74 protein-coding genes and 2 pseudogenes (2 of these 76 only partly in view) are annotated in these 115,343 nt (G+C 44.2%); 65 read left to right on the top strand and 11 right to left on the bottom strand.

All coding sequences use genetic code 11. The features are described 5' to 3' along the window. The 6 genes from NST85_RS22360 to NST85_RS22335 all read left to right on the top strand — a co-directional run. Window positions 1-330 carry the final stretch of a methyl-accepting chemotaxis protein gene (locus tag NST85_RS22360; RefSeq protein WP_341190460.1) on the top strand. 1,839 nt of this gene lie to the left of the window's left edge, so 330 of the gene's 2,169 nt are visible here — the last part of the coding sequence; the start codon falls outside the window, past its left edge; the stop codon is at window positions 328-330. 105 nt (window positions 331-435) lie between these two features. Beyond that, window positions 436-753, top strand: coding sequence for a helix-turn-helix domain-containing protein (locus NST85_RS22355; RefSeq protein WP_341190459.1), 318 nt, complete (start codon window positions 436-438; stop codon window positions 751-753). After that, a complete protein-coding gene (locus tag NST85_RS22350; protein ID WP_341190458.1) occupies window positions 720-1,622 on the top strand; it encodes an IS3 family transposase in 903 nt (300 codons plus the stop codon). The genes NST85_RS22355 and NST85_RS22350 overlap by 34 nt, the downstream gene beginning before the upstream one ends. A gap of 400 nt (window positions 1,623-2,022) precedes the next feature. Then, a complete protein-coding gene (locus NST85_RS22345; protein WP_341190457.1) occupies window positions 2,023-4,182 on the top strand; it encodes a methyl-accepting chemotaxis protein in 2,160 nt (719 codons plus the stop codon). Between the two features lie 174 nt (window positions 4,183-4,356). Further along, entirely contained in the window at window positions 4,357-6,144 is a 1,788-nt protein-coding gene (locus tag NST85_RS22340) for a peptidoglycan D,D-transpeptidase FtsI family protein (RefSeq protein ID WP_211350280.1), read from the top strand. A gap of 176 nt (window positions 6,145-6,320) precedes the next feature. Beyond that, entirely contained in the window at window positions 6,321-7,775 is a 1,455-nt protein-coding gene (locus NST85_RS22335; protein WP_341190456.1) for a polysaccharide deacetylase family protein, read from the top strand. Window positions 7,776-7,881: 106 nt separating this feature from the next. On the opposite strand, the gene ilvD is transcribed toward NST85_RS22335, so the two are convergent. After that, window positions 7,882-9,567, bottom strand: coding sequence for a dihydroxy-acid dehydratase (gene ilvD / locus NST85_RS22330; RefSeq protein ID WP_211350278.1), 1,686 nt, complete (start codon window positions 9,565-9,567; stop codon window positions 7,882-7,884). Between the two features lie 233 nt (window positions 9,568-9,800). Here ilvD and NST85_RS22325 point away from each other — a divergent pair, with 233 nt between their 5' ends. The 3 genes and pseudogenes from NST85_RS22325 to mgrA all read left to right on the top strand — a co-directional run bounded on the left by NST85_RS22325 (window position 9,801) and on the right by mgrA (window position 12,467). After that, window positions 9,801-10,568, top strand: coding sequence for an HAD family hydrolase (locus NST85_RS22325; protein WP_341190455.1), 768 nt, complete (start codon window positions 9,801-9,803; stop codon window positions 10,566-10,568). A 60-nt stretch (window positions 10,569-10,628) separates the two neighbouring features. Further along, window positions 10,629-11,378, top strand: coding sequence for an NAD-dependent protein deacylase (locus NST85_RS22320; RefSeq protein WP_307399373.1), 750 nt, complete (start codon window positions 10,629-10,631; stop codon window positions 11,376-11,378). An 86-nt stretch (window positions 11,379-11,464) separates the two neighbouring features. Beyond that, window positions 11,465-12,467, top strand: a pseudogene (gene mgrA, locus NST85_RS22315) (L-glyceraldehyde 3-phosphate reductase). Between the two features lie 47 nt (window positions 12,468-12,514). Here the strand turns inward: mgrA and NST85_RS22310 are convergent. Beyond that, window positions 12,515-13,405, bottom strand: coding sequence for an AraC family transcriptional regulator (locus NST85_RS22310; protein ID WP_341191150.1), 891 nt, complete (start codon window positions 13,403-13,405; stop codon window positions 12,515-12,517). A 168-nt stretch (window positions 13,406-13,573) separates the two neighbouring features. Here NST85_RS22310 and NST85_RS22305 point away from each other — a divergent pair, with 168 nt between their 5' ends. From NST85_RS22305 to NST85_RS22255, 11 genes are all read left to right on the top strand, one after another. Continuing rightward, complete coding sequence (locus tag NST85_RS22305; protein WP_341190454.1) at window positions 13,574-14,752, top strand: galactokinase; 1,179 nt, start codon at window positions 13,574-13,576, stop codon at window positions 14,750-14,752. A gap of 2 nt (window positions 14,753-14,754) precedes the next feature. Further along, window positions 14,755-15,744 carry a UDP-glucose 4-epimerase GalE gene (gene galE / locus NST85_RS22300; RefSeq protein ID WP_341190453.1) on the top strand — a complete coding sequence of 330 codons (990 nt, stop codon included), beginning with the start codon at window positions 14,755-14,757 and terminating at the stop codon, window positions 15,742-15,744. A gap of 14 nt (window positions 15,745-15,758) precedes the next feature. Further along, complete coding sequence (locus NST85_RS22295; RefSeq protein WP_341190452.1) at window positions 15,759-17,330, top strand: UDP-glucose--hexose-1-phosphate uridylyltransferase; 1,572 nt, start codon at window positions 15,759-15,761, stop codon at window positions 17,328-17,330. Between the two features lie 282 nt (window positions 17,331-17,612). Beyond that, a complete protein-coding gene (locus tag NST85_RS22290) occupies window positions 17,613-18,776 on the top strand; it encodes an iron-containing alcohol dehydrogenase (RefSeq protein ID WP_341190451.1) in 1,164 nt (387 codons plus the stop codon). A 210-nt stretch (window positions 18,777-18,986) separates the two neighbouring features. Next, window positions 18,987-19,529 (top strand): protease, encoded by a 543-nt coding sequence (locus NST85_RS22285; RefSeq protein WP_127194659.1) that lies wholly within the window; start codon window positions 18,987-18,989, stop codon window positions 19,527-19,529. A gap of 66 nt (window positions 19,530-19,595) precedes the next feature. Then, window positions 19,596-21,077: a flotillin family protein gene (locus NST85_RS22280; RefSeq protein WP_246054413.1), complete on the top strand. Its 1,482-nt coding sequence runs from the start codon at window positions 19,596-19,598 to the stop codon at window positions 21,075-21,077. A gap of 208 nt (window positions 21,078-21,285) precedes the next feature. Next, on the top strand, window positions 21,286-22,131 hold the full coding sequence (gene glcT, locus NST85_RS22275; RefSeq protein ID WP_341190450.1) for a glucose PTS transporter transcription antiterminator GlcT: 846 nt from the start codon (window positions 21,286-21,288) through the stop codon (window positions 22,129-22,131). 231 nt (window positions 22,132-22,362) lie between these two features. Continuing rightward, complete coding sequence (ptsG, locus tag NST85_RS22270) at window positions 22,363-24,420, top strand: glucose-specific PTS transporter subunit IIBC (RefSeq protein WP_341190449.1); 2,058 nt, start codon at window positions 22,363-22,365, stop codon at window positions 24,418-24,420. A 137-nt stretch (window positions 24,421-24,557) separates the two neighbouring features. Next, a complete protein-coding gene (locus NST85_RS22265) occupies window positions 24,558-24,833 on the top strand; it encodes an HPr family phosphocarrier protein (protein WP_127194656.1) in 276 nt (91 codons plus the stop codon). Next, window positions 24,826-26,538 (top strand): phosphoenolpyruvate--protein phosphotransferase, encoded by a 1,713-nt coding sequence (ptsP, locus tag NST85_RS22260; protein ID WP_341190448.1) that lies wholly within the window; start codon window positions 24,826-24,828, stop codon window positions 26,536-26,538. The genes NST85_RS22265 and ptsP overlap by 8 nt, the downstream gene beginning before the upstream one ends. Before the next feature lie 196 nt (window positions 26,539-26,734). Beyond that, window positions 26,735-28,273, top strand: coding sequence for a Ppx/GppA phosphatase family protein (locus tag NST85_RS22255; protein WP_341190447.1), 1,539 nt, complete (start codon window positions 26,735-26,737; stop codon window positions 28,271-28,273). On the opposite strand, the gene ppk1 is transcribed toward NST85_RS22255, so the two are convergent. Beyond that, a complete protein-coding gene (gene ppk1, locus NST85_RS22250; protein ID WP_127194653.1) occupies window positions 28,236-30,326 on the bottom strand; it encodes a polyphosphate kinase 1 in 2,091 nt (696 codons plus the stop codon). The two genes, NST85_RS22255 and ppk1, sit on opposite strands and share 38 nt — an antisense overlap. 221 nt (window positions 30,327-30,547) lie before the next feature. On the opposite strand from ppk1, the gene NST85_RS22245 reads away from it, so the two are divergent. The 9 genes from NST85_RS22245 to hemH all read left to right on the top strand — a co-directional run bounded on the left by NST85_RS22245 (window position 30,548) and on the right by hemH (window position 43,894). Next, window positions 30,548-31,171, top strand: a complete 624-nt coding sequence (locus NST85_RS22245) for a 50S ribosomal protein L25 (protein ID WP_341190446.1) — start codon at window positions 30,548-30,550, stop codon at window positions 31,169-31,171. Between the two features lie 198 nt (window positions 31,172-31,369). Next, complete coding sequence (locus tag NST85_RS22240) at window positions 31,370-31,720, top strand: thioredoxin domain-containing protein (protein WP_445671162.1); 351 nt, start codon at window positions 31,370-31,372, stop codon at window positions 31,718-31,720. 59 nt (window positions 31,721-31,779) lie between these two features. Then, complete coding sequence (locus NST85_RS22235) at window positions 31,780-33,108, top strand: IS3 family transposase (RefSeq protein ID WP_341188377.1); 1,329 nt, start codon at window positions 31,780-31,782, stop codon at window positions 33,106-33,108. A gap of 25 nt (window positions 33,109-33,133) precedes the next feature. Continuing rightward, window positions 33,134-33,583, top strand: a complete 450-nt coding sequence (locus NST85_RS22230) for a DsbA family protein (RefSeq protein ID WP_341190445.1) — start codon at window positions 33,134-33,136, stop codon at window positions 33,581-33,583. An 18-nt stretch (window positions 33,584-33,601) separates the two neighbouring features. Further along, on the top strand, window positions 33,602-34,039 hold the full coding sequence (locus NST85_RS22225) for a disulfide oxidoreductase (RefSeq protein WP_341190444.1): 438 nt from the start codon (window positions 33,602-33,604) through the stop codon (window positions 34,037-34,039). A 256-nt stretch (window positions 34,040-34,295) separates the two neighbouring features. Beyond that, on the top strand, window positions 34,296-39,566 hold the full coding sequence (locus NST85_RS22220; RefSeq protein WP_341190443.1) for a WIAG-tail domain: 5,271 nt from the start codon (window positions 34,296-34,298) through the stop codon (window positions 39,564-39,566). A 160-nt stretch (window positions 39,567-39,726) separates the two neighbouring features. Then, complete coding sequence (locus NST85_RS22215) at window positions 39,727-40,224, top strand: GNAT family N-acetyltransferase (protein WP_341190442.1); 498 nt, start codon at window positions 39,727-39,729, stop codon at window positions 40,222-40,224. A 351-nt stretch (window positions 40,225-40,575) separates the two neighbouring features. Further along, the gene (locus NST85_RS22210) at window positions 40,576-42,792 is read left to right on the top strand and encodes an FMN-binding protein (protein ID WP_341190441.1); all 2,217 of its coding nucleotides are present in this window, start codon (window positions 40,576-40,578) and stop codon (window positions 42,790-42,792) included. An 88-nt stretch (window positions 42,793-42,880) separates the two neighbouring features. Then, on the top strand, window positions 42,881-43,894 hold the full coding sequence (hemH, locus tag NST85_RS22205) for a ferrochelatase (RefSeq protein WP_341190440.1): 1,014 nt from the start codon (window positions 42,881-42,883) through the stop codon (window positions 43,892-43,894). Between the two features lie 595 nt (window positions 43,895-44,489). On the opposite strand, the gene NST85_RS22200 is transcribed toward hemH, so the two are convergent. The 4 genes from NST85_RS22200 to kduI all read right to left on the bottom strand — a co-directional run bounded on the left by NST85_RS22200 (window position 44,490) and on the right by kduI (window position 49,955). Beyond that, entirely contained in the window at window positions 44,490-47,405 is a 2,916-nt protein-coding gene (locus NST85_RS22200; RefSeq protein WP_341190439.1) for a DEAD/DEAH box helicase, read from the bottom strand. Between the two features lie 129 nt (window positions 47,406-47,534). Then, the gene (kduD, locus tag NST85_RS22195) at window positions 47,535-48,290 is read right to left on the bottom strand and encodes a 2-dehydro-3-deoxy-D-gluconate 5-dehydrogenase KduD (protein WP_127194643.1); all 756 of its coding nucleotides are present in this window, start codon (window positions 48,288-48,290) and stop codon (window positions 47,535-47,537) included. Between the two features lie 45 nt (window positions 48,291-48,335). Beyond that, on the bottom strand, window positions 48,336-49,088 hold the full coding sequence (locus NST85_RS22190; protein ID WP_127194642.1) for a DeoR/GlpR family DNA-binding transcription regulator: 753 nt from the start codon (window positions 49,086-49,088) through the stop codon (window positions 48,336-48,338). Window positions 49,089-49,121: 33 nt separating this feature from the next. After that, window positions 49,122-49,955, bottom strand: coding sequence for a 5-dehydro-4-deoxy-D-glucuronate isomerase (gene kduI, locus NST85_RS22185; RefSeq protein WP_127194641.1), 834 nt, complete (start codon window positions 49,953-49,955; stop codon window positions 49,122-49,124). Window positions 49,956-50,198: 243 nt separating this feature from the next. Here kduI and NST85_RS22180 point away from each other — a divergent pair, with 243 nt between their 5' ends. The 33 genes and pseudogenes from NST85_RS22180 to NST85_RS22020 all read left to right on the top strand — a co-directional run bounded on the left by NST85_RS22180 (window position 50,199) and on the right by NST85_RS22020 (window position 107,663). Further along, complete coding sequence (locus NST85_RS22180; protein ID WP_341190438.1) at window positions 50,199-51,872, top strand: hypothetical protein; 1,674 nt, start codon at window positions 50,199-50,201, stop codon at window positions 51,870-51,872. A gap of 95 nt (window positions 51,873-51,967) precedes the next feature. Further along, window positions 51,968-52,450 (top strand): Cys-tRNA(Pro) deacylase, encoded by a 483-nt coding sequence (ybaK, locus tag NST85_RS22175; RefSeq protein WP_127194639.1) that lies wholly within the window; start codon window positions 51,968-51,970, stop codon window positions 52,448-52,450. Window positions 52,451-52,478: 28 nt separating this feature from the next. After that, window positions 52,479-53,417: a carbohydrate kinase family protein gene (locus NST85_RS22170; RefSeq protein ID WP_341190437.1), complete on the top strand. Its 939-nt coding sequence runs from the start codon at window positions 52,479-52,481 to the stop codon at window positions 53,415-53,417. A gap of 165 nt (window positions 53,418-53,582) precedes the next feature. Then, window positions 53,583-54,539 (top strand): 3'-5' exoribonuclease YhaM family protein, encoded by a 957-nt coding sequence (locus tag NST85_RS22165; RefSeq protein ID WP_307398964.1) that lies wholly within the window; start codon window positions 53,583-53,585, stop codon window positions 54,537-54,539. Between the two features lie 510 nt (window positions 54,540-55,049). Then, window positions 55,050-55,313, top strand: coding sequence for a hypothetical protein (locus NST85_RS22160; RefSeq protein WP_127194636.1), 264 nt, complete (start codon window positions 55,050-55,052; stop codon window positions 55,311-55,313). Beyond that, entirely contained in the window at window positions 55,310-56,578 is a 1,269-nt protein-coding gene (locus tag NST85_RS22155) for an MFS transporter (RefSeq protein ID WP_341190436.1), read from the top strand. The genes NST85_RS22160 and NST85_RS22155 overlap by 4 nt, the downstream gene beginning before the upstream one ends. A gap of 18 nt (window positions 56,579-56,596) precedes the next feature. Then, window positions 56,597-57,307, top strand: a complete 711-nt coding sequence (locus NST85_RS22150) for a thioesterase II family protein (protein WP_127194634.1) — start codon at window positions 56,597-56,599, stop codon at window positions 57,305-57,307. Next, on the top strand, window positions 57,304-66,231 hold the full coding sequence (locus NST85_RS22145) for an amino acid adenylation domain-containing protein (protein WP_341190435.1): 8,928 nt from the start codon (window positions 57,304-57,306) through the stop codon (window positions 66,229-66,231). The genes NST85_RS22150 and NST85_RS22145 overlap by 4 nt, the downstream gene beginning before the upstream one ends. 22 nt (window positions 66,232-66,253) lie before the next feature. Further along, window positions 66,254-67,480 (top strand): ACP S-malonyltransferase, encoded by a 1,227-nt coding sequence (fabD, locus tag NST85_RS22140; protein ID WP_127194791.1) that lies wholly within the window; start codon window positions 66,254-66,256, stop codon window positions 67,478-67,480. Next, a complete protein-coding gene (locus NST85_RS22135; protein WP_127194792.1) occupies window positions 67,477-69,153 on the top strand; it encodes a type II CAAX endopeptidase family protein in 1,677 nt (558 codons plus the stop codon). Before fabD ends, NST85_RS22135 begins: the two co-directional genes overlap by 4 nt. After that, the gene (locus NST85_RS22130) at window positions 69,154-74,031 is read left to right on the top strand and encodes an HAD-IIIC family phosphatase (RefSeq protein WP_341190434.1); all 4,878 of its coding nucleotides are present in this window, start codon (window positions 69,154-69,156) and stop codon (window positions 74,029-74,031) included. Between the two features lie 117 nt (window positions 74,032-74,148). Next, entirely contained in the window at window positions 74,149-76,293 is a 2,145-nt protein-coding gene (locus NST85_RS22125) for a condensation domain-containing protein (protein WP_341190433.1), read from the top strand. Between the two features lie 22 nt (window positions 76,294-76,315). Further along, on the top strand, window positions 76,316-80,281 hold the full coding sequence (locus tag NST85_RS22120; protein ID WP_127194794.1) for a non-ribosomal peptide synthetase: 3,966 nt from the start codon (window positions 76,316-76,318) through the stop codon (window positions 80,279-80,281). Window positions 80,282-80,552: 271 nt separating this feature from the next. After that, the gene (locus NST85_RS22115; protein ID WP_341190432.1) at window positions 80,553-85,214 is read left to right on the top strand and encodes an amino acid adenylation domain-containing protein; all 4,662 of its coding nucleotides are present in this window, start codon (window positions 80,553-80,555) and stop codon (window positions 85,212-85,214) included. Continuing rightward, window positions 85,211-85,684 (top strand): pullulanase-associated domain-containing protein, encoded by a 474-nt coding sequence (locus NST85_RS22110; RefSeq protein WP_341190431.1) that lies wholly within the window; start codon window positions 85,211-85,213, stop codon window positions 85,682-85,684. The genes NST85_RS22115 and NST85_RS22110 overlap by 4 nt, the downstream gene beginning before the upstream one ends. Before the next feature lie 186 nt (window positions 85,685-85,870). Beyond that, window positions 85,871-86,626 (top strand): YheC/YheD family protein, encoded by a 756-nt coding sequence (locus NST85_RS22105; RefSeq protein ID WP_341190430.1) that lies wholly within the window; start codon window positions 85,871-85,873, stop codon window positions 86,624-86,626. Between the two features lie 343 nt (window positions 86,627-86,969). Beyond that, entirely contained in the window at window positions 86,970-89,660 is a 2,691-nt protein-coding gene (locus tag NST85_RS22100; RefSeq protein ID WP_341190429.1) for a cation-translocating P-type ATPase, read from the top strand. Window positions 89,661-89,909: 249 nt separating this feature from the next. Continuing rightward, window positions 89,910-90,311: pseudogene (locus tag NST85_RS22095) on the top strand (Rrf2 family transcriptional regulator). An 89-nt stretch (window positions 90,312-90,400) separates the two neighbouring features. Continuing rightward, window positions 90,401-91,306 carry an NAD(P)/FAD-dependent oxidoreductase gene (locus NST85_RS22090; RefSeq protein ID WP_341190428.1) on the top strand — a complete coding sequence of 302 codons (906 nt, stop codon included), beginning with the start codon at window positions 90,401-90,403 and terminating at the stop codon, window positions 91,304-91,306. 386 nt (window positions 91,307-91,692) lie between these two features. Then, the gene (gene sigK / locus NST85_RS22085) at window positions 91,693-92,394 is read left to right on the top strand and encodes an RNA polymerase sporulation sigma factor SigK (RefSeq protein ID WP_341190427.1); all 702 of its coding nucleotides are present in this window, start codon (window positions 91,693-91,695) and stop codon (window positions 92,392-92,394) included. 290 nt (window positions 92,395-92,684) lie between these two features. Further along, window positions 92,685-93,875: an amino acid deaminase/aldolase gene (locus tag NST85_RS22080; protein ID WP_341190426.1), complete on the top strand. Its 1,191-nt coding sequence runs from the start codon at window positions 92,685-92,687 to the stop codon at window positions 93,873-93,875. Further along, on the top strand, window positions 93,863-95,215 hold the full coding sequence (locus tag NST85_RS22075) for a D-arabinono-1,4-lactone oxidase (RefSeq protein ID WP_341190425.1): 1,353 nt from the start codon (window positions 93,863-93,865) through the stop codon (window positions 95,213-95,215). Before NST85_RS22080 ends, NST85_RS22075 begins: the two co-directional genes overlap by 13 nt. 252 nt (window positions 95,216-95,467) lie before the next feature. Continuing rightward, window positions 95,468-96,193 (top strand): response regulator transcription factor, encoded by a 726-nt coding sequence (locus tag NST85_RS22070; protein ID WP_341190424.1) that lies wholly within the window; start codon window positions 95,468-95,470, stop codon window positions 96,191-96,193. Next, window positions 96,183-97,265, top strand: a complete 1,083-nt coding sequence (locus tag NST85_RS22065) for a sensor histidine kinase (protein ID WP_341190423.1) — start codon at window positions 96,183-96,185, stop codon at window positions 97,263-97,265. The genes NST85_RS22070 and NST85_RS22065 overlap by 11 nt, the downstream gene beginning before the upstream one ends. Window positions 97,266-97,543: 278 nt before the next feature. Next, complete coding sequence (locus NST85_RS22060; RefSeq protein WP_127194510.1) at window positions 97,544-98,419, top strand: ABC transporter ATP-binding protein; 876 nt, start codon at window positions 97,544-97,546, stop codon at window positions 98,417-98,419. A gap of 1 nt (window position 98,420) precedes the next feature. Continuing rightward, window positions 98,421-100,034: a hypothetical protein gene (locus NST85_RS22055; RefSeq protein ID WP_341190422.1), complete on the top strand. Its 1,614-nt coding sequence runs from the start codon at window positions 98,421-98,423 to the stop codon at window positions 100,032-100,034. A gap of 100 nt (window positions 100,035-100,134) precedes the next feature. After that, a complete protein-coding gene (locus NST85_RS22050; protein ID WP_341190421.1) occupies window positions 100,135-101,385 on the top strand; it encodes an MFS transporter in 1,251 nt (416 codons plus the stop codon). A 4-nt stretch (window positions 101,386-101,389) separates the two neighbouring features. Further along, on the top strand, window positions 101,390-102,694 hold the full coding sequence (locus tag NST85_RS22045) for an alkaline phosphatase family protein (RefSeq protein ID WP_341190420.1): 1,305 nt from the start codon (window positions 101,390-101,392) through the stop codon (window positions 102,692-102,694). Between the two features lie 235 nt (window positions 102,695-102,929). Beyond that, on the top strand, window positions 102,930-103,787 hold the full coding sequence (locus NST85_RS22040; protein WP_341190419.1) for a metallophosphoesterase: 858 nt from the start codon (window positions 102,930-102,932) through the stop codon (window positions 103,785-103,787). Window positions 103,788-103,891: 104 nt separating this feature from the next. After that, a complete protein-coding gene (locus NST85_RS22035) occupies window positions 103,892-104,494 on the top strand; it encodes an AAA family ATPase (RefSeq protein WP_341190418.1) in 603 nt (200 codons plus the stop codon). After that, window positions 104,481-104,837: a hypothetical protein gene (locus tag NST85_RS22030; RefSeq protein ID WP_341190417.1), complete on the top strand. Its 357-nt coding sequence runs from the start codon at window positions 104,481-104,483 to the stop codon at window positions 104,835-104,837. The genes NST85_RS22035 and NST85_RS22030 overlap by 14 nt, the downstream gene beginning before the upstream one ends. A 23-nt stretch (window positions 104,838-104,860) precedes the next feature. Then, complete coding sequence (locus NST85_RS22025; RefSeq protein ID WP_341190416.1) at window positions 104,861-106,528, top strand: LuxR C-terminal-related transcriptional regulator; 1,668 nt, start codon at window positions 104,861-104,863, stop codon at window positions 106,526-106,528. 190 nt (window positions 106,529-106,718) lie between these two features. Continuing rightward, window positions 106,719-107,663: a metallophosphoesterase family protein gene (locus NST85_RS22020; RefSeq protein ID WP_341190415.1), complete on the top strand. Its 945-nt coding sequence runs from the start codon at window positions 106,719-106,721 to the stop codon at window positions 107,661-107,663. A 157-nt stretch (window positions 107,664-107,820) separates the two neighbouring features. Here NST85_RS22020 and NST85_RS22015 read toward each other — a convergent pair whose 3' ends face one another. Next, a complete protein-coding gene (locus NST85_RS22015; RefSeq protein WP_341190414.1) occupies window positions 107,821-110,940 on the bottom strand; it encodes a glycoside hydrolase family 2 TIM barrel-domain containing protein in 3,120 nt (1,039 codons plus the stop codon). A 116-nt stretch (window positions 110,941-111,056) separates the two neighbouring features. On the opposite strand from NST85_RS22015, the gene NST85_RS22010 reads away from it, so the two are divergent. Then, window positions 111,057-111,881, top strand: coding sequence for an AraC family transcriptional regulator (locus NST85_RS22010; protein WP_341190413.1), 825 nt, complete (start codon window positions 111,057-111,059; stop codon window positions 111,879-111,881). A 190-nt stretch (window positions 111,882-112,071) separates the two neighbouring features. Here NST85_RS22010 and NST85_RS22005 read toward each other — a convergent pair whose 3' ends face one another. From NST85_RS22005 to NST85_RS21995, 3 genes are all read right to left on the bottom strand, one after another. After that, window positions 112,072-112,704, bottom strand: a complete 633-nt coding sequence (locus NST85_RS22005; protein ID WP_341190412.1) for a GyrI-like domain-containing protein — start codon at window positions 112,702-112,704, stop codon at window positions 112,072-112,074. A gap of 27 nt (window positions 112,705-112,731) precedes the next feature. After that, the gene (locus NST85_RS22000; protein WP_341190411.1) at window positions 112,732-113,190 is read right to left on the bottom strand and encodes a GyrI-like domain-containing protein; all 459 of its coding nucleotides are present in this window, start codon (window positions 113,188-113,190) and stop codon (window positions 112,732-112,734) included. Between the two features lie 65 nt (window positions 113,191-113,255). Next, window positions 113,256-114,161: a helix-turn-helix transcriptional regulator gene (locus NST85_RS21995; protein WP_341190410.1), complete on the bottom strand. Its 906-nt coding sequence runs from the start codon at window positions 114,159-114,161 to the stop codon at window positions 113,256-113,258. Window positions 114,162-114,358: 197 nt separating this feature from the next. Between NST85_RS21995 and NST85_RS21990 the strand changes: the two genes are divergently transcribed. Both NST85_RS21990 and NST85_RS21985 read left to right on the top strand, forming a co-directional pair. Continuing rightward, window positions 114,359-114,955 carry a TetR/AcrR family transcriptional regulator gene (locus NST85_RS21990; protein ID WP_341190409.1) on the top strand — a complete coding sequence of 199 codons (597 nt, stop codon included), beginning with the start codon at window positions 114,359-114,361 and terminating at the stop codon, window positions 114,953-114,955. 12 nt (window positions 114,956-114,967) lie between these two features. Beyond that, window positions 114,968-115,343, top strand: partial view of an ABC transporter ATP-binding protein gene (locus tag NST85_RS21985; RefSeq protein ID WP_341190408.1) — the 5' portion only. It continues 323 nt past the right edge of the window; only the first 376 of its 699 coding nucleotides appear in the window; it begins with the start codon at window positions 114,968-114,970; the stop codon falls past the right edge of the window.

Below are 115,343 nucleotides of genomic sequence, written 5' to 3'. Positions count from 1 at the left end.
GATGCAGGGCCATTGTTCCAGGAGCAAATCGTTTCCGTGAAAGAAACGAATCAAATATTTATCTCCGTGCAACAACAAATGGAAGGTTTCGTTCACTATCTAGATGCAGTTACTGTATCGATTGAAGAATTGAACCAATCTCAGAATGTAATGTCCGATGCGATGAGTAATGTCAGCGCAGTAGCAGAGCAATCTTCTGCAACCTCTCAAGAGGTTGCTTCACTCAGTACCGAGCAGCAAGTCGTTGGTGAACAGTTGGTTCAACTGTCGGGTAAGTTAGAGAAAGTATCCAGTGGATTAAATGAATCGTTATCCAAATTCACAATATAAATCTTCAAAGTTGATAAGAGGTGACTCCTGTACTGTGATATTATCCCCTTTAAGTAGACAGTAAAAAGAATGACGTTTATTGTTGATATTTGGAGGGGATTTTTTATGGGCAGAATACTACAAAGCTATACCACCGAGATGAAACTTAAAGCGGTACAAATGTATATAGAAGCTGGAATGGGTTATAAACGAGTAGCAAGAGAGCTGAATATACCTGAACCATCTGTTAGACGTTGGGTGAAGCGTTATGAAAAAGAAGGGGCATCCGCACTGGAGGAGAAACGGGGTAAAACAAAAGGTTTGACTAAGGGAAGACCCCGCAAAAATCCATTAAGTCCGGAAGAGGAGTTAGTTAGGCTCCGAGCTGAGAATGAGTACTTAAAAAAGTTGTGGGCGCTACAAAGGGGGCAAAGAATAGAGTAAGTAAAGTCTCCCAATATGAACTGGTTAAACAATTAGTATCTACTGGATACAACATCACGTTACTGTGCGAAATCGCAAAAGTATCTAGAAGTGGATATTACAAATGGATAAGAAGAATGCTCACTCCGTCGTCAAAGCAACTTATGGATGAGGAGCTGAAGGAAAAGATCATGGAAGTGCATCAACGTTTACACGGCATTTTCGGTTATCCACGAATACAAACATGGTTGTTTAAGACGCATGGCATACATGTTAATCATAAGAGGGTCTATCGTTTGATGAAAGAAATGGGGATCAAATCTAAGATTCGTAGAAAGAAACGATTTCATGGCAAAAAGGAGACTTATGTAACTTCAGACAATATTTTGAACCGCGATTTTCATGCATCCCAACCCAATGAAAAGTGGGTCACAGATATTACTTACATTCCGTATAACCAAAAAAACTTATATCTTTCCACCATTTATGACCTTTTTAACAACGAAGTCATCTCATACCAAATAAGTACTAGAAACGATTTACAGCTTGTCATAGACACGGTAGAGCTTGCTCGCGGTGTACGCAAAACGGAGGGAGTTCTTCTCCATAGTGACCAAGGTTATCAATACACTTCTAGGTTGTACAATAAACTTCTGACCCAATACAAGATGAAAGTAAGTATGTCTAGAAAAGGAAAATGTTTGGACAATGCCTGCATGGAGAGTTTCTTTGGACATTTCAAAGCAGAATGTATGTATATCCAGTCTTTTCAATCAGAGGAAGCATTGATCTCCGCAATTCATGAATACATACGGTTTTACAATTATGATAGGTTTCAGAAAAAATTAAACAACCTTAGTCCAGTGGAATACCGAACTAAGGCTGCTTAATGTACTTCAGTTTTATTAATGTCTACTTGACGGGGGTAAGATCACTGTACAGGAGTCATTTTTTTTATCTACTAATATCTATGATGGTCTCGATTAATATGGTCTTATGTCATCCTACATACTTACTCAATTATTCGAAAGATACCCACAGCCTAAATAATTTTTTCGAAGTCTCCAGTCTATGTGTAACAAATTAATTCAGTCTAGGACGAAAGTCCCTTTTTTGTTTTTGGAGTATTTTTCTAATAAATTCTATAACATCAATTGTGATGTAACCGATATTATAAAGGAGACTTGTAACACTTCTCGAATAATTGGCAAACGTAAAGTGTTAATGTACTAGAAGTAAATTAAGCATTCAAGCAGGGGTATTAATTACTAAGAGTGGTGGGTGATCAACATGAAACTGGTTCCTAAGAAGGAGAACCGATCAACAAAGGAAAATGAAAACAAACAGGGGGGGAAATCCGTTGACCAAGTAAGAAAGGTCGCTCCTGGAGGGCTTAAAGGGAGAATATCGTCGCTAAAGGAACATTTGCCGAAACAGTTTAATCCATCGAAATCGGTGGGTATACGTTTATTTCTTATTTTCTTCATAGCTATTATGTTCTTTGTTCTTACAATCGGTATCATCTCTTATCAGATGGCAAAGAACACGATTCAAGACAATGCGGAAATGGCCAATCAACAAACGATCGTACAAACTTCACAAAAGTTGGATATTATTCTTCAGAAATATCGGGAAAATTTGCAGCAAACATTCCTTGACACAGAAATGCAGACATCCATAATGGAGGCCTCACTTAAAACAACGGATTATGACCGTTTTGTTGCAACAAATAAAATGAGAACGCGGCTAAATACAATAACTCTTAATACACAGGGTATAGTTGCAGTATATATGATTGGTGAAGACCTGGGAAATATAACAACGGGAAGTGTGGATCAGGAATTCTTAGATTCAATCAAGGAACAACCATGGTATGAAAAATTGTCGAAATCTGCCGAAACTGTGTGGGTTGATGTACCTAGCAGCAGTAGTTCCGGAACAGGTATATTTAGATTGGTCAGATCGATTACCAGTGTAAACGGTATGGAACGCTTTATCCTGGTTGCTGATATTAACTTAGATATCCTTACGCAATACCTGAAAGAATTGGATCTAGGAGAAGGATCGCGTGTTCAACTCGTGAATTCTGAGAACATTGTCGTGGCATCCTCACTGACGGAGGATCAAGGTCAAACCACGGATGTTGATCTCAGCAAAGTTGGTACTGAGCTCTTAGGTGGTATACGAACAAAAGACGGAAATAAAAATCCCGTTCTGGCGGTTTATAATACTCAAGCTACTTCAGGATGGAAGCTACTAGGCACCATTCCAACAGAACAATTAACGAAAGATGCACAGGGAATCTTAATTACTACATACGTGTCCGCTGCCATAGTAGGATTAATTGCTATTCTTATAGGCATATGGATGGTTCGAATGATAGCTCATCCGCTATCAAAGTTAAGAAATCTGATGGAAGAAGGATCCAAAGGTAACTTGAGTGTGCGTATGAATCTGAAATCCAAGGATGAAATTGGTCAATTGACTGTTAGTTTCAACGTAATGATGGAACAGATCACTGCACTGGTCAATCAAACCAACAATTCAGCAAAGGATGTACTTGATACGGCTTCAGAGCTGACAGATGCGTCGAACAAAACAGCACTTTCAGCTAGAGAAATTGCCGTTGCAACTGAAGAAATTGCCAATGGGGCAACCAGCCTGGCGAATGAAGCAGAACGTGGAAGTGAATTAACTGAGAATATTACCCATCAGATGGAAGGGTTCATTTCCGCAAATAGAGAAATGGCTTCTTCAGCCAAAGAGGTTGAGAAATCCAGTCAATTGGGTACAGAATACTTAAACGGACTGCTTCAGAAGACTAACAAAACGGTAGATATCGTGAATGCATTAACAGCGAAAGTTGATTCTTTGAAATCCAGTACTTCTTCAGTTATGAAAGTGTTGGAAGTGATGCAGACGATCACGCAACAGACGAATATACTGTCACTGAATGCTACAATAGAGGCGGCACGTGCAGGTGTGGCAGGACGAGGGTTCATGGTTGTAGCTGACGAGATCCGCCAACTCGCTGATCAATCACGTCGTTCTATTACGATGGTGGGTGAAATTACGGATAAGATCGGTCAGGAGATGAACGAAACAGTACAGGCATTGTCTGATGCGAGTCCTTTGTTCCAGGAGCAAATCGTTTCCGTGAAAGAAACGAATCAAATATTTATTTCCGTGCAACAACAAATGGAAGGTTTCGTTCACTATCTAGATGCAGTTACTGTATCGATTGATGAATTAAACCAATCCCAGAATGTGATGACCGATGCGATGAGTAATGTCAGTGCAGTAGCAGAGCAATCTTCTGCTACCTCTCAAGAGGTTGCTTCACTCAGTAGCGAGCAGCAGGTCGTTGGTGAGCAGTTGGTTCAACTATCGGGTAAGTTAGAGAAAGTATCCAGTGGATTAAAGGAATCGTTATCCAGATTCACTATTTAATTATTCGAATTATGCTTTCAATAACAAAACAAAGCGGTCGTCCCTTAGTCGGGAAGGCCGCTTTGTTTTGGTTATTGAATATGAAATATGGCGGGAGGGGAAAGCAATCTCCTAATTCCGGGTGTGCAGAAGTCTCTTCCAGGAAATAATAGTGAATGAAAGGGAGGGGATATCTTGTCATTACTACGTAAAAAACGCATATTCTATATTCTGATGATCTTTATATCTATATTTATATTGTTCTCTGTTCGGATACTCTGGATACAATACCGTTCTGCCTTCAGGGAAGTTACAGTGGGTGGTAGAACTATGAATGAAATGGCAGTCCGGCAGAGAGAAGAAGGAATTGAACTGGATTCGGGAAGGGGACATTTCATAGATCGTAATGGAATGCCATTAACCGGAGACGTCATTTGGTCACCTGTTCTTTTTCCCGTAAGGAAACTTCCAGAAGCTGATGAACTTCAAAGGCTAGCTGAACTTTTACACACCACATCAGATCAGTTAGAGCATAAATGGACTACTTTAAAAAAGCCCTATGTCTGGTCAGAATTGGTCGGTAAAGAAGGGACACCTATTAAGTTGAGTCAAGTAGATGCTGAACAATGGGACAAAGTGGATGGTTTCGAAGTACTTCCCCGTGTTTCACGGTACAAGGGAGCGGTTTCAGGAAGTCAATGGCTAGGATATGTAGCCCAACGCCCGGACGTTATTAGGAAAGTCCAAGCAGAGAGCAAACAGAATCGTTCGGTTCCGCTGACCATGTTAGTAGGCGCCTCAGGGCTTGAGAGAACGTTTGATAATTTTTTAAGAGGAATAGGATCAACTAGAGCATTCTATACTGTTGATGGTAAGAAGCGTCCGCTTATCGGAATTGGGACTCGAGTAAAGGGTATGGACAATCGTTATTATCCGCTCCAGGTTAGGACTACAGTTGATTATCGTATTCAACAAGAGATCGAGGCACTTACCGAGCAGGCGAATATGGAGGAAGGGGCCATTGTCGTACTGGATGTTAATTCAGGTGATGTGGTCTCCATGGTTTCTAGACCATTCTACAATCCACAGCATATTGATTTGAAGGGGGGGAGTTGGAGTAACCATACAGTAAAAGCGGCTGTGCCAGGTTCGATTTTTAAAACAGTCATTGCCGCCGCCGCATTGGAAGAAAGGTTAACTTCACCCTCAGAAGTGTTTCATTGCACAGGCCATTATGGTAAGTACGGACTTTCATGCTGGAAAGAAGGAGGTCACGGTGATATCACACTAGAAGAGGGGTTCGCAAAATCATGTAATATTGTTTTTGCAACACTTGGCGAGCGGCTAAAAGCATCAAGCATTGCGATAACGGCATCTAAGCTCGGATTGGCACAAAAGATTGGGTGGAATGAATCCTCATTTCTAGATGGAGAAGTCTTCTCCCAAATAGATCAAGAAGAGGCTGGTATTGTATTTGGTAAAACGACAACTGCGGATGGTGGCGTTCGAGCGCAGACAGCATTAGGTCAACGTGATGTTATGATGTCACCACTTCAAGCGGCCAATATGATTGTAACGTTGTTACATAGTGGTAAAGTGATTTCTCCACGTTTGGTGAGCGAGGTAAACTTCAAAGACGGAGCGACAATGGTTAACTTTCCAGTTCAAACAATTACATCACCGTTCGGGCAAATTTCACCACGTACAGCTAAACTGTTGCTCTCGTGGATGAGAGAAGTTGTTACGGATGGGACAGGGATTTCGCTCCAAGGTGCTAGTTGGAATCTTGCAGGTAAATCCGGCACTGCAGAGGTGTTGAAAGACGGGAAGGCGTCCAATAATCAATGGTTTATTGGTTATGGGCCAATTGAGGAACCGCGGTATGCTGTTGCCGTACTTGTGCAAAATCGTCGTCCAGGTTCCCTTCATCAAGCCGCAGCGTTATTCCGGCGCACGATGAATCTGCTGGCTTCACAGGAATGAAAGACCGAAATTACCAAGTAAATAATACATGAATTTTTAATTAAGTTCATCATTGAAACTTCATGTTCTTTTCCAAAATAATGCGCTAATTATTGTGCGTGTATGATAAAATAAAGGATATGCTAATTGAATGGCATGTCAAAGTCATTGAATCATAGAAAAGTGGGGAAAGCGACATGGAGACTTTGCTGCTGGGGTTGTTTTACATATCAACATTGTATGCCTTCATACCCGGCGTAATTACGCGTTTATTTGGATTCCGTGTTTTTCGACACGGTGTAAGTAAAGATAACTTTGCCCTTACATTTGATGATGGTCCTGATCCAATATATACTCCAAAGTTGTTGGATTTATTGGAGCTTTATGGTGCTAAGGCAACTTTTTTTGTTGTGGGATCCAATGCGGAGAAATATCCTGAATTAGTTCAGCGAATGCATGAAGAAGGTCATCTCATTGGGATTCATAATTATGTTCATAAGACGAATTGGCTTATGGCGCCCGCAACGGTGAAGAAGCAGATTCAAAAAACTACCAAGATTATTCATGACATTACCGGTGTTACAACTCATTATTATCGTCCCCCGTGGGGAATTGTAAATTTGTTTGATTTTGCTAAGAGAAACGAGACCCAAATTGTTTTGTGGTCTGCGATGTTTGGTGATTGGCGGCAACGTATTGGCGCAGATCGTTTAACCAAACGAATGATGAAAAAGCTTCGTGGTGGAGAAGTATTTTTACTTCATGATTGTGGTACTACGTTAGGTGCAAATTCTGACGCACCGGTGCAAATGCTCATAGCTTTGGAACGTGTGCTACAAGAAGCACAGCAACGTGGACTCCAAAGTATTCGGATTGACGAAATGATTGAAATCAGCCATGCGACCAAGAAGAAAGGGGCGTTTGCCTCTTCATCCCCAGTAGGTGAGAAATCTCAGCATCGAGCAAAACCTGCACTAACACGAACCAAAAAATTCATCGTTTCATTGTGGTTGTTATGGGAGAGAATATTTCACTTCTTATTCCAATTAAAGACAACGAATCAAGAAGACCCCATATTTTATTTCCGCCCTAGGCCTTATCATGGAGAGACGGTTACGATGGTGGGCGATATTCCACTTGTAAGCGGAGATCGGGTTTTAGAATTACACTTCGATAACAAAAAACTTTTTCAAATCGGTACACGATCCAGAAGTTCAATTCATCTCGCCATTCAAATGATTCGGGGAGTAGAGAAGACGTTACCTGAATTAGCGCAATATGTAATAGAACATCCGGAATTACATGATGTCAAAGCACTTTATGGTGTTACGATGATTAATCGTGGACCAGAACAATTAGGGTTCACTGTGACGGATCTACCCAATAGTTTGTTTGCCAAAACCAGCAAAATATATCTTAAATTCCTGATGAGTGTCATTCATCCTTCAGGTGGAGCGAGACTGAAGCAATCTTCTTCAAAAGAACTTGTTCCGAAACTACTCGTAATGCCGATTGAACTATTACTCGAGAGATATTCTGATGGTGGTTCTCATCGGAAATTGAAAGATGACCGGCGTAAACAACAAGAAGGAACTAGCGAAATAACGGAAGTACAAGAGACAGAGGCCGTTTTCAGCACTTCTCTGACATAAGATAATGCTACTTGGTCTTATTATGAATTATCATATAATTAATAAATAAGGGGTGTCTCACAAGTTATCTTGTGGGACACCCCTTATTTTTTCCTGCTTCAGTATATTAAATTTTCAAGACACCGCCGGTGCTGGCATTGGTAACTAATTTCGAGTAACGAGCCAAATATCCAGTTTTCACTTTCGGCTCAAACCCTTTCCAATTAGCGCGACGACGTTCAAATTCTGCATCATCAACATGCAACTGGATAATACGATTATTCAAATCAAGTTCGATGATATCGCCGTCCTCAACAAAGGCGATTGGTCCACCTTCAGCAGCTTCAGGTGAGATATGTCCGATACTGATCCCGCGGGATGCTCCAGAGAAGCGTCCGTCTGTGATTAGGCCGACCTTAGCGCCCAGACCCATACCGGAGATTTGCGCAGTAGGTGCCAGCATTTCAGGCATCCCAGGACCACCCTTAGGCCCTTCATAACGAATGACAACGACATGACCTTCCTTCACTTTACCATTTGCAATGCCTTCCAATGCTTGATCTTGCGAATCAAAGCAGATGGCTGGGCCTTTATGATAGCCGCCGACGGAAGGATCTACGGCACCAACTTTGATAACAGAGCCTTCAGGAGCTAGGTTTCCGTATAGAATTGCAAGGCCGCCCTTCTCAGAATACGGATTGTCGATAGCATGAATAACGTTCAAATCTTGGATTTCGCATCCAGCGACGTTCTCAGCAATTGTCTTGCCTGAAACCGTGATACAATCCCCATGAATGGCTCCTGGTTTCTTGAGTAGTTCATGGAGTACGGCGCTAACGCCACCAGCCTTATGAACGTCTTCAATGAAATAATTGGAAGCTGGAGCTAATTTGGAGATATGCGGTACACGATTAGCTACTTCATTGATACGTTCTATTGGATAATCAATTTCAGCTTCTTGAGCCAAAGCTAGAGTATGCAGTACTGTATTTGTAGAACCACCCATCGCCATATCTAAAGCAAAAGCGTTATCTAGTGCTTCTTTTGTTACGATATCGCGTGGTTTAAGGTCCATTTCGATTAGTTTCATAAGTTGAGTAGCTGATTGTCTAACAAAATCACGGCGTTCTTCTGCAACAGCCAGAATCGTACCATTACCTGGAAGCGCAATACCCAGTGCTTCTGCGAGGCAGTTCATGGAATTGGCGGTAAACATACCGGAGCAAGAGCCGCACGTTGGGCAACCGTATTGCTCTAATTCTAGTAGTTCAGCATCGTTAATTTTTCCTGCTTGGTGAGCGCCGACACCTTCAAAGACGGATGTTAATGAAAGTCGGTTACCTTTACTATCAACTCCGGCTTTCATTGGGCCGCCGCTGACGAATATCGTAGGTATATTTACGCGAAGTGCACCCATCATCATACCAGGTGTAATCTTATCGCAGTTTGGAATACAGACCATGCCGTCAAACCAGTGAGCGGATACGACGGTTTCTAATGAATCCGCGATAATCTCCCGACTTGGCAAAGAGTAGCGCATCCCGATATGACCCATAGCAATTCCGTCGTCAACTCCAATGGTATTAAACTCAAACGGAACTCCGCCAGCTTCGCGAATAGCTTCTTTAACAATCTTACCAAATTCCTGTAAATGTACGTGTCCGGGAACGATATCAATGTATGAATTGCATACTGCTATAAAAGGCTTACCGAAATCTTCCTCTTTGACACCAGCTGCACGTAATAAGCTACGGTGAGGTGCACGGTCAAAGCCTTTTTTGATCATATCTGAACGCATTTTTTTAGGTGCCATGATCTCTATTCCCCCTACATATATTGTGTTTTCTAACTTTAGAACGCTAAAGTCTTCCTTAAATTCTATCATATGTACTCCGCTTTTTCTAGCAATCGATCATTTAAGTCTATAGTAATTACATGTAATGCCCAATAGCTTATGTCTTTGTAACAAGCTGCAATTTAGAGTTACAATGGGACAAGGATAAGATGGAGCTAAGAATAGAAATCATTTGATGTGGAGGCGCTGTAATGACAGTCCTTAGAATAAAGGGCAGACCTATCCCATGTAGAGCCATTTTGTTCGATAAAGATGGTACTTTACTAGACTTCATGCAATTATGGGGAAAATGGGTGGAGATACTGCTGAGTTTAATGGAAGGATATTTGTATAGCATAGACATAGAGAAGAAAATGACATCACTGCCTAGTTTGCTTGGGATTAAATATGATGAACAGGGTTTAATGATTGATTATGATAGAACAGGACCCCTTGCGATGGGAACCGAAGAGGAGATTACCGCTTTGCTTGCCTGGCAACTTTACGAGGTGGGAGTTCCTTGGGACGAAGGATTGAAGTTGGTCGCACAGTTTAGTTCTACTGCTATGGTTGAAGTTAAGAAATTACGTCCTGCAAAACCTATAGTTGGAATTTGTGAGTTGTTAGAAGCTTGTCGTAACTCTGGTATATTGCTTGGTGTGGTTACTTCTGATCGAACCAGCGAAGCTGTAGAACACTTAGGATGGGTAGAGCTATCCTCATATTTCAAAGGTATGGTCGGGCGTGATCGCGTGACTCACGGGAAACCGGATCCTGAAATGGTAATTCTGGCTTGCCGAGAACTTGGAGTTTCGCCCAATGAGGTTGTTGTTATTGGTGATAGCAATGTAGATATGAGGATGGGCAAAGCAGCTGGGGTTATGATGACGATCGGTCTCGGTATTGAGGATGGCAGATCACCCTATCTGCATGATGCCGATTTGATTATTCAAGATTATACAAGCATCACAGTAGAATAGGATTAATTATGGAATTCTGTAGCTGATGTTGAGCCATAAAGGAGGAGTATAAGATTGACTTTGACAAAGACTGAAGTATTGGCATCCTGGATAAGGAACAGTCATAAGATCGCGTTTTTTGGCGGTGCAGGTATCTCAACTGAGAGTGGAATTCCTGACTTTCGCTCAGCGGCAGGTATATATAAGAAGGAGAAAGAGTCACCCTATGCACCTGAGGAAATCTTGAGTCGGCGTTTTTTTGGTCGGCATCCCGAAGTGTTTTTTGATTTCTACAAATCAAAGATGATTCATCCACAAGCTCGTCCGAATGCGGCTCATCATTTTCTAGCGCAATTAGAGAAGGATGGGAAGTTAAACGCAATTATTACACAGAATATAGATGGCTTGCATGAGTTAGCTGGCAATCAAAATGTACTAGAGTTACACGGCTCGATTCATCGGAATTTCTGTATGAATTGTGGCCAATTTCATAGTTTAGATGAGATCATGACTAGCATCGAAATGGTTCCAAAGTGCCTTGGTTGTGGTGGGGTTGTTAAACCCGATGTTGTTCTATATGGGGAAAACCTCAATGACCAGGTAATTGAGGATGCCGTCAATGCTATTAGGGAAGCGGATTTGCTATTGATCGGAGGAACTTCACTCACAGTTCAGCCTGCGGCCCATCTTGTAACTTATTTTAAAGGTGAACGAACCGTATTATTGAATGCTTCAACAACTTCATATGACGATCGCGCCGATCTACACATTACAGAACCTATCGGATCTGTTCTGGGACAGGTTCATAAGTTGTTACAGGGATCAAACTAGTCATATAGAAAACGGTTTCTTGCTAAAGAAATAAGAAGAGGCTATGATATTTTGAGGTAGAAGAACTGAGGAAAGTAGGCGAAAATATGGTATATAACGCAAATGAAGCACGTTACGAATCGATGAAATATAACCGTGTGGGTCGTTCAGGATTGAAGCTTCCAGCTATTTCACTTGGATTGTGGCATAATTTTGGCGGTGTGAATCAATATGAAAATGGTCGTGAAATGATAACTAAAGCTTTTGACCTTGGGATTACTCACTTTGATCTAGCGAATAACTATGGACCACCTGCAGGATCTGCTGAGGAAATGTTTGGAAAAGTATTAAAGAACGATCTATCGCCTTATCGCGATGAATTGATTATTTCCTCCAAGGCTGGTTACCAAATGTGGCCTGGCCCTTACGGTGAGTGGGGCTCACGCAAATATTTGATCTCCAGTGCGGATCAAAGCTTGAAACGATTAGGTTTAGATTATGTTGATATTTTCTACTCCCACCGTTTTTCCTGAAACACCGCTGGAAGAAACGATGATGGCTCTAGACCATCTCGTACGTTCGGGTAAAGCATTATATGTTGGAGTTTCTAACTATACCGCTGAGCAGACGGCTGAGGCGGTCTCGATTCTTAAAGATCTTGGTACACCAATGCTTATCCACCAACCGAGTTATTCTTTGTTGAATCGCTGGATTGAGGGTGGATTGCAGGATGTATTGGAGGATAGCGGGGTTGGCAGTATCGCCTTTTGCCCATTGGCTCAAGGTTTACTTACTAATAAATATTTGCATGGTATTCCCGATGATTCCCGTGCGAAGAGTTCAAGTGTATTTCTTAATGAGGATAATGTTACGCCAGAGACATTACGTAAAGTACATGCACTTAACCAAATTGCAGTGGCTCGTGGGCAAAGTTTGGCACAGTTCGCACTTGCTTGGGTACTACGTGGTGGCAAAGTCACTTCAGCTCTCATCGGGGCTAGTCGTGTGAGTCAAATCGAGGAGAATGTGAAAGCGCTCGAAAATCTAGACTTTACCAATGAAGAATTAGCACGTGTTGAGACAATTCTAGGATCACATGGTGATAACTGAACATACAACTTCCCCTATAAACCTATTTAGGGAAGTTAACCCCTATCCTATAGTTTTGGATTGGGGTTTCTTTCTTTAGGGACCTGTGATTGGCCCGTAACTGACTTCCGATATTGACTCGGTGATTCGCCGTAAAATCTGTGAAATTGGCGTGAGAAATAAAGGGGATCGGTCAGACCAACAGATGAGGCGATCTGCTCAATGGACAGTTCCGGACGTCCGCGTAGCAGGTGCCGTGATTTATCGATCCGTAGCTTAAGCAGATATGTCACAGGAGTAATACCGGTCTCTTTTTTAAAGATGCGAGATAAATAAGCGCGATTATATCCCAAGCTAGCACACATTTGCTCAATGGAAACGGGATGCGCATATTGGCTGGACATATAATGGATCATTTGCTTGACGATCCTTTGTACACCGGATTCACCAGAAGGGAGTGGGGATTCCTTGATCAATGTTTCTTTGGCTTCCGCCATCAGTTGATACAGATAACCAAGTGAGAGCAGATGGGAACTCGGTTTGTTATTTCTAAAAGTTTGAAGAACGCCGTCTAAAAGTCCGGAGATCAGACTACATTGGCCGGCACGGAATACCGGAAGCTGTGGTGTGAATCCTGTGCTTATAACGAGTTCGGTGGCAGTTTTTCCCGTAAAAGCAATCCAGCGATAACGCCAGGGATCGATGGGATCGGAAGCATAGCTAACGAGTTGATCTGGATGAATGAGGAAGCAGTCTCCTTTATTTAAATCGTAGACAGCGGATTCATTTACAAATTGCCCCCTACCTTTCTCCACAAAATGTAGCAGGAAATAATCGTACACTTTGGGACCAAGACGGTGTTCAGCAGGGGTTTGACTCTCGCCGACGAATAGGACATGCAAGTCTCCTTCTTCATATACTTGAGGGTTGGCAGCTGCATTATATGATTCTTGTATGATAGGTATCGTCTCCTAGTGGATGTGGTTGAATGGACAGCACATTTCTATTGTACTTCGACAAGTCACATTTATCCATATAGAACTCGCAAAGATACATTATCAAATCTAGGGAAAATATTTATACTGAGAACAAGAAGTTAAGATTCCTTGAGGACGAGGTGTAATTACATGATGAAACAGGAAATGGAACAATTGTTTATATCACGTTACGGAGATACTAACGAATCATTACGCATTTTTAATGCACCAGGCCGGGTCAATTTGATCGGTGAGCATATTGATTATAACGGTGGTTATGTACTACCAGCAGCGCTAGAGTTTGGTACAACGTTAGCAGTTCGGAGACGTTCAGACAATAAAGTGACGTTTGCATCTACAAATTTTCCTTTTCAGACTGAAATTAATGTGGAAGAGATCGGCTCTCACAAAATCGAGGAATGGGTAGATTATCCGATCGGAGTCATTGTAGAGCTGAACAAACTTGATGTTAGTTTGACTTCAGGATATGACCTACTTTTTCACGGTGAAATACCAAATGGTGCTGGGCTGTCTTCATCGGCATCTCTTGAAGTAGTAACTGCGTATGCGCTACTGTCTATGGAAGGTAAAGAGTGCGATACAGTTGAAATTGCCCTTCTATCACAGAGAGCAGAGAATCAATATGTTGGAGTAAACAGCGGGATTATGGATCAGTTCGCTGTAGCTAATGGTGCACAAGATCACGCGATTCTACTGATGTGTGACACGATAGAATACGAGCTAGTTCCATTCCGTACCGGTGCATACAAAATCGTAATTGGTAATACGAACAAACGCAGAGGTTTGGTCGATTCTAAATATAATGAGCGTCGTGGAGAATGTGATACAGCACTAGAGATCCTTAAGCAACATGAACAAGGTCTTGGGTACTTAGCTCATCTGAAGCCAGAGCGCTTTGAACAATTAAAGGGTAATCTCAAGGATGAAATTCTACTCAAACGTGCTACACATGTTATAGAGGAAAATGCAAGAGTATTGGAATCGGTAGCAGCTTTGAGAGATAACGATTTACAGAAATTCGGAAGTTTAATGAATGCTTCACATGATTCATTACGTGATTTATATGAGGTTAGCTGTGTGGAACTGGATGTCATGGTTGAAGAGGCTCGTAAGATCGAGGGTACACTGGGTGCTCGAATGACTGGAGCTGGTTTTGGTGGTTGTACCGTTTCTCTTGTACATGAAGATTCAGTCGATAAGTTTGTCTCAGATGTAGGTAAGGCTTATAAGAGCCGTACTGGGCTTGAAGGCGAGTTCTATGTATGTGGCGTTGGTAACGGAGTTCATGAGATGAAAGGAGAGAATTGACCATGGCGATTCTAGTAACAGGAGGAGCCGGTTATATCGGTTCCCATACAGTGGCGGAACTATTAAACCGGGGGAAAGAAGTAGTTGTGATTGATAATTTGCAATCAGGACACCGGGAATCTTTACTTGGCGGTAAGTTATATGAGGGAGATTTACGGGATAAGGAACTTCTTGCTAAGTTATTTGCTGAGAATGAGATTGAAGCGGTCATTCACTTTGCCGCTAACTCTCTAGTAGGTGAAAGCATGCAGAATCCAGTTAAATATTACGATAACAACGTATATGGAACGCTTTGCTTGCTAGAAGCGATGGATGCTGCAAATGTACGTAAAATTGTCTTCTCTTCAACGGCAGCAACTTATGGTGAACCAGACAAAGTGCCAATCGAAGAAACAGATCCTACTCATCCAACAAATGTATACGGTGAAACGAAGTTGACCATGGAGCGGATGATGGCTTGGTTCGATCAGGTGCTTGGCATAAAATATGTAGCATTACGGTATTTCAATGCTGCTGGGGCTCATGAAAGTGGAGCCATCGGAGAAGACCATCGGCCAGAGTCTCATCTCATTCCTCTTATACTACAAGCTGCATTAGGCCAGCGTGAATCTATTCAAGTATTTGGTGATGATTATCCAACACCGGATGGTACTTGTGTACGCGATTATATTCATGTAAGTGATCTCGCAGATGCTCACTTACTAGCAGTCGAACATTTGATTGGCGGCGGAGATAGTAATGTGTTCAATCTAGGTAATGGGCAAGGATTCTCGGTGAAAGAGGTCATCTCCAAAGTGCGCGATGTGACAGGTAGAGATTTCCCTGTGATCATTAGTCCACGACGTGCGGGCGATCCTGCTGTGCTGATCGCTTCATCGGATAAGGTTAGATCTGTGCTAGGATGGTTGCCTAAACGGGATAAATTGGATGATATTATTCGCAGCGCTTGGGAATGGCATAATAATCATCCTAACGGATATAACGATAATTAAGGGAGTGAACGAACGTGACGGCAGAGAGTAACAAACAAGATGCTTTACTAGCGATCGAGCGACTCGTTCACTATGCACTGGAACAAGGTTTAATCGATTGGTGGGACGTTGAATATTCCCGTAATCGCTTGCTAGAGTTATTTGGTTCGGATGAACCTTTTATAGGGGAGTTTGTAGAGCTCGAGCCTTTGACTGGCCCTCAGCAACCTCTTGAAGTGCTGATCAATTATGGGTTTGCTATCGGACTTATTCCAGAGAACTCTGATACGTATCGGGATCTGCTGGATGCCAAGATTATGGGTCTATTAACTCCGCGACCATCGGAGGTCATTGCATCCTTCCGAAAGACGACAAGCGAAAAAGGAATTCAAGCAGCGACGGATGAATTCTGTAAGCTCTCCGTAAGTAGTAATTATATTCGGATGGATCGTGTTGCCAATAATATATATTGGAAACAGCCTACAGCTTATGGAGATATGGAAATTACCATTAACCTCTCTAAGCCGGAGAAGAGTCCAAAAGAAATAGCAATGGCCAAATTACTACCGCCACCAGTGTACCCAAAATGTCAATTATGCCGGGAGAATGTTGGCTACGCGGGGCGGATTAACCATCCGGCACGTCAAAATTTGCGGGTTATTCCGCTTGAATTAAATGCGGAACCTTGGTTGTTCCAATATTCGCCCTACGTGTACTACAACGAGCATTGTATCGTGTTCCACCATGATCACGTTCCAATGAAGCTGACGAGAGATACGTTCAAACGGCTGATAGATTTTACTACACAATTTCCGCACTATTTTATCGGATCTAATGCAGATTTACCGATCGTTGGCGGGTCTATTTTGACACATGATCATTTTCAGGGGGGAAGACACACGTTCCCACTGGAGAAGGCGCCAATCGAGGCTAGTTTTCTACACAAGCAATTTGAAGGTATTACAGTAAGTATGGTGAAATGGCCCATGACTGTGTTGCGTTTGAATGGACATGACCCAGCTGTAGTACTTGATGCTGTTGATGATTTGTATGAAAAGTGGAAGATGTACAGTGATCCTGACGCTAATGTGCTCGCCTTCACGCAGGAAAATGGGGAGTCCATTCCACATAATACGGTTACTCCAATTATGCGCCGGGCAGCAGATGGTGGATATGAAATGGATATCGTGCTGCGCAACAATCGGTGTAATGATGAGCATCCAGAAGGGATCTATCATCCTCACCGGGAGATGCATCATATCAAGAAAGAAAATATCGGCTTGATTGAAGTGATGGGGCTAGCAATCTTACCAGGACGTCTTAAGGAAGAATTGGCTGATATTGCTGGAATACTAAGCGGAGACAAGGCGCTGTATGAAGATGTAATATCCAATGCTGGATCGCATTTGGCCGTTCATGGTGATTGGATCAAAGAATTGGTGGACCGTTTTGGTACATCGCTCACAACTGTAGATGCTGAAGAATTACTTCGTGGAGAAGTGGGACTTAAGTTCGCAGAAATCTTAGGACATGCAGGCGTGTTCAAAATGGATGCTACAGGCAGGGAAGCATTCCGGCGGTTTCTGCGGTCAGTTGGATACGAATAGGATTCGGACGCTCCACGAACGGAACGTTTCTACAATCGCTGTGATACAACGTCAAATAGCAAGCCTCCGCTTTATTGGAGGCTTGCTATTTTTTTCTTTAAGAAGTTTCAGTTGAAGATGAGAATGTCTCATTTGTAATAAACCAACTTTTGGGACATCCTATTTTTATATACTAGAGTTCGTTTGTTTTCACTTACCTAATCGCAGTATAATGGGGGGAGTATGACAGTAGGACTAATACTTAGTTATAGGTTGAATAATACAGCCAGGAGGCAATTAAAAATGAATAATTTTGAATATTTTAATCCGACGAAACTGATCTTCGGTAAGGGTAAACTAGAGGCGTTGAAGAAGGAAGTACCACACTATGGAAGTAAGGTTCTCCTTGTTTATGGGGGAGGTAGCATCAAACGTAGCGGACTATACGATAAGGTTATTTCAATCCTACAAGAACTCGGAACAGAGGTAACAGAGTTGTCCGGTGTTGAACCCAATCCACGCCTATCTACGGTTCACAAAGGGGTAGAATTGTGCAAATCCAAGGGGTTAGAATTGGTACTTGCGGTAGGTGGAGGAAGTGTACTTGACTGCTCGAAAGCCATTGCGGTTGGGGCTAAGTATGACGGTGACATGTGGGATTTCGCCGAACGTAAAGCGATCCCTCAAAATGCCCTCCCACTTGGAACTGTGCTGACAATGGCAGCTACAGGATCTGAAATGAATGGAAACTCAGTTATTTCTAATGAAGCTACGGAAGAAAAACTAGGTTGGGGCAGCATTTTAGCTTATCCAGCTTTCTCTATTCTAGATCCTGAGCACACATTTTCACTTCCGAAAGATCAGACGGTTTATGGTATGGTTGATATCATGTCACATGTCTTCGAGCATTATTTCCACAAAGAGAGCAATACATTAGTACAAGACGAATTCTGTGAGGCGATACTTCGTACTGTCATCGAAACGGCACCTAAGTTAATTGCTGATCTTGAAAATTATGAATATCGTGAGACGATTCTACTCAGTGGTACGTTTGCTTTAAACGGTATGTTAAATATGGGACTTAGCGGTGATTGGGCAACACATAATATTGAGCATGCCGTCTCGGCGGTCTATGACATTCCACATGGTGGAGGACTAGCTATTTTGTTCCCGAACTGGATGAGACATAATTTGCATCATGACGTGGCTCGATTCAAACGTCTGGCTATAAATGTATTTGGTGTTGAGACAAATGGCAAAACCGATCAAGAAATTGCTGAAGAAGGAATTGCGGCGTTGCGGGCATTCTGGGATTCAATTGGTGCTCCAAGCCGGTTAGCGGATTATGAAATCGATGATAGTAAACTGGAGGCCATGGCAGATAAGGCTGTTCGCTTCGGCCCGTTTGGCAATTTCGCCAAACTGAATAAGCAAGATGTACTTGAAATTTATCGGAGTTCCCTTTAAGTTTAGGCATCCAAGTGTAATCGCTCAGCATAACGACTCAATGGATAACATCCATTGGGTCTTTTTTTTGATAGAATGATCTGTTCTATTTCAAGGGAAGATAATGATTATTAAAACTCAGGATTAAAAGCCAGAAAATTAAAGAATACGAAACTAAATGGTAAATATTACGTATTAAATAGATAGGCAGCCCGAAAGGGGGGAACGGTTATGGAAGCATTGTTCTGGGGCTGTTTGGTTGGAGGTAGCCTGTTCGCATTAGTGAGCGTAGTGTTGGGTGATTTGATTGGGAGTTGGATAGACGGCATATTTGACGTGTTCTCGGTTGATTTCTTTAAGCCGATAATCACTGCTTCCGCTATTACGACATTCGGTGGGGCTGGTATTCTACTGAGTCATTACACTAATCTTGTTGCCGCCATGGTGATTACGTTATCGATCGTTATTGCACTATTCCTGTCGGTTGCCATTTACTTCGCTTATGTTAAGCCGATGGCGAACAGTGAGAACTCAACAGGATACTCCGTTGCTGAGCTTCCAGGTAAGCTCGGTGAGGTGACCGTACCTATTCCTAGTCAAGGTTATGGTGAAGTTATGGTTAAGCTGGTGTCAGGTAATACGTTACATATAGCTGCTAGCTGGGATCAACGCGATATTCCTGTGGGTACGTTAGTGGTTGTGGTGGATGCTAAAGAAGGCGTTGTACATGTGTCAGAACTTTATGAAGATGAACAGAATAAGGAGATGGTGTAATTGTCGTTTGCTGATATTCCTGATTTTGTATTAATCCCTGTTATTGTCATTGTAGTTATTATCATTATGGGTCTTGCATTCTGGGCTCGGTATAAAACGGTTAGTCCGGATGAAGCAATGATAGTTACGGGTTCATTCCTTGGTAACAAGAATATTTCTGATGATGAGTCAGGTCGCAAAATCAAAATTGTTCGCGGTGGTGGTGCTTTTATATGGCCTATTTTCCAAAGAGCTGAGTTTATGTCACTCCTATCGCATAAATTAGATGTAATGACCCCCGAGGTCTACACGGAGCAAGGAGTTCCTGTATCGGCGGATGGTGTAGCCATTATTAAAGTCGGTGGGTCTACAGAAGATGTTGTCACAGCAGCTGAGCAGTACATGGGTAAACCGATTGAATCGGTTAAGGGAGAAGCGCAGGAAGTACTGGAAGGACACCTTCGCTCGATTCTAGGTTCTATGACTGTTGAGGAAGTGTACCGTAATCGGGACAAATTTGCTCAAGAAGTACAGGGCGTAGCAGCGCGCGATTTGAAGAAAATGGGGCTGCAGATCGTCTCATTTACAATCAAAGATGTACGCGACAAACATGGTTATTTGGAAGCACTGGGTAAACCGCGTATTGCAGCAGTGAAACGGGATGCTGAAATTGCTGAAGCGGATGCATTAAGGGATTCGCGGATTAAGAAGGCATTAGCCGAAGAGCTAGGGCAGAAGGCGGAACTCCTTCGTGATACGAATATCGCGGAAGCAGAGAAAGAAAAAGAACTTAAAGTAGCCTCATTTAAGAAAGATCAAGATACCGCGAAGGCAGAAGCGGATCAGGCTTATCATATTCAAGAAGCACGTGCTAAGCAAATCGTGGTCGAAGAACAGATGAAGGTCGAATTGGTTCGTAAGGAACGTGAGATAGACTTGCAAGCCAAAGAGATTATGGTACGTGAGAAACAATATGATGCAGAAGTGAAGAAGAAGGCGGATGCCGATCGTTATGCAGTAGAGCAGGCGGCAGAAGCGGATAAGGCACGTAAAATGCGGGAAGCGGATGCGGTTCAGTACTCTATTGAAACACAGGCACGTGCTTCGGCTGAACAGAAGAGATTGGACGGGAACGCTGTCGCGGATGCGGAGCGAGCGAAAGGTACAGCGGATGCTGAAATTATTCGTTTGAAAGGTCTTGCGGAAGCAGAAGCAAAGGAAAAATTAGCCGAAGCTTTCCAAAAATTTGGCGAAGCAGCTATTCTCGATATTGTTGTCAAAATGCTACCAGAATTGGCTGGGAAAATCGCAACTCCGCTCGCTTCTATTGACAAGTTAACTGTAGTAGACACGGGTAAAGGTGAAGGAGCAGCCCGGGTGAGTAACTATGTTACAGAGCTTATGGCGACAGCTCCTGAGATGCTGAAGAGTGTATCGGGCATCGATCTTGAAAAGCTCATTACGGGTTTGACTAAAGGTAAGAGTAGTCCAATAGCTCCAGTTCCGCAGATGACTGCTACACCTGAACCTATCGTCTTAGACAATAATGTGATCAAAGAGGAAAATTAATAAACTTGTTCTCATATGAAGCTTGACTTTAACTCCCTTTCCCTGTAAATTCTGATATGATTACGTTGCTAAGCTAAGCATCTCACCGATTAGGTGATTAGCGCTCGTATTCTACGGTTATAAACGACTGGTAAGGATAATAAGGTCATTTATAATTAGTATAAGTGATCCAGAAGAATTGGACTTTGCAGGTAGAAAGGGTGCAATTATGAGCAATAGCTTGCAAGTCGCAAAGGTGCTGAACAACAACGTTATCATTGCAAATCATCCCCAGCATGACGAGGTAGTAGTCATTGGAAAAGGTATTGGGTTTAATCGCAAGTCCAACGATTTTGTTCCTCTAGAATTGGTTGAGAAGATGTTCATTCTGAAAAATCAGCAAGAACAAGAACAGTATAAGCAACTCGTCCGTCAGGTAGATGAGAAGTTAATTGAGGTTATTGGAGAAGTCATCATGTATATATCCAAGAAAACTCAGACTGAGCTTAATGAGCATATCCACATAGCGCTTACTGATCACCTTGCATTTGCTTTGAAGAGGGCTGAACAGGACATTGCTATACACAACCCATTTCTATATGAGACCAAAGAAATCTATCCAGTTGAATTTGAATTAGCCGAATATGCTATTGACCTAATCCGCAGAAAGATGGGGGTGGATTTGGGGGATGATGAGATTGGCTTTGTTGCACTACATATTAATAGTGCGATGACCAATCGCCATATCAGCGAGGTAAGAGGGCAAGCCGAACTTATCGCCGACTTGGTTTGTATTGTTGAACAGGAGCTTGACGTGGTTATCCAACGTAATTCTCTAGATTATTCAAGGCTCCTTACTCACTTGAGATTTGCAATTGAAAGGATCCGGCGTGGAGAGAGAGTTGGCGAAATTCACAAGCTGGAAGGTCTACTTAAACAGGAGTATCCTACCTTGTACGAGGTTGCCAAGAAATTGACACAGGTTATGGAACAGCGATTAAAAAAAACTGTGTACCCTGCTGAAGTCAGCTATTTAACGATGCATTTACATCGCGTAGCTCACACAAATGTATAATAACTTACTTGCGCTTGATTAGCAGGTTTGCTATAATCTGAGACATTAAACAACAAAAAAACAATCACAATGTGTGACTGATTCGATCAGGCATGAGTTGATAAAAGTATTTTGAGTGTATGATCCGTTTACTGGGTATTATAACTGTAGGCAAGGAGTATACATCAAAAAATATTTTTTGACTTATGCTTTTTTTGTTGTTACTTCTTAGATTCGACACAGGGGGATACTATGTTTAAACGTTTTTTTGGTGTTTTACAAAGAGTCGGAAAAGCGCTAATGTTGCCTGTCGCATTGTTACCCGCAGCCGGTTTGTTACTGGGAATAGGCAACATGTTGGTCAGTCCAGAGTTTCTAGATTTGGTTCCTGTACTGGATAATAGCACTGTCTCACTAGTTGCTACTGTCATGATGAATGCAGGACAAATCGTATTTACAAACCTCGCATTACTATTTGCTGTTGGTGTTGCGTTAGGCTTAGCAGGAGGCGATGGAGCCGCCGGATTGGCTGCTATTATCGGGTACCTTGTTATGAATGTAACTATGGGAACCGTAATCAATGTCACGCCGGACATGATTGGTACGGATCCAGCTTATGCAAACGTCCTTGGTATTCCGACACTTGCAACTGGTGTGTTTGGTGGTATTATTGTCGGGATATTGGCGGCGAGCATGTACAATCGCTTCTTCAAAATTGAATTGCCGTCCTATTTAGGTTTCTTTGCAGGAAAACGGTTTGTACCGATTATGACTGCAGCAACCTCCGTTTTGCTTGGTTTGCTAATGGTCCTCATTTGGCCACCGATACAATCGGGACTAAATACGGCTTCTCATTTCATGCTAGAGCAGAACCGGACATTGACGGCGCTCGTATTTGGAATGGTGGAACGTGCTCTGATTCCATTTGGTCTTCATCATATTTTCTACTCACCGTTTTGGTTTGAGTTCGGAGAATATGTGAACAAGGCGGGTGAAATCGTACGTGGAGATCAGCAGATCTTTATGGCTCAGCTCCGTGACGGTGTTCCTTTTTCAGCCGGTACGTTCATGACGGGTAAGTTCCCATTTATGATGTTCGGGTTGCCAGCAGCGGCTTTAGCCATTTACCATGAAGCAAGACCTGAACATAAGAAGTATGTGGCGGGTATTATGGGTTCAGCGGCATTGACCTCATTCTTAACTGGGATCACAGAGCCGCTAGAATTTTCCTTCTTGTTTGTGGCGCCACTACTATTTGCAGTACATTGTGTATTTGCAGGTTTGTCCTTTATGATGATGCATATCTTAGACGTCAAGATTGGTATGACTTTCTCTGGAGGTTTGATCGATTACTTGATTTTTGGTGTTATCCCGAATCGAACGCCTTGGTGGAATGTCATCATTGTTGGGCTGATTCTCGCCGTGATTTACTACTTCGGTTTCCGATTTGTTATCCGCAAGTTTAACTTAAGGACACCAGGTCGAGAAGAACCAAGTACGGAAGAGGAGAGTTCACAACAAGGCGCAGGAGTTACTAAAGATGAGTTGCCGCATAATATTTTGGACGCACTTGGCGGGAAAGACAACATAGCACATCTAGATGCCTGTATCACTCGCCTTCGGGTAGAAGTGAAGGATAAAGGAAATGTCAGCAAGGATCGACTTAAGAAACTAGGTGCTTCAGGTGTTCTTGAAGTCGGTAACAATATCCAAGCGATATTTGGTACCCGATCGGATACGATTAAATCGCAAATTGCTGATATAATGAACGGTAATACACCAGCAGCTCCGGTACCAACCGTGGAGAAAGCTGCAATTGTGGAACAACAGGCGGCACAAGATGGAGATGCTATTATCCATGAGGATATTGTCATGCCGGTAAATGGTGAAATCATGGATATTACCAAAGTTCCTGACCCGGTATTTTCAGAAAAAATGACCGGAGACGGATTTGCTATTCTGCCACATGATGGGGTTATCTGTTCTCCAGTCTATGGTAAGGTGTTTAACGTATTTCCTATCAAGCATGCGATCGGCATAATGTCTGATGGCGGCAAGGAAGTGCTAGTGCATATCGGTGTTAATACGGTAAAATTGAAAGGACAAGGCTTTACTGTTCTAGTCAAAGAGGGAGATCTCATCGCTGCTGGTCAACCGATCATGGAAGTAGATCTTGACTATGTGAAAGAGCATGCACCGTCTATAATATCACCAATTATTTTCTCTAACCTCCCGGAAGGTTCTGTTGTAAAGTTAAACAAAACAGGGCTATTAAAGAGTGGTGAAGGGGATATCATCACGATATCCTAAGAGAGAATTGGAAATAAATATCTTAGAAGTTGAAGATGTCGAATGAAAAATGACGATAGTCAATTTCGGTATCTACAGGATTTGAGAATCAGTCCAACAAAAAAACAACAAAAATATAGAAAGTGAGTTGAATTTAAATGGAAACAAAATTCAGAATTTCAGATGAAGATGGTATACATGCACGTCCAGCTACAGCACTTGTGAACACAGCTAACAAATTTAAAGGGGCCGAATCCTTTGCAGAAGCAAATGGTAAGAAGGTGACTTTAAAATCAATCTTGGGAGTTCTATCTCTAGGTTTGGAAAAAGGTGATTACATTACACTGTCTGTCCAAGGAGAGAATGCAGCAGAGGCTCTTCAAGCACTTACGGATGTGATGGTTAAAGAAGGGTTAGGCGAAGTAGATGCTTAAAATAGACGGAATTGCTGCATCTCCAGGTGTAGCCATTGCGCCTGCTTTCATATTGGAGAATCCAGACTTCACGGTACATCACCGTGAAGTCTCGGACCCAGAAGCTGAGCTTATTCGGTTAGATGAGGCTCTAAGTAAATCACAGCAGGAGCTCGAGAATATCAAAGAACGTACGCTTCAAGAACTTGGCGAGAAGAAGGCTGAGATTTTCGAATCACATTTGCTAATCCTCAACGATCCCGATTTAATTACTACAGTACGTGATAGAATCACTACGGAGAAAGTCAGTGCCGAATATGCCATGAATGTAACTGCGCAAGAGTTTATTGCTATGTTTGAGAACATGAAGAGTGCATATCTCCGTGAACGCGCTGTAGACATGCGCGATATTACTAAACGGATATTAATTCATCTGCTAGGGTTAACTTATGTTAATCCAATGGAGATCGATAAGGAAGTTATCGTCATTGCCGAGGACTTAACACCTTCGGATACGGCGCAACTTAATCGTAAATATGTAAAAGGTTTTGCAGCGAATGTTGGAGGTAGAACCTCACATTCAGCCATCATGGCCAGATCCCTTGAAATTCCTGCTGTTGTGGGTACAAAGGAAGTATTAGGTCAAGTGAAAAATGGCGATTTAATCATCGTTGATGGACTGGATGGCAAAGTCATTATTAATCCTACTTCAGACTTGGTGGAAGAGTATAAGGAAAAACGGGATAAACACTTGCAACAAATTGAAGAATGGAAACAACTTCGAGGAGTAGCTACTACTTCAGCCGATGGTGTGCATGTCGAACTGGCAGCTAACATTGGAACTCCAAATGATGTAACAGGTGTTGTGGAGAATGGTGGCGAAGGTGTAGGTCTGTACCGCTCGGAATTTTTATATATGGGACGTACTGAGCTGCCTTCGGAGGAAGTTCAATTTAATGCTTACAAAACCGTATTAGAAAAAATGGAAGGAAAACCTGTTGTAGTGCGGACTCTTGACATCGGTGGCGATAAAGAACTACCTTATCTGGATATGCCAAAAGAAATGAATCCGTTTCTAGGTTTCCGTGCCATTCGTCTTTGCTTGGAGCGTCAGGATATTTTCCGTACACAACTGCGTGCATTACTAAGAGCGAGTGTATATGGTAACCTACGTATTATGTTCCCGATGATCGCTACGCTTGATGAATTCCGGCAAGCAAAAGCTTTACTCTTAGAAGAGAAAGCAAATCTGGAAAGCGAAGGCGTAACCATTTCTGATACGATTCAACTTGGTATCATGGTCGAAATTCCTTCAACGGCTGTATTAGCCGATCAATTTGCTAAGGAAGTTGATTTCTTCAGCATTGGAACGAATGACCTGATTCAATATACGATGGCTGCTGACCGAATGAACGAACGTGTATCCTATTTGTATCAACCGTATAATCCAGCGATTCTACGGCTTGTAAAAATGGTGATAGATGCCGCTCACAAAGAAGGACGTTGGGTGGGAATGTGCGGTGAAATGGCAGGCGATGCTACAGCTATTCCTCTTCTGCTTGGTCTAGGTCTAGATGAGTTTAGTATGAGTGCAACATCGATTCTCCCAGCTCGTTCACAAATAGCTAAACTGTCCAAAGCGGATATGCAGAAGTTAGCGGTGGAAGCATTACAACTTGGGACGGCTGAGGAAGTTGTTCAATTGGTTCGTAATATTAAAGCCTAATTTTATTGGAGGTCGTCTTTACGAGACCAAATCATCTTTTACCAAGAAATATTTTGTTAACCGGTGCCTTAGGGTGCCGGTTTTTTGTATGATAGGCCACAAATCTTCGTGTTGGTGGTGTATAAAGGGTTTATTTTTTGCATTAAGTGGGATAAAGTGATGGTATTACAATCTTAGACGACAAGGGAGTCTTAATGTGGATAATAGCCGTACGACAATAGGAATTATGGATATTGGGTCCAACTCCATAAGGTTGGCCATTTACGAAGTAACATCACAAGGGGAATATCGTTTAATTAATGAGAATAAGGAATCTGCGCGCTTGAGCGAAAAAATAAAGCAAGACGGAAGGTTAGAATTAGACGGTATTCTTGAGATTGTCCCAATTCTCAGTCAATTTAATGATATTTGTAGCCAATATAAATGTCGAGAAATTCGAGTAGCGGCTACAGCGGCCATCCGTAACGCCACCAACTCGGAAGAAATCGTCGATATGTTATTTCAGTATACGGGGCTGAAAGTTGATATTTTGTCTGGAGATCAAGAGGCTTATTACGGCTTTCTTGGAGTTGTAGACGGAATTAATGTTCAGGACGGATTTATCATTGATATCGGGGGCGGAAGCACGGAAATTACACTCTTCCGTAATCGTGAATGGATCTCGAGTGTATCTTTGCCAATTGGAGCAGTAAACTCCCAAAGGAAGTACGGAGGAGATTCTGAGTCCTGGTTGGATGAGAATATTACTTCGCTACAGAACGAAATATATGACTTACTTTCAGAGCATTCATGGATTACCACTCAACCTGGGCTACCTTTGATCGGACTAGGTGGGAGCATCCGTGCACTTGGGAAATTAGATCAGCGAAGATCTAAATATCCATTGCCCATCGCTCATCATTATATGTTAGAAAGAGACAATATCGAGTATTTTGCACAGTTACTTCCCTCTTTGTCGCTAGCTAAGCGTAAACGTATGGAAGGTCTTTCTAAAGCTCGTGCAGATATTATCGTCCCGGGTGTGATTATTCTACATGCAATTCTGCAATATACTGAGGCTGCTGTGTGCCTAGTAAGCGGAACAGGTCTTAGAGAAGGCTTGTTGCTTGAAACTCTGGAATTGGAGCTACCTTCTGCATCAGAGGTCATCCCTCGTCAGGTGAACTCGCTACTTGCCTTCCATTCAACGGTTCAATCCGCTCATCTTGAACATGTTCATAGATTTGCAGAAATACTGTATGACGCTATTATGGAGGATTATGACGATGAGTCACAGGTTAGGAAGCTGATTTATGTATCTTCGATGTTATACAAAATCGGAAGTGGAGTCCGCTACCACCAGTACGATAAGCATACGTTATATTGGTTGACTCATGCTCCAATTGCAGGACTAACACATCGTGAAATTGTACTATGTGCCTTTATTGCGGGCCGCTTATCCGGTAATGGAAAAGGTATTAATGTTGGAGATTATCGAAGTTTACTTGAGCCCTCGGATGCTGAATTAATTGGGAAATTAGGTTCGTTAATTGAGGTTGCTATAGCGTTGGATACTAGTGAAACTCAGGTCGTAGAGGAGATCAAGGTAGAGATTAGTGAAGAGACTATCTTGCTTAGATTGCAATGTCGCAGTCAAGCTCCTCTAGAGATTAGAGGGCTTGAAGCTGCGGCGAGGAGTTTCAAAAAAGTGTGGAAAATTAATTTAGTATGGACGATGGATAGTTCTTCCACATAGTAATATCCGATGCTGCAAACTGACTTCGGCAAGGCTGGTGATCGTTAGTAATAGCTTCATACTTGCCATTCTGGATCAAACGCTTCGCTTTCACATTATCAGCTAACGACAACAATAAAATTTGAACGATTGTGTCGCGTGTATCTTCTTTGTACACGGGACACATGAGTTCGAGACGACGCGTTAAATTTCGAGTCATCCAATCTGCACTCGATATCCATACCTCAGGCTTACCACCGTTCTCGAAGTAATATATTCGAGAATGCTCTAAAAACCGGTCAATAATACTTCGTACCGTGATCAATTCGCTCATGCCTTTAACTCCAGGCCTGAGGCAGCAAACACCACGGATGATTAGTTCAATATTGACTCCAGCTTGTGATGCATCATATAATTCATCAATCATTTCCTGATTCGAGAGGGAATTCATTTTAGCGATAATCTTAGCTGGTCGACCTGCAGCGGCATGTTCGGCTTCACGGCGAATGAGTGAGAATAGTTTATCCTTCATATCGGTTGGTGCTGGGGTAACCGCCTGCCAGCGATCTGCCGATGAATAACCAGTTATGAGGTTGAACAGTTCGGATGCGTCCTCTCCGATAGCCGTATCTGTGGTGAACAAACCAATATCTGTATACAGTCTTGCAGTAGTGTCGTTGTAATTACCTGTTCCAATATGGACGTATCGCTTCAAATCACGCCCTTCCTGACGGACAACGAGCAGAATCTTGGCATGAGTTTTTAGTCCAATCAAGCCATATACGACATGGCATCCTGCTTTCTCTAACGTCCGAGCCCATGCAATATTCCTCTCTTCGTCAAAACGAGCTTTAAGCTCTACGACTACAGTCACTTGTTTACCTGATTCGGCAGCACTAGCCAGCGCTTTAATAAGCGGTGAATTACCACTAACTCGGTATAACGTCATTTTAATTGCCATGACCATAGGGTCCTCAGCAGCCTGAAGAATGAAGTCAGTGACTGCATCAAAGCTTTCATACGGATGATAGACAAGGACATCCTTTTCTTTTAATACTTTAAAAAAGTTATCGTCTTCTTCAAATTCAATGGGATAGACCGGTTCAATTTGTGGATATCTTAGCTTGGGATTTCCTTTGACAGCTGACGAAAGTTTGCCCAGAAAGCTCAAATCTAGTGGACCTTCTATTTCAAAGACAGAATTCGTAACTTCGAATTCTTCCTCCAACATCTCTAGTGCATACGGGTGAATTCCCTTTTGAATCTCCAGTCGCACAGGTGCTCCCCAGCGGCGTTTGCGTAGTTCCTTCTCGATTTCTTCTAATAGATCCTCGGCTCCATCTTCATCAATGGTTAGATCGGCATTACGTGTTAGTCGGAATTCGTCTACAGCCAGTGGAGTGTATCCGCTAAATAAAGTTTGAATATGATGACGAATCACTTCTTCGATGAGAATAAAAGATTGCTTCTTGCTGTTGGTATGCTGAGGCAATGGAATGAATCGTGATAAGTTTGATGGAATTTGTACGATTGCGAAATAAGGCTCGTCCTTCTCGGGTGTAAGTACAGCTCTCTTTAATACAACTGAAAGATACACGAATCCGTTATGGACAAGCGGAAATGGACGACTCTGGTCTACAGCCATAGGGGTTAGGACTGGGAAGATAATATCATGATAGTAAACTTCCATCGACTTTCGTTGTGTAACATTAAGATCTTCATAATTCAGAAACATAATATTTTCTTTGTTGAGTTGTCTAGAGAGATCTCGAAACGTTCGATACTGCTCGGCAACTATTCCGGAGATTCGGGAATTGAGACGCTTGTACAATCCAGCGGGTGTATAACCTGTGAAGTCTTTCTTGGAATACCCAGCCCGAATTTGATCCTGAATACCTGCCAAACGAACGCTTATAAATTCATCTAGGTTACTAGATACAATCGATAAAAATTTGGCTCGTTCAAGCAGCGGTGTGCTTGGATCTTTGGCTTCTTGTAGTACACGTCTATTAAACTCAACCCAGCTTAAATCGCGATTCAAATATCGAGAACCGTTCATTTCCGTTAACGTCATTCTTTATGACCTCCGATTATCGATCAGAAATTGTATACTATTTATGATCTCTTTTATTTTACTCCTTTCTTATCATGGAAAATGGCGATTATTGTTAACGTAATGTAAAATTGATGTAAAATCAAATGAATAGTTGTTAACTCCCGTTAGGATAACCGTATATTTGGGTAAGATAATAATATGGCATTGGCCATGGTAACTTAACAAGGGGGTTCTTTCATATGGGTACAGATCATCAAACTTTGCATCTTAATGCTTCAAAGAGAACGAAGTTTACTAACGCTTCGCTTCGCGAATTAAGAGAAAACGGGCAGATTCCAGCTGTCGTGTATGGAGTAAATACCAATCTTGCGATTCATGTGGATGAAAAGGAACTTAGGAAGGTCTCACGTACAGGACGGTCCGAATTCTTCGAGTTGAAATTAGACGATGGAGGTAGCTTTCCAGCGCTAATCAAAGATATTCAGCAGCGGGGTGGAAGATGGGTGCATGTTGATTTTCTACAGGTATCCAAGAATAAGCCTATTCGTGTCAAAATCCCCTTGCATTACAACGGTACGGCAGAAGGCACTAAGGGAGATGCGATACTGCAGGTACAGTCTACGGAGCTTGAAGTGGAAGGACTGCCTGATGCACTACCAGCTGGACTGGATATTGATGTGACACCACTTGGGGTTGGGGATAAGTTGACTGCAGCTGAAGTGTCGCTTCCAGAAGGTGTGACATTAGTATCTTCAGGAGAAGAATTATTGGCTTCTGTTATTACGACGAGGGGATCAGGTGCGGATACGACCCAAGAAGCTGAAGCTCCTGAGGATTCTGCGGAAGAACCACTCCAAGAGTAAATCACAACATGTTAAGATCTTAGTGCGGATATCATAATCGAAGCATAACCAAGGCGACCGGAAGGTCGTCTTTTGTTTGGTTGTTTTGTGGATTTACTCAGTTTGCGAGACTATAGTAACTTGACTAAGGTTGTTTTTGTAACTAGAATAGTTACAGTGTAATAAGACTTATCATTTTATAAGGAAAGTAGGGGTCGTATGCCACCAAAGAAAAAGAGTGAGGTCATGGCTCAGCGAAAAGCAGAAGCAATAAAGCTAAAGCAGCAGCAAAAAAAGAGACGTCTGATCTGGTTTGGAACGGTTGGAGTTGTACTTATTCTTGTTATTGTGGCGCTTGCTATTCAATCTACTTCGACCTCAAAATCAACTGCGAAAGTAGAGACATTTGATTATGCGAATCTTCCCGTGCTGGGTAATCCCGATGCACCCGTAAAAATCGTTGAATTTGGAGATTTCAAATGTCCGAGCTGTAAAACTTTTAATGAAACCATTAAACCACAGCTACAAAGTGACTATATTAAACTGGTACCCATAGACTGGACACTTTGAAAAAAAGGTGTCTAGGCTGTGGGTACTTTTGTATACTAGAGTAAGCATGGGGGGATGACATGAGTAAGAAACTTTTTAGTGAAGCAGATCAAATACTTTTACTTAAGAATAACTATGTAAGCAAAATTAGTGAAAGATCAATTACCTTTACAGACGAGTTTAAGCGGTTATTCATAGAAGAGCTTATGATAGGTAAATTGCCAAGAGAGATCTTTGAGTGCCATTGTCTTCCTGTCCATATCATTGGTATGACACGCGTGGAGCAGAGTGCAGATCGATGGAAAAAGGCATATAGCCGGGATGGGATTATCGGGTTATTAGATAACCGAAAGGGTGCTTCTGGTCGTCCTCTTCAAAGAGAACTAACCTCGGAAGAAGTGATTGCGAAACAAGAGGCACGAATCAATCTGCTCGAGTCTCAAATTGAACTGTTAAAAAAGTTAGACAAGAACGAAAGGAGGCTGTTACTCAGCGGAATAAAGCGAAGCATAAGCGTTAAGTTTGAACTCATCAAGAACACGGTAGATAAGGGATTTAGTAGACTGACGGGATATCTATGCGAGCTCCTTCAGGTTTCTCGTTCAGGGTACTACAACTATCTCGCATCCACAAATGCACGTCTAGAACGTGCTAAACGTGATGAAGAAGCCGGAAAACTCGTAAAAAAAGCATTCAACCGTCGTGGATTCAAAAAGGGTGCACGCTCGATTAAGATGGTCTTAAAGCAAGACTTTAAGGTCACTTATAGCTTGAAGCGAATTAGCAGACTTATGAAAAAATTCAATTTGGTATGTCCTCACCGTAAGCCTAACCCGTATAAACGCATTGCTAAAGCCACGAAGGAACACCGGACGCTGCCTAATCTCCTACAACGAGATTTCAGAAAAGAGATTCCTGGACTGGTTCTACTCACCGATATTACTTACCTTCCTTATGGCCGCTCTGAGATGGCCTATTTGTCTACCCTGCTAGATGCATCGACAGGAGAGGTGTTAGCTTATAACCTATCCGATCGGATCACGCTCGACATTGCCACAGATACGGTAGATGGTCTTTTAAAGCAACGAAATGTAAAACTGCATACGGATGCATTCATTCACTCCGATCAAGGAAGTCACTATACCAGCCCAGTCTACCAAAAACTGTTGAGAGATCATGGTCTAGGACAGTCTATGTCTAGACGCGGAAACTGTTGGGATAACGCTCCTCAAGAATCCTTTTTTGGTCACATGAAGGACCATGTGGATCATCGAAGTTGCTCCTCCTTCCTTGAACTTCAACGTCAAGTGAATCGATATATTCGTTATTACAACCATCACAGATATCAGTGGGGAAGACAAAAGATGACTCCTGTACAGTACAGGAATCATCTTTTGTCAGCCTCTTAAACATCAATAGCTCTTTCTTTTTTAAGTGTCCTTGACAAGGGGTACAGTTTATATTGATCAGGGGAAGGTAGCCTTTTATTTTATGAACCTTTCTTTCATTGGTCCGGATTCTTATACGGCAGCCCTTGCGGCCCAATCTGTATATCATCAGGATAATGAGTTATTCTGGACTTATCTGGATACGATATTTAAAAATCAGGGTGATGAGCAGGAAGAGTGGGCCACCGCTGACTTTCTCGTAAATGTTGCGAAACAGGAGAATCTCTCTATTGATTATGATTTGTTGAAAAAAGATATTGAAGAAATGACATATAAGAGTGAAGTAGATGCGCATAACGCTAAAGCAGATGAGCTTAAGCTTGGGGGAACACCAACATTATTCATCAATGGTAAAGAATATACCAGCGAGAACTATGGAGATTACGATGCCATGAAGCAAGCTATTGATCTTGCGGCACAAGAGCAATCTAAGTAATCGAAGGGATGGGGACCCATGCGATCATTCTTCAAGGACTATGGAATTTATCTCGCTTGGCTGGTTTCGTTAGTTGCTACCGCAGGGAGTTTGTATTTAAGCGAAATATTACATTATGAACCGTGTAAGTTGTGCTGGTTCCAACGTATCTTTATGTATCCTCAGGTGTTTCTACTTGGTATGGCGGCCTTCCGTAATGACCGTGTAATTATCAGGTATGTCCTCCCACTTAGCTTCATTGGAGGAACTATTTCTCTATATCATTACGCTGAACAAAAACTTCCTGCATTAGCTAAATTGACTCCATGCAGGACAGGTGTTCCATGTAACATTGATTATCTTAACTGGTGGGGATTCGTTACAATTCCCTTCCTTGCGTTAGTTGCGTTCATCATGATTATTGCGTTGTTGTTAGCAGCTAACAAAAGTGTATCTGATGTTATAGATGAAGCATGATAGTTCCATAAACTTTATTTGGTGTTGAGCCCTAAATCGAGCAAGGAATCTTCTATTTAGAAGGTTCCTTTTTTTTGTTACATCAAAAAGTTATTTTTCTTCCTAATGTATAGGTGAAGACAATTGAATGATTGTGACAAGTGCCTAATTCTCCGCATATGATGCCGAAGACGAACAACTTTTGGTAAAGGAGAGAGCAGCCCTGAAGAAAATTAGAACTCCCAAATCTGGCAGAGCAAGAAAGCAGCTCTACTACGTGGATAATCCGGAAATCAATGAATTGAAGATGCTGGAGGATGGTAAGAAGGTTACTTTGGAAGAACAGGAAGAACTTAACCTTCATTCTCTTCATCTCTTGTCGGCACCAGGGGAAGTATTGGCGGAGAAATTAACCGAGGAGATCCAGTTAGATGAATCACGCAAAGCTATGCTGGAGATCAGTTTGGAAGAAAAGAAAGTGTCCCGTATTGATGAAGGTATTATATACACAGATGATTTGACGGATGAGGTTGTAACCGGAGAGAAAATTGCTCCTTACACGATTGATTCGACAAAATTAAAGTATGGGACGATTGGTACCGCATGGTTGGCTGATTTTGCAGTGCAAAGTATTAAAATTGCAGAAGGATCTATAACATCTTCCAAAATCGCCCCTAATTCCATTGTGGGGAATCACTTGGTTGATGGCTCCATCGAAGGGAGAACGATCAGAAGTCGATCAATCAGTGGAGATAAGTTGGAGGATGGAAGTGTAACCTCTAGTAAGTTGGCAGATGGGATTATTCAAGGAGATAAAATTGCGAGTAGTTCGATCGAAAGTCGCCACCTCAAGGAATGGATTGTTACGACTGATCTACTGCAAGACCAGTCGGTCACTGCTGATAAAATCCGAAGTGGGAGTATCCAGTCGTTTAATTTGGCAAATGGCGCCGTGGACAGCTCCAAATTGAGCGATCAATCGGTAACGGCAGCTAAACTCCGTGATGGGTCGATTACCGGTGCCAAACTACAAGAAGGAACGATTGAGAGTCGCCATCTTGCGGAGAATGCTATTTCAGCCAGAAACCTGGCTCCAGGTCTGATCGGTAAAGAGCAACTTGCCATTCCTAGCGTGGGTACAGATCAATTAGAAGAAGGAATTATTGCTTCCTACCATATTCGTGATCAAGCAATTGAAGCTCGGCATATTACTCCCGGTTCGATTGAGAATATTCATTTTAAACCGGGAAGCATTGGTCAGGATCAAATAGCTACTGGTGAAATTAAGGGGCGTCATATCGCCGACCGTAGTATCCCCTCCACAAAGTTGGCTGATCAGGCAGTGGGAACAGCGCAAATCATTGAACAAGCGGTTACTTCTTCTAAGATTGCCGATCAGAGTATTCTACCTCATAAGATTGCGGATGAAGCAGTTCATACTCGTCATCTGGGTAGATCAGCCGTACAAGGAGCTCAATTAGCTCCGTTAAGTATTACTTCGTTTCATTTATCCAATGGCGCTGTTCAAGGCGATCATATTGAAGCTGAAGCGATTCAAGAGTGGCATATTGGACCCCAAAGCGTCAGGGGCGACAAGATAGAAGACGGAGCAGTCGATGAAGTTCATCTAGCGGATGCTGCTGTAGCGTCAAAGCACTTGAAAAAGGGTATCGTAACGACTGAAAAGTTGGCAGAGGGTAGCGTAACAAGAAGTAAAATTGCAAATGGAGCCGTCACGGGCGAGGCTGTAGGTGCAGAACAGATAGCTTCTCAGCATATTCTGCCTCATGCAATTAACGAGTGGCATCTGGCCAATAATAGTGTCGGACAGAGTGCTTTGCAAGCAGGAGTTGTTAGAGAAGAACATTTGGGTGAAGGGGTTGTATTCTCACCTCATTTACAGGACCATGCTGTAACGTCTTTGAAATTGTCACCAGAGAGTGTAACTAGCGATAAAATCAACGATCTGGCAGTTACAAGTTCTAAGTTGGCCGAAGGTAGTATTACATCTTCTAAAATATTGCCTCGCGCTATCCAGTCTGAGCATTTGACTATAGGAGCTGTTAAATCAGAAGGCTTAGCGGCTGGAGTCGTATTGTCAGAACATCTAGCTATAGATAGTGTCACCTCCGTAAATGTGCGTTCAAATACGTTAGAAGAGCGACATTATGGCGCTCAGTCCGTATCAGAAAGAGCATTACAAAATGAGTCCATTACTCGTGAAAAGTTGGCGGAGGGTACTGTACATTCTTACCATTTGGTCAAAGGTTGTGTAGATGGCAGCCATATCGGTGAAGAGGTAGTAGGAACCCGGCATATTGGAAACCAAGTGGTTAAGTTTACCCATTTATCAACCGAATTACAGCAAGGTGGTTTGTTACCACAGGACGGTGTGAATGGAGAAGATATTATACCTCAGACTATCTCCCGTGTTCAGCTACAGGCTGATGCCGTTGATGCAGATGTGCTGCAGGAAGATTCAGTGGGATCAACTCACCTTAAGTCCCTATCGATACAAAGCCAGCATTTGAGTGAGGGTGCTGTACAAAGTCAGCATTTAACAGCAGACTCTGTGGGATCACATCATTTGGTAGAGGGTAGTGTAGAAGGACTTCATATTGGGGAAGCCGTAATAGAAAGTCGTCACATTGGGGATCAAACTGTTAAGTTTACGCATCTGTCAGCGGAATTACAACAAGGTGGTTTGCTACCACAGGATGGTGTGGATGGAGAAGATATTAAACCACAGTCGATCTCCCGTGTTCAGTTGCAGGCCGATTCTGTGGATGAAGAGGTTTTGCAGGAAGATTCGGTAGGGCCTAACCATCTTAAGCTGACGTCTGTGCAAAGCCAGCACTTGAGCGAGGGTGCCGTGCAAAGTGGGCACCTGGGTGAGGGAATTGTTGGATCACAGCACCTCGCAGGAGGCAGTATTAAAGGCCAACATATCGGTGAAGCAGAAGTAGGAACCCGCCATATCGGTAAACAAGTCATTAGGTTTACGCACTTGTCAGCAGAGCTCCAGCAGGGTGGTTTGTTGCCACTAGATGGGGTAGATGGAGAAGATATCAAACCCGAGACCATCTCCCGTGTTCAGTTGCAGGCGGATGCCGTAGATGAGGATGTGCTACAGGAAGACTCCGTAGGATCTGCTCACCTTAAGCCGTTGTCTGTACAGAACCAGCATTTGGGTGAGCAGGCAGTGCATAGCCAAAACTTGGCGGAGCGATCCGTGGGAGCACAACATATTGCAGGAAACAGTATAGAAGGTCATCATATTGGGGACGAGGTTGTGGAATCTCGCCATATTGGTAATCATGCCATTATATTTACACACTTCTCGGCTGAACTCCAGCAAAGCGGATTTCTACCACAGGGGGGTGTAAATGGGGATGATATTAAACCTCAATCCATCTCCCGTATTCAGTTGCAGGCAGCTGCCGTAGACGAAGAGGTTCTGCGTGAAGATTCAGTAGGATCCACTCACCTTAAGCCTTTGTCTGTGCAGAGTCAGCATGTGGGTGAGGCGGTTATACAAAGTCAGCATTTGGCAGAAGGAACAGTTGGATCTCAGCACTTGGCAGTGGGCAGTGTAGAAGGTCATCATATTCGTGCAGCAGAAGTTGGAACAAGGCATATTGAGAAACAAGCCATTAGGTTTACACACTTATCAGCGGAAATACAGCAAGGTGGTTTGTTGCCACTGGATGGTGTGAAAGGAGAAGACATCAAACCTGAGTCTATCACCCGTGTTCATTTGCAGGCAGATTCCGTAGACGAAGATGTGTTGCAGGAAGATTCAGTAGGATCGGCCCATCTGAAGTCGCTGTCGGTACAAAGCCAGCATTTGGCTCAGGGAGCTGTTCAAAGTCAGCATTTAACAGTAGGGTCTGTGGGATCGAATCACTTGGCGGCGGGCTGTGTTGAAGCTAACCATCTTGGTGATTCTGTGATAGAACCCCGCCATATTGGAGCTGGGGCCATTACAGTTAGGCAATTATCGTCGGAAATACAGCAAGGTGGTTTGTTGCCACTGGATGGTGTGGATGGAGAAAACATCAAACCTGAGTCAATAACTCGAGTTCATTTGCAGGCAGATGCCGTAGACGAAGATGTGCTGCAGGAAGATTCAGTGGGGACGGAGCATCTGAAGTGGCTGTCGGTACAAAGCCAGCATTTGGCACAGGGAGCTGTACAAAGTCAGCATTTAACAGCGGGATCTGTGGGATCGAATCACTTGGCGGCGGGTAGTATCGATGGCAATCATCTTGGTGATACCGTGATAGAAACCCGTCATATCGGCTCTGGGGTCATTACAGTTACACAATTATCGTCGGAACTCCAGCAGGGTGGTTTATTACCACAAGCAGGTGTGGACGGAGAAGACATCAAACCTGAGTCCATCTCTCGAATTCATTTACAGGCGGATGCCGTAGACGAAGATGTGCTGCAGGAAGATTCAGTGGGATCGACTCACATTAAGCCTCTATCAGTACAAAGCCAACATTTGGCTGAGGGAGCAGTGCAAAGTCAGCATTTAACACTAGGGTCTGTGGGATCAGATCACTTAGCGGCGGGTAGTATCGATGGCAATCATCTTGGTGACACCGTGATAGAAACCCGTCATATCGGCTCTGGGGTCATTACAGTAACGCAATTGTCAGCAGAGTTACAGCGAGGTGGTTTATTACCACAAGCAGGTGTGAACGGAAAAGACATCAATCCAGAGTCCATCGCTCGAATTCATTTGCAGGCGGATGCCGTAGACGAAAATGTGCTTCAGAAAGAATCAGTAGGATCGACTCACATTAAGCCTCTATCAGTACAAAGCCAACATTTGGCTGAGGGAGCAGTGCAAAGTCAGCATTTAACACTAGGGTCTGTGGGATCAGATCACTTAGCGGCGGGTAGTATCGATGGCAATCATCTTGGTGACACCGTGATAGAAACCCGTCATATCGGCTCTGGGGTCATTACAGTAACGCAATTATCAGCAGAGCTACAGCAAGGTGGCTTGCTGCCACTGGATGGTGTGGACGGAGAAAACATCAAACCGGAGTCGATTACTCGAATTCATTTGCAGGCGGATGCCGTAGACGAAGATGTGCTGCAGGAAGACTCGGTAGGATCTACTCATCTGAAGCCACTGTCGGTTCAAAGCCAGCATTTGAGTGAGGGAACTGTACAAAATCAACATTTGGCAGAGGGATCGGTGAGTTCCCGTCACTTGGAACTAGGATCGGTTGGGCTAGATCATTTGGCATTGAATCCAATTCAAGGGGTACCAGGAGAGCGAGCTTTACAGCAATTTGGAATGGCAGCATTCCTCCTGCAACGTCATGAGGAATTCACAGAGATCACGGTACAGTTCGATGAGCCATTTCCTAATTCTCATTATGTCATTGTGGCGATGTCAAATCATCCTGCGTACTATGTCACATTAAAGGAACAATTCCCTGATTCGGCTGTTCTGGAGATATCCAGACTGAAGGAAAGCGATAGAAATTACGGATTTATTACGTGGATTAGCATTGGCAATGTAAATTGAATTTTGACAAACAACCTTCAAAAGTCACGGATCAGCATGTGGCTTTTGAGGTTGTTTGTGTTTTGTAATCTGATTAAGAAAAAAAGACGTTCCCTTTAAAAAATGAATCGTTATAATGAAGGGATTATAGTGACAACTTTTCAATTGGAGGAATGATAGAATGGGAGATCAGGGTAACATCGTGTTTATCCCGCTTACAGAAGAGGATATTGCACTTTTAACATCAATTATGACTAGGGCATTTGATGAGGATGCTAGAATCCACTTGGGTGAAGGATATAGAGACGGTCCGCCTGGATATGATAATGGCGAACTTTTGATGAAATATGGGATACTCGCGGATAGTGATGCTTTCACAATATGGATGGATGGGCAGTTGATTGGATCAGTTATCGTGTTTATTGAACAGGATGGTGGTTATTATTTGGGCAATATTTGTCTTGATCCTTTGGTTCAAAATAAGGGGATTGGGACGAAGATATGGGCAATGATAGAGTCCAAGTATCCTGATGCACGGGTATGGAGAACAGATACGCCTGGCTCTTCTAAGAGAAATCATCACTTCTATATAGACAAATGTGGTTTTAAGCTAATTGACATTCTAAATCCCGGAGATTTGGATCAAGAAACTTACAGATTAGAAAAAAGGATGATGTAGTCGCGGGATCTTTTTACATGGATTTAATAAATGTGTAAAAAGCTAGTTAAGCATTAAGTTTATCGATTTCTTTGTAAATAATACATAAAAATTGGAACATGTGATTTTGTATACAGAAAATAGTGCTACGGATTGAATATGATGGATCCAAATCACTTACATACATATATTTTTTTGCGCATTTTCAAAAGTGATTTATTTCACCTATTATGTGAAAGAATTCACGATTGTGCACGGTGATGGGTCAAGGAGGGATGAAAACTACTTATTGAGTTCGGTTGTAGATGCAACATAGGAACCGTAACTAGCATTTTTGAAGAACTCATATGAACAAAGGGAGAGGGTTATTAAGTGAAAAGACTAATTTCATTAACTTTATGTGCTACATTCGTTCTTTCATCCATTCTTCTTGCAGCGGATGTCTCAGACTCGAAATTTTCGACGATTGATGTTGTATCTGCCGCTTCGGAAGCGGTTAAGGAAGAGGTAAAGGCACCAACCAAAACAACAACACCAACTAAGACGACAACACCAACCAAAACAACAACACCAACCAAAACAACAACACCAACCAAGACAACAACACCAACCAAAACAACAACTAAAGAAACTACAAAACCAACAACACCAACGACAGAAATAACAAAGGAAGCAACAGAAGTAGCTCCGGCTACTGTTACTGAAGCTACTTATGCAGATGGAGTATATGTGACTTACGGAACTGCATACTCTAAAGGAACTGAGGGTGCAAAGGTTACAATTAAGGATGGCAAGATAGCCGCAATTGAGCTGATGAGAACAAGTCCTAAGTTGATTGATCGGGACGCTCGGTTCAACTATAGCAGTCTATGGCAAGCATATGAAATAATGGAGTCAAGATTTATTGGAACTACGAGAGCGGAAGCTGCTCAGGTAGATGTTGTATCTGGAGCAACTCGCTCAAGTGAAGGCTGGAAGTTGTCTGTGGATAGAGCTTTCTCTAGAGCTCTTGTGGAGAAACCAGCAGATCAGGTGTATTTTGAAGGCGAGCATATGGGTGTTGACCCTGCAGGCAAATTTATGGTCTTTGTTAACTATGACAAAACCAAACGTTTAGGTGTAAAGGTATACCCACTGAATGACAAAGGGGAAGCCATTGCCGAAGCGAGTATGAGTGCAGAGCAAGCGAAGATGGTGTATACCCTTGCAGGTGAGTTGCTGTACAGAGGAACTAATGCTGTAGCTCTGAATGGTTATGAAGCTGAGACAAAAGCAGCTGTTAATGCATTCCGTGATGCAGAGTTAAATGCGAAAGTGAATAATACTGTAGAGTATGTTGATGGTGTTTATTCTGCTTACGGATCTGCTAGAGATAAAGGTGTAGAAAGAGCAGATGTCGTCATCAGAAACGGTAAATTAGTTGATGTTAAGCTCTACAGACTAGGTGCCAACTTAATCGATAGAGGTGCATCCGCTTATGCTGATGTAGTGAAAGGCAATGCACCTATGGTTGAAAAGTTGCTTGCTAATGGATCTTATATTGCTAACTTTGATGAAAGTGTTGATGCGATATCGGGAGCTACTGAGAGCAGTCATAGTTGGAATCTGGCAGTAGAAAGAGCTTTTGAAAAAGCTCTAAAAGTCCCAACTGGTAACAAGTATTTTGATGGTAATGCTGCAGGTGTAGACAACAGATCGAGAGTACTTGTCTTGGTTGATATTAGTGCTGATAAGGTTACAAAAACAGTTATTTATCTGTTCGGGGAAGATGGCAAGATCATTAAAGATGAAAACTTGACTGAGGGACAAAAAGCCGCAGTTGCTAAGCTTAGTGAAGGTTTGACTAAAGATGGTGCGAAGACAGAAATAGTTATGGGGCAGGAAGTAGTGTCGATGGCTGCAAAAGCTGCATTCGCTGACGCTTTGCTGAATGCATCTACTAAGCAAAGTAACTATAAGGATGGTCTTTTCACAGCATACGGAAATGCAACTAACAACGGCTCTAACAAAGTCGACCTTACTATACGTAATGGTGTGATTGTTGATATTAACCTTTTCCGCGTGGGTGCTAACTTGGTTGATAGAGGAGAAACAGCTTACGCTGATGTTGTAACAGCTATTCCTCAATTAAAGAAAGATTTCCTTGCTGCCGCAACTAGACAACAAGCACAAACCGTTGATGCGATTTCAGGCGCTACAAGCAGTAGTAATGAATTTAAATTAGCGATTGACCGTGCTTATAAGAAGGCTGAGATTTCTGAGCCATACAAAGCAGCCTATCTGAATGGGATTTATGCGGGTGTGAATGCAGATAAATCAGTAAACGTCGTAGTAACAGTTGATAAGAACGTACCTATTAGTATGGTCGTTAACTATCTAGATAAGGCAGGCAAGATTAAGACGGAAGATAAATTATCAGCTGATGAGAAGGCAGTGAAAGCTGAAATCGAAACTCCGATGACTGAAAAAGATACCATGCATAAATACGGTTATCGTCCGGCAGCATTTGGTGATACAGATGCGGTTAAAGCGGTTTCTGGTAAGGTAATTGAAGCAGTAAAAGCAGCACTTGAAGAAGCTGGAAGATAATTGGTATAATAGAATAAGGATTTATTAATACAGTAGAACCCCTTCAGAGTTAATTTCTGAGGGGGTTCTGAACGTTTAGGAGGTCAACATGAAGCAAGACAAGATTGGGGTTTTATTAGCTCAGATTGGTACTCCAAGTGCACCTACAGCAAAGGCAGTTCGTCCTTATTTAAAAAAGTTTCTATCGGATCGCCGTATTGTTGATTATCATCCTCTTCTGTGGCAGCCGCTGCTGCAAGGTATAATTCTTACCGTTCGTCCTAAACGTTCAGCTAAGCTGTACGAAGAAATTTGGACAGAGCAAGGGTCACCGCTGCGAATTCATTTGAACAGTCAGCAAGCAGGAATACAAGAGCGGTTAGGAGATGGATTTCGGGTAGAAGTAGGAATGGCATACAGTGAGCCAAGCATCGAGCAAGCGATGAGAGCTCTTGAAGATGATGGCATTTCGCGAGTTATTGTGCTGCCGCTGTTTCCGCAGTATTCTTCTACAACAACAGCCTCAGTATATGATGAAGTCTGCTTTGCTGCTTTGGGACGTCGTCATGCTTCCGGTTCGACAGCTAAACGGTTTGTGCCAACATTACGTTTCGTGGATGCTTACTACAATCATCCTGGTTATATTGCTGCAATGAAGCGGCATTTGGATCAGCAATTACAGTTATTACAAACTCCACCTGATAAGTTTATTCTTACCTTCCATGGTATCCCACAGCGGTATGCTGATACAGGTGATCCTTACCGTGAACATTGTTTAGAGAGTTCAAAGCTACTCGCAGAGGCGATGGGATGGGATCGTAAACAGTGGGAGATCGTCTTCCAGTCCAGGTTTGGAAGAGAGCCGTGGATTGAACCAGCTACATTTGATGTACTAGCTGATCTAACAAGGCAGGGCGTGAAACGTCCGTTCTTATTTGCGCCTGGGTTTGCGGCCGATTGTCTGGAAACGCTCCATGAGCTTGGAATTGAAGGCCGTGAGGTGTTTGAAAAAGCAGGTGGCTCTGGGGATAGTTACACCATGGCGCCTTGTCTAAATGATCATGACTCCTGGCTGGATTTCCTAACTGCATATGTGTTAAATAATGCCCAAGGCTGGGTTTGATCCATTGTTATTTTAGAATCGAGAGGTTGTTACTACTCTTGATCCTCATTTCTGGAAGTGAACTGAGTGACATGCGCTAGCAAAAAGTTTGCTGTGAACAGAACAATCAAACGATTTGTACGAAATTGTACGATATTTGATTCCAGGGTAGCATGCAAGAGCTTTAATGAGAACATACAACTACGGACACTGGTTCCGCTATTCATGCTTTTTATGGCCATTTTTGGATGTTCGCGGACCTGAGATCCGTTATTATTCCTTGCAAGGCTCATTTTTGAGGTATTTGATGCAAATAACGAACCTGAGGTCCGCAAGTACCCCGGAATAGGCATAAATTCAGCAAATAGAGGATCCTATGTCCGCCAACCGATCACAACCGCAGTCAGAAACCGTAAAACAGAAACCAAACACGATACACGATACACGATACAAGATACAAGAAACAAGAAACAAGAAACAAGAAATACGAAACATGAAATAAGTAATCGTAACCAATAACCGTAATCGTAATCGCAAGCAGTAGCCATAAACATAACAGTAACCAAAACCAAAGAAGGACCTGACCGATGGTCAGGTCCTTCTTAATATACTAATATCAAATCATCAGAATTTCGCGGATGTCTTCCTCTGTTAGTGTGGATAAGGCCTCATGACCTGGTTGAATGATTTCATCAATGAGGTCTTTTTTTCGCTGTTGCAGCTCGTACATTTTCTCCTCAACCGTATCTTGAGTGATAAGACGGATGACTTGGACTACATTTCTTTGCCCGATTCGATGGGCACGATCGGCTGCTTGCTGCTCTACAGCAGGATTCCACCATAGGTCATAGAGGATTACAGTATCCGCTCCGGTTAGGTTTAATCCGGTACCCCCAGCTTTTAACGAAGCGAGGAACAGCTCCCGCTCACCTCCATTGAACCTGTTGCATAACTCTACACGTTCAGAGGCAGGAGTGCTGCCATCTAGATAGAACAAGGGTACACCTTGGTCTCCTAACTCTTTACGGATAATACCAAGCATCTGGGTGAATTGAGAGAATATGAGCACTCTCTTGCCAGCACTTCGACATTCCTCAATGATTTCCATAAGTTGTTCAAATTTAGCTGAACTTCCAGTGTACTCATCCACGAATAAAGCTGGATGGCAACAAAGCTGGCGAAGTCTAGTCAAACCAGCAAGGATCTTGATACGATTCTGCTGAAAATTCTGTTGATCCAAATGTTTTAATGTTTCCTGTTGTAGCTTGGCCAAGTAGGCGATATATAACTTTTTCTGTTCCGGCAGTAGTTCTGAGGCTTGTAGTGTTTCGATCTTCTCAGGTAGCTCTTTGAGTACGTCGGTCTTTAAGCGGCGTAGTAGAAATGGTGCGATTCGTCTAGCAATGATATCTTGCGATAGATCGTTGAAGGCCTTTCTACCAGGGAATAACTCCGGAAAAACAGCGTCAAAAATCGACCATAATTCCTCTAATTTATTCTCTATAGGAGTCCCGGTAAGTGCAAATCGATAACGCGATTGGATCACTTTTACTGCTTGTGCAGTCTGAGTTGTATAGTTCTTGAAAGCTTGTGCTTCATCTAAAATAAGCGTATGGAAATTTTGACTAGCGTACAATTTGATATCTCTGCGCAATAGTGGGTAGGAAGCAATGACGACATCTACCCCGGAGATACTTCGGAGGGTCATTTCTCGTTCACTACGGCTACCATCGGCAATTACAGCTACAATTTCTGGGGCAAATTTCTTCAACTCGTTGTTCCAGTTATACATAAGCGAGGAAGGGCAGAGTATTAACGCTGGTAACCCCAGTTGTCTAATCTCAGGGAGTACAGAGACAAGGAATGCAATGCTCTGCAATGTCTTGCCAAGACCCATATCATCTGCCAGAATACCACCAAAACGATAATTGGCAAGTGTCTTTAACCACTGGAATCCATATTTCTGATAGTCCCGCAGTACATGTTCAAGGGAGCTCGGAACCGGAAAATCCATATTGTCAGGAAATCTCATATTTTCAAGCAGTTGGCGGAACGACTTGCTTAACTTTACAGCATTTCGTTTATCGTGAGAGTCGATCAGGTGAAGCCCACGAATAACAGGAAGACGGATTTCGGGTCCTGTCAAATCGCGTTTATGGACGCCCATTTCGTTCATTAAAGAGATTATCTCTTGGAACTCTGCACTTTCCAGTGGCAACAACGCTCCATTTGGAAGGCGATGGTACTTGAGTTTATCCTGAAGAGATTTGAGTAAATTACGAATTTCCGTTTCTGATATGCCATCCATCTCAAATCGGAGTTCTAGCCAATCGGTTCGTTCATCCACATCAACCGTCACTTTGGGCGGGGTCAGACCCGTGTGTAGTTTTGCCTTTACAGCTGATGTAGCGTATATAGTTAACAACTTCTCTAGTTGAGGAACGATGTGGTACAGAAAGTCATATTCTCCGTCCTCGTCATTCATGAAATAGCCACTCTCTGTACGTGCAAAAGAGCTTAGCTCCATAAGCTCGAGAATTCGTCTTTCCTGTTCTCCATCTCTCATGAGGATTATATTAGTTCCTCGTCTTGTGGAGTGTTCTTCAAGTGGATTGATGATCATATCTCCATATTGAAATTCCAATCCGGCAAGTAGACGGTCCCTTACACGGTCCAAATAAAGTTTGGCCTTTAGGGGAGTTTGCACAATGCGATCGGATATGGCAGCTGAAATATGGACACTTCCTAGTTTCATTAGACCTGGTATGACTTTCTCCATAAAAGGTTCCATTTGTTCCGGTTCGATTTCAACTTGATGTCTATGAGAGGAATTCAGTAGTTGTTTCAGCTCAGATAGACGTTTGCATTGATGCTCTGGCAGCTTTATCAACTTTCCTTCTGCAAGAACTAATCCATAGGATTCCATGACAATCATTTGTTCTAAGCCTTGGACTTCCAATTGGTAACCTGTATCCTGGGCTTGATCAAATTCGAATTGAAGTGGGAGCCGTTCATCGGATAGTGCGATTCGATCAAATGAAAGCTCATCTTGTATAAGTTTGGTCATGGGAGCTGCGCTAAGCAAGAGAACAAGCGGTTCCCAAAGATGAGGAGGGATCAGAAGCATCTGATCTCCACATATATTGTTGCTAATCCCAGAATAAGTACTGAATGTTTCACGGTACATGACTTCTTGATGATAAACATTAATTAATTGCTTAATAACCTTATCATTCTCTTGTTGAAAACCGTGCAGTTCAGGGACATAAGTGAAATTTTTGGTAAATGTATAGGGTTCACCGCGTTCTATTTGGTTGAGAAATTCTCTTATTCTCTGTACAACATACATCCGTTTAGTACCGACCTTCATCTCAATGCCAAACATATATTTGTGATATCCGTAAGGAAAAGGATGGCAGGTAAACTCTACATGAAGTTGCTCCCTTGTATCGAACAGAGGCCGGGAACCGCTTGGACGTGGCTTTATATCGTCGAACAATTTAATAACCCCTTGGGTTAACGGTGGTCTCATAGTATGAATCCTCACTTTCAAGCCTTATCCCTACATAGTAAAGGAATAAGAGTATAAATAAAAGTAGAAGACACAGGTAACCCCGGCACCATAAGGTACCGGGGTTGCTAATTCATAATTTGGAGTAGATTATCTAGCCAACCATCCACCATCAACAGCTAGTACATGACCATTAAGGTAATCGGAAGCAGCGGATGCAAGGAAGACTGCAGGGCCTTTAACATCTTCAGGAGTACCCCAACGTGCAGCAGGAATACGCTCAAGAATAGAATTAGAACGGTTCTCATCGGCACGAATTTGAGCTGTATTGTCAGTCGCCATGTACCCTGGAGCAATAGCGTTAATGTTAATGCCAGATCCTGCCCACTCATTGGCGAATGCTTTGGTCAGACCAGCTACACCGTGCTTACTAGCAGTGTAACCAGGTACGTTGATACCACCTTGGTAGGAGAGCATAGAGCAAATGTTGATGATTTTACCGGATTTTCTTTCTAGATAGTGACGACCAGCAATCTGCGATAAGAGGAATACGGTGTTTAGGTTCAAATTAATCACGTCGAACCAATCTTTCTCACTGTGATCTTTGGCAGGCGTACGACGGATGATACCCGCATTGTTTACAAGAATATCAATATGGCCGGTAAGTTTTAGAGCTTCATCAAAGGTAGCTTGAAGTGTGCTGTGGTCTCCAAGGTCAGCTTCAATTCCAAGTGCTTTTACGCCAAAGGCTTCCGCAGCCTTCACAGTATCATCACTTGAAGTAAGTGAAGCAGATACGATATCTGCGCCTGCCTCAGCAAATGCTAATGCAATACCTTGTCCGAGCCCACTAGCTGCTCCTGTTACGAGTGCTGTTTTTCCTGATAAGCTGAATAATGATGACATAATATTAGTCGCCCCTTTAATTGCTGAATTAGAAAGCCTGCTCCATTAGCATTCGATCGTTACCCCTGCACTACGGAATTGCTCTGCCGTCTCAGAAGAGAGGCCTTTATCCGTAAGAATGGCGTCGACCTCCTGTAGGGAAGCGAACGTGCGCAGTGCAGTGTGTCCAAATTTATGATGATTTACAACGGCGAATACTTCGCGCGATGTGGATACGAGAGCCTGTTTGAATTCAATTAAATCTCCTGTGAAAATGGAAAGTCCATTCTCGATATGAACGGCTGTGGCCGAGAGAAATGCTTTTTTAATATTAAGCTTTTGCACGTAAGAGACGGCTTCAGGTCCTGCCAGCATATTGCGGACACGATAACCACCGGGTACGACTAAACGAATATTATCTTTTGGAGCAAGTTCGCTAATGATGTACACATCATTGGTGACAACGGTCAGAGGTATATTGTCAAGCCGACGGGCAATTTCAAGTGTCGTACTTCCGCCGTCCAGAGCCACAATGTCGTCCTCTTCAATATGAGCAAGTGCGCGCAGCGCAATCTCCGTTTTTTCCTCGGAATATTTATCGAGAGGTTTCTTAGAGGGTAGAATACCAAATTGGTCGCTCTGCGCCAGCACAGCTCCGCCATGCACACGCACGATCAAACCCTGCTCCTCAAGCTTGCTTAAATCCTCGCGGATCGTTTTCCCCGTTACCTGGAGTCGATCGCTCAGCTCATTCACCGTTACATCCTTTTTATTTAGCAGAACTTCCATAATCATTTCGTATCGTCGTATAGGGTTCATAACCTGCCTCTTCTTTCCATAAGTAATTTATCTCTATTGTAGTTCTTTTATGGAGACAGGGTCCATATCATCATATCTTTTGTTATCTCCGGCCATGCTCCAGATAAATGTATAATTGCTTGTTCCAACACCGCTGTGGATCGACCAACTAGGGGAGATTACGGCTTGCTCATTACGCATCACAATGTGACGAGTTTCGCTCGGCTCACCCATGAGATGGATTACAACAGAATCATCTGGAAGATCAAAGTACATGTAAGCTTCCATACGTCTAGGATGTGTATGTGCAGGCATCGTGTTCCACATGTTTCCTGGTTTCAGTTGAGTCATACCCATGACGAGTTGTGCACTTTGTACGCCATTGGCATGAATAAGGCGATGAATCGTACGCTCATTCGAATTCTTGATATCACCAAGTTCTCCAGATTCAGATTCAGCTAACGTTGTCTTGGTTGTAGGAAAGGATTGGTGTGCAGGAGCTGAGTTCAGATAGAATTTCGCTGGTTTAGCAGCATCCACGCTTTTAAATATGACATCTTTGGATCCTTGGCCTACATATAGACATTCTTTTGTATCTATTTCATATTCTGTTCCGTCTACGACCACAGTACCTTTGCCACCTATATTGATGATTCCCATCTCACGGCGTTCTAAGAAGTAGGTTACTCCTAGTTCCTTCATGTCTGTTGTAAGAATAACTTCTTTCGTAACTGGCTGTGCGCCACCGACAATCATTCGGTCTTCGTGGGTTAGTACGAGTTTCAGCTCATCGGGAGCAAATATAGTAGGGATGTGAAACTCCTCGCGGAGCCGCTCGGTATCAAACTTTTTGACCTCATTTGGGTGTGAAGCATAACGTCTTTCCATTAGATATTCAATCTCCTGTCAGATATATTTGTTGTGCGTATAAGTACAATTTACTCCATTTAAGTTCATTTTGCAAGTTCATATTCTAGTTATATGTTTATTTAGGTTTATTTAGTGGTTCGTATGGTTGCAAAATGGAACATAAGTATGCACAATAGAAGCTAAACTGACTTAAAGTTTCATGGGTAAGGAAGATCTGAACTAACAGAGGATATGTTATATAAATTGGAGAGGTGTTCATTCATGGAGGAACTTCACAAGGCTCAAAACCCGTATAAGAAAAGACAGACTGAGCTCATTCACAAAATTGCAGAGGCGGCGTATCATAACCCGTTGCTGGAGAGTAGCTTATGGTTTCATAACGATGTACGCAACAATTTTTATTATGCTTCTTATTTGTTTGCTGCTGCAGTAGATATTCAAGCAGAGGTTTCTTTCGACCGGAAGGTAGCCAAGAATAAAGCGGAAGCAGTACTGTTAGAAGTTTTAATGTTGCAAAATCGGCAACCCGGTGCTGAGTTATATGGTCATTGGCCGCTTGGACTACATCCAGTTCCTAGAGAGGCGCCGCCGCATGAACTGCCTGTTGAAATCATGGGTGGTCTAATGGCTTACTTCTTCAGAGAGTATGGGGAACGGCTGAGCACCGATCTGCAAATTGAATTTCAAACCGCATTTATACATATTTACAACAGTGACTTCTTCCGTAAACCGGTTATAACTTATGGGCATCACGAAGCCAAGTATACAGCGGCAAAAATCATATTTGGTACATTGTTTAACGACGTTGAGCTAGTGGAGGATGGCAGACGAAGTCTTGAGGAAACGCTCACCTATATTCGGGCAAAAGGAATGCCGGAGTATGGTTGTCTACCTTGGTTCTGGCATTGGGTGCAGGCTTTTACCTGTGCTTTGGAGTTCGCAGATCCGGAAGATAGTGATCTCCACACTAGATTAAAGGAAATGCTAGATTACTTGTGGAGTGAACGGGCGCAATTTTATCTTCAGGGTTCATGGGTCGGGGCACATTCCAGGGGATGGCCACATGATGTTCCGGGTGATGCCAATGTCCTTCATGATTATGTACAATTCGGCGATTTCCAGTTGCCTGAAGTTATGCCGCGTACAGAGTATGCGGGGTTTCTGTTCTATGAGGCGCCAGCGAATGCACGTAAGGTGGCGCTGGATCGCAACATTCCGGTGGAAGTAGCCAAAGTGACACAGAAAGTTATTCCAACTGTTCCCGAATCTCAGCCGTTGTTACATTCTTACGCCTATATTACAGAGGAATATGCAGTGGGTGGGATGTGGGAGCGGGTAGAGGAATTCGATAATGAGCAGCTTCGCTGGACGTATTCTCTACCGCTGAGCGGGTTGGATGGTACGAACCAACTTTATTTTTTCAACCCGGGTCAAGGTTATAACGAAGGCGATCCCCGCCATCAAAGCCGCTATGGAGAAGTTTTATTCCATCAGAGTGTTGTTATGGAGCTTTATCCGGTTCCGCTCGGAGAACCAAACCAATTGATTGGTGTACTGCCAAAGGGAGAATGGCTGCAGAAACAACGGGCACTGTTTGGGAAGGTGAGTAATTGCTACTTTGCCGTCTACTTATCCCATCCATATGAGCTGATAGAACGAGGTGGATTCATTGAGGTTTCAGCCGAAGGGCTACCGGGTGGAATCGTAGTAGAAGCCGTAAGTGTGAAGGATGCTGCAGAGCTTGGAATCGTGGGGATTGAAGAATTTGCTAACAAGATGATTGCAGCGCCACCGGATTTCTGCGTAGATGAAACCAGCCCACTTCAGGTTGATTATACAAGCTTAAGAGGAGATCGGCTACAACTTCATACAGGTGGTAAGAGGGCAGCTACTATAAACGGAAATCCGATATCGTTCGATAAATATTCTGTATAATATTGCTTTTCGATTTCTTATTCAGTAGGCTAGAATCAGTGATTTAAGCAGACAAACAAGTCCTATGAATAGGAAACCAGAAAGGTAGATTGATTATGCAAGTAACGAAAACGAATGCTATGCGAATGCTTGATGCGAAGAAGATATCATATGAAGTCATTTCTTATGACAATGAGGATGGATTGATCCATGGAACAGCGGTAGCTGAGAAAATTGGCAGAGCACCCGAGGGTGTATTTAAAACACTTGTAGCACATAGCGGACCCAACCTTTACGTATTTGTCATACCGGTAGCTAGTGAACTTGATTTAAAGAAGGCAGCCAAGGCAGCAGGAGAGAAGAAAATCGAAATGCTCCCGGTGAAGGATTTATTGAAATGGACAGGGTATATTCGCGGCGGTTGCTCCCCGGTGGGGATGAAGAAACTTTATCCAACCTTTATTGATAACAGTGCAGAGCGACTGGCGTTGATGGCTGTTAGCGCCGGAAAGATTGGCCTACAGATGGAGCTTGAACCCGCGATTCTTGCTGACATTGTTAGAGCAAAGTTTACTGAGTTGGTTAAAGAACTGAATTAGTGTAGTTTAGAAAGGTTAGGGATATCTGATGAAGACGGTATACGTGCTTGGTGAATTGAATGTGGATATGATCGTAACTGGAACCGACGTGATCCCAGAGTGGAACCGAGAGAAATTAGTGGACTCGTTCGATATCGTTCTTGGATCTTCATCTGCGATAACTGCGTGTGCACTTGCGGGTCTAGGAATGGATGTACGCTTCGTAAGTGTTGTTGGAAATGATGAATTCGGGAATTATTGTATCGAGCAGTTGCAAAGTAAGGGTGTAAACACGGACGGGATTATTAAGAAAGAGACCGCGAAGACGGGAGTTACATTATCCCTCTCTACTCCTCAAGACAGAGGTTTACTTACCTTTATGGGAAGTATCTCTGATCTTGCACCTAGAGATATGCCGGAATCTCTGTTTGAAGAGGCAGATCATGTTCATTTTGGTTCCTACTTCTTACAAGACGGGATGAGGGATCATTGGCAGGGGATATTTGATCGGGTTCGGAAAAATGGAGCCACAACTTCCTTTGATACAGGTTGGGATGTTCGTAATCAATGGGTTAGGGAAGGGATTCATTCTCTGCTAGGAGAGACAGATCTCTTTATCCCTAGTGAAGAGGAACTGCTTCATATCTATGGAGTGTCTACACTAGACGAAGTTTGGCCTTTACTACCCGAAGGACATCATGGAGTTGCGGTAAAAAGAGGATCTACTGGTGCAACGCTCTATGGTGAGGATAAACAGCTTGTTGAAGTTAATTCCTATAAGATCACACCGATCGATACAACGGGTGCGGGCGACTCCTTTAATGCCGGACTAATTCATGGATATCTAAATGGAAAACGTGGGCAAGAGTTGCTACTCTTTGCCAATGCATGTGGGGCATTATCTACGCAACGTGTAGGCGGGGCTCAGCAGGTATCATCATTAGAGGAAGTTGAGATATTTCAGATTACACATGCAGTTCGAGATTAGCTAGAGCCGTCTTATAAGCGCTTGTCATCGGGTAACTCTCAGATTTGTGGTACAATACAGAATATAACTTAAATCCCGCCAGTAAGGGGGATTTATTGTTTTGATGTAGGTTTGATTTCATTTGAAAGTTATATAATGAACCTATCATTTCTGGGAGGAATATACGTGACATTGATCAACCAGCTTAGCAGTCAAGACGAGATTGTTGGATTTTATTTATTGAAGGAACTCGAAATTAAACAGACAAATAGTACGCCACCTAAGGATTATTTTGATATCATGTTATGCGATTCCAGTGGGCAGATATCGGCGAAATATTGGGATGCTTCGGCTACCGATAAAGAGACCTTTTTTCCAATGGGGCTGGTAAAGATACAAGGTGTTGCTCACACCTATCGGGAGAGACTACAGGTTAAAATTACGAAAATCCGGCCTGCTACTGAAGCGGATGGGGTATCGTTGACTGATTTCGTTCGATCTGCGCCAATCAGGCCTATCGATCTGATTCATACGATCAAGGGAGCAATCGCCAGTATTTCCGATGAGGAGATTGCGGCAATCGTATCCTTCTGTGTGGATAAAGTGGAAGAGAAATTGATGCATTATCCAGCAGCCAAAATGCATCACCATGATTATTTTGCGGGACTCGCTTATCATATGGTACGTATGCTAGAAATCGGAGATTTTCTATGCAAGCAACGACCGTTTCTGAATTCAGATTTCTTGAAGGCGGGAATCATTCTACATGATATTGCCAAACCAGAAGAAATGGTTGCCCAGCTCGGTATTGTGTCTGAATATAGTGTTAAAGGTAAATTAGTTGGTCATATCTCGATGGCCTCAAATTGGATTACGGAGGCGGCGATCCGCTTAGGTTACGATCTAGATTCGCATAAGGTGCTCGGTTTGCAACATCTAGTGTTGTCGCACCACAACTTGGGTGAATGGGGGAGTCCTGTTCAGCCGCAGACAGCCGAGGCTGTTGCCCTGCATCATATCGATTCGTTGGATGCTAAAATGCAGATGGTGGAGGATGCTCTTGCTACGACTCCGGTTACGGAGGAGTGGACGCCATTTATCCGAGGGTTGGAGAACAAGGCGATATATAGATTGAAAGTATAAACCAATATTGCCCATGCTCGTAATGCATATAGGTAATGTCTATTCATGTACTACGACTATTAACGAAAAATGACTCGAGAAATGGTCGCTTTTTCAAAGTGACCATTTCTCGAGTCACAGTTTAAATGGAATAAAATGCAGCATTCAATTTGTCGACTCTACGGCTGAATGCTGTATTTTTTTGTCGATTTTAGAAGCTAAGGCTTCTGTTTTCCCGCTATACATAGATAGGCATTCTCCCACTTAATATCCAACTTTATGTGTTTAAGTCAGGGAGATAAAGTGACATTCTTTTTTTGGAAAAATGATCGTTGACTAGATCATTAAGCCAAAATATAATGAAATTAGTAATACTTTATTTTAAAGTAATTATTTGTATGAACATCCAGGTCTGTTTGCGCGAACGTTTGCATAATAATTTTAAGTATCCTCTGACAAAAGATTTGTTAGCGCTTTCTCTTTGTTTTAGCGAGTCCATGTATTCAAATAATTAATGTTAGGGGGACATGAATGAATAATATTATTTTTCAATACATGGTTCACAAATTCATCGATCATGAAGTTATCCTACTTATCCTCCCTGTCCTTCCATCCATCCAAGTACAGACCAACGGTTTTAATATAAACCCAATGCTTAGTTACTACCCTCTCGCACATGCTGCACACTTGTTCAATGCCTCACAATATTCGGTGGCTAACATATATCAACTTACGAATATGTTCCTAGAAGAGTTCCAGCACATTGTCGATGCCGAAGGAGAGTGTGTCCAATGAACTCTGACGCTTTAGTAGCTACTCAATCGCAGGAAACAGTCTTGCATTCTCAGCCGAAGTCGCTTCTGTATAATCGAACATTTTTGTGGATTTATGCGGGAAGTACTTTATCAATTACTGGCGAAGGATTCCACTCCATCGTAATCGGTTACTGGGTGCTAACGACAACGGGTAGCGCGAAGGCGATGATGACGATCATGCTGATTCAGATGATAAGTGGCCTCGTCCTGGGAAGTATAGCAGGAACACTCGCTGATCGCTATAATCGCCGAATGATCATGCTTAGCATGGATATTCTCCGGGCGTTGCTAATTGCGGGAGTAGCCGCGGTCTTTACCTTTGGGGAAGGCAATGCATGGTGGTGGTTGATCGCACTGCTGGCGTTGATCAGCGCAGCTTCGCAATTCCATAATCCTGCGTTTGCCTCATCGCTGATTTATATTGTGGGAAAAGATCAAATTCAGCGGGCAACGAGTCTGATGCAAATTACGGATACGCTGGCACGACTGGCTGGGTTGTCGCTCGGAGGGGCAGCAGTCGCCATTTTTGGAGGACCTGCATCGGTTATCGGTGTTAGCGTTGCATTCATCATCTCTGCTTGTTGTGTGAGTATGTCCGGTTCTTTTCCAAAACATGAGCGGCAGGATGAGGAAAAGATGGGTTTCTGGGCGGATTTCAAGCACGGCCTTTCTTATATCCGTACACACTCCATTGCACGCTCGGTCTCTATCCTCTTACCATCGATTATGGTGTTTTTTGTCGCTTCGATGATGGTATTCCAAGTGCTCGCTGTAACAGTTTGGCAGGCTACTCCGTGGCAATTCGGTATGTTGGAGGCAATCATTCCAATTGGATATGCATCGGGAGCGGGGCTTATCGCATTCATGGGCAGTAAGCTTGTAAAGCGCGGACTGTGGGTGAGTCTAGCGATGTTGCTGGCTGGTCCGAATTTGATGTTGCTTGCTTCTATACACCATGTTTATTTATCAATCCCGTTTGTCTTTCTCATTGGATTTATTCTGGCAATCGGCACCGTCATCGTAACGGTAATGTTGCGAACAGAAGTGAATGCCGAATATCAGGGCCGTGTGTTCGGGACCATTGGATCACTTTCTAGCCTCGCCACACCAGTGGGAATCATTTTATCCGGCGTGTTCTCCGACCTATACGGCGCTGACCTCGTATTGATGCTTAATGGATTAGGATTAACGCTAGTAGCAGCGATTTGTGTGTATTTTTTGAAAGAATTACGTAAGTACGATTAATAAAGGGGGGGCGGGAGTATGACGAGATTAAATCTATTTTTCTTTCCATACGCAGGAGCTTCCGCATCGGTTTACGAAAGGTGGACAAGCTTACTTCCTTCTTCAATTCGGCTTGTCACTGTCGAACTTCCGGGAAGAGGAAGGCGCTTCGGCGAACCGTTGCTGACCTCCGTCGAAGAGATGGTGGAGAATGTTCAGCATTTGCTAATTCCGCATCTCGACTGCGGTCCATATGCACTGTTCGGGCATAGTTTGGGCAGTATTATCGCCTATGAGATGAGCCACAAGCTGGACAGTATGGGGTATCCACAGCCAGCCCATCTCTTTGTATCAGGGAGATCAGCTCCACATGTGTTAGAAGATAAGAATATACACCAATTGCCAGACGATCAGTTTCTAGCAAAGATTCAAGCATTGGGGGGAACACCGCCGCAGTTTTTTGAGAATGAACAGCTGTTATCTTTGTTCTTGCCGATTTTGAAATCGGATTATAAAGCGTCTGAAAATTATCGGTTTAATGAGAGACGCCAACGATTGTCTTGCGGTATTACTGTTTTCTCGGGTTTACAGGACGGGGATTATGATCCGTTGCAATGGAGCGAGCATACGACAAACAGATGCGAAGCCTTTAATTACGAAGGGGGGCACTTTTTCCTTCACGAACATGCAGAGCATTTAGTAGGAAAAATTCATTCACGACTGTTACAACGAGGAGGAATAGCGGAATGACAAGTTTAGTCGAGCTCTTACTGATCCGAAGAGACAGCGCCAAAGGGATAATCTTTATTCGCGGAGGGAAGGAAGAAACCCTATCGTATGGAGAACTGTTACAGCGTTCGTCAGCGTTGTTAAGACGTATACAGGATAAGGGACTTCAGAGGGGTTGTGAAATTGTATTCCTGCTGGAGGATCAGGAGTTGTTTCTGACCTGGTTCTGGGCTTGTCAGCTCGGAGGTATGATCCCGGTCCCGTTATCGGCCAGTGCTAGCGAAGAAAATAAACGAAAGCTAATCAAAGTCTTTCAAAAGCTTAGCTCGCCCTATCTGGTCATCGAGGATGAGAGGTTCCTCGGACAATGGAGTGATGAGAAGCAATCGGAAGAGCAAGTTGAGTTCTTTACCAAGCTACGAGAAATGACTTGGGTCACGGGAAAAGATGATTTGTGCGAAGGTCCCCCTGGCGAAATTCACAGACCCCAACAAGATGATTTGGCGTTCATCCAATTCTCCTCAGGATCGACTGGAGATCCGAAAGGCGTCATGCTAACACATTCCAACCTGCTTACGAATATGAAGGCGATTGTGGCTTGCTCCGAAGCGACCAATAACGATTCCTCGCTCAGTTGGATGCCGCTCACGCATGATATGGGTTTGATCGGATTTCATTTGACACCCCTACTAGCCAATATGGATCAGTATTTGATGTCTACAGCTTTATTTATTCAGCATCCAACAATGTGGTTTCAGAAGGCTAGCGACCACCGTATTACGACATTAGCATCACCGAATTTCGGGTACAATCATTTTTTGAACTACTATAAGAAGAATCAAGCAGTAGGTTGGGATCTGTCGGCAGTACGCTTGATATTCAATGGCGCCGAGCCGATATCGGCCAGGCTAAGTCAACAGTTCATGGAAGAGATGAGCTCCTACGGTTTGCGGTCTAACGCTGCATTCCCGGTTTACGGAATGGCGGAGGCAAGTCTTGCGGTTACGTTTCCTCCCGTTGATGAACCGCTTCTAGAGGTTCGAATCGACCGTGAGACCGCAATCGGAGAACTGGTCAAGGAAATATGTGAAGAATCAAGTGAACTTGCCGCTTTGTCGTTTGTCGATGTCGGTATGCCGGTGAACGATTGCCAAATCCAGATATGCGATGATGGCGGGAACCTGTTGCCAGATAAAACTATAGGAGAAATTCAAATCAAGGGTCCGAATGTGACAAGCGGATATTACCGCGATCCAATCTCCGCGGACAAGACGATTACAGTGGATGGTTGGCTAAAGACAGGTGATCTCGGATTTATGCGGAATGGACGCCTAGTCGTAACAGGCAGAAAGAAGGACATTCTGTTCGTAAATGGACAAAATGTGTATCCGCATGATTTGGAGCAACTTATCGAAGAGATGGAGGGAGGGAAATTACGAAGAGTCGCAGTATGTGGTGCTTTTAACGAACAATTACAAACTGATGAAATCATCGTGTTTGCCATTTATCGCGGCAGCATACAGTCATTTGCACCTCTGGCGGAAACAGTGGAGCGGTGCATTCGCGAACGTGCGGGCCACGAGGTTGGTTGGGTGCTACCTGTTAAACAACTGCCGAAGACCACTAGCGGTAAATTGCAGCGATATATTCTTGCAGAGCAGTACAAGAGTGGTCAATTTGAGCAGGAAAAGGAAGCGCTTGGTCAAATCAAGCATGATGCAGTGCAGCAGTGCGAGGCTGAGTGGTCGGAGGATGAGACCGAGCAAATCCTGCAATGTATTTGCTCGGATGTATTGAATACAGGGCCATTGAATGTGGACGATTCTTTGCTGGACATTGGCATCAATTCTTTGAAAGCGATGATGCTTGTATCCGCAGTAACAGAGAGATTCGGTATTCAATTTTCAATCAGACAGATCTATTCTGCTCCTACGATACGCGAACTGGCCAACGTAGTGCGGACATCTGAGACAGAGAGTAAGAGCGTAATCGGCAAGGCCGAGTATCTCCCTTATTATCCAATAACGAGCTCACAGAGCCGGGTTTATATGCAAGAGCAGTTGGGGGGTATCGGCACCACATACAATATTCCAGTTGCACTGAGCGTATCGGGATCTATCGATCTAGATCGCGTGGGACAAGCGCTTCGAACGCTGGTCAGCAGGCATGAGTCGCTACGCACTTCGTTTCACAACTTAAATGGCGAAGTGGTGCAAAAAATTGAAGATCAAGTATTGTTTGCACTTGATGTGGTAAATGGAAATGAACAAGAGCTCCCCGAATTAGTAGAACGATTCGTTCGACCTTTCGAACTGTCGAAGGTGCCATTATTCCGCGCCCAAGCCATCCGGGTGGTGGAGGACCGTCATGTCCTGCTTCTGGACACACACCACATGGTATGCGATGGTATCTCGCTGAATGTACTGATTGAGGAATTCATAATACTTTACAAAGGGGAAACGTTAGGAGCAATCCCGATACAGTATAAAGATTATGCATTGTGGTCTATCCGTGAACCAGACATGGAAAGGATGGAACGGCATCATAGTTACTGGAAGAAGCGTCTCGAAAGACCGATCCCAGTTCTGGAGATGATCCTTGATCACATTCGTCCAACAGAACGGACCTTCGAGGGAGATCAGATAAGATTGTCGATCCCGGTCCGAACCGTTCGTCGGCTTAATAAGCTATCAAGTGTCTACGGGGTCACAGAATACGCGGTATTATTATCCATTTATACATTGCTGCTGCACAAATATACATCGCAAACGGATATCATCATCGGAGCGTTAATGGCGGGAAGGCTTCACACAGAAACGAGCAAGACCGTCGGCATGTTCAACAATTTCTTGCCGATTCGTCAAGAAGTGCATACGGAACAGCCATTCATCGATTTATTGCACAAGACGAACGATACGCTTCTGGACGCGTACGATCATCAGAAAATTCCGTTTGAAGAAATTGTTGCGAATTGTGGACTCGTGCAAGACCGTTCTCGTAATCCTTTGTTCGATACCATGCTTATTTTTCATAATCAAATGGATAGGAAAGTGGATTTTGAAGGGGGGAGAGTTCGATTCAGTCAATTGGACATACCCTGCACAACCTCTAAGCTCGATATGAAATGGGATGTATTTCCGGGTACCGCCGGACAATTGGATTGTGTGCTGGAATATAACACCAACTTGTTTCGAAGAGAGACAATGGAGCGGTTCGCCGAGCGGTTTGTCCAGCTTGTGGAAGAAGTAGCGACGCACCCAGAACGGACGATGGAGAAGCTGGAGATGATGAGTTCGGAGGAGAAGGAGCAATTGCTTCGCGAATTCAACGACACAGCTGCGGAATATCGCCGCGAGGCAACGTTGCATGGACTGTTCGAAGAACAGACATACCAGCAACCTGAGAAGGTCGCTTGGCGGATGGATTCCAGCACGTTGACCTTCAAAGAACTGAACGAGAGAGCAAATCAGCTAGCGCGGCGACTTCGACAAAAAGGTGTTAGGGCGGATGTGATCGTAGCGATTGTAATGGAGCGCTCGGCGGAGATGATGGTCTCGCTACTTGCTGTGCTCAAAGCAGGCGGCGCTTACCTGCCAATTGCGCCGGACTTCCCGGCGGAGCGTATGGGATACATGCTGCAAGATAGCGGGGCAACGATCGTGCTGACGCAAGACAAGTTACTCAGTGAGCTACGAGAAAAACTTGGTTCATGGCATGGCGAGTGGATGAATGTATCGGAGAAGAGTGGGTGCGGAGCGGAGCAAGTGGGCAATCTGGAGCCGCTCGGCGATTCGCGTCAGCTAGCTTATGTGATTTATACATCCGGATCAACTGGTCGCCCAAAAGGGGTGATGGTGGAGCATCGATCCGTGGTGAATCGGTTGAACTGGATGCAGGGGGCGTATCCGCTGACGCAGGGGGATGTGATTCTGCAGAAGACACCGTTCACCTTCGATGTCTCGGTATGGGAGTTGTTCTGGTGGGGGCAAGTCGGAGCCGAGGTTTGCTTTCTGGCTCCGGGAGGAGAGAAGGACCCGGCGGAAATCATCGGAACGATCTCTCAGCACAGCGTAACGACGCTACACTTCGTCCCGTCGATGCTGAGTGCGTTTCTGGATGAATTGGAAGCTCGTCCAAAAGAAGTCTATAAACTAGGAAGTTTACGATACGTATTCGCAAGCGGCGAGGCACTGACGACGCGTCAGGTAAATCGATTCCGAGCGCTTCTGCGAAATGACGAAGGAGCAGGCCCACGTCTTATCAACTTGTATGGCCCGACAGAGGCGACGGTGGACGTCAGTTATTATGACTGTTCAGGTCTGGAAGAGCTGGCCTCCTCAGTTCCGATCGGCAAGCCAATCGATAATACCCGGCTGTACATCGTTGACGCAGGGAATCGTGTACAACCGCTAGGTGTAACCGGAGAGCTGTGTATTGCCGGTGAGGGTCTGGCAAGAGGTTACTTGAACCAGAGCGACTTGACGACGGAGAAATTCATAGATTGTCCATTCGAAGAAAAGGGGCGGATGTACCGTACGGGGGACCTCGCGCGTTGGCTACCGGACGGAAATATCGAATACTTGGGGCGAATTGACCACCAGGTGAAAATTCGGGGTTATCGGATCGAGCCAGGTGAAATCGAGGAGACGATGCTGGGCTATGAAGCGGTGAAGGAAGCGGTGGTCGTCGCGCGGAAGGATCACCACGGCAACGCATACTTATGCGCGTATTACGTATCTGATCCGGATCGCCTAGTCGAGCCGTCCGAGCTGCGGAACGAATTGAAGAACCGCCTACCGGTTTATATGGTGCCAGCGTTCGCGGTGCCGATGGCAAAGTTGCCGTTGACGACAAGCGGCAAGATTGATCGCAAGGCGCTGCCAGAGCCGCAGATAGAAGTAGAGGCATACGCGGCTCCGACTGGAGAAACCGAGGAGAAGTTGGCGGCGATCTGGCAGGAAGTGCTTGGGGTGCAGAAAGTCAGCGTGAATGATAACTTTTTTGATGTTGGGGGCAACTCGCTTACAGCGATGCAATTAACTATGAGGATTCATAGAGCTTTCAATCTAAACTTACCTCTTCGCGATTTGTTCCAGTTTCCGACCATAACAGGTCTGGCTAGCCAATTGGAGAAGCTTGAATCTTTAGAAGTGTACGCAGATATTGAGCCGCTTGAGGCCAAGGAGGAATATCCACTCACCCCAGCGCAGAATCGTCTGTTTATCCTGAACAGAATAGAAGCGCAGAGCCGAGCATATAACCTGTCGGCAGCGCTGGAGATCAGAGGTTTCATTGATACGAGACGACTAGAACAGGCTTTCAAGAAACTGATTGCACGTCATGAATCTCTTAGAACCGCTTATCGACTCAAAGAAGGAACTCCGGTTCAGATCGTACAAGGAGAAGTTGACTTCGAACTGCGAACCATCGATCTCGAAAATTTCTCGCTTGAGGAGTTGAACCGGAGGTTTATCCGTCCATTCGATCTGGAGCAACCTCCTTTGCTTAGGGCGGTATTAGTCCAAGAGACGCATGATAAGCAATATATACTGTTTGACATGCATCATATTGCGGGCGATGGTTTGTCAATGGTTGTATTGCAGAATGAACTAATTACTTTATATGAAGGAAATCAGTTGCCCGAGCAGAGACTGCAATACAAGGATTTCGCGTTGTGGCAGCTTGGAGAGGCATACCAGCGCGGACTGAATAAGCAGCGTCGCTATTGGATAGATGTCATGTCGGGGGAACGGACCGCACTAGATCTGCCCACCGATTACACAAGACCGTCTCTGAAGAGCTACGATGGTGACCATTTTATATTTGCAATGCCTTCGGAGCTGACTGCAAGGCTGAATAGCCTCGCGGCTCAAACCGGAGCTACACCTTATATGGTTCTGCTTGCTATCTTTCATCTCTTCTTGGCACGCAGCTCCGGACAAAGCGATATTACGATCGGAACTCCGGTCGCAGGTCGACCTCGAGCATCATTGGAATCTATGATTGGCATGTTCGTAAACACACTGGTGATCCGAAATCGCATGGATAGCAGTCAAACGTTCAAGTCATTTGTGGAGAACGTCAAATCGACAACCATAGGTGCCTTTGACAATAGCGACTATCCTTTTGAAGAATTGGTTGATGAACTAGGAACGGCTCGGGATTTAAGCCGAAATCCGCTATTCGATGTCATGTTTGTCATGCAAAATATGCAAAGTGCAGATAATCGGATCGAAGAGGGTTCTTTCCATCCTATAGATCTACCAACCGGTGTTGCGAAGTTTGATTTGTTGCTGGAGATTTCGATAGATAATGATGTGAATGCGTACAGATGCAAATTTGAGTATTGTACGAGACTGTTCTGTGTTGGGACAATCGAGCGGTTCGCCAAGTGGTTTGTCCGGCTCGCGGAAGAAGTAGCGACGTACCCAGAACGGCCGATGGAGAAGCTGGAGATGATGAGTTCGGAGGAGAAGGGGCAATTGCTTCGCGGATTCAACGACACAGCTGCGGAATATCGCCGCGAGGCAACGTTGCATGGACTGTTCGAGGAACAGACATGCCAGCAACCGGAGAAGGTCGCTTGGCGGATGGATTCCAGCACGTTGACCTTCAAAGAACTGAACGAGCGGGCGAATCAGCTGGCGCGGCGACTTCGACAAAATGGTGTTAGGCCGGATGTAATCGTAGCGATTGTAATGGAGCGCTCGGCGGAGATGATGGTCTCGCTACTTGCTGTGCTCAAAGCAGGCGGCGCTTACCTACCAATCGCGCCAGACTTCCCGGCGGAGCGTATGGGATACATGCTGCAAGATAGCGGAGCAACGATCGTGCTGACACAAGATAAGTCACTCAGTGAGCTACGGGAGAAACTTGGTTCATGGCATGGCGAGTGGATGAATGTATCGGAGAAGAGCGGGTACGGAGCGGAGCAAGTGGACAATCTGGAGCCGCTCGGCGATTCGCGTCAGCTAGCTTATGTGATTTATACATCCGGATCAACTGGTCGCCCAAAAGGGGTGATGGTGGAGCATCGGTCCGTGGTGAATCGGCTGAACTGGATGCAGGGGGCGTATCCGCTGACGCAGGGGGATGTGATTCTGCAGAAGACGCCGTTCACCTTCGACGTCTCGGTATGGGAGTTGTTCTGGTGGGGGCAAGTCGGAGCACAGGTATGTTTTCTGACACCGGGAGGAGAGAAGGACCCAGCGGAAATCATCGGAACGATCTCGCAGCACAGCGTAACGACGCTACACTTCGTCCCGTCGATGCTGAATGCGTTTCTGGATGAATTGGAAGCTCGTCCGCAAGAAGTCTATAAACTAGGAAGTTTGCGATACGTATTCGCGAGCGGCGAGGCACTGACGACGCGTCAGGTAAATCGATTCCGAGCGCTTCTGCGAAATGACGAAGGAGCAGGCCCACGTCTCATCAACTTGTATGGCCCAACAGAGGCGACGGTGGACGTCAGTTATTATGACTGTTCAGGTCTGGAAGAGCTGGCCTCCTCAGTTCCGATCGGCAAGCCAATCGATAATACCCGGCTGTACATCGTTGACACAGGGAATCGTGTACAACCGCTAGGTGTAACCGGAGAGCTGTGTATTGCCGGTGAGGGTCTGGCAAGAGGTTACTTGAACCAGAGCGACTTGACGACGGAGAAATTCATAGATTGTCCATTCGAAGAAGAGGGGCGGATGTACCGTACGGGGGACCTCGCGCGTTGGCTACCGGACGGAAATATCGAATACTTGGGGCGGATTGACCACCAGGTGAAAATTCGGGGTTATCGGATCGAGCCAGGTGAAATCGAGGAGACGATGCTGGCTTATGAAGCGGTGAAGGATGCGGTGGTTGTCGCGCGGAAGGATCACCACGGCAACGCATACTTATGCGCGTATTACGTATCTGATCCGGATCGCCTAATCGAGCCGTCCGAGCTGCGGAACGAATTGAAGAACCGCCTACCGGTTTATATGGTGCCGGCGTTCGCGGTGCCGATGGCGAAGTTGCCGTTGACGATGAGCGGCAAGATTGATCGCAAGGCGTTGCCAGAACCGCAGATAGAAGTAGAGGCATACGCGGCTCCGACTGGAGAAACCGAGGAGAAGTTGGCGGCGATCTGGCAGGAAGTGCTTGGGGTGCAGAAAGTCAGCGTGAACGATAACTTTTTTGATGTTGGGGGCAACTCGCTATTACTTCTCCGCGTGCAGCATGAGTTGGAGCGGTTTGTACCCGGCAGCGTGAAGATCACGGATCTGTTCGCCCATCCAACTGTAACCAAGTTGGCTGCTTTCATCAAGGAGCAGCAAAGCGGGACGAATCGTCCATGGACTGTGCAAGCAACAACATTGCCCCCATCATTCTTCACAGTACCTGGGCAAATCTCGCTGAATTCTGTCCTTGAAGGGCAACTCGATTCGGCAAAGAGCAATCGTTTGCATACATTTGCTGCATCAATTCAGAGTGATCTTTATACGGTAATTGTGACTTCCTACTTATTCGTTCTAGGCAAACATACACAAGCGAAAGGGATATCACTCCAAGCAGTGTTGTCGGGGCAGAATTTGGTTAGTGTAGAGCAACAGCTCCAAGGAATTACTAACTTCGTTGATCTGATTGACGGTGTCAGTAAGAGCTTGACAATGAGCGGTAAGGCCTTCATCTATACCTTGGACGAGATCCGGCAACGAGGTTTATCGAAAGAAGAGCATGAGGCGTATCCTCTTGTTCGAATGAAGAACGACTGGCAGATCGGAAGTCGGGATTTACAACTGTTCGACATGGTTCTCTCTATCCAGTCAGAGCAGCATCGCATTGAACTCAGTCTTGATTACAACGGTAGGAGAATGAGAAGGGAGAAGATGAAGGTAATACTTTCAGATCTCATGAAATTCCTAGTCTACCTATCCGAACAAAGTATGCAGAAGGAAGGCACAATGTGAGGAAATAAAGGAGGGATGGAAAATGAAGCGATTGGCCGTTTTGTTTCCAGGTCAAGGTTCACAGTACAACGGAATGATGAGAGAAAATTATGATCTATACCCGATTGTCAGGCAAACTTTCGAGGAGGCTTCAGATACTTTGGGTTACGATATGGCGACCCTTTGCTTCGATGGCGAAGAAGAGCGGCTTGCTCAGTCGGAAGTGACACAACCTGCTCTTCTGACGGTCGGGTTAGCCTCATTCCGTCTATTCGTCCAAGAGACCCAAATACAGCCGACTGCTGCAGCAGGGCACAGCTTGGGAGAATATACCGCGCTGACTTGCGCAGGTGTACTGAGATTCGCAGACGCGCTTCAACTGGTTAGAGAAAGAGGCCGGCTCATGCTGGAAGCTTCGACTTCTGGACTGGGTAGAATGGCCGCGGTAAGCGGAATTCATGCGGATAAAATCATTCGGATTGTGGAACGGATCGAGAACGGATCGAAACGGCCGACAATTGCCTGCTTCAACTCGTCTCAGCAGATAGTACTTTCTGGAACGATAGAAGCGATGACAACAGTCGAAGAACTGCTGAGTGCTGAAGGAGTTAAGATGTCTTCGCTTAAAGTGAGCGGTGCTTTTCATAGCCCGCACATGGCAACGGCGGCGGATAAATTTGAAGATTTGCTTAGTCGTTGCCTATTTGGCAAATTCGACTTTCCTGTCATTTCGAATATTGAGGCAAAGCCGTACGGTATGGAAACGGAGGATATCATTCAAAACTTGAAACGTCAGATGACTGAGCCCGTTCATTGGCGACAAACAATGGCCTGCTTGTTGAATCGTAGCATCGATGCAGCTGTGGAGCTTGCTCCTCGAAAAACGCTGACCAGGCTGTTCAAGGCAGACTATCCTTCTTTTCCTGCATATTCTCTGGAAGATCAGGCTGACCGTGAAATTGTCTTCTCCTCGTCCTTCAAGGCAGAATACGGGTATTCACACCGGGATATGTTGGCGCAATACCTAGCGACAGCGGTGTCCATCAGAAATCGCTGCATGGATGATCAAGCTTACAAGGAGTATGTGGTTGCCCCGTACCGACAAATCGAAAACCTACTACTGAGTCTTGAACGGGACAATGCGGAGCCTTCCATAGATCAGCTTCATAAAGCCTTAACCGTGCTGAAGAATATCGTCCTAGCAAAAGGGGCAGCGGAAGAAGAATACCCATATCCACGAATTGAGATGGAAAGGATGTTATCACGATGATGAGGAAATTCGGATTCATGATTTTAAAAGTGGCTATTTTGCTAGGACTGTATTTAATCGTATTTGAGGTACAGGAGTTAATCATGGCGCAAAATGAATCCTACAAAAAACTGCTAGAAAGCAACGTGCCCGTATGGCTTATGATCAATTTCTGTTCAATCTATCTATTGCTCCTGATTGTCTATGGCATTCGAAATCGGATGGGGAAAAAGAAGAAAACTACACTCTTTGAAGCGGCTGGTTTCCGGCAGTTGAGGGGAAAGGATTTGCTGTTGTCGTTAACGATTGCGGTTGGCTGCACGTTCGTATTTTTTGGACTGATGAAGTTCCCTTTCCTTCCACAACAAGCTCTGGATCAAATGAAAGCATACGTGGATATTTTTGGGCAAGCGGAACGGTTTATTTTTGTATTGATCGGGGTTGGGCTGGTTGGAGCATTCATGGAGGAGATTTTCTTCAGGGGACTCGTATTTAACCAACTGCGAGGTGCGTTACCATTCGGCGCCGCATACTTGCTTCAAGCCGGTATTTATGCCATTTTCCAACCGAATTTAACGATATCCGTTATCGCCTTCTTTCTAGCACTTATTTATGGATTTATTTATACCAAAACAGGTTCGGTCTGGTCGACCATTACCATTGCAGTCGTTATGAATGTACTAATCGTTAGCACGAAGGAAGTCGGTTTGATTGACCGCATTGCACAAGGTAGCTTGCTTGCTTATGTGATTTTGCTTACTGGATTCGGGTGCATAATTCTAGGATTGCTGCAAGTTGCTAAGCGTACACCTCAGACGGAGACAGCAAGTTCGGAACTCGTAGCAAAGCTGAAGCCCTATCTGGTTATGGGTGGGCGGTTAGGTTTGTATATCGCAATCTACTTTGCGGTTTTACAACCCCTCGTACATCTATGGTACAACGTGCTGACAGAGATCGATGCGATCCGCCCATGGTTAACGGCCGCTCGAAACAGCAGTTGGGGTCTCGTACTGAACGATATCGTTGCGATTCCAATCTATTATTTCATTCTACGAAGATATCAGAAGAGAGATCTGATCCGCGAATGTAAATTTGACAAAATCTCATTCAATAGCGTCTGGAAGATCGCTTTGCTCTCAATTTGCATGGGGTTATGGGTGACTAGCATGGTGAAGATTCCGGCTGTGGCGGATACGTTCCCTCAATTTGAACAATTATTCAGTTCATTGGTTGGCGGAGCTCCTTTTACTTTTATTGTGTTCTTGATCGTTCATTCGATTTATAAGGAGGTTCTATTCAGAGGGCTGGTCTTCAATGAGCTGAATGCTGTGTTGCCACTTGGCATCGTTCTGGTTGGTAATGCCTTTATTTACGGCATTCTCTTCTTCAAGCTTGATCCGGCGCTAACGCTCTATGGAGGTATGGGTACAATCATCTTCGCCTTGCTATATTTTTGGTATCGATCACTCTGGGCACCAATTATTGCGGAAATCGGGTTATTCGCTACGTATTATATTGCTCGAAACTTGTACAGCCATTTTGATGTTGCGTTTAATGGTTATTTCGTTGTACTCATCGTCGTATGCTCACTGGTTGTACCTCCGCTAATGTACCGCTTGTGGAAACAAAGACCGTATGGCGAGTCGAGTATTATACGTACAGGTAAAATCCAACTAGAGGCAGGAGGGAAATAGATGATCGATTTAGGCGGTTTCTCGTTTGACACGGAAGAAGATGTTACTGAAAAGATGGAGGTCAAAGAAAGCTCTCTTCAGGATATCGCCGTGATCGGGATGTCCGTATGTCTTCCAGGGGCCGATAATATCGATCAATTCTGGCGCGATCTGGCCGAAGGCAAGGATTTCGTCATCCCTTTTCCCAATGAGAGAAAATTGGATATGAATGAGTATGCGAAGCAGGTCGGGCTCGATCCTGATCATACGGTCTTCTTCAAAGGTGCATACCTGCAGGAAATAGATAAGTTCGATTATAAATTTTTCTGCTTGTCTCCCCGAGAGGCAAGCTTAATGAACCCGAACCAGCGCATCTTCCTGGAGACGGCATGGAAAACCATTGAAGATGCCGGATATGGGGGAGGTCAGCTGAAAGGGACCAAGACTGGCGTATACCTAGGATACTGTGCAGATGCGTTCCACGATTATAAAAGATTGATAGAAAGCGCCGATCCTTCAGGTATTTCGATAGCTGTGCCTGGAAACCTGTCTTCTATCATCGCGAGCCGTATCTCTTATTTACTGGATTTGAAAGGACCTGCCATCACAGTGGATACGGCTTGCTCTTCGTCGCTCGTTGCGATACATCTCGCTTGCCAGGCATTACGGAGTGGGGACTGTGATACGGCATTGGCTGGAAGTGTTAAGACGCTTATCTTCCCTGCGGATACGGGAATGCGGATAGGTATCGAGTCGTCTGACGGCAGAGCAAAACCGTTCGATCATGGGTCGGACGGGACGGGGATGGGCGAAGGAACTGCCGCGGTCCTTCTTAAGCCGCTTGCCCGTGCAATAGCGGATGGAGATTCTATCTACGCGGTGATTAAAGGCTCGGCTGTCAATCAGGATGGAAGTTCTATCGGTATTTCCGCACCGAATGTGACGGCTCAGGAAGAAGTGATAGTCGAGGCGTGGATGAATGCGGGGATCGACCCGGAGACCATCTCCTATATCGAGGCACACGGGACAGGGACAAAACTCGGAGATCCAATCGAAATTGAAGGAATCAATCGGGCTTTCAGAAGATATACATCACGCCGTCAGTTCTGCGCGATAGGGGCGGTCAAATCGAATCTTGGTCATCTCGACAATGCTGCAGGTATCGTCGGTTTCGTGAAAGCTTGTCTGTCGCTGAATAATAAACAGCTTCCGCCAAGCCTACACTTTAATCGGCCAAACGTATCCATCGACTTCATCGAATCCGCAGTTTATGTCAATCGCAAGCTAGCGGATTGGGAGGACGAGGGACATCCGAGACGATGCGGGGTCAGTTCATTTGGCCTAAGTGGAACGAACTGTCATGTTGTCTTGGAGGAAGCCCAAGATGGACATTATACGGACGCTCTGGGTCATATTCCTTATTCGCAGGAAGAGCATCTTTTTACGCTTTCGGCGCAAAGCTTATCCTCGTTGTCTCGATTGGTAGTCTCATATGTTGAGATGCTGGCTCGGGTGGACGAAACCTGGAGCATTAGGGATATTTGCTATACGTCTAACGTAGGCAGAGGCCATTACAGCTATCGGTTGGCATTCGTCGTTAACAGTGTAGGTGTACTCAGGGATAAACTTAGAGAACTCCAAGGAGATTCCTTGAAATTGATTACAGCAAGCCCCTCAGCATCCACATTATCGAGCAACGAGAATTTGAAAGAACGCTCGCTTCATGAATGGTGCGAGCTATACATCGGGGGAGCGGATATTCCGTGGCGTATGCTTTATCGGAACGGTAAGTACCGTAGAGTTCATTTGCCGTCGTATCAGTTCGATAAATATCGTTCATGGGTGGAGAACACCTATACGCTGCAAGCTATAGCACCGGTACGAGAGAAGGTACAGGATCTTCGAAGGGCGAAGCTGACGGGGCGATCTGACGGACAATATTCCCAATTAGAACAGCTGGTCGGGAACGTGTGGGTGAATGTTCTCGGATTTACGGAACTAAACATAAACGACCATTTCTATAGTTTGGGCGGGGATTCGATTCTAGCTTATCAAATTGCTGTTAAGTTGACTGAGCAAATTGGAAAGCCAATAGAGGTCGTTGACGTGCTAAGATGCGAGACCGTGTTACAGTTAGCTGCTCAACTGGAGCAGCAAGGAGGAAGCTCTGATTTGCAACTTGCAGAGCTCGAAGAAGAAGAGTTATCTAACGAATCGATTGGTATTAGTAAAAAGAAATATGAGCTCACCTCGTCTCAGCTTCGGATCTTTGTCCAAGAGCAAGTAGGTGGAATCGGTACGAGTTATAATATGCCGCTTGCCTTTCGAGTCAGAGGCGAGTTAAACCACATTGAGCTGAGACGAGCGCTGAGTAAGCTTATTGATCGGCATGAAGCACTTCGCACAATCTTTAACATGGATAAAGGAGTCCCGGAGCAAATCATTCAGGAAACCGCGGAGCTGGAGTTAGAGCGATTTGAAGGGGATGCCGGAGCGATTGGCGACATCATAACCCGGTTTGTCCGGCCTTTCGATCTTAAGAGCGCTCCACTGTTCAGAGCAGGGTTGATCTATTGCGGTGCGGAAGAGCATGTGTTGCTGATTGATTCACATCATCTTGTATCGGACGGTTTCTCTACAGCGATCCTGGTCAAAGAGTTCTTCGAGCTTTACCAGGGCAAGAACCTAGCAACTCCGGTCTATCAATACAGGAATTACGTAGAATGGCACACTCAGTTCGCTGGCTCCGAAGCGATGGTCAAGCAGGAGAAGTTCTGGCAGAACGAACTAGTCAACTTGGGCAGCCCGCTTCGTTTGCCACTCGATCGTCCACGACCGTCGATCAAGACCTTCGACGGAGGCCAAGTCGGCTTTCGCATTGACGAATTAACGAGTGAGCGATTAAGAACAGCAGCAGCATCGAACCATACGACTCCGAATGTACTGCTTCTTGCATTGTATGGTCTAGCGATTCTTAAATATACGGACCAGCAGGAAGTCACCATCGGGTCGATAGTTTCCGGCCGGCAAAGACCTGGGCAGGAAAACTGCGTCGGTATGTTCATCAACTTTATCCCATTGATTCTCAGGGCAGAGCCCGATTGGTCGATTCAGCAATATATCGAGGCAGTGAAGTGCGTTACTTCAGTCTATTACGAACATCAAGATGTTCCATTCGAACGAATGGTGGATTTCCTCCAGCAGTCTGTTGATCGCTCCCGCAATCCGATCTATGACACGATGCTGGTATTTCATAATGAGTACAGAATGACAGGCTCTGACAGGATGAGTGTCGAAGGGCTGATCTTTGAGCCTATTGAGATTGAGGTAAACACGGCAACTCTTGATGTCAAGCTGGATGTGTTTCTCACACGAGAAGGGCATCTGGACTGCAAGCTGAATTTTAACGTGGAACTGTTCGAAGAGCGGACAATGCTGCGGTTTATCGCAGACTTCCAGAGGTTGATCGCCGATGTTCTAAACGAACCGCATCAACTTGTTGAGGATTTAAGGTTGTTTAACGAACAGGAAGCCTATGAGATGGCCGAGAGAAGGAAGCTGAACGATGGCCCAGTGGCCTTAGTCATGGACAAGCGAGTCGTCGTTAACGCCACTTTTACTTCAGAGCCGATTGAAGGGCATCTACGCTGGTGGACGCGTGAATTTAAGCTACCGGTTGAGGTACAATTCGGCGGTTACAATCAAGTATTTCAACAATTACTCAGTCCATCGGACCAGATAGAAGGCGGAAACGGTTGCCGAGTGATGCTTATCCGCTTCGAAGATTTAATCAGACAGTTCGAAAAGGAAAGTACGGTAGTGTTCGAAGAGCTTGAACGTCAATTTGAGGATCTGCTGCGGATTATTCAGGTGGCCGATAAGCCTGTCCCTTACCTGTTCGGCATATTTCCGACAGCGACCCATCTGGGATATGAGGATTCGTTGATCGGTTATATCGATCAATTATATGAGCGATGGAAGCAGGTGCTCGAGAGCATCGACCAAGTATATACCGTCGATTTTCGCGAAGCTGTGAGGAACTATTCAGTTCGCGAAGTGTTCGATCCGATAGCGGATCGGGCCGGTCATATGCCATTCAGCGAGGAATTTTACGCGGTCATGGGCACGTTGCTTGCACGCAAGGTCATATCGATGTATTCAGCGCCGTTCAAAGTGATTGCGCTGGATTGCGACAACACGTTGTGGCAAGGCGTTTGCGGCGAGGATGGGCCACTTGGCGTCAAGATCGAAGCTCCGCATTTGCTGCTGCAAAGCTGGATGCTGGAGAGGGCACAGGATGGGCAACTGTTAACATTGTGCAGTAAAAATAATGAGGACGATGTATGGGCCGTATTCGATCAAAATCCGCAAATGCTGTTGAAGAAAGAGCATTTTGCTCATTGGGCAATCAACTGGTTTCCCAAATCGGATAATTTGAAACAGATGTTGAAGGATTTGAATATTGGGATCGATAGCGTTGTTTTTATCGATGACAATCCTCTTGAATGCTCGGAGGTTATGCAGAACGCGCCGGATGTACTGACGATTCGACTACCGATTAATAACCGATACATGTCTGAATTTCTCTCGCACATATGGGCATGGGACCGCATGAAAGTTACCGATGAGGATCGGATGAGAACTCAATTATACGCAGAGGAGCGCGATCGTAGAGTCGAAAGGGAATCATCGTCAGTATCATTGGATGATTTCCTGCATGGTTTAGAGCTAAGGATGAGTATGCGTACAGTCGATGCTACAGAGATTGAGCGAGCATCCCAATTGATGCAGCGAACGAATCAATTCAACTTGAACGGAATCCGCATGACGGCAGAAGAGCTGAATGATTCACGGCGGAAAGATAATACGTGGTGTTGGGTAGTGGAAGCATCCGACTGATTCGGCGATTACGGAATTGTAGGTGTTGTGATTGCTGCGTCCGAACAGTTACGGCTTCGGGTAGACAGATTCCTGTTAAGCTGCCGGGTACTGGGTCGGGGCATAGAGGATGCGGTGATGTCACAGCTGAAGCAGGTTGCCGCCTCGGAAGGGCTACGCGGGGTGCAACTGGATTATCGTCAGACGAATAAAAATAATCCGTTCTTTGCTTTCTTGGAGCGGATCGGCTGGAAGACGGAACGCACAGTTGGAGACAACAACGAAGAGACCGTCATGATTCCATTAGAGCGGATCGCCGACTGCCCGAGTTATGTCGAAGTGTATTTCGAGCTACCTTATGAGAAGCAGCGGAGTAGTGATTCTTCTCAACCATTCTCGGGTGTGGATCGAGCTGGAAAGCAGACTAAGGTGGTTCTACTGACGGTGTCAGATTCAGCCCAGACGATAGCGAAAGAGGACTTGCTAGGGAACACAGAATGCTGGGACCCGGAGATCCATTGGATACCAGCTAATGAGGTGCGAGAACATGATCGTCACCTTGCTTACTTAACGGCAATTTCCTTCAGCCATGTCGATCGCCTGCTGGAGCTCACGGTATACGATACTTCAGCTTCGCAAGCGCTGAGCAGCCGGCAGCCATTCGAAGCTCCTGCAACCAAGACGGAACAACGCTTGTCGGAGCTATGGACGGAGTTGTTGGGGAGTGAATCTCCTAGTGTGAACGATCACTTCTTCGAAATCGGAGGAAATTCGCTTAAAGCTGCTTCGCTCGTATCGAAGATTCATCAAGCGTTTGGCGTAGAGTTGTCGATCAGCGATTTGTTCGCGCAATCGTCCTTGTCAGCTATGGCGAAGCATATTGATGCGTCCGATACATCCGGATTCGAAGCGATTTCATTGAGTGAGGCTCGCAAATATTATCCCGTCTTATCGGCGCAGAAGCGATTATTCTTGCTCCATGAGCTTCGAGGTGAACTGGATGAGTACAACATGCCGGGTGTCATATTGGTTGAAGGCCATGCCGATATCGAGCAAGTGGAAGCAGCACTACAAGTCATTGTCAACCGACATGAGTCTTTAAGGACTTCATTCGCTTGGGTGGATGGGGAAATTGTTCAGAAGATTCATCCTGACTCGAAGCTAAAGCTGGAAGTATTCGATCATGCCTTGGACAATCAAATCGACCGATTGATTCGGGATTTTGTCCGCCCATTTCGCTTATCTGAGCCTCCGCTGCTGAGGGCTGGCTTCATTCGAACCGTCTCCGGCAAGCAAATCGTGCTAATAGATATGCATCATATCATCTCCGATGGCGTATCGCTGGGTAATCTGATTCATGATTTCGCGAGGGCTTACCGGGGCGAAATCATGCCACCGCTGCGAGTGCAATTTAAGGACTATGTAGTATGGCAGCAGGAACGACTCCAATCGGATGCGATGGAGGAGCATAGGCAATTCTGGCTAGATTCGTTCTCTTCACCGGTGCCGAAGTTGAATATGCCAGTGCAGGAGAACCGTTCAGCTGCGCTGAATGAGGGGGCTGTACTAGCTTTCCGAGGTGATCGGGAACTGCGGCGGAGGCTCACTGAGTACGCATCAGAGAAAGGCGCAACCCTCTTCATGGTGCTTTTATCCGCTTATTATGTGCTTTTGTCTAGATACTCGGGGCAGGAGGATATTGTGATCGGTACACCAGTCGCCGGTAGAATCCGCCCTGAGCTTGAACCGTTGATCGGTATGTTCGTCAACACATTGGCGCTTCGAAGCTTACCGGCTAAGGATAAGTCATTTGACGAGTATGTGACGGAGATCAAGGAGCTGACGTTAAACGCGCTGCGGCATCAGGAATATCCATTCGAAATGCTTGTTCAAGAGCTGGATATTCAATTGCAACCCGGCCAGAATCCTCTATTTAACACGATGTTTGCCATGCAGAATATGGATCCCTTTCTTTATGAATTCGCAGATGCAGTACTATCTGTTTATCCGTTCGACTTCGGTAAATCGCGGTTTGATTTTACATTGCAAGCACGCGAACTGGACGAAGAACTGGACTTCACTATCGAATACAAGACCACATTATTCAGTCAGGAAGCGATGGAACGATTATCAACGCATTACATCCGAATTCTTGAGCAGGCTGCAAATAATCCGGAGACGTTGTTGCAGGACATCCGCGTACTCGGAGATGAGGAACGCGCAGTCATAGCTGAGCGTATGCGCGCCAATCGAAGTCCGGAATTTGCCGAATTTGACTTCTAGAACATATGAGGAGTGAATTGCAATGAACTTGGATCTGCTGAGTGGGGAACTGGAGGAATACCGGAAGGCCAAAGAGTTCTGGACGGAAATGCTGTCAAGCGAAGTGGAGTTTGAGGTGCTTGCACCTGACCGGATTATGGGTCTACAGCACGCGGATTTGTTCCGCGAGCATCGTATATCGCTTCCGATCACTACATCTCTTGCGGAGGGGATCCTGAAATGGTCCAGCCGGAAGGATTCGCTCCTGTATGTCATTTTGCTGTCGGGAATCATGTCTGCGTTAGCTAAACTTAGATCTAATCCAACTGTTATCGTCGGATGCCCGACTATAGCAAACTTTAGTGAAAGCGAAACGGTAGCGAATCGTTTTCTGCCGATTCGTTTGAACTTGGACGCCAGCCAAACGGTAAAGGAATTATGGAAGGAATTGAATAGGATCGTCACAGCAGCTTATGGCTACCAGCATTATCCGATTGATCATGTGCAGCGTGAGCAACTTGTGGAGGCGACCCGTTTGTGTAATGTGGCGTGCGAGCTTGCTCCCATGCATGATCCTTCAATTCTTCAAGCTTTAAGGCAGCCTGCAATCAATGGGGCTACATTCTCTTTCATGAAAACGGATGACGAGGTATGGGGCGAGTTGATCTACAACGCCGAATTATATACATCAAGTATGATGCAAGCTTTGGCTGACAGCTTTATGCATGTTCTCCAGCAGATGATTGAAAACCCAGATATACAGGTACAGATGCTTTCACTCGTGAACGAAGATGTACGCAGGCAACTATTAACAGAATTCCAACACAATAAGGGCGAGTTCCCAGTCAATAAGTCTGTGGCCCATTTGTTTGAGGAACAAGTTACTCTAACGCCAGATCGAACGGCATTAGTCTGCGGAGAAACAATCTTGAGCTACAGAGAACTGAACGCAAGAGCTGACCGGCTAGCCGTGCAGCTTAACGAAAATGGTATAAGACCAGGACACGTCATTGGTGTTGTGTGCGATCGGACACCGGATACGGTTACTGCTATGCTTGCGGTGCTGAAGGCGGGGGCGGCCTATTTACCGATTGATCCCGATTATCCGCAGTCGCGCATCCTTTATATGCTTGAGGATAGCGGTGCGGCTATCCTGATTACTCCGTCCAAATATGTCGAACGTATACCGTTTAACGGATGCACCCTGCTCGTTCATTATGATCACTTTGAGATGAACGGTAGCGTGACTCCCATAGACCAAGTAGAGTCGAGACAATGTATGGAGAAGGCAGGCATCGCTTATGTCATCTATACCTCCGGTTCAACGGGTATGCCTAAAGGTGTTATGGTGGGCCAACAAGGCATGGCCAACCTACATGCCTTCTTCGGGAGCGAGCTCGGCATAAGGAATACGGACAGAATCGTGCAGTTCGCAAGCACATCCTTCGACGCTTCTGTATGGGAGATGTTCATGGCTTTATTCACTGGTGCGGAGCTTCATTTAATTACAAGAGAAACCATTGAAAGCTATGAGTTGTTTACCGAATATGTTCGTCATTCGGGAATTACTGTTGTGACACTTCCACCAACCTATGCTTCGCATCTGGATCCTTCGAAGATGCCAACGCTTCGGATGCTGGTCACGGCTGGATCGGTGTCCGGCCCGGATCTCGCACGACGCTGGGGGCGACATCTGAACTATATCAATGCGTATGGTCCGACCGAATCGACGATTTGCGCGACGCTCTGGCAGACGGGGAATCCAACTTCTTCGAGGGAAGACATCAACCCGGATTTCATAACATCGGTACCGATCGGGAAACCAATCTTGAATACCGAGATTTACATCGTAAATCGCGATCATCAGCTATTACCTATCGGTTTCATGGGTGAAATGTGTATAGGAGGTTTCTCGCTAGCGTTGGGGTATCTTGGCCAGGAGCAACTTACAGCCGAAAGGTTTATCGAGAATCCGTTTATACCCGGCGAAAAAATGTATAAGACCGGAGATTATGCGAAGTGGCTGCCAGACGGCAATATTGATTTCTTGGGCAGGATAGACCATCAAGTGAAAATCCGAGGCTTCCGGATTGAAACCGGAGAAATCGAAGCACAACTTCTGCAGCATCCGAATATCGGTGAAGCCTTCGTAACGGCCAAACGTGTTATAGACGGCGAAACATGGTTGTGCGCGTATATTGCACCATGGAAGGGGAGTGGGGCGGAGGAACTGAAGGAGTGGCTAGCTGAGCGATTGCCTGCCTATATGCTTCCGCAATATTACAAGCCGATGGACAAATTACCGCTGACAGCCAGTGGGAAGATTGATACGAAAGCGTTGCCTGAGCCCGCGGCAGATGATCCCGGAGGAACGGATGCCACTGATGATTTGAGTGCGACAACGACTCAGCGTAAGCTAGCGAAGCTCTGGAAAGCGACACTCGGCACAAATCGCGTCAGCCTTGATGACCATTATTTCAACCGTGGTGGACATTCGCTGAACGCGGCTACGTTGATTATGGAAATTCATAATAATTTTCAGATCCAACTATCGTTACGAAAGCTAATGGAGGTTCCAACGCTGCGTGGTATGGCAGAAGTGATCGACCAAAGTCTTGGGTGCGGATTATTGGTGGCGATTGAGCCTGCCCAACACAATGATTTCTACCCGCTTTCTCTGGCGCAGAAGCGAATCTTTATCTTAAACCAATACGATCCGAAGCAATTAACTTACAACATCCCGGTAGCTCTGCGGATTGAAGGTCCTGTGCAGAGGGAGAAGCTGCAGAAGGCGATAACCGAATTGGTTCGGAGGCACGAAACGCTCCGTACTTCATTCGTGCTACACGAAGGAAATCCTGTGCAGCATATTCACGCAGAGCTACCCCTTTGGCTCGGATACAGAAACATTGAAGAGCATGAGCTAAGAGCGGAGCTAATGCAGTTCATCCAACCTTTCGATTTGACGAAGGCGTCGCTCTTTAGGGCAAAACTGTTTCGCATCGCCGACAATAGTCATGTTATCTGCTTGGATATGCATCACATCATCTCGGACGGCGTTTCGATGACTGTCTTGATCAACGATCTGATGCGTTTGTATCAGGATGAGACGTTGGAGCCATTACGGCTACAGTATAAGGATTTTGCGTGCTGGCAAAATGACATTCTGGAGACGGGGCGGCTTTCGGAGCAGGAAGCTTTCTGGCTGAGTCAATTCGCAGCCCCTGCCCCGCAGCTGCAAATTCAGACCGACTATCCGCGGCAAGCAAAGAATGAGGGGGGAGACGAAGCCGTTAAAGCTGTACTTTCGGCTGAGGTTACCCTTAACCTCCATAGGTTGGCGTCTAGTAATAGAGCTACATTATATATGGTGTTGCTATCGGCGTACTCTATTCTCTTGTCTATCTATTCCGGACAAAAGGATATTATCGTGGGCACGCCGGTTGCTGGTAGAAGCCGTGCGGAGCTCCAACCTCTGATTGGTATGTTCGTCAATATCCTACCGATTCGCAGCCGACCAGAGAATCAGAAGACATATATGGACTACTTAACTGAGATAAAGGAAACGGCACTTTCAGCGTTCGAGAATCAGGATTTCCCATTCGACAAGCTGGTTCGAAAGCTTAATGTCGCCAGAGATGCGGGGCGTAATCCGCTATTCGAAGCATCGTTTGCCCTACAGAATATGAATACGGATATGCCCATAATCGATGGTTTACGGATCGAACCAGTGGATCTCGCCTTCTACCAAGCGAAGTTCGACCTTACGCTATGGGCGGAGGAAGTGGGCGATGAAATCCACCTGTTGCTCGAATACCGAAATGATCTTTTCAAAAGAAATACCGCAGAGAAGATGCTCTATGACTTGAACAGCGTGATCGATTATATGATCGAAGATCCGCATAAGTTGCTTGGTGGGATAGATTTGCGAACGAGCGAAGAGAAGGAAGAGCAGGAACGACTGCTAATGGAGCTAGAAGCAGCGCTGGAATTGGACTTTGAACTTTAGAGTATCTATAAGTGCGTGTTCAAAAAGATCGGTTTTCAGCACCAAGAAGCTTGGATGAAGGTAGGGACTGAGGAGCGGAGCTACACGTTTTCGTAGAAAACGACTTCGTAAGCATTTGCCTGTAGTGGGTACGTGAGCACCGGAAGGCCCGGCTGAATTCAAGATTCGATGCCGAATCAGCTTCTTGAGACACTTCGTGATCAAAAGCGGACTTTTTGAACAACCTCTATAAGCATCGCATCCCAATAAGAGGAAGGGGCATGATCTACTCATGAGGTTGACTGAGGAGCAAATAGACAAAGGGAGGCGTTACTGGCTGAATCACTTGTCAGGAGAAATTCCCCGATCGGTTTTACCGGTTCAGTATCCACAATCGACTGCTTTTGAACTGGCTACCTATACACTTGAGCTTCCGCGTCATCTGACGATTCAACTGTCAGAGATCACTAAAGGAAAAAAGCTTGCGCTTTATGTGGCGCTGTTAGCTGGATTTCTGTCGTGGCTTGGAAAGGTGAATGGAGGTCAGTCGGATATCGCGCTGACGATTCCCGTGCTTCCGCTCCCTTCCGAAGGCGACTCCATAAGTCACACCAGCATCGTCGTTCGGAATCATGTGCCAAATGATGCCACCTTCAAGGAAATATTGGAACGAGTAAAGTTGACAATAACCGAAGGGTACAAACATCAATATGTCGAACAACGCGAGTTCATTGAGCAGTTGGGATTACAGCAAGAAGAGGAGTTATCGACACCGCTTGCTTTTGCAATGTCCGGCCTGCATCATGACGCTGACATTCGTTTGCTATGCGAAGGAAGGCATGAGACCGTTGTTGTAGCAAATAGCTTACCTGACGGAATAAATTTATATTTTCACTATAATGGCCGATTGTTCGCCCCTGAAGCTATGGAGATCTATGCACGGAGCTATATTTTCTCATTAGAGCAATACCTTAAATCTCCTGACATGTCGATATGCGATGCCTTGCTCCTTGGGAAAGAGGAAGGTCAGCATTTGATTAAGGTTTTCAATGATACGGATACAACCTATTCTAGCGAGTTGACGATTCCTGAATTATTCGAAAGGCAAGTGTTACTTACTCCAAGCCATGTGGCGGTTTGCTCAGAAGGCATGGAGATGACATATGGCGATCTGAACGAAAGGGCCAACCGGCTTGCTGGGCTGCTCATAAATCAAGACATTGGTCCAGGCTCGTATGTTGCGGTCATACTGGATCGGTCCGTACAGATGATCATTGGTGTTTTAGGTATTTTAAAAGCAGGAGCCGCTTATGTACCCATCGAACCGGGATTTCCGAAATCGAGGGTCGAAACGATTCTACGGAGTCTTCCCATTCGGTGCATCGTCACAAAGACTGCGGTCATGTCGCCTTTTCAAGAGCTGATATGGAAAATAGAGACCCTGCAGGACATCATCTACCTGAACGAAACGACTGCTCAACCGCCTACGGAAGAGGGGGATGTCCGAATGGCCGGGGCTTTGTGGGATCAGGTTGCCGATAAGGCGGTCGATCGTGTTACGGCGGGCGGATTTATTAGCAGTTACAGCGGCTTACCCTTCTCAGAAGCGGAGGTGGACGAATATCGTGACCGGGTCGTAGATCTTGCCAGACCTTATATCTCTGCTCAGTCAAGCGTGCTCGAGATCGGTTGTGGGTCTGGCTTGATCTCCTTCAGTATCGCTCCTCTGGTGAACCGGTTTGTTGGACTCGATCCATCCAAACGGATGTTGGAGATGAATCGCACTAAATCGACCGAACTGCGACTTGCGCATACGGAATGGTTGGAAGGTTATGCGCTTCAATTAGAAGGGATGGGTGCAAACAGCTTTGATTTAATCCTCATGGCGAGTACAGTACAGTTTTTCCCCGGATACCTTTATTTCGAGCAGGTTGTCCGGGAAGCTATACGTTGTCTCAAGCCGGGCGGGGCACTAATTATCGCTGACGTCATGGATTTGCGGCAGAAAGAGATATTTCGAGATAGTCTCGTACAATACAGGATGCAACACGGGATGGCGCCCAATGTAAGAGCGCTCTCCGACCAAGAATTGTACTGCGACGAGGCTTTCTTCACTGATTTGCAATATCGCATTCCAGACATTGAGCATACAGAGGTCTTGTACAGGCAGGAAGGCTTTGAGAATGAGCTAGCATTCCGTTACGATGTTGTCGTCCGAAAGGGGATGGATGATAGCCAGGGGAAGGATGACGAGAGCTTTTCCGAAGAAGATGTAATCAGACGTAGTAGGAAAAGAAGTTGGACGCTGTCTCATTTGGATCGATATTCGGAGTTGAATCCACATACGGGATTAACCTCGGAGCATGTGGCCTATGTAATCTTTACGTCTGGTACAACTGGAACGCCTAAGGGCGTGGTCGTCCGCCATCGTCCGGTTATCAATCTCATCGAATGGGTGAATCGGACATTTGCTGTCGGGATCAAGGATCGATTGCTATTTGTCACCTCACTTTGCTTCGATCTATCCGTCTATGATATTTTTGGCACACTCGCTTCTGGGGGATCCATTCGGATTGCATCAGAGGAGGAGTTGTCCGATCGCGAGCTTCTGCTAAAGATTCTTCGGGAGGAGCCGATTACGTTCTGGGATTCCGCGCCGGCAGCCTTGCAACAGCTAGCGACGTTGATGGAAATCGATAGTACCCATACTATACCGAATCCAAGCCTGCGTCTTGTATTCCTAAGCGGTGACTGGATTCCGCTGACATTGCCTGATGTTCTAAAGAAGCATTTTCCAAACGTGCAAGTTGTGGCTCTCGGAGGAGCAACGGAAGCGACAATCTGGTCGAATTACTATCCGATACAGAAGGTGGAGGAGCAATGGGTCAGCATTCCGTACGGGACACCGATCCAGAACGCAAGATACTATATTTTGGACGAAGAGCTTGAGCCATGTCCGCCGTTTGTTCCCGGAGATCTGTATATTGGGGGTGAATGTCTTGCATCGGGGTATACCAATCCACAACTTACGGAGGAACGATTCATTCGTGATCCATATCGTGAGCTGGAGGTTGCTGATGCAAGGATGTACAGAACTGGTGATTTAGCCAGGTGGTTGCCTGACGGAGTAATTGAATTTCTTGGACGTAGCGATCATCAAGTCAAAATTCGAGGATACCGAATCGAGCTTGGGGATATTCAAGCGCAGTTGTTGAAGCATCCACATGTGGTTGAAGTTTTGGTTACCGATTGGATGGATTCGCACGGAAGCAAATCTTTATGTGTTTATTATACTTCGAGCGTGGAATTGCTCCATGGAGAATTGAAGGAATATCTGACCAGCCTGCTTCCAGACTATATGATTCCGTCATATTTCGTTCCATTGCTGGTGATGCCAATTACGCCAAACGGGAAGATCAATCGCAGCGCGCTACCTAGTCCGCAGGAACATATTATCTCGAACAGTTCATATGAAGCACCGGCTAATTCGCAAGAGGAGAGTCTAGCTCGAATTTGGGAAGAAGTGCTTGGGCTAGAGCGAGTTGGTGTTACGGATGACTTCTATAATGTGGGTGGAGATTCGCTAAAAGCGGTACAGGTTGTAGCGAAGGCTAACGATTATCAGTTCGCAATCAGTTTGAGTGACATGCTGTACTACAGAACGATCCGCGAAATTATTCAATCCGGAGGATTGCGAGTCAAGGACGAAGCGGCGGATGGGATCACTAAAGCTGATCAAACAGAATCCGAATGTGCGATAGAGGCTTCGGCTGTGGCTTCCAGGAAGTATAATCTCCAATTTGATGACAACGTTGAAGAGATGCCGTACTATTACCCATGCGTGATGGGCGCTATGTACACAAAATTGCGTTATGAGGTGGGTTATCCGATTCCAAGAGGCTTCCTGCCAGTTGGCGGAGGATTGGGTCTTACCGTATTCAGCGTTCCATTGTCCGGGCGAATGGAAGATCGACTACTGATTGACGATATTCGCGAAATACCTGGGTTTGATCTGCTCGAAAGGCTTGGAGTAAAAGGTAAGCCGATAAGCTTCAATTCGGTCGAGGAAGGGATGGCATGGTGTGAGGAACGGATGCGTGAAGGTCACTTGGTGATCGGAGTTGGCACGACATATTACTTAAACTATTCCCATGATTATTTGATGGAAGAGGGTCAATTCTCGGGTATGTTGCTAGAGAGGGAACAAGCGATTGTGCCTCATGATGAAGCGGGAATCCATCACTCACATATGTTCTTGCTGGTTGATCATACGGGGCGCGGCTATACAGTATACGATAGCACTTATAATTTTTATGGAACGATTTCTGAAGATGAGATGCTGCGTTCGTTCGCAGGTATTGGTAGCTTGGAATTCTTGAAGCGTTATCCGCTCAAATACGCGGATGCACAAAGAATGGTCATCGACGTAAGTTTCGATCGATTCCGACCGATTCCGCTACATCTCCTGGCACTAGAACTGCTGGAGAAGTACATTCATTATTATACTTCTTCTGAACCGTTCAAACATGTGACCGAAGAAAGCTTAATCTACACCGGAGTGGCGGCTTTTCGGCCATTCCGCAAACTGCTTGAGGATGCTTTATTAGAAGAAAATGATTATGAGAAGCTGTACATGTTCAGCATTTTTTGGATAAGAAAATGGAAGTACACCTATATCTTTCTCAGGGATTTCTTGATGGACGTAAGTTCTCTCTTGGAGCTCCCCTCTCTGAAAAAGTTAATTGAGAATATTGAAGAATCGATACAGCTTCTTGGTGGCATATTTGATCAATTGGAAGGTGCCGTTGCCAGAATAAATACACTCCCACATGCGGAGATGCAAACGAGGCTCCAGTTGGTGTTGGACGAATTAGAAGGTTTGGAAGCAAGGCAAAGAAAGGTGTTCGCTAGCTTGCAAAGTGATTTGGAACTACAAAAGGAGGGCTTAGTATGAGATCAGTGCTAATCGGATTGATGTTGACCGTGATTTGCTTGGTTTTGCCGATGGCAGAGGTTCATGCCGAGGGAGCGGAGACGACTCAAGTAATTATCCACTATAATCCGCTAGAAGGGGATACGACGAATTGGAGTTTGTGGGTTTGGGGGGGAGATGAGGAGGGAGCACGCTACCCTTTCACTAGCGTGGATGAGAATGGCGTGAAGACAGCGGAAATCGAGCTGCTAGGACAATTCTCTTCGGTCGGATTTATTGTTAGCACCGAGGATTGGGTTAAGGACGGCGGAGACCAGATGATCGATATTGTAAATGGTGTTGGTGAAGTCGTGGTGAATGGCCATGGTTTGGATACCGCGGAGGGAAGCGGCAATGCTCCTAAGCTCTGGTTAATCGTAGGTATACTGCTTGTCATCATCTATATTACGGTGATGGAGCAGTTAAGAAGACGGCGCCCTGTAACAGTGTAATGGTAGAAAAAAATGACTTATTTATCTTTATATGTTCTCGTGACGTTGCTTTTTATTGGTAGAAAAGACAAAGGCAGCCGAACATCGGCGCCTTTCTTTTTTTGCTCCTGTTTATAGGCAAGAGCGGTGCCAAGCTATCCTCCTCATTCATACACTAAGCAAAGGATAGGTTAGGAGGTCTTAATATTGAAATACAGGAGCACATCAATAAAAAGTAAATGGGAAAAAAACAGCTGGCTGTTAAAGCATTCGGATTTAAGAAAGTATGTTCCTAGAACTATGCTTTTTAATAGAGATAATTTGATCACGATGCTTTCTTCTTATTCTACTGTGTATTTCAAGCCAACGGGCGGCTCGGGCGGATTTAATATTATTCGAATCAAAAGAAAGGAGAAGAACTACCAAATTCAATACAATACAGTCAAATCTACTTATTCTACTATAGATAGTTTGTATGATAAGTTGTATCGCTTTTCAAATAAAAAATCATTTTTGCTGCAGCATGGAATTGATCTGGCTAGAACGAAAGGCAAACCCTTCGATATTCGTGTCATGGTTCAGAAGACGAACAAAGGCACATGGGTTAGTAGTGCTATTTTTATGAAAATTGGAAAGACAGGTAAGGTAGCTACAAACTATAATCAAGGCGGTAAAATCGGTTATTTTCATCAAACAATGTCTGGTGCAGGTTACAGTACAGCCGAAATCGAACTAATGGAAACAAGATTGAAGGGGTTGGGTGTATCCGTAGGGAAAAACTTCGATCAACATAAAAAAGGATTCAAGGAATTAGGACTGGATGTTGCCTTGGATTCTAAGGGCAAACCGTGGATTTTGGAAGTGAATACGAGACCTCAATTCTATCCCTTAAAGAACATGAAGGATAAAACAACATACAAACGAATCGTTTCTTATGCCAAGCAATATGGAAGATTCAAATAAATAACGAGTTAATTTGTGTATCTATTTATTTGCATCAAATAATTTAAAATGATATCATTAATTATTGTTTCAAAGGGGAGTAGCGTTGAAGTAGACTATTACTTCAAAATAAAGTCGTCAATACATGTTATTAATTACTAGAATTAATACTTCGGCTTTATTAACAAGAAATTGTTCAGCGAGACCTTTGCCATTAACTATGGCAAAGGTCTCGCTTTTTTGTGTGGAAATTAAAGGTTGTGCAAAAAGATTACTTTTTATTAACTCACACATAAATACTTGACGCTTCTTTCGTAAACCTATCAACACAGAATAAACAGAGTTAAGGAAAGGGGATTTTTTAGTGGAGTATTACCGTTCAAGCACTGAAGAAGTATTGCAGAAGATGAAGGTTACAGAGGAAGGATTGGCCACTGTTGAAGCGCAAGAGCGACTTGTAAAAAATGGTTACAATGAGCTTGAAAGCAAAGAGAAAGTACCCACTTGGCAGCTTTTCTTAGCAACATTTAAAGATTCTATGGTTATTATATTAATGGTTGTAGTTCTAGTTCAACTGATCTTGGGCGAAGTTGTTGAATCGTTAATCATTTTTGCGGTCCTTCTCATGAATTCGGTGATCAGTGTTATACAGACACGTAAAGCGGAAAGTTCCATAGATGCATTACGTAAAATGTCTGCTCCTTCCGCAAAGGTTATTCGAAATAATGAAAATATGACGATTTCAGCGCGAGAACTTGTTCATGGTGATATTGTTCTCCTAGATGCAGGTGATTACGTTCCTGCTGATGGAAGGCTGCTAGAGACAAGATCGTTAAAGGTAAATGAAGGTATGTTGACGGGTGAATCGGAAGCCGCCGACAAAGATATAGCAGCTATAGCTGGAGAATCACCTCTTGGAGATCGACATAACATGGTGTATAGCGGTTCGCTCGTGGTTTATGGGCGCGGTACATTTGTTGTTACCGGAACGGCAAATCATACAGAAATCGGAAAAATTGCAGATATGCTTGCTTCTGCTGAAGCAAAACAGACACCATTGCAACGTAAATTGGATGATTTCAGTAAAAAGCTCAGCATTGGTATTCTCATCCTTTGTATTGTTATTTTTGCCGTGGAAGCAGCTCGCATTTGGTTTGGTGCGGAGAGTACAAATCTAGGTGAAGGTATTCTGAATGCATTTATGTTTGCTGTAGCGGTTGCCGTCGCTGCTATTCCTGAAGCTTTGTCTTCTATTGTTACGATTGTTCTCGCGGTAGGTACCACAAAAATGGCGAAACAGAATGCGATAATCCGTAAATTGCCGGCTGTGGAAACACTCGGCTCGACTAGTGTCATTTGCACGGATAAAACGGGTACGTTAACTCAGAATAAAATGACAGTAACGAAACACTTCCTGCCAGGTAGCTCAAATGCACCATTTTCGGACAACCCGATTGATTGGAACGAAGCGCAGCAAATGTTGATGCATATCGCCGTACTCTGTAACGATTCGCATATTACGGATGATGGACAAGAAATCGGTGACCCAACTGAAGTTGCTTTACTTGCTTTTAGTAATAAAAATCATAAAGATTACCGTGAAATTCGAAATTCATATGCGCGTGAAGCAGAATTACCGTTTGATTCTGATCGAAAATTGATGTCTACCGTTCATATGATCGGGGATACAAAGTTGATGCTGACCAAAGGCGGTCCTGATGTGATGTTCAGTCGCTGTGATTATGTGTTCTTGGATGGAAAAGAGGAGCCAATCACTGACGAGATTTTGCGCCGTTTTAGCGAAACGAATGAAAAATTCTCTAATGATGCGCTTCGGGTTCTAGCGTATGGTTACAAACGTCTCTCGACTGATCAGCAGTCGATCGATTTGGAAGATGAGAATGGACTTGTATTAGTTGGACTGACCGCTATGATAGATCCGCCAAGAGAAGCTGTATATGATTCCATTAAAAGTGCCAAGAGTGCCGGAATTCGTACCGTTATGATTACGGGTGATCACAAAACTACCGCTCAAGCCATTGGTAAGGAGATCGGCTTGGTAGAAGCAAATGATATTGCTCTGACAGGACAAGAACTTGATGAATTAACCGATGAGGAGCTTGATCAACAGCTGGAGAATATCTCAGTCTATGCACGAGTATCCCCAGAGAATAAAATCAGAATCGTCCGTGCTTGGCAGAAAAAAGGTCATATTACAGCGATGACTGGTGATGGGGTAAATGATGCTCCTGCATTGAAACAGGCTGACATTGGTATTGCGATGGGTAGTGGAACAGACGTTGCTAAAGACGCCTCAGCTATGATTCTTGCCGATGATAATTTCGTGTCGATTGTCAGTGCAGTTGGTGTCGGTAGAACTGTATTCAACAATATTAAGAAAGCGATTGGTTATTTGTTTGCAGGTAATCTAGGGGCGATCATCGCCATCCTGTTCGCTGTTCTTTTCAATTTCCCTAATCCTTTCACAGCATTGCAGCTATTATTAATTAATCTTATTAATGACTCGCTTCCAGCGATCGCACTCGGTATGGAAAAAGCTGAGCCTGATGTTATGAAAAATAAACCGCGTGATATTAAAGAAGGTATTTTCTCGGGAGACACATTAAGGTCAATCATTGTTAGAGGCGTCTTGATTGGGGCGGCCGTCATTATATCACAATATGTGGGTATGCAGATCTCTTCAGAAATGGGAGTTGCTATGGCCTTTACAACCTTGATATTGGCTCGGACGCTTCAAACCTTTGCTGCTCGTTCTAATGTGAAAACGGCAATAGGCGCTGGGTTTTTCAGCAATAAGTACGTTATTTACGCTGTAGCATTTTGCTTAGTGCTATATGGAATTACCGTTCTACCAGCTGTTCGCGGAATCTTCTCAATTCCTGCTTCATTCGGAATGAGTGAATGGGCAATTGCAGCAGGACTTGCATTAACAGCTGTGATTCTCATGGAAGTCCTCAAGGTCATTGGAAATCGCTTGAATTTGAGAGATAAAGCTAACAATTCAAACAGTGAGTCAACTATTCTAGAAGGCTAATTTAAATGTACAATGTGTAATATTATAATAACATTAGTTGAACAACAGGAGATCGTCTATTGACGATCTTTTTTATATCGCATCCGGATCATAAGGTGTAGCAGCAACGCCTTATATGAGGTTTTTTTTAATGCCTCCTAAATGGGAAACTATAGTACTTAGTAGTTATAAAATACAATTAGCTTGACTAAAAATAAATAAGTAGATATAGTAGACTTGTAATGTCTCTAATTGTGGTGAACTATAAAGATGAAATATTCAAAAGCAACGAATTATGCACTTCATACGATGTTATTTCTAGCAGTTGCTACTCCTTAGAAACATGTAGGTGTGCATCAGCTCGCTGAACGTCAAGAGGTTTCTACTACGTATTTGTCCAAAATATTGACTAAGCTTGTTAAGGCTGGAATGGTAGAATCAGTTTCTGGTGCTAATGGTGGGTATAAGTTAAGACCTGATTGGGAGAGTATATCTTTTTTAGATATTATTCAGGCAATTGAAGGTCCTACATCCTTATTTGACTATTGTTTAGATCATAATCCTGAGTGTTTGATAAAAAAGGTTATGATCTCTGCAGAAGAAAGGATGTTGAATGATTTAAAACATCAAAAAATAGTTGATATAGCTAAACAAATGACAGAGGCTCCATAAGCCACGCTTTTTACTCTCATTATAGACATTAAAGAGTATTAAAGTCGTTAATTGGTCGATAACAATTAAAAAGTAAAGGATGGAGAGATATGAATATTTTTGATAGTATTATTGTTGGAGCAGGTCCAGCTGGATTAAGCTCAAGTTTAACTTTAGGAAGAGCTAGAAGGAAAATTGCTGTATTTGACAATGGAACAAATAGGAATAGAGTTACACATGAGTCACATGGTTTTATTACTCGGGATGGCATTATACCACAAGAGTTTAAAGAGATCGGATTAAATGAATTGAATAATTATCCATCTGTATCTTACTTTAATACAACAGTTACTGAAATAACCAAAGATTTTGGTAATGAACTATTTATCGCCAAAACAACGGATGGTCAGGAATTTGTTACAGAAAAGATTATATTAGCCACTGGTATTCAAGAGGTATTTTCTATTCAAAGTGTAAGAAATTATTATGGAAAAAGCCTTTTTAGCTGCCCTTATTGTGATGGCTGGGAGCTAAGGGATAAGCCATTAATTGTAATGGCAGAAACAGAAGAGCATGTACTGCATATGGCTAAATTAATTTATAACTGGTCGAAGGATTTAGTTGTCATAACAAATGGAGTTGAACTATCTAAAGAAGGAGTTCAAGAGTTACAAAAACGCAGTATCAAAATAAAATCGGAGCCGATAAAAAACTTAATAGGTGATGACGGTTATCTACAAAAAATTGAATTTGTATCAGGAGAAACGATCATAAGATCAGGTGGGTTTGTTGTTCCATCTTTTTATCGTCCCAATCAATTTGCTGAGAAGCTTGGGTGTGAAGTACAAGAAAATGGAACAGTTGTAACAGATGGTGTTGGTAGAACATCACAAAAAAATATATATATCGCGGGAGAAACTGAAAAATCCGGACCCTCTTCATTAATGATTTCTGCTGCCGATGGTAATAAAGCTGCATTTTCCGTAAATATTGATTTAACTATGGAACGTTTTTGATTATTGTAATAAAACTATAAGTATGATGAAATTGTTGAATATAAAGCCAAGCCTTAAGGTGATTTTTACCTTAAGGCTTTTTACATGGGGAGTGTAGACTTATCTACATCATTTTGGTTTGTTAGATCCATACTGTTCTTATAAAATTATGGTGACATTGAGGAACTTATTTATAAGAATGTTGTATCGGTGTTTGCTAATCTCAATCGAATAGTTAATTCAGATGAAAAATGAACAAACGAAAAGTAGGTAATATAAAACTAAATACATTTGCTTTGATTTTTCCCGTACATGCACAGATAGGCACCCGCCCACATACAATGAAAAGACCAGAAAAGGTAAAAGTAAAAGGTTGTTGCATTGTTATTCAGCAGGAGGTGTCATCTTTGTCTGGATTAATTACTGCCATTGCGTTATTTATTAAACAATTGACTCTGCTCGTGTCGTATGTGAAGAACAATGCTTTTCCCCAGCCATTGACAGAAGCGGAGGAAACGAAGCACCTGGGGCGGATGGCCGAAGGTGATCCAATCTCTCGCAATTTGCTGATTGAACATAATCTACGGCTGGTGGCGCATATCGTCAAGAAATTCGATAACACAGGCGAAGATATGGAGGACTTAATCTCGATTGGGACGATCGGACTGATCAAGGCCATTGAGAGTTTTCGCCCAAACAAAGGTACGAAACTGGCGACTTTTGCGGCTCGCTGTATTGAGAATGAAATTCTAATGCACCTTCGTTCACTCAAAAAAACACGTAAGGATGTTTCGCTGCACGACCCAATCGGAACGGACAAAGAAGGGAATGAGATTACCCTTATAGATATTCTGGGTACGGAGGCGGATGAAGTTCTTGACCGGGTGCAACTGAAGATGGAGAAGAGTAAAATTTACCGAAATCTCGATATCTTGGACGCACGGGAGCAGGAAGTGATTAAAGGAAGATTCGGGTTGGAGCATGGGGGAGAAGAACGGACCCAACGCGAAATCGCCAAAGAGCTCGGCATATCTCGCTCGTATGTATCTCGGATTGAGAAGCGTGCGCTCATGAAGCTCTATCATGAGTTTTATAAGGCGAAGCGGTGAGATAAATATGTTGTACCTACTCTCCTATGCGATTCCATTTGGAACCATACAGGAGAGTTTTTGTTTATTTCGATGAGAAATCTCTGTTCTATGAAGGAGCGAGTGATAGGACATTTGATACATACATCTGGGAATAAGATCGGGCGGGGTAGTGCTCTCGTAACCCAAGCCAATGGTTAATCCCGTAATTGACTCTTGTGAGAGCCCGAAATAATGGACTATCTCTCTATTGTAAGAATATTAATAGTACAAGAAATTATGTATCTACCCTATAAGGGAGGTCGGGTTAAGTGCGTGATTATCGTTACTATAAAGAAGTTTGCACCGGGATTCCGATGCCATTTGCATTTGTTGATCTGGATATGCTGCAGCAGAATATTCAGAGCGTTCTTCAGCGGGCGAGTGGGAAGAAAATCCGCATTGCGAGTAAATCGATTCGTTCTGTTGATGTGCTCCGGCGCATTCTGCAGGAAAATGCGCAGTTTCAGGGGATCATGTGCTTCACGGTGCCCGAAGCACTCTATCTCGCGGAGCAAGGATTCACTGACTTGCTGCTGGGCTATCCAGCGGTGGACGCACGCCAGCTCGCGTCCGTCGCGATGCATCAGCGTGAAGGGTGCAACATCACGCTGATGGTCGACTGCAGGGCACATGTCGAGCAGGCGGAAGCGGCAGCCGCCAAGTACGGCGTGGTGCTGCCGCTCTGTGTGGACATCGATTTGTCGATAGATGTCCCGGGGTTGCATTTCGGTGTATGGCGCTCACCTATACGCTCCACAGATGCAGCGCTTGACCTCATCAAGCGCATCGCGCAGTCGAAGCATGTCGTGCTCGAGGGGCTCATGGGTTACGAAGCGCAGGTTGCAGGCTTAGGCGACCGTGTGCCGAGGCAGGCTCTGAAGAATGCGTTCGTGCAGTTACTCAAGCGCCGCTCGATCCGTGAAGCCGCTATCCGGCGGGCGGAGCTAGTCGCGGCGATCGAGCGCATGGGCCTTCCTCCACTGCGGTTTGTGAATGCAGGTGGCACGGGCAGTCTTCATACAAGTAGCGTGGAGCCAGTCGTCACCGAAGTCACGGCTGGATCGGGGTTTTATTCGCCCGGTCTATTTGACCACTTCCGGGACTTTACTTTGCTTCCCGCCGCAGGATATGCGATCGAGATCGTGCGTCAGCCGCGCGGTGATCTCTACACCTGCTTAGGCGGTGGGTACACGGCTTCGGGAGCTGGAGGCAGCGACAAACTGCCGCGTCCATACCTACCACAAGGTGCTTCACTCCTTGCAATGGAAGGGGCAGGCGAAGTCCAGACGCCGATTCGCTACAACGGGCCTGAAGAGCTAGAACTCGGCGATCCAATCTTTATGCGTCATAGCAAAGCAGGGGAGTTATGTGAACGATTCACACATCTCTACTACATTTCGAATAACGGTATCGTTGGTGAGACGACGACATATCGTGGGGACGGGCTATGTTATCTATAAATTTGAAGGAGCGAAACACGAAAGAATGGCGAAATTGGTCAGGACTCGTACGTGGATTGCCGAGTAGTATCGTATATCCTGCCAGCATAGAAGAGGTGGTTGAGATTGTTAAGACATGCGCCGCCGAAGGACGGAAACTGCGTGTCGTGGGATCAGGACATTCATTTACGAGGCTAGTCCAGACCGATGATGTATTGGTCTCCTTGGATCAATTGCAGGGTGTGATTGCTGTTGATTCGGAGAAGGGCATTGCTGAAGTGTGGGGCGGAACGAAACTGGACCGACTCGGGGAAGAATTGCATGCCTTTGGCGTTGCGCAAGAGAATCTAGGCGATATTAATGCGCAATCCATTGCAGGAGCGATCAGTACCGGAACACATGGGACGGGAGCGCGGCTCGGGAGCCTCGCAACTCAAGCGGTAGGCTTGACGGTGGTGATAGCGACTGGGGAATTTATCGAATGTTCAGCCGAGCAGGACGAAGAGCTTTTTCGGGCGATGCAGGTGTCACTAGGGATGTTCGGGATTATTGTGAAGGTGAAGCTACGTGTTGTGCCTTCGTATGCGCTTCGCTATACAAGTCGCAAAATACCATTCTCCCAATGCCTTGAGCAGCTGGATCTATTCAAAAAGGAAAACCGTCATTTCGAATTTTACTGGTTCCCTTATACGGATGTCGCTCAAATAAAACTAACCAATAAGACGGATGAGGTCCCCGGAACGCCAAGCCGATGGAGTTATTGGAAAGTCTTGCTGATGGAGAATGCGTTGTTCTGGGTTATGTCGGAGTGCTGTCGCTTCATTCCGCGTCTTTGTAAGTCGATAAGCCGATTATCGGCAGCAGGTGTACCGGATGTACAAGAAGTGGGGTATAGTCACCGCATTTTTGCGACGCCACGGCTCGTTCGGTTTAACGAAATGGAGTACAGCGTACCGGCAGATCGCATGCGAATCGTACTGGAGGAAATACGTAATGCGGTAGATCGGTATCGATTTGCTGTTCATTTTCCAATCGAGTGCCGCTATGTACAGGGAGACGATGTATGGCTCAGTCCGGCGACTGGACGTGATTCTGCCTATATCGCTGTACATATGTATCGGGGGATGGAGTATGCTGATTTTTTTGCCAAAGTAGAGGATATCTGCAGACAGCATGGAGGGAGACCGCACTGGGGCAAGATGCACACGATGCGCGCGGAGCAGCTCCGTTTGGTATATCCGAAATGGGATGCATTTCTTCGTCTTCGACAAGAGCTTGATCCTTCGGGTGTATTCTTGAACCCTTACTTGGTGGAAATGCTGCAACAGAGCGAGCAGGCGCACAAGCTACCGGAAACATAACGAGTTCATGATGATTGGTATATAAAAAGCCTCGAATCCGGTATGGGTTCGAGGCTTGCTTTGAATTATCTAATTCTATTTAATTTAGCGATGGTTCCTAACTATGCTGGGTGTGCTCATGTTTTTTACATGTTATATTCACCGCCCACCAACAGAGGATTTATATGGTAAGATGCAGAATGTGAGGAAAGAGATTTATTTTATCCGAGGCTACTTCCGTTCTACATTATACATATAAAGGCAGGGGTAAGATTGCGTAGCGAGACTATCTTATTGGTTGATGACGAACAAGGTCTATTAATTATGTTGGAAACTCTATTGAAAAAAGAAGGATTCGAACGAGTTGTCACAGTGACTACAGGAAGCGAGGCTTTGCGCCGAGTCGAGGCTACTTCATTTGATCTTATCGTGCTCGACGTAATGCTGCCCGATACGGATGGTTTTGCTTTGTGCCAAGACATCCGCAGGCTTACGTCGGTTCCGATTCTATTCCTGACTGCACGCTCGGGTGATTTGGATAAATTAATGGGGCTCGGCATTGGTGGGGACGACTATATCACCAAGCCCTTCAACCCGCTTGAGGTTGTTGCGAGGGTCCAGACTCATCTACGTCGGCAAAGTCTGTATCAACCACGTGTCCTACATAAATCAAACATTTTTGATTACGGTGTATTTGTTGTGAATAAATCTTCTGCTCAGGTGATGGTCAATGGAACCGATATTCATTGCCCAGCCAAAGAATTCGAGTTACTCGTTTTTCTGTGCGAGAATCCAAACCAGGTGTTCACGGCCCTTCAATTGTATGAGCAAGTATGGGGGAAGGCGCTGATGGGGGATGAGAAAACAGTCGTTATCCATCTATCAAGACTTAGAAAAAAGCTGGAGGCAGATCCGGCTGATCCGAAGCTTATTGTAAATTTGCGGGGTATCGGTTACAAGTTCCTTCCACCGAAGAAAGGATCTGCTCATGAAGGTTAATTTTCGTCTCATCTTTCGTCTTGCAATTCATGTAACCCTAAGTCTGGTTCTTCTAGCCGTGCTCATAAACATAGAGCTTTTTGTTCTAATAGAATGGCTATTGCCCCAGGAGGGGGATAGGCAGGATGCTTTCGTGCTGAACGGCATGCTCCTCCTTATCGTATTCTTTGTGCTATTTCTTGGCTGGACGATAGGGAAGCCGCTATTCTACATCATAGGTTGGATTAATCGGTTGGCCAGTGGTATATACGTGGAGCCAGATCATCATCGCAAAATTTATTCCAGAAACAAAAAAAAGCTAAAGAGACCCTATCACTTATATAAAGAGCTAATTGTTCAATTACATACCTTAGCGGATGTCTTAGAGACAAGCAAGGAGGCTAGAAGCCATAGCGATAACATGCAAAAAGAGTGGATTGCTGGTATTTCCCACGATTTAAAAACCCCGCTCACCTATATTAAAGGGTATTCCTCTATGCTGCTTACCCCTCACTATGAATGGAATACGGAAGAAAAAACGAAGTTTTTGATGGAGATTGAGCATAAAGCCGATCATATGCAAGAGCTCATTGGCGATTTGAATTTATCTTTTCGAATGGATGACCAACAGCTCCCTCTAAATTTGGAACCAACGGACCTCGTTGAATATGTGAAAAGAATAATGGTTGATGTGGCCAATGATCCGAGGGCTGTTGGTTATAACTTGTCTTTTGAAGCCGACGAACCCTATTTGGAGAAGCTGTTGGACATCAAGTTACTTGGGCGGGCGCTAAACAATCTGTTGCTTAACGCCATTTTGCATAATCCAGCCGGGACGAAGGTCCACATCCAAATCACGCGAACTACTCACCTAAACATTAGGATTACCGATGATGGAATTGGGATGGACGAGGAGTCATTGGAAGGTCTTTTCAATAAATATTACCGAGGGACGACTACCGATTCACGCTCGGAGGGGACGGGACTTGGTATGGCGATTGCCAAACAGCTGGTGTTGGCTCATGGAGGAGACATTCGTGTGACTAGCACTGTTAACGTCGGCACAAGTATAACGGTCATGCTCCCGCTGTAAAGTTAGCCTAGAATTCGTCTGTCGTTTACCTGAATGTTACTTTCATCCTCTACAATTTCTCTTATAGTGCGAGTTCAAAAAGGTCGGTTTTCAGCACCAAGAAGCTTGGATGAAGATAGGGACAGAGGAGCGGAACGTACGTAGTGGGTACGTGAGCACCGGAAGGCCCGGCTGAATTCAAGATTCGATGCCGAATCAGCTTCTTGAGACACTTCGTGATCAAAAGCGGACTTTTTGAACAACCTCTTATAGTACGTAGAGAATGAGGGGGAAAGGACATGCAGCTGGAGATTAAACAAGTGAGTAAACAATATAAAGGTGACGTCTGGGCGTTACGGGAAATGAATCTACATATGAAAAAAGGAATAGTGGGCTTGCTAGGTCCAAATGGCGCTGGCAAATCAACACTTATGCGTATTCTTGCGACCATATCGCAACCAACGACTGGAACAGTTACCTGGAATGGGATCGATATTAGGAAAGAACCCGATGAACTGCGGCAGATGCTTGGTTATCTGCCACAGGATTTTGGTGTGTATCCTCACTTAAACCCTATCGAATTTTTGGAATATGCAGCAGCTTTAAAAGGCTTGGGTGGACGCCAGACGAAGAAGCGAATCATGGAGCTTTTGGAGCTTCTGAACTTACATCATGCGCTGAAGCGTTCAATCGGCAGCTTTTCCGGTGGTATGCGCCAACGGATTGGCATTGCTCAGGCTCTTCTTAATGATCCGCGATTGCTGGTTATCGACGAGCCAACTGTTGGACTAGACCCGGAAGAGCGTGTAAGGTTTCGTAGCTTGCTGACAGATTTATCTGGGGATCGAATCATCGTTTTCTCCACACACATCCTATCAGATATTGAAGCGACCGCAGATCAGATTGCTATTCTATCCGAAGGAAGACTGCTGGCTCACTCCGATCCAGCTAGTCTCTTACGCAGTGTTCGAGGAAAGGTCTGGTCCGTGATCATTCCGGATGAAGAGATTCAGAATGCCCGGGCCAAATGGACAATCAGCGGTACAATAAGGCAGGATAATGGCTTGCAGCTTCGTATCGTCTCGGATGTTCCGCCACTACCTGAAGCAATAGAAGCGAATCCCACTCTTGAAGATGCCTATCTCTACATCAGGATGAAGCAGGGGGAGGTCTAGGATGAATGGCATTCGTACGATCTATCATATTGCCCGTGCTGATCTTCTCGAAAGAATCAGACAATATTCCTTTTTAGTCACACTGGGCATCACCATGCTGGTTGCTTATTTCTTCGTACCTCCCGCGGATGCTGGATTCGTAACGCTTTATTTTGACAAATATCGGGGGATCTATAATTCAGCCTGGGTAGGTGGAGCCGTCGCCCTCTCCACGACCTTATTCCTCAGTTTGTTTGGATTCTATTTGGTGAAGAACAGCATTCTAAGGGACGAACGGACCCGAGTCGGGCAAATCATCGCATCGACCTCGGTGAAAAAATTCCACTACTTACTCGGGAAGGCGCTCAGCAACTTCGCTGTTCTATCGATTATCGTATTCTTTATTTTAATCGTCACTCTGATCATGCAGGTGGTAAGGGGAGAGGTGATGCAAGTTGAGCTGTGGCATTTGCTGTCTCCATTTGTATTCATGGCGTTGCCTGTCATGGCTGTCGTTGCTGCCTTAGCCGTGTTGTTCGAAACAAGGCCAGTTCTGCAAGGAGGGCTAGGGAATGTACTCTATTTTTTTCTGTATATAATTATCGGTACTAGCACTAGCTTTTCGGCATTTGGAACGGAAATCATTACGTCAGATATGATGAATGAGGTTGTGTCGATTCACCCGGACTTTACGGGCTCCTATAGTATTGGGATTCTCGTTCTAGAGCAACCACTAGAGCTGTTCGAATGGCAAGGCGTAGAATGGACAGCAGCAATCATGCAACAACGAGCCTTGTATTTCATTCTGGCCTTCTTAGTCATTATGGGGGCAACCTTGTTGTTTCGTGGCTTTAAGGAGGATTCAATTAAGGTAAAGAAAGAGAGTGGAAGCAGTCAGCAGGTAGTTAGGGATCCTGCGGTCGCCGATTTGATCGATAATGATAAGGGGGAATCGTTCCAAAGCATTCAAGTTGCTGATCTTACTCCGGTGAAAGTCCGCAAGTCCTTCCTAGCTTTGGTGTTTGCAGAATGGCGCTTGATGATGAGCGGTGCTTCTATGGTTTGGTTCGGGATAACAAGCATTTTAATCATTCTCTGCATCCTTTTGCCTGCATCATCTGCCTCACAGGGGATGATAGGACCGATAGCTTGGATTTGGCCGCTGATGTTATGGTCGGGCATAGGAAGTCGAGAAGCACGCCATCAGACATATGATCTAGTTGCTTCGACTCCCCGATTCGTCATAAGGCAGTTATCAGCAGTATGGGTTTCCGCTGTCATGCTGACCTGTCTAACAGGGAGCGGCATGGCCATACGGTTCATTTTGGAGGGGAATGTGGAAGCTTTGGCGTATTGGGTGGCGGGTGTCATTTTGATCCCAAGCTTAGCTCTAGCCTCTGGTGTACTGACGAAGACGAATCGAACCTTTGAAGTGCTGTACATGATCATCTGGTATCTGGGTCCATTTAACAAAATGCCTTTTCTCAATTTTATGGGCGAGGTGCGGACAACGGAAGACTCGTGGGTAGCTAGTGTCGGATTGAATGCCTGGAGCATGAGTTTCATTTATATTCTAATCGGTATTGGTGCGCTATTACTTGCCTATATGTCGAGAAAGCGGTGGCAAGCTTTATAAGGATAGTTTGAGTGTCGATATGTAGTTTAACATTAATTTAACACGCCTCTTATGCATAAGTGATATAACAGTAACAACTAGGTGAAAAGGTGGCTGTTAGATGAAACTAAGCAAAGAGGAAAAATCATGGATTTTATATGACTGCGGCAATTCGGCCTATTCCATGGCGGTTACAACTGCTTTACTGCCTATCGTATTTGGGATGTTTTCGAATGTAAACAACAGCATGGATTTGGGGTATTTTAATTCGATTGCAAGTATTCTGGTGGCTATTCTTAGTCCGATTTTAGGGACGATGGCAGATTATAAGGATAAGAAAAAGCGCTTCTTCGTATTTTTCTCTTTGATCGGCGTACTGGCTACAGCTTCACTGGCGTTCGTTGCACCTGCGAGTGGACAGTGGCAGTTATTGATTGTATTCTATATCCTGTCAGTCATAGGTTTTGCTGGAGCTAATATTTTTTATGACTCCTTTCTCGTGGATATAACCACTGATGAAAGGATGGATAAGGTATCCTCAAAAGGTTTTGCTTTTGGATATATCGCCAGCGTCATTCCATTTGGTATCAGTCTACTATTGATTCTGTTTATGGGGATGGATAAATCGATCGGTTATCAGATTGGATTTATAATTACTGCCCTTTGGTGGGGATTGTTGACCATGCCTATGATCAAGGATGTGCAGCAGAGATATTACATTGAACCTGAACCAAAACCGATTATTAATAGCTTTAAAAGATTGGGAGACACATTCAAGAATGTCAGACAACATAAAGTAGTATTTGTTTTTTTAATTGCCTACTTTCTCTATATAGATGGGGTAGATACGATCATTAAAATGGTGGTTCCATATGCCACATCAGTTTTGGGTACGGATGCCTTGGACACCTTTAGCTTACTGGGAATTTTATTAGTCATCCAGATCGTTGCTTTTCCTTGTGCAATCCTTTACGGTAATCTCGCCAAAAAATATTCAGCTAGAACGATGATCATCGTGGGCATTTTTACATACATCATTTCCTGTATCGCTGCTTATTTTATCACTTCAGTTTGGCATATATTTATTCTGGGTGTATTAATTGGATCTGCTCAGGGCGGAATTCAAGCGCTCAGTAGATCTTATTATGCGAAGATTATTCCTAAAGAAAATTCGAATGAATTCTTTGGCTTCTACAATATCTTTGGCAAGTTCGCGGCGATTGTTGGTCCTGCTGTGATGTCTTTAACAACAACCTTAACAGGCAATGCAAAATTTAGTATTTTAGCAATTATTCCACTATTTATCGCTGGATTTTTCGTATTTATAACTTTACCTAAAGAGCAGCCTGAACTTGAGATAGACAAGGGGTAACCTTATGAAATCAATTACAGAACAAACGGCAATGGCCAAACATCTGATCGTCATCTCATACGATGCCTTTTCAGAAGACCAATGGGAAATGGCAAGCCGTCTTCCAAACTTATCGAAATTAATTAAAAACGGAGCGCATAGCAATAAATTGAAAAGTGTGTATCCCACGCTCACTTATGTGGTGCACACTACAATAGCAACCGGTGTATATCCGGATAAACATGGCATACATCACAATAATCCGCTTCAGCCGTTTGTTAAGGAAGAGGAGCAAAGCTGGTTCTGGTTTAGAAATGATATAAAGGTGCCCACGATTTACGATGCTGCGCGCGAACATAACCTGAGCACAGCCGGAATCCTATGGCCGGTATCCGGTAAATCCTCAATCAAATACAATATACCTGAAATCAGAGCCATAAATAACGAAAATCAGGCACTGAAGATATTGAAAAGTGGTAGTCCCTTATACTGTATCGAGATGGAGCTGAAATACGGACGGGTTCGAAAAGGGATTGAGCAGCCCTTTCTGGATGACTTCACAACCAAGTGTGCTATAGAAACGATTAAGCGCAAAAAACCTAATCTGCTCATGATGCATATGATTGATCTGGATGATACCAAGCACGCTTATGGGACTGACAGCGACGAAGTAATGCAGGTAGTCACACGTATGGATAAAAGGCTTGGCGATATTATGCAGGCAGTCGATGAAGCAGGTATAAAAGATGATACAATTTTTTTGGTTTTGGGGGATCATGGACAGTTCAATGTTAGATACAAAGTACATTTGAACAACCTTCTGCAGGAAAAAGGTCTGATCTATGAAGACAACGGCGAAATGAAGTGGAGAGCTTATTTTCAGTGTGGGGGCGGATCGGCTTACCTGCATATCAAACAGGGTGATGAAGAAGCTGAACAATCAGCATTAGCTGTTATTGGTGATTATATGAAAGATGACTCTTTTGGAATAGAAAAAATATATGCTAGAGATGAACTGAATCATTTTCATGTGGGCCAAACCACAAAGTTTATGCTTGAAGCTAAGCGAGGTTATTGTTTCGATGAGAGCATGGATGAACCAACGATTGTCGATTTGGACAAGCAAGACGTTAAATATGCGACTCATGGCTATTCTCCCGATAAAGACGATTATAGATGTAACGTGGTTGTCTCCGGAGATAAAGTTAAAAATGACTATCACATCGGGGATATTGAAATGGTAGATATAGCCCCTACGATGGCAAAAATTTTAGGGATTGATTTTAATCATTGTGACGGAAAGCCTTTAGATGAGATTTTCATTTACTAAAGCAAGTTGTGCGAAATCATAGTTACTAGCGCTAAACTTGGTTTACTAAATAACGCGCTGACGAGAGGAGATAACCATTCTCTCGTCAGCGCGTTATTTGTTTACCTTGAAGGAGGCGAAGGGTCTATTGTTCTCGATTAATCTACATTCTCTCGGAGAGGTCCAAGAGTTACCCAACTGTATCGAATATAAATAACACTAGGTGTACTTAATCTATTACAAAGAGGTGGTTCATGTGAAAAGGCAGGTAGCTAATGGGAGGAAGCGGGGCCTTCTAGCGAGACTTAAATCTCAACTTCAACCCAAACGTAAACCCAAACGTAGCTTGAGTCCGAAAGTAACAGCCAAGACCATCGGATTTGCGGTTATTGGTGATAGTCATGTGGGGTATGGCAACAGTTCAAGCATCTTTAGAAACCTTCTGCCCAAAGCTGTGAGCAGCGGGAACAAAAAGTTTGTTATTTTTGGGGGGGATAACACACAAGCGGGAGCTAATCATGGGAATAACGCAGATGCCTACTACAAGGATTTTAAGGATACGGTTACAAGCACGCTTGGGAGCATCCCCTATAAAGCATCCATAGGCAATTGGGAGGCAAGTACTCAGCCCTTATTCACAAAATATTTAGGAGCTGTTGCTGGACAAATGAATTTTCCGGGAACTCAGGCTAAGGTGAAGTATGTATGGCTTGATTGTGCACTTGGAAAGTTCACTCCAGCTAGTATAAGCTTGTTGAAAAATTTGGATGATCAGCATTATTATATTATTGATTTCCATTGGCCTTTGAAAGTGAGTGGGATTACGGTTGATCCTAGTCATGTGTTAAGCGGGGCGGAGACTAGTAAGTTTTTTGCGGCAATTCCTGTAAAAGTGAGAGATAAGGTGCTGGCCATTTTTACTCATCATGGGCATAAGTTTTACCGGAAGTTGAATAACATTTATCCTGGTTACACCAAGACTAAATTTTTTGTGTGTGGATGTTCTGGTGATTATAAATGCAAGCCAAATGGTGATCGGGGCTATTACAATGCCACATTGACTATCAATGGGGCTATGTTCAATGTCGATGCATATAAGGTGCAGGTCCCGTAATGAAATAGGAAATTTTAAAATAGGACAAATCACAAAGGAATTTGGCAAAAAATGCCGAATCATTCATAGGGATGTACCTTTTTTCATAGAAAGAAGGTTAATTTATGGATAATAATCGACAATTAAATATGGATAAAGTTGTTCATATGAGACCACCTATCTTAACTTCCAAGATTTCAATTCCATCGGTTAACAGTCATTATGTGCCAAGACCTCGTTTAATGGAGCAGCTTGATGAAAGTGTGAGGTACAGGCTGACACTCGTTACTGCTCCAGCGGGATCTGGCAAGACAACTCTTGTTAGTAGTTGGGTCACACAGTGTAATATCAAAGCATGTTGGGTTTCCTTGGAATCCGTAGATAATGATTTTAACCGATTCTGGAATTATATAGCATCTGCGGTTGATAAGTATTCACCTGGTTTTGCAAGAAGGGTAGATTACATTTATCAATCCTCCCGCAGTGCATCTGTGGAAGCAATGGTTTCGTTTATGTTGCATGAATTGAATGAACTATCGCATGAACTGGTTCTCATACTAGACGATTATCATGTGATTGAGAATTCAGATATTCATGATAGTATTTGCTTTCTTCTTGAACATCTCCCCCCCACATCTTCATCTGATCTTGATGAGCAGGTATCTTCTTCCTGCATCATTTCCATTATCACGCTTAAGAGTCCGTTCGCAATTGATGCAGCTAGATAGCTTGGATTTACGGTTCACAAGGAATGAGATTATAGCACTAGAACACAAGTCATTGGATCGCGCGCTCTCATCAGAAGATCTTGCTTTATTGGAAGAGAAGACGGAGGGATGGGCAGCAGGTCTGATCCTTGCTTTCCTCTCCATGTCGGGGAGAATTGATCATTCCTCCTTTATAGAGTCGTTCACTGGTAATCATCGCTATGTGCTTGACTACTTAATGGATGAAGTGCTGCTAAGGCAATCGGAACAGCTTCAGTCTTTATTATTACAAACTTCTATATTGGATCGGTTTAGTGCGTTGCTTGCTGAAGCAGTTACAGGAAACCCTCATTCATCGAATTAGTTCATATTCTTGAGAGCTCCCAAATGTTTCTCATACCACTGGATGATACGCGGGTCTGGTATCGGTATCATCATCTTTTTGCTGATATGTTGAGGGAACGATTACAACATAAATGTAACGCTGAGGAAATCTCTGAGTTGCATCGTAGAGCCTATCAATGGTATGAGAGCCAAGGACTGTTTATAGAAGCGATCCAACATGCGCTAAATAGCGGTGACCATGATATAGCGGCGCATATGATGGAACGGAATTTCTCAGCGATCATCACACAAGGAGAAGAATCGAGGCTTAAGCTATGGCTGGAGCAGACTCCGCTAGTGAACATTATTCGTCGTCCTGATTTATTTTATTTTCAGGTGGGAACCATGGCAAGAATGGGTCATAGTGCAGATGCTAGACGTTTCTTAGAACGTGTGGAACAGATTCTTACTGTGGAGGCATCTAGTTTTGCTCCCGAGGTAAAGACGGAAGTCCAGATGCGAATGGGGCTATATGGTGCATCACTCGATTTCTACCAGGGAAATGTAGATTCGTTTATCCAAGCAATGGATATCAACCGAGAGGGATTATTGCGGTTTCCTTCGATTGTACATGTTGTTAATTTGGGTGAAGCACTGCTGTATCGCGGACCGATTGGATTTGGCGGGAGATTGAAGAAAATGGCTTATTTGATCTCACTGGTCTCAACTTCCGATGAACGAAGAGCTATCATTCATGCTACGCTACAAGGACATGGGTTTGTGTTTCTAGCCAATCTGAATTACGAATGGAATCGGTTAGATGAAGCGAGAATCGCACTGGACCAAGGTTTGTCTGCAAATGTTATCGAGCCTAATCTGGGTGTGATGACTCCAGGGTACATACTGCAATCCAAGATCTATCAGGCTGAAGGTCATCTAATGGAAGCAGAGCAGACGATAATAGGGGCCATAAGTGAAATGGAGGCTATTCATTCGCCGTATTGGCAGTTGTTACTTGAGGCAAGGCTTATCCGGATCAAGCTGACAAGAGGAGACGTGGAGGCAGGTTTAGTGTGGATTCGCTTACGTCATCTACAGGTACAAGACAAAAGTAGCGTTCAAAGAGAGTACGAACATGTGACACTCGCGCGTGTCTTAATGGCTAATCATCAGGAAGAAGAAGCTATTCGGTGGTTAACCGTGCTATTAAGCGAGGCCAAGCTGGCGGATCGTCTAGGCAGCCAGATCGAAATTCTGCTCCTGATTGGACTGTCTCATTATGCTCTGAGGCAGCATTCACTCGCAGTTGAACGAATAGATCAGGCTTTAAAGCTAGCGGAGTCAGAAGGATATGTCCGTATTTTCCTAGACGAAGGCAAACCACTGCTACGCTTGTTAAGCTGGTGGTTGAAGGAGAAGCGATTAGATGAGGAAGAGTTAAGCCTCTACGTGGAACGTCTGCTTCAAGCGTTCAGCTTGACTACCTCGAGTGTAAGACAGAAGCGAGCGGCTGGTCGCAAAGATGACAATATAGCTTTGGTTTCTTTGACCGAGCGGGAGAAGCAGATTATGCTCTTGATCACGGAAGGACGATCGAACAGTGAAATTGCCGAACAACTCTTTATTGCTCCAGGGACGGTCAAACGCTATGTACATAACCTTTATCAGAAACTAGAAGTTAGTAGTCGTGTGCAAGCTGTGGCAAGAATGAAAGAGTTATTAACCGAATAATAGTGTGCGAGTTAGAGCACTGCTTTCGAGCGGTTCTTTTTTTGCGTGAGAACCCTATAGCCACCGTGGCACAATGCACGTACAATAATCAGGAGTGGACCAATGAGGCTTCTCATTCTAACCGTTACAAATTCGGGTTCTAGCCTTTGATCCATGATAACTCATTCTACTATGTTGGAGCGTGAAGTAATTGAACAGACTATTAAACTTTAATCGCAATGGTAGATTTAAAATAGTACAGTTTTCTGATACTGAGTACATGGATGAAGCAGGTAAACTTAACGAACGAACTGCAAAGATGATGTCAGATGTGATCCTTGCTGAGCAACCCGACCTTGTTGTGTTTGCAGGCGATGTTATTGGGAGCTTAGGCTGTAAGGACCCCGAAGTGTCATTCCGAAATGTAGTAGCAACTACTGAAGAGCTTAAAGTCCCATGGGTTGCTATATTCGGTAATCATGACTCAGAAGGGGGTATAAGCAGAGAACGTTTGATGGATATACAATTAAGTCATGCCTATTGTGTCGCTGAACGTACTGCAGAACATGTCAGCGGTGTAGGAAATTATATATTAAAGTTGTTGGATAGCAGTGGTGATAGATCAGCAGCAGCCCTATACTTTTTGGATAGTGGTAGCTATTCACCTCTCCCTCATGTTAATGGATATGATTGGATCCATAGAGATCAAATAGATTGGTACGTATCTCAATCGATGGACCTCAAGGATGATAATGGCGGGCTACCTGTTCCTGCACTAGCGTTCTTACATATTCCTTTACCTGAGTATCAAGAAGTGTGGAACACAGCCGTTTGTTATGGGGAAAAGAGAGATGAGGTTAGCTCCCCTCGCGTGAACAGCGGTCTCTTTACCGCAATGGTTGAGATGGGTGATGTCATGGGAACCTTTGCTGGGCATGATCATGGCAATGATTACTGGGGGGAGTTACATGGAATTCGTCTTTGTTATGGAAGATCATCGAGCTATATACTATGGGATTCGGACATTCCTATCGGTGCAAGAGTGATTGAACTGCAGGAGGGATCGAGAGCGTTCGAGTCTTGGTTACATCTAAGTGACGGAACGATCATACAAGAGCAACCTGCGCATTTACCTGTAGAGAGTAACCATCCGTAATCTATAAGAGTTAGGATTTGTGATCAAATTAAAAGAGTAGCCACAAGTGAACTGCATCTCCATTGTTAGAAAAGTCTAACAGATTGGCTGCAGCTCAAACTTGTGGCTATTCTTGTGGCTGTGCTTTTATCTAACCATTGCGCGAGATATTTATTGTTTAAATGGTGCGAAACGTAAAGTCGAATCCATAAGTTTTATCTGCTGGTAGGGTGAACTCTTCATGCGTTGGTGCATTCCAGCTATCGTCTCCACCTACACCCATTTGTTTGTAGTTCACTCTTACTACCGTTTTATTACTAGCAGGCAGTTTATATACATGATCGTGAGCTTCTAGTTCCTCTGGTGTCCATGGAAGGGCATTAAGTTCTAGTACTGGGTCACCTTCGATATGGATGCCAGATCCATTCGTCCCTTGAGTGATGCTAGCATAACGAACATCCGTCTTGTTGCCGCACTCTTGAGGCCGGATGTAAGGAACAAATTGATCTTGGATACGCCCAGAGAAATAACCAAGACGTGCTCCTGTTTTGCGATCCCAGTAGTTTTCATGAGGACCACGCCCATACCACGATACGGTGTTGAGCGAATCTTTTAACACAAATAACATCCCGATCTCGGGGATTTCAGGCAATCCTTTACCTGGTGAAAACTCTTCAAATACGTTGATGGATCCATTACTACCGACTTTGTACTCCAATGTAAGCGAGGAAACAGGCTCGGTATGCAATGAGTACTCGGCACGAACGATAACATCATCACTATCTTTATGCCATTCAAACGAGTTGAGTGTGCTCGTATCCCATACCGTTCTCCAAACAGCGCAACGTTCGTTAAGCTTGTTACCCAAATCGTTATCCGTAACAGCACGCCAGAAGTTTGGACGTACGGGTTCAAGTAGAAGCTCTTCGCCTGCGTTCTGAATTGAGGATAGACAGCCGTTTGACTTATTGAATTGTAAGGAGACATCTGCAACCTGAACGATCAACTGATCTGCCTGCTCCTTCACAAGAACACTGTCACTGCTTGTTGTCTGGGCAGGGAGAGCCTCATGCCTAGAATTAGGAAGGACGAATTGTTCCCAGGCCAATTCATGACCCACTTCTGCCCAAAGAGTAGGCTCTTTAAGTACCATACTGAGCGTTAGAACATACTCACCGTCTGGTGTCGATTCATTAACATGAACGAAAGGAACAGTAATTTCAGCAACATCTCCTGCTGGTACAGCAAGATCTATCCCGCCAGTTTGGACTATTTGCCCATTGCAGGCTACTTCCCACTTTAGATCATACTCTGCTAGATCCGTGAATAGATTCCGGTTAGTTACCCGGATATGTCCACTGTCTATATCAACTGCTTCGAACTTGACGTTCTGGTAGCATTTCTTCACTTCATAAAGCTTCGGAGATACGGTGTGGTCAGCAAATATTAAGCCATTTCCGCAAAAATTCCCGTCATGAGGTGATTCACCGAAGTCTCCCCCGTAAGCCATTTGTACAGTTCCGTCGGCTTGCTCAATACGAATGGCTTGATCGATCCAGTCCCAAATAAACGCACCTTGTAAAATATTATATTTCTCAAAGAGCTCCCAATACAGATGCAGGCCACCACAAGAGTTACCCATGGCATGACTATACTCGCATATAATGTAAGGTTTTTTTGGGTCATTTAGGGCATATTTCTCCACATCAACCGGTTTGACGTACATCGTACTTTCGATATCAGAGGCTGCACTGCTTTCGCGATAATGGAATTGACCTTCGTAATGGACAAGCCGGGTAGGGTCCTCCTGCTTAAGGAAATCATACATAGCGATAAAATTGTCGCCACCAAACGATTCGTTGCCGAGTGACCAGATGATAATCGAAGGGTGGTTTTTGTCCCGCTGAAACATTGAATTACACCGGTCTAATACATTGTCGCGCCATTCTGGTTTACTACCAGGAACTGTGTGCTCACCTAGCTCTTTCTGTCCATAACTCCATGATCCATGCGTTTCCAAGTTCGTCTCATCAATGACATAAAGTCCATATTCATCACACAGTTCATACCAGGTTGTTTGATTCGGGTAATGTGAAGTTCGAACGGCATTGATGTTGTGAGCCTTCATTAATTGTATGTCTTGTATCATGTCATCCGCGCTAATCGCTCTGCCCGTATCACATGAAAATTCATGGCGATTAACGCCTTTAAAAACAATCCGTTGCCCATTGATCTTCATTAACCCGTCTTTCAGTTCAAACTTCCGGAAACCCACACAGCAGCGAACTACTTCGAGAAGATCACCATTGTCATTACGCAGTGACAGGATTAAGGTATACAGATTTGGTTGTTCGGCACTCCATTTTAACGGATCTAAGACAGATGCTGACAGGCTAAAAGTTTGGTTTGAGGCGCCATTAAAGTTAATCTTTTGTGAAAGTGGCTTATCGAACACCGGGTCCTGATTGTGATCATAGAGTTCGGCATCTACATGGATTGCTTCCGTTGTTCTTGCGAAATAATCTTTGAGCTTCACATCTAGTTGCAGTTCAGCATGTCGGTATTGATCATCTAGTTCGGTTCGAACAAAGAAATCATAGATGTGTGTCTCAGGTGCTGTATATAAATACACATCTCTAAAAATACCGCTAAGACGCCAGAAATCCTGATCCTCCAGCCAGCTTGCATCACACCATTTGTAGACTTCAACCGCTAACTTATTCTCTCCTGGGGTAAGATAAGGAGTTATATCGAATTCAGCTGGAGTAAATGTATCTTCGCTGTAACCGACTAAGTCGCCGTTGACCCAAACATAGAAAGCGGATTCGACACCTTGAAAACTAATGAATACGGGTTTTTCTGCCCATCCTTCTGGAACAGTGAAGGTCCGTACATAAGAGCCTACCGGATTGTATTTGGAAGGAGCAAATGGCGGCTTCAGCTCGGGTTCTCGCTCACTCCACGGGTGGTTCACATTTGTGTATTGTGGATAATCGTAGCCATGTAATTGCCAATGGGAAGGGACGGTTAGTTCAGCCCAAGAACTGCAGTCATAGTCTTGTTCATAAAACGAACGAATGCGTTTATCTGGGGTATCTGCATAGGCGAATTTCCATAGACCATTTAATGACAAATAGTTAGACGAAGCTTTAAAGTCTCCAATGAATGCTTCCTCTTTGGTATCAAAGGGGATCCAAGTGGCGTGTGCTTCCATTCGGTTAACCTGAAATAATTCTGGGTTATTATCCCACTCGGGATATCCATTAGCTGGGGGTATATAAACAAGCTTTTGTCGCATTGAATGCACTCCTGCTCTATAATGTAATTGTGTTATATTCACATTATAAAGAACTATTTTTGCTAAAGAAATGCAACAATTTTCAATTGACTATCACAATATGAAACGGAGTTCTTATGGAAAGTAAATTTATATTCGGTAAGGTTGATGACCAAATCACGCAGTTGCCGGTGTATGTAACTACAGTAGGGTATTGGGATCATCAGGGAGAGATGGTGAGAACCGAAGGATTCCCGGATTTTCAATATCATCAAATCATTAGTGGTGAGGGAGAGCTATTAGTTGATGGGAGGCGTATAAAGGTTGGTCCAGGATCGGCTTTTATTCTGTATCCCGGAGTTCCACATACCTATAGACCGCTGAGAGCGCCATGGGAATTAGTCTGGGTATCATTTAATGGCCGTGAGGCAGAGCGTATGCTTGCTTATGGTGGCATCCAAGCTTCGGGGGCAAGACAAGTGAATGGAGAAATTCTACTATCAAAATTGTGGGGGATGTTGGCTATTGCCGAATCCAGACAAGAAGCACAAGGGATTGAATTCTCTAAATTGCTGTATTCCTTTTTGCTTGATCTAAGTCAGCAATTAACGAATTCAGGCACCCTTGACCGCCAACTAGATCGACTTGCGCCAGTTCTTAGCTACATCGAAGCAAACATCCATAGGCCGTTATCATTGCAAGAACTTGCAGACACCGCGATGATTACACCGCAGTATTTGTGTCTGCTATTCAAAAAGATATTAAATATGAGGCCGATGGTGTATGTGAACCAAGAACGAATAAATTTAAGCAAAGCTCTAATGTTTAGGGAAAGCGGCAAAAGGATTCAGGAGATTGGTCAAATGGTAGGATTTGACCATCCAAGTTATTTCAGCGCGCAATTTAAGCGATATACGGGGATGTCTCCTGAACAGTTCAAACAATTACATGGATTGAAATAAAGTGCCGCTACGCGGACGGATTATCCTTACGATCGCTGTTGCCTCCTAATTTTTTTGATTATATCGCATTAGCGGTAAAAATTAGGTGGCAAAGGCGAACGCTTCGCTTCTTCAGGACAATTCCGTCCTCTCCGCTATGATCAATTTTATAATTCTTCTATTAGCAAGCATTAATTAGTGGTTAGAGCCTTTATTTCACCGAAATCCGTAATACGGTTTTCAATTTTTCAGGAGCGGTTTTTCTTGCGTCTGAAATATAGATTTCTCTATGGGTGAGTTTCGTGCGTTCGAGATTATTTTCTAGACAAAATTGGTCCATGCGTTCGAAGCTTTCAGGTTCGTTATCATAGGGACCGTTGTGCAGGATCTGCACGGACAGGCCATCCTCAATGGCCTCAAACTTAACTGTTTCAAGTAGAGGATGTGGCTTTTTCTTGCTAACCGTTTCAATGGTATCCATGGCAAGTTCAGTGGTTACAAAGTCAGGTTGACGTATCATAATCTTATAAACTAACTCGTTTTTATCCAAACTGTGGGCATCCAAAATCTGAGTAGCTTTCCCTTCATCACTTAAATCCCAAATTCCTTCAAGCGGGTAGATACTATAATCATAATATCCACTCGGGATGATGCCTTTCTTGGGTAACATCTTTATCCCATACGATAAGGAATATAGCACACCAATTGCCTCCGCAAAGGCTTCATGATTAGGATTACCTTTACCGTCTATGGTGAAGAAGTTGAAGCTTGGGACAGTGACAAGTTCAGGTTTGTTTTTAGGCAAATATAACGTCTTCTCTTGTTTCTTCCATTCATGCTTCATGATAAGCACACTTACCTTCCAGATAAATTAGTTAATCGCAATGTATACATGTATTTCGCAGTTGTCCGCATCGCCACCACTTTGATACTCTTCAAAATCACTACTATATCTTCTATCTAGATCCATCGACCATAACTTGGTCCAAAACTCACCGACAGCGCGCTGCATATGTCCACGGACTACAAACTTTGCATATTTGCCTGGGAGTATCGTTTTTACTTCCACTTCGGCAGGTTGGCCTTCGAACTTACTCACTTCACAACACACCGTTACATCATATAATCCATCTACATCACTTTCATAGTCAGAGTATAATCCAATACTACAGTCGTTCTGCTTATGTAATATGGATTGATAAATACCGTCGGCGAAAAAACGCTGCCAGAGTCCGCCAATGATCAGGGGCATATTCTCATCACTATTTCGAGTGCGAACATGGATTCCTACTACTGTTTTCTCAGTTAATTCCACTACTTCATAATTCATAACTACACCTCTTTTTCGTTAGTGAAGTTAGTGTAGCATTCATAAATTGACAACAGTATGTCATATTATAAATATTTATTAAGTGCTGTTTCATACTTGCTCACGATAGTCTCACGAATATGTGTTGGTTCTAGAACCTCGGCATATCCTCCAAATGACATGATATATCCATAGATCCAATCCCCTTCAGGAATCGCGGTTCTTACAGTAAAAGTTCCGTCTGTGTTGCTTTTAATATCTTCTGGACGAAACTCGTCAAACAAGCGATAGGCCATGTTGCCATCTATTTTTAATACCAATGGAGTCAGTTTGCTCTTATAAATATCCTTTGATTCGTTCCAAATATCCTCGGGGATATTTCTGATGAAACCCTCAGTTGAAGCTACTAGATTTCTGATACGTGTAACTTTGAACATTCTATAGTCATTTTTCAACCTGCAAAACCCATACAGATACCAACTTTGTCCTTTGAAAACTAGCTTTAAGGGTTCTACTGATCTCCGAACTTTTTCTCCGTAGGAACTGTAATAATCAAACGCAATAACTTTCCCCTCTAAAACAGCCTCTTTTAACATCTGAAACTTTTCGCGTTCCTGATCATCACTGCTCCAATGGGAGAAATCTACATCAATCCAGCTCGTATTATTCTTGTTAAATAAAGTTGCAAGCTTAGTTAAAATAGGATCTATATCTGGGACATTTAGCGCTGTTAACCCCTGTAATGCGGATAATATCTCCGTTTGCTCGCCGTCAGAAAGCACAGATTTATTAAAGATAAATTCGGGGAGTATCCGGATCCCTCCGCCTTTACCTTTGGTTGTATAGATCGGGATTCCCGCTTGACATAGCGTTTCAATATCTCGATAAATCGTTCGCTGTGAAACCTCAAAATGCTCTGATAGTTCTCTGGCTGTAATTGCTTTTTTATTAAAAAGAATATATACAATTTCAAATAACCTGTTCATTTGCATGATAATCACCCGATTATAGTATAGCGCAATTAGATGACAACTGAATGTCATATTCAGGTTGAGATAAATCTAACTTTAAGTTGCAAAAATGACACTGGTGTCATATGATAATAAAAATGACACTGGTGTCATATGATAATAAAAATGACACGAGTGTCATTTTTATGTTTTCAAATATGCACTAAGGAGTCGTTGTTATGACACGGAAAGCTACACAGAAGAGATCTCTCATCCTGCAGGGTGCGGTTAATGTGTTTGTACGTAAGGGATATAATGCGGCTACGATGCAAGATATTGTGGAAGAGTGTGGTATTAGCCGCGGAGGGCTGTACCTTTATTTCGACTCGACGGAGGCTATATTTCTCGCATTACTCACGGAGAACTCACAGAGTATGGAACAGGAATTTGAGCAAATGATGTCGGAAGGACTTAGCTTCAAAGATATGATGGAACATTTCTTCAAAGAGCAGAAGACCGAATTACTTGAAGCGGACAATAGTATGATGACTGCAACCTATGAATTTTTCCTCGCGCACAAGAATGATCAAGATAGGAGCTTTCTACAGCAGCAATTCGAGCTATCCGTTTCTAGCTTAACCAAGGCTTTGGAGTATGGTGTAACTCGTAATGAGGTTCATATCAACAATATAGAACAAGTCGTGAGACATATTATTTTAACGATCGAAGGGATCCGTATCTATGCGCTGTCCGTGGGGATATCTCAGCACATGCTAGATGAGCAAATAGAGATGTTAAAGTCGCTGCTATTCACACCCAGTTTGGACTTAGAATAAGGGGGATTTCAGATGGAAGCTGTACTTTTAATTAATAAGGTAACCAAACAATTCAGAAAGCACGAGGTTATTTTAAAGGAGATTTCCCTAGAGATTGAAGCGGGGACCTTTACAGTGATGGTAGGGGCGAGTGGCTCAGGAAAGTCTACATTATTGAACATTATGTCAGGTCTTCTCAAACCTACTAGTGGTAGCATCCTCTATAAGGGACAGGAAATAACGAAATTTGATGATAATAGATTGGCTGATTTTCACAGAAATGAAATTGGACATATATTTCAAAACTACTATCTTCTCTCCCATCTTACGGTAGAAGAAAATATTAATATTGGCATATCTGAGACCGGAGATCATTATGAACTGACTGAAATTAGTAAACTATTAGGCA

This window comes from Paenibacillus sp. FSL K6-2524 (genome assembly GCF_038005525.1).
Classification (GTDB): Bacteria; Bacillota; Bacilli; order Paenibacillales; family Paenibacillaceae; genus Fontibacillus; species Fontibacillus anaericanus.
This window is presented reverse-complemented; position numbering and strand designations above follow the sequence as displayed.

Excerpts from the sequence above, each read along its gene's own strand:
- NST85_RS22135 (WP_127194792.1), top strand. The coding sequence starts at position 67,477 with ATGATGAGGAAATTCGGATTCATGATTTTAAAAGTGGCTATTTTGCTA.
- NST85_RS21995 (WP_341190410.1), bottom strand. The coding sequence starts at position 114,161 with ATGCAAATGAACAGGTTATTTGAAATTGTATATATTCTTTTTAATAAA.
- NST85_RS22145 (WP_341190435.1), top strand. The coding sequence starts at position 57,304 with ATGACAAGTTTAGTCGAGCTCTTACTGATCCGAAGAGACAGCGCCAAA.
- NST85_RS22050 (WP_341190421.1), top strand. The coding sequence starts at position 100,135 with ATGAAACTAAGCAAAGAGGAAAAATCATGGATTTTATATGACTGCGGC.
- hemH (WP_341190440.1), top strand. The coding sequence starts at position 42,881 with ATGAAGCAAGACAAGATTGGGGTTTTATTAGCTCAGATTGGTACTCCA.
- NST85_RS22110 (WP_341190431.1), top strand. The coding sequence starts at position 85,211 with ATGAGATCAGTGCTAATCGGATTGATGTTGACCGTGATTTGCTTGGTT.
- NST85_RS22280 (WP_246054413.1), top strand. The coding sequence starts at position 19,596 with ATGGGTCTTGCATTCTGGGCTCGGTATAAAACGGTTAGTCCGGATGAA.
- NST85_RS22290 (WP_341190451.1), top strand. The coding sequence starts at position 17,613 with ATGAATAATTTTGAATATTTTAATCCGACGAAACTGATCTTCGGTAAG.
- NST85_RS22005 (WP_341190412.1), bottom strand. The coding sequence starts at position 112,704 with ATGAAGCATGAATGGAAGAAACAAGAGAAGACGTTATATTTGCCTAAA.
- ptsG (WP_341190449.1), top strand. The coding sequence starts at position 22,363 with ATGTTTAAACGTTTTTTTGGTGTTTTACAAAGAGTCGGAAAAGCGCTA.
- NST85_RS22125 (WP_341190433.1), top strand. The coding sequence starts at position 74,149 with ATGTCACAGCTGAAGCAGGTTGCCGCCTCGGAAGGGCTACGCGGGGTG.
- NST85_RS22150 (WP_127194634.1), top strand. The coding sequence starts at position 56,597 with ATGACGAGATTAAATCTATTTTTCTTTCCATACGCAGGAGCTTCCGCA.
- NST85_RS22155 (WP_341190436.1), top strand. The coding sequence starts at position 55,310 with ATGAACTCTGACGCTTTAGTAGCTACTCAATCGCAGGAAACAGTCTTG.
- NST85_RS22130 (WP_341190434.1), top strand. The coding sequence starts at position 69,154 with ATGATCGATTTAGGCGGTTTCTCGTTTGACACGGAAGAAGATGTTACT.
- NST85_RS22035 (WP_341190418.1), top strand. The coding sequence starts at position 103,892 with ATGGATAATAATCGACAATTAAATATGGATAAAGTTGTTCATATGAGA.
- NST85_RS22235 (WP_341188377.1), top strand. The coding sequence starts at position 31,780 with ATGAGTAAGAAACTTTTTAGTGAAGCAGATCAAATACTTTTACTTAAG.
- NST85_RS22345 (WP_341190457.1), top strand. The coding sequence starts at position 2,023 with ATGAAACTGGTTCCTAAGAAGGAGAACCGATCAACAAAGGAAAATGAA.
- ptsP (WP_341190448.1), top strand. The coding sequence starts at position 24,826 with ATGCTTAAAATAGACGGAATTGCTGCATCTCCAGGTGTAGCCATTGCG.
- NST85_RS21990 (WP_341190409.1), top strand. The coding sequence starts at position 114,359 with ATGACACGGAAAGCTACACAGAAGAGATCTCTCATCCTGCAGGGTGCG.
- NST85_RS22190 (WP_127194642.1), bottom strand. The coding sequence starts at position 49,088 with ATGAACCCTATACGACGATACGAAATGATTATGGAAGTTCTGCTAAAT.
- NST85_RS22065 (WP_341190423.1), top strand. The coding sequence starts at position 96,183 with ATGAAGGTTAATTTTCGTCTCATCTTTCGTCTTGCAATTCATGTAACC.
- NST85_RS22225 (WP_341190444.1), top strand. The coding sequence starts at position 33,602 with ATGCGATCATTCTTCAAGGACTATGGAATTTATCTCGCTTGGCTGGTT.
- NST85_RS22055 (WP_341190422.1), top strand. The coding sequence starts at position 98,421 with ATGAATGGCATTCGTACGATCTATCATATTGCCCGTGCTGATCTTCTC.
- ppk1 (WP_127194653.1), bottom strand. The coding sequence starts at position 30,326 with ATGACGTTAACGGAAATGAACGGTTCTCGATATTTGAATCGCGATTTA.
- ybaK (WP_127194639.1), top strand. The coding sequence starts at position 51,968 with ATGCAAGTAACGAAAACGAATGCTATGCGAATGCTTGATGCGAAGAAG.
- NST85_RS22075 (WP_341190425.1), top strand. The coding sequence starts at position 93,863 with ATGTTATCTATAAATTTGAAGGAGCGAAACACGAAAGAATGGCGAAAT.
- NST85_RS22015 (WP_341190414.1), bottom strand. The coding sequence starts at position 110,940 with ATGCGACAAAAGCTTGTTTATATACCCCCAGCTAATGGATATCCCGAG.
- NST85_RS22060 (WP_127194510.1), top strand. The coding sequence starts at position 97,544 with ATGCAGCTGGAGATTAAACAAGTGAGTAAACAATATAAAGGTGACGTC.
- NST85_RS22355 (WP_341190459.1), top strand. The coding sequence starts at position 436 with ATGGGCAGAATACTACAAAGCTATACCACCGAGATGAAACTTAAAGCG.
- NST85_RS22335 (WP_341190456.1), top strand. The coding sequence starts at position 6,321 with ATGGAGACTTTGCTGCTGGGGTTGTTTTACATATCAACATTGTATGCC.
- galE (WP_341190453.1), top strand. The coding sequence starts at position 14,755 with ATGGCGATTCTAGTAACAGGAGGAGCCGGTTATATCGGTTCCCATACA.
- NST85_RS22240 (WP_445671162.1), top strand. The coding sequence starts at position 31,370 with ATGCCACCAAAGAAAAAGAGTGAGGTCATGGCTCAGCGAAAAGCAGAA.
- NST85_RS22215 (WP_341190442.1), top strand. The coding sequence starts at position 39,727 with ATGGGAGATCAGGGTAACATCGTGTTTATCCCGCTTACAGAAGAGGAT.
- NST85_RS22120 (WP_127194794.1), top strand. The coding sequence starts at position 76,316 with ATGAACTTGGATCTGCTGAGTGGGGAACTGGAGGAATACCGGAAGGCC.
- NST85_RS22170 (WP_341190437.1), top strand. The coding sequence starts at position 52,479 with ATGAAGACGGTATACGTGCTTGGTGAATTGAATGTGGATATGATCGTA.
- NST85_RS22010 (WP_341190413.1), top strand. The coding sequence starts at position 111,057 with ATGGAAAGTAAATTTATATTCGGTAAGGTTGATGACCAAATCACGCAG.
- NST85_RS22180 (WP_341190438.1), top strand. The coding sequence starts at position 50,199 with ATGGAGGAACTTCACAAGGCTCAAAACCCGTATAAGAAAAGACAGACT.
- NST85_RS22000 (WP_341190411.1), bottom strand. The coding sequence starts at position 113,190 with ATGAATTATGAAGTAGTGGAATTAACTGAGAAAACAGTAGTAGGAATC.
- NST85_RS22305 (WP_341190454.1), top strand. The coding sequence starts at position 13,574 with ATGATGAAACAGGAAATGGAACAATTGTTTATATCACGTTACGGAGAT.
- ilvD (WP_211350278.1), bottom strand. The coding sequence starts at position 9,567 with ATGGCACCTAAAAAAATGCGTTCAGATATGATCAAAAAAGGCTTTGAC.
- glcT (WP_341190450.1), top strand. The coding sequence starts at position 21,286 with ATGAGCAATAGCTTGCAAGTCGCAAAGGTGCTGAACAACAACGTTATC.
- kduI (WP_127194641.1), bottom strand. The coding sequence starts at position 49,955 with ATGGAAAGACGTTATGCTTCACACCCAAATGAGGTCAAAAAGTTTGAT.
- NST85_RS22265 (WP_127194656.1), top strand. The coding sequence starts at position 24,558 with ATGGAAACAAAATTCAGAATTTCAGATGAAGATGGTATACATGCACGT.
- NST85_RS22160 (WP_127194636.1), top strand. The coding sequence starts at position 55,050 with ATGAATAATATTATTTTTCAATACATGGTTCACAAATTCATCGATCAT.
- NST85_RS22030 (WP_341190417.1), top strand. The coding sequence starts at position 104,481 with ATGCAGCTAGATAGCTTGGATTTACGGTTCACAAGGAATGAGATTATA.
- NST85_RS22245 (WP_341190446.1), top strand. The coding sequence starts at position 30,548 with ATGGGTACAGATCATCAAACTTTGCATCTTAATGCTTCAAAGAGAACG.
- NST85_RS22200 (WP_341190439.1), bottom strand. The coding sequence starts at position 47,405 with ATGAGACCACCGTTAACCCAAGGGGTTATTAAATTGTTCGACGATATA.
- NST85_RS22285 (WP_127194659.1), top strand. The coding sequence starts at position 18,987 with ATGGAAGCATTGTTCTGGGGCTGTTTGGTTGGAGGTAGCCTGTTCGCA.
- NST85_RS22115 (WP_341190432.1), top strand. The coding sequence starts at position 80,553 with ATGAGGTTGACTGAGGAGCAAATAGACAAAGGGAGGCGTTACTGGCTG.
- fabD (WP_127194791.1), top strand. The coding sequence starts at position 66,254 with ATGAAGCGATTGGCCGTTTTGTTTCCAGGTCAAGGTTCACAGTACAAC.
- NST85_RS22045 (WP_341190420.1), top strand. The coding sequence starts at position 101,390 with ATGAAATCAATTACAGAACAAACGGCAATGGCCAAACATCTGATCGTC.
- NST85_RS22025 (WP_341190416.1), top strand. The coding sequence starts at position 104,861 with ATGTTTCTCATACCACTGGATGATACGCGGGTCTGGTATCGGTATCAT.
- NST85_RS22090 (WP_341190428.1), top strand. The coding sequence starts at position 90,401 with ATGAATATTTTTGATAGTATTATTGTTGGAGCAGGTCCAGCTGGATTA.
- NST85_RS22325 (WP_341190455.1), top strand. The coding sequence starts at position 9,801 with ATGACAGTCCTTAGAATAAAGGGCAGACCTATCCCATGTAGAGCCATT.
- kduD (WP_127194643.1), bottom strand. The coding sequence starts at position 48,290 with ATGTCATCATTATTCAGCTTATCAGGAAAAACAGCACTCGTAACAGGA.